Genomic DNA, 115,343 nt, shown 5'->3' with positions numbered 1-115,343 from the left:
CGATCCATTTCGGCGTGATGGCGGTCCACTTCTTGCCATCCCACTGCTGCACTTTCACGGCGCCCGAGCCTTCATGGTCGTCGCAGCTGGTTTTCACGGTGGGGAACATGCCCAGCGCGCCCACGGCCTTTTGGCGCGCGTCGTCGACGTTCAGGTTTTCCAGGCCCCAGCGCATCTGCTCGCCCGTGATCGGTTTTCCCTTGCCGAATTTTTCCTGCGCCGTGCGAATCGCTTCGACCCACAGGATGCCGGCCGTCACGCCGCGCATGTGGTACACGGAGCCGATGCGCGACTGGTCGGACAGGTTGCCCTTGCCGGAGGCGTAGAGTTTTTTGCGGATGTCGTCGAGAACGGGGTAGTTGCCCGGCGTATTAAAACTCATCGCCGTGTAGCCCTTGGCCGCGTCGCCCGATGGAATCGTGTCTTCTTCGGAACCGGCCCACCACACGCCCAGCATCTTGTCGCGAGGGAAGCCGTTGCGCTGTGCCGTCTTGATGGCAACGGAGTTCATCACGCCCCAGCCCCACAGGATCACGTGGTCCGGCTTGGCCTGGCGGATTTGCAGCCATTGCGATTGCTGTTCGCTGCCAGGCGGCGCGACGGGAATCTTGATCAGCTCAAAGCCGTACTGTTTCGACAGCGCTTCGAGCACCGGCAGCGGCTCCTTGCCAAAGGCCGAATCGTGGTACAGGTGCACGATCTTTTTGCCTTTCAGCTTGTCCATGCCGCCATCCTTGTCACCCAGGTATTTGATCATGGCGGCGGCCTGGCTCCAGTAGCTGGAGATCAGCGGATACACGTACGGGAAGACCTTGCCGTTGGCGGCGTCCGAGCGGCCGTAGCCGATCATCGTCATGGGGATCTTGTCCTGCGCCACGCGGTCCAGGATGCCGTAGGCGACACCCGTGGACAGGGTTTCGACCAACGTGGCGCCGCCCTGCTTGGTTTTCAGGCGTTCATAGCATTCGACGCCGCGCGAGGGGTTGTATTCGGTTTCGCACTCTTCCCAGCTGATCTTGACGCCATTGACGCCGCCGGCCTGGTTGACCAGGTTGAAGTAGTCGATGATGCCGCCGTAGAAACCGGAGCCGCCGGCCGCGTACGGACCCACGCGGTAGGACGGCAGGGCGATGTACTGTTCCTTGTCCTGCGCCTGGGCGCTGCCGGCCATGGTGAGTGCGGCACTGGCGATGGCGGCGGCCAGCATGAGCGATTTGATGTGTTTCATTGTGTGTCTCCTCTTGTTTTATTTGGTATTCAAGTGAACCGACATCGACTGCAAAAACTTAATGGGGGAAGGGCCAGAGTCTCAACTTTTCCTTGGCGATTTGCCACAGCCTGGCCAGGCCGTGCGGTTCGACGATCAGGAAGAAGATGATCAGCGCGCCGAACACCATCAGTTCCAGGTTCGAGGCCACGCTGGTGGGCAGCGACAGGCCGTGCGCGATGGTATTGAGGAAGATGGGCAGCAGCACGATGAAGGCCGCGCCGAGGAAGGAACCTAAAATCGAACCGACGCCGCCGATGATGATCATGAACAGGATGCGGAAGGACAGGTCCAGGTTGTAGGCTTCCGGTTCCACCGTGCCCAGGTAGGCATACGCGTACAGCGCGCCGGCCACGCCGCAGTAAAACGAGCTGACGGCAAAGGCCAGCAGCTTGGTGCGCATCAGTCTGAAACCGATCACTTCGGCCGCCATGTCCATGTCGCGCACGGCCATCCACGAACGGCCCACGTTCGAGCGGATCATGTTCTTGGCCAGCAGCGCCATGCCCGCGACGATCGCCAGCACCAGCAGGTATTTGCTTTGCGGCGTGTCGAACTGGTAGCCGAGGATGGTCATCTTTTGCACCGTGATCACGCCCGAGGAGCTGTAGTTGGTCAGGTAGGGGATCTTGGTCAGGCACCAGACGACGAAGAACTGCGTCGCCAGCGTGGAGGCGGCCAGGTAAAAGCCGCGGATGCGCAGCGAGGGCAGGCCGAAGGCGATACCCACCATGGCCGCGCACAGGCCACCGAGGATGAAGGACACCAGCAGCGGCAGCCCGGGCAGCCGCGCCATGAAGTTATACGAGGCAAATGCGCCGACTGCCATGAAGGCGGCCGTGCCCAGCGACAGCTGGCCCGCATAGCCCGTCAGGATGTTCAGACCCAGCGCGGCCAGGGCGAAGATCAGGAAGGGAATCATGATCGCCGACAGGAGATAGGGCGAGGCGAAATACGGCAGGAGGAAGACGGCGGCAAGGAGCGTGGCCGTCAGCGCCAGGCGGTCTTGCCGGATCGGGAAGATCTGGTTGTCGGCCTGGTAGCTGGTCTTGAATTGTCCTGCTTCACGGTAAATCATGGGATGGTCCTTTGCTGGCTGTTTTGGCTGTTGTCGGGTTACGCGCCATGCGCTAACCCGACCTACGATGCTGTTACGGTGGCGTTATATTCGCCGGATGATCTTTTCGCCGAACAGGCCTTCCGGACGCACCAGCAGGAACAGCAAGGCCAGCACATACGGGAACCAGCCTTCGATGCCGCCGCCGACCATGGGGCCGATGTAGACTTCGGCCAGCTTTTCCGAGGCACCGATGATCAGGCCGCCGACGATGGCGCCCGGCACCGAGGTAAAGCCGCCGAGGATCAGCACCGGCAAGGCTTTGAGGGCGACGAAGGTGAGGGCGAACTGCACGCCGTTGCGGGCGCCCCACAGCAAGCCTGCCACCAGGGCCACCAGGCCCGCCACGCCCCAGACCACGGCCCAGATGCGCTGCAAAGGGATACCCACGGCAAGCGCCGCCTGGTGGTCGTCGGCGACCGCGCGCAGGGCGCGGCCCACCTTGGTTTTCGAGAACAGCAATGCCAGGCAAATCACCAGCAGCGCGCAGACGCCGGCGGCCACCATGTCGAATTGCGAAATGTTGATGTCGAAGTGGTCCATCAGGAACTGCATCGGCACGTCTTCGATCGGCAGGTCCAGCTTGTGCACCTGCGAGCCCCACATCAGCTGCGCCAGGCCCTCGATGAAAAAGGTCAGGCCGATGGTGGCCATGAAGAGGGTGATTTCGGGCTGGTTGACGAGCGGGCGCAAGACCACCCGTTCAATCGCCATGCCCAGGGCTATCATGGTCACCATCGTCAGCGGGATGGCCAGCCACAGCGACAGGCCGAACTTGTCCATGATGCCGACGCAGGTGAGGGCGGCGAAGAACACCATCGCGCCCTGCGCGAAGTTGAACACGCCCGAAGCCTTGTAGATCAGGACGAAGCCGATCGCCACCAGCGCATACATGACGCCCGACAGCAGGCCGCCGATCAGCACTTCAAAGAAAAAATTGATATTCATTGCCATTCCTTGTCTAGTGCGCCACGCCGAGATAGGCATTGATCACGTCCTGATTGCTGCGCACCTCGTCGGGCGTGCCGTCGCCGATCTTCTTGCCGTAGTCGAGCACCACCACGCGGTCGCAGATATCCATCACCACGCCCATGTCGTGCTCGATCAGCACGATGGTCGTGCCCAGCTGGTCGTTGACGTCGAGGATGAAGCGGCACATGTCCTGCTTTTCTTCCACGTTCATGCCGGCCATCGGTTCGTCCAGCAGCAAGATCTCCGGTTCGGCCACCAGCGCGCGGCCCAGTTCCACGCGTTTTTGCAAGCCGTAGGGCAGGCGCCCCACGGGCGTCTTGCGGATGGCCTGGATTTCCAGGAAGTCGATGATTTCCTCGGCCTTCTTGCGGTGCTCGATTTCCTCGCGCCGCGCCGGGCCCCAGTACAGGGCTTGCAGCAGGAAATTCGACTTCATTTTGAGGTTGCGTCCCGTCATGATGTTATCTAACACCGTCATGCCCTTGAACAGGGCGATGTTCTGGAAGGTGCGCGCAATGCCGGACTTGGCGGCCTGGTAGCAGTCCATGCCGCGCCGGTGCTCGCCCCGGTAGATGATCTCGCCCTGCTGCGGGCGGTACACGCCATTGATCACGTTGAGCATCGAGCTCTTGCCCGCGCCGTTCGGACCGATGATGGCGCGGATTTCATGCTGTTTCACATCGAAGGAGATGTCGGTCAGCGCTTTCACGCCGCCGAACGACAGCGAGATATTCTTCAGGTCGAGGATGACGGGACCCGTCTTGCGGGCCGTGCCGAAATGGGCGTCGGGTTCGTTCATTTGCATCGTGCTGTGCTCCATCATGCGGCCAGGCCCTGCGGCCGGTACGTTTTGCTGTCCCAGATCTGCAGGTCGGCGCTGGTCGAGCCAAGGCGGCCATCCTCGAATTTCACCTGGGTCTCGATGTATTGCGTTGTCTTGCCCTCATACAGGGCGGAAATGAGCACCGCATATTTTTCGGCGATGAATTTGCGGCGTATCTTGCGCGTGCGCGTCAGTTCGTCGTCGTCCGGGTCGAGTTCCTTGTGCAGCACCAGGAAGCGGTGTACCTGGGTGCGGTCCATCAGCGGGTCTGCCGCCAGTTCCGCGTTGACCTGCTCGATGCAGTCGCGGATCAAGCCATAGGTTTCGGCGCGCGCCGCCAGGTCGGTGTAGCCGGAATAGGCGATGCCGCGCCGCTCCGACCAGTTGCCCACCGCTTCGAGGTCGATATTGATGAAGGCGCAGACCTGGTCGCGCGCATTGCCGAAGGCCACCACTTCCTTGATGAAGGGGAAGAACTTGAGCTTGTTTTCGATGTAGTTGGGGGCGAACATGGCGCCGCAATTCAGCTTGCCGACGTCGGCCGCGCGGTCGATGATTTTCAGATGGCCTTCGCTATCGAACACGCCCGCGTCGCCCGTATGGAAGTAGCCGTGATCGTCGATCACTTCGGCGGTGGCGTCAGGGCGCTTGAAGTAGCCGCTCATGGTGGCGGGCGACTTGACCAGCACTTCGCCATTGGCCGCGAGCCTGACTTCCACGCCCGGCGCCGGCAAGCCGACGCTGTCGAATTTGATATTGCCGTCCGGTTGCAGGCATACGTAGGCGCAGGTTTCGGTGGAACCGTACAGCTGCTTGAGGTTGACGCCGATCGAGCGGTAGAAGCGGAACAGGTCGGGGCCGATGGCGGCGCCGGCCGTATAGGCGACGCGCACGCGCGACAGCCCCAGCACGTTTTTCAAGGGACCGTAGACGAGGATTTCGCCCAGTCTGTAATTGAGGCGGTCCGCCAGCGAGACGGGCTTGCCATCCAAAATCTGCGCGCCGCAGCGCTTGGCCACGTCCATGAAATGGCTGAACATGCGGCGCTTGATGCTGCTGGCGTCTTCCATGCGTATCATCACGCTGGTGAGCATGTTCTCGAACACGCGCGGCGGGGCAAAGTAGCAGGTGGGGCCGATTTCGCGCATGTCGATCATCACCGTGTCGCCCGACTCCGGGCAGTTGACGGTAAAGCCGGCCACCATGGCCTGCGCCAGCGAAAACAGGCAGTCGCCCACCCACGCCATGGGCAGGTAGGACAGGATGTCTTCTTCGTCGGTCAGCTGGTCGAAGGCGACGCCGCCTTCGCCGGCTGCCAGCAGAGCCGTATGGCTCTGGCACACGCCCTTCGGCTTGCCCGTGGTACCCGAGGTGTAGAGGATCACGGCCGAGTCGCTCCCTTGGCCCGCTGCCACCGCGGCCTCATAAAAGCCGGGATGCTCGCGGTCGTAGGTCCGGCCCAGCGTCTGCAGGGCGGCAAAGGACGTCAGCTCCGGCTGGCGGTAATGGCGCATGCCCCGTTCATCGTCATAGGCGATGTGGGCGACGTGCGGATACAGGGCCTTGAGTTCGAGCAGCTTGTCGACCTGCTCCTGGTCTTCGACGACGGCGTAGCGGATTTCCGCATCCTGCAGCACATAGGCCATGTCGGCGGCCGGCGCATCCTGGTACAGTGGCACGGGTACGCCGCCCAGGCTTTGCGCGGCCAGCATGGCCCAGTACAGGCGGGGACGGTTGTCGCCGATGATGGCCAGGTTCATGCCGCGCCGGAAACCGATGGCGGCCAGGCCGCAGGCCAGCGCGCGCACCTCGTCATTGACCTGGGACCAGGTCCAGGTTTGCCAGATGCCCAGGTGTTTTTCGCGAAAGGCGGGCTTGTCGGATCGTACTGTCCCGTGTTGCAATAAGCGCCGCGGAAAAGTCGGCATCGTTGCTGTGGTAGTCGTTTGCACCAGTGTCTCCCTGTTGCTTGTCTCAGGCTCCACCTCGTTGGATGGCGCTCTGTGTTTTTATGTATAAGGCGTTTGTGCAATGATAGTAGCTTGCGTTAGTTTGCCGAGTTGTCTTTTCGGGGACATTTACCCACTTTTCGATGGTGCATCGCACAATGACCTACCCTGATATCACGCTGAAGGATGCCGTGCGCGCGGCCAACTGGGCGCAGCTGCTCGACCCCGTTCAACTGGCCAGGGTCGAGGCGGACGTGTTTGAAACCTTCGTGCCGAAAGGCGGCTTCGTCTGCCGCAAGGGCGAACCGGTGGACAACTGGATCGGCGTCATCAGCGGCATGGTCAAGATGAATAATTTTTCCGCCTCCGGCAAGGCCATGACCTTCATCGGCGTGCCGCCCGGCAGCTGGTTCGGCGAAGGTTCATTGCTGAAGAATGAAATCCGCAAATACGACACCATGGCCCTGCGCGACACGCGCGTGGCGCGCCTGCCCGGCGCCACCTTCCACTGGCTGCTGGAAACGAGTCTGCCATTCACGCGCTTTTTGCTGATGCAGCTGAACGAACGCCTGGGCCAGTTCATCGGCATGGTGGAAAACGAGCGCTTGCTGGACCTGAACACGCGCGTGGCGCGCTGCCTGGCGTCGATGTTCAACTCGCACTTGTACCCGGGCGTGGAGACGCTGGTGCAGCTGTCGCAGGAAGAGATCGGCCTGCTGTCGGGCTCCTCGCGCCAGCGCGCCAACCAGGCCTTGCAGGTGCTGGAAAAAAAGGGTTTATTGCGCCTCGATTACGGCGGCATCCGCGTGCTGGACCTGGAAGGCTTGCGCCGCTACGAGGCCGATGATGCCATCTGAATCCACTCGCGCCGCGGCGCTGCGCGCCCGCCTCGATGGCGGCTTTGTCGAGCATGCGCGTTTCACGGGGCCGCCGGTCGATTTCAGCGACTGGACACCCGAAGAGCTGGGCGCCATCTGGGGTGCGCTGCACCGCGCGGCGCGCTTCGGCCATGACGATTCCGCGCGGCGCGAACTGGCGATGGCGCTATTGGCGCAAGCGAGCAGCGTGAAGCTGGCACCGGCGCTGGCAGGCGACATGTTCCTCGACGCGCTGGATGCGGCCCGCGTGCACGACTGGGACTACGCAATCGGCTGCCTGGATTGTCTGCGCGGCGCGCCACCCGAAGGCAGCGCGCAGCTGGCGCTGCGCATCCTGGATGAACCGAAGCACTGGGGCGAACAGCCTTTTGCCGCCTGGCTGCTGGCGCAGCTGGCCGGCGGCGACGCCCTAACCCAGTTCGGGCAGATGATGGAGGAGCGCCATGCGCGCTACCCGATGCCCTTGACCTTGCAGGAACTCACCGTACTGCCGCAGCTGGCGCAAGCGTCCCTGCTGGCGCTGGCCGGCTCGCGCTACAGTGGCCATTGGAGCCGCGACAGCATCGGCGAGGCGGATCCTGCCGAAGTGCTGGCCGACGATGCGGCGTATGTCGCGTTTGCGCGCACGATACTGGAACAGGCGGCGGGCCATATCGCCGCCATCCATGACGGCAGCGTGCCGTATGCGGCCGATGCCGCCTTTGCCACGGCAGACTCTCCCGTGCTGGCGCGTGCCGCGCGGGTGGCGTCCTATCGCGACGATGCCTGGTTCAGGCCCGTGATTACCGTCTTGCTGCCTTTGGCATGCGTGGCGCCCGGCGCGGCCAAGAGCGCGCCGTCGCAGTCGCTGGCGATGGCGCTGGGCCATGCAGTGGAAACCATCCCCACGCCCGAAAGCCTGCAAGCCCTGCGCGCGGCGCTGGCCCAGGTACGCCATGCGGGCATCCGCAAGAAACTGGAACGCAATCTGAAACCGGCCGAGCGGGCGCTGGCCGAACGGCCCGATATCGCCTGGAGGATCGGCATGCCGGGCCCCATGGGCAAACGGCGCCAGGCCATGCTGGCGCGACGCCTGGAAGCGGGCTACGCCAGCGAGGTGTGGTTTGGCCTGGACCAATGGCGCGCCCTGCGCGACGATGCCGATATCGACGCGGTGGCGCGCGCGCTGGTCTGGCGCACGGGCGATGGGCTGGCCTTCATGCTCGACGGGAAAGGCGCCATCGACGCGCAGGGGCAGCCAGTGGATTTGCCTGCGCAAGGCGAGATCGGCCTGTGGCACCCTTTGCATGGCAGCGGGGAAGAGCGCGCCGCCTGGCAAGCGCTGGTCGCGCAGCGGCGCCTGCGCCAGCCGCTGCGCCAGGTTTATCGCGAAATATATGCACCGCCCGGCGACGGCAGTGCCGCATTTGCAGGCTACCAGCTGTCGCTGCGCACCTTGCTGGGACTGGCGCGCCGCGAAGGCTGGCGCCTGGACTACGATGAAGGCTTGTCGCGCCAGTTCGGCGCCTGGCGCGTATTGCTGCGCCTCGACGGGCACGTGTATCCGGGGGCGGGCGGCGCCTGCACGTCAAACGGGCTGGCGCCCGCGCAGATGATGCCGATGGCGCCGGTGGCCTATTCGGAAGCGTGCCGCGCGGTGGATCTGCTGGTCAGCGCCAGCGCGCTGGCGCTGGTGGAGGACGAGCAAAGCGTGGAGCGCGAACAGCGCCTGTTTTACCTGTCCAACCTGGCACCGGGGCCGATGGCCGGCATGCGGCGCGCCGTGCTGGAACAGGTATTCGCGGACCAGATCGAGGATGGCCGCATGGCGCTCGATGCGCGCCACCTGATGGTGGGCCGGCATGCGATCCACCTGAGTACCGGCAGGGTCACGAAAGATGGCGCCGGGGTGGTGATCGAGGTGGTAGCGCAGGGGAACAAGCTGGGCGCCGTGCCGTGGCTGCCCTACGATGAGGCGCTGCTGGAACAAATCGCCGCCGCCGCCGGGGTGCTGCTGGCGCTGCACCGAGTGCAGCCCGGCGGCTAATCGCGGTATCATAGATGCTTCCCGGCACCGCTCCATTTTCGCTCCCATGCAGACACCAGACCAATCCACTCCCGCCTCCCGTTTGTCGCAGCTGCGCGGCGCCATGCGCGCACAGCACATCGATGCCTGTATCGTGCCCTCGGCCGACCCGCATTTGTCCGAGTACCTGCCGGCCCGCTGGCAGGGCCGCGAGTGGCTGTCGGGCTTCACGGGGTCGGTCGGCACCCTGGTCGTGACGCAGGATTTTGCCGGCGTGTGGACCGATGGCCGCTACTGGGAACAGGCGGAAGACGAACTGGCCGGCAGCGGCATCGTCCTGAAGAAAATCCCGTCCGGTGCCAGCGTGCTGTATATCGACTGGCTGGGCGAGACCATGCAGCCGGGGCAGACGGTGGCCGTCGATGGCGCCGTGCTGGGCCTGGCCAATGCGCGCCTGCTGCAGCAGGCGCTGGGCGAGCAAGTGACCCTGCGCACGGATACCGATGTGCTGCAAGCCGTCTGGCCGGATCGCCCGGCCATGCCCGCCGCGCCCGTGTACGAGCATGCGGCCGCGTATCCAACGCTGTCGCGCATGCAGAAACTGGCGGCCCTGCGCGCCGGCATGGCGGCGCACGGCGCCAGCCACCACGTCATTTCCACCCTCGACGATATCGCGTATTTGTTCAACCTGCGCGGCGCCGACGTCAATTACAACCCCGTCTTCCTCGCGCATGCGCTGGTGGGCCCCGAGCGCGCCACCCTGTTCGTCGCCGACGGCAAGCTGCCCGCCGCCCTGCGCGCCACGCTGGAGAGCGAAGGCGTGGACGTGGCCGCGTATGACCGTGCCGGCACCGCGCTGGCCGCCTTGCCGGCCGGCGCCAGCCTGCTGCTGGACCCGCGCCGCGTCACGTTCGGCACGCGCCAGGCCGTGCCCGGCGGCGTGCGCGTGGTCGAATCGATCAACCCGACCACCCTGGCCAAGTCGCGCAAGACGGACAGCGAAGCGGCGCACGTGCGCGCCGCCATGGAGCAGGATGGCGCCGCCCTGTGCGAATTTTTCAGCTGGCTTGACAGCACCCTGGCCGACCCGCAGCGCGCGCCGCTGACGGAAATCGGCGTCGACGAGCACCTGACGGCCGCGCGTGCCCGCCGCGCCGGTTTTGTCAGCCCCAGTTTCGGCACCATCGCCGGCTTCAATGCGCATGGCGCCATCATGCATTACCACGCCCATGCGGATTCGGCCGCCACCATCGACGGCGACGGCCTGCTGCTGATCGATTCGGGCGGCCAGTACCTCGGTGGCACCACGGACATCACGCGCGTGGTCCCCGTTGGCACGATCACGGCAGAACACCGGCGCGATTTCACCCTGGTCTTGCGCAGCATGATCGCCCTGTCGCGCGCGCAGTTCCCGCGCGGCGTGAAGTCGCCCATGCTGGACTCGATTGCGCGCGCGCCGCTGTGGGCCGAAGGCATCGATTTCGGCCACGGCACGGGCCATGGCGTGGGCTTTTTCCTGAACGTCCATGAAGGGCCGCAATCGATTTCGCAGTCCGCCATGCCGGAGCCGCAGACGGCCATGGAGATCGGCATGATCACCTCCATCGAACCGGGCATCTACCGGCCCGGCGAGTGGGGCATCCGCATCGAGAACCTGGTGCTGAATGTGCCGGCGGGGACGACGCAGTTCGGCGAATTCCTGCGCTTCGAAACCTTGACCCTGTGCCCGATCGACACGCGCTGCGTGGAACGCTCGCTGTTGCGCGACGACGAAGCGGCCTGGCTCAACGACTATCACGCCACCGTGCGCGCGCGCCTGGCGCCGCACCTGGCCGCGCCGGCCGATGCGCCTGCGCTGGCGTGGCTGGAACAGCGCACGGGAGCCATCTGATGCGCTCGACCCGCGCCACCTCCGCCATCGAGCGGCTCAAGGAACGCACCGGCAACCGTCTGTACACGATGGCGCGCACGGGCGATGAACTGTTCTTCCTCACGGAAGGCCCGGGCTTGCCGCCCTTGTGCCCGCCGCTGGAACTGGACGCCTTTGTCGCCTTCGTGAATGGCCTGGGGCCGCAAAAGGCGCGCCGCGTCAGCAAGCTCGACGTGGCGTTTGAAAAGCAGCTGACGAAAAAGCCCCAGGATTAAATGCCGACCATCGACTTCCTGCGCGCCTACTGGTCGCCGGCCGAGCTGGCGACGAATGGCGTGATCCTGCTGAACCTGCTGGGCGCATTGCTGCTGGGCTTGCTGGTGGGTTATGAACGCTCGTATCACGGGCGCGCGGCCGGCATGCGCACCTACAGCCTGGTCTGCATGGCCTCGGCCGCGCTGACGGTGCTGGGCGGCTATCCCGAATTCTGGTACGGCGGCCATGGCGCCATCGTCGGCAGCGATCCCACGCGCGTCATCCAGGGCATCGTCACGGGCGTGGGCTTTCTGGGCGCTGGCGTCATCATGCGCGAGGGCTTCAATATCAGCGGCCTGACGACGGCCGCCTCGATCTGGGCCTCGTCCGTGATCGGCATCATGGTGGGCATCGGCTTTTATCTGTCGGCCATGGGCCTGGCCTTCCTGTGTGCGATGGCGATGATTTTCCTGTCAAAATTGGAGAACTGGCTGCCGTCGCGCCACGCGGTGGCCATCACCATGCGCTTCAAGCAAGGGTTCATTCCGCGCGAAGATGCACTGCGGCGCATGGCGGCCAAGCGCGGCTACGACATCGCCGGCGGCTCGCTGACCATCGGCAGCAGCGACGGCATGCAGGAATGGCGCTTTGTCGCCATCGCACATGGCAAGAACACGGGCGCCAGTCTGTCGGCCATGTCGGCCGAACTGGCCGCCTTCGATGGCATCGCCGGCTTCCAGCTGTCGCATGCACGCAACTGAAAAGGATGGACATGGACGCCCAGGCTCAAAAAGTACTCGATTTCTGGTTCCTGCCGCCGGATCACCCCGGCCACGGCCAGGCGCGCATGGAATGGTTCCGCAAGGATGACGGTTTCGATGCGCTGATACGCGCGCGTTTCGGTGCGCTGATCGATGCCGCCATAGCCGGCGCCTTGGGTGAATGGGATGCGACGCCGCACGGCGCGCTGGCGCGCCTCATCGTGCTCGATCAGTTCACGCGCAATGTGTACCGCGGCACGCCGCGCGCCTTTGCCGGCGACGCCTGGGCGCTGGCGCTGGCCGTCGCCATGACGCAGCAGGGACTCGACCAGCAGCTGCCGCCGATGCTGCGCGCCTTCGTGTATTTACCGTTCGAACATGCGGAAGACCTGGCCATGCAGGCGCGCGCCGTCGAGCTGTTCCAGCGCCTGTCGCAGGCGCAGCCCGGTTTTGAGAGCATGCTCGACTATGCCGGGCGCCACCAGGAAGTGATCGCCCGCTTCGGCCGCTTCCCTCACCGCAACGCCATCCTCGGCCGCGCTTCCACGCCGGAAGAAGTGGAATTCCTGCGCCAGCCGGGATCGAGTTTTTAGAACATCATCATGAACGTGACATTGAATATCATCGGCGCCGGCCACGTGGGCAAGGTGCTGGGCCGCTTGTTCGCCGGCGTGGACGGCATCGCGGTGCAGGACGTGCTGACGCGCTCGATGGCGTCGGCGCAGGCGGCCGTGGACTTTATCGGCGCCGGCACCCCCGTCGCCAGCTATGCGGCCTTGCGGCACGCCGACGTCACGCTGCTGGCCGTGTCGGATGACCAGATCGGCCCGGCCTGCGCGGCGCTGGTGGCCGAGGGACGCCAGGCGGGCGCCATCGTGTTCCACTGCAGCGGCGCGCTGGCGTCCAGCGTGCTGCTGGCGGCCACGCAGGCCGGTGCCTTTGTCGCCAGCGCCCACCCGATCCGCAGCTTCGCCGACCCGCAGCAGGTGGCGGCCACCTTCGACGGCACGTTTTGCGGCGTCGAAGGCGACCCGCTGGCGCTGGCCTTCCTCACGCCGGCCTTGAATGCCATCGGCGCGCGTCCCGTGCCCATCGATCCGGCCGCCAAGACCCTGTATCACGCCGCCGCCGTCTTTGCCAGCAATTACCTGGTGACGGTGCTCGATGCCGCCCTGCGCGCCTACCAGGCGGCCGGCATCCCCGAACCGGTGGCGCGCGAACTGGCGCAGCCGCTGGTGACGGAAGCGGTGGCGAACGTGTTTCGCCTGGGCGCCGCGCCCGCGCTGTCCGGCCCCATCGCACGGGGCGACTCGGCCACCGTGCAACGCCAGCAGCAGGCCGTGCAAGCCTGGGATGCGGCCACGGGCGAGCTGTACCGGGCGCTGGTCGCGCCCACGCAGGACCTGGCCAGGCGCAAGTCCGCGCTTTAGGCCGCGTGCAGGCGGTTGCGGCCCCGCTCCTTGGCCTGGTACAGGGCGCTGTCGGCGCGCGAGAAGAAGGCCGATTCGCTTTCCTCTGGCCGGTACTCGGCCACGCCCAGGCTGATCGTCACGGGCAGTTGCGGCGCGGGCAGGCCGAAATCGTGGCGTTCGACGGCGGCGCGCAGGCTTTCCGCCACCTCGACGGCCTGCGCCAGGCTGCAGTTATTCAGCAGCACCAGGTATTCCTCGCCGCCCCAGCGCGTGATGACGTCGCTTTCGCGCACGGTGGCGCGCGCCACGTCGGCCACGCCGCGGATGACCTTGTCGCCCCACAGATGGCCGTGGGTATCGTTGACGCGCTTGAAGAAATCGATGTCGAAGAGGATGGCCGACATGGGTTGCGCATGGCGCTTGGACAATAACATCGCGCGCTGGAACAGCAACTCCAGCGATTGGCGGTTCAGCAAGCCCGTCAGCGCATCCGTCGAAGCGATGCGCTCGATGCGGCGCTGGTAGCGGTTCACCGTCAGCAGGGTCAGCACGAGCACCAGCAGGGTGACGCCGAAGCTGATGGCCAGGTTGAGGATGAAGACGCGCTGCAGCGACTGCACCTCGTCGCTGACATTCTGCTCGACCACCAGATACCAGCCCAGTTCCGGAATGAAACGCGAGTTGACGAGGATTTGCGCGCGTCCCAGCTGGTAGGACAGGTGCGTCGGTGTGCTCTGGTGGTTGATGATCTGGCCGGCAATGGCGTTTATGCCGGGCAGGCTGCGGATATTGCCGTGCCCGTTGCGCATGCTCTTGCCCGCCAATACCAGGGTGCCGGCACCGTCGACAAAGTAAATGTTGCGGTGGAAGCGCGCCTGGTAGCGGTCGATGATGTGGCTCATGGTGGCCAGGGTCAGGCCGATGCCGGTAGCGCCGATGAACTGGCCGTCGTAGTCGTAGACGCGGTGGTTGATGAAGATGGTCATGCTGTCGCGGTTGGCCATGTCGACGTCGACATTGGTTTCATAGTCGGTGGTGTCCATGGCGCGCACGCGGTAATACCAGATGTCGCGCGTTGCCTCCGGGCTGACGGATTTCAGGGTGCCTTCCGCGTAATAATATTTGCTGCTCTTGTCCGAGACGAGAAAGCTGGTGATGGCGCCGTATTTCTTCTTGACCTCGGCCAGGTAGCGCACGATCTGTTCCGGCTTGTTTTCGCCGGCGAGTATCCAGTCGCGCACGAAGGTGTCATGCGCCATCAGCGACGAGATGAAGACGGGGCGCAGCATGTCTTTCTGGATTTCCGAGTAAATGTTGTCGCCCGTCAGCGGCAAGGTCTGGTCGGCGATGCCGTGTTCAATGGCTTGGCGCGAGGCCAGGTAGCTGGCCAGGCTGGTGGCCATGAAGCCCGCCCCCAGGATCAGGGTCAGGAGGATGAGCAGGCGGTACTTGATCGACAGAAGACGCATGGAGACGAGGCAGTGGCAGGCGGGATAGCCATCGTGAGGCAAGCCAAAAGTATGCAACAGGGTGGATATTGGCGCAATGATAACTGGTTTTCTTGATAATTTACGCTGTCGAACGCGACAAGATAACCACGACTTACCAAATAAAAGTGCCGATTTGTCGACAAAGATGCAAATTAGCAATAAGATTTGACGAGGGGAATCATTGCGCACCGCCCCTGTCTTGCCGCCCGTTTCAGGCGCGGGACATTCCGCGCAGGGAGTGTTGCATGTTATTTTTAAAGAGTACGTCCGTCAGCAAGGCCCCCGGCATCTACGAGGTCGACATCGCCGCCAAACCACCGGGCAAGACCTTCGGCATTTTTCTCGCCACCGATCCCGACCATCCGCCGCTGGCCTTGCTGGGGCAATTGAAGGCGCTCGGCTTCGAGAACACCTATAGTTCGCCCTACCTGCACAAGGATATGGGCAAAGTGCTGGACCTGCATTTCCAGAAGGATGGCACGGATATCTTCAAGGGCTGGAAAACCGAGGAGTGCACGCACAATCTGGCGGCCATCACGGCGCTGTTCGAGGAGCATGGCATTGCTATCGCCCCACGCGTCATGTCGATGGCGGAAGCCTACGCCTAAACGCCTGTCAAAACCTGCTGCGCTTCTCGGCCACAAATCATTGCCGCTCGCTACGGTTTTGTTTGGCGTTTTATTTAGATAGTTCAACCCGCCTCCACGCCGATGTGATACAGCGCCCACGGGCAGCTGGCGAACCGTTCGGCCAGGGGCAGTGCCGCCACGGCCGCGATGCGGTCGGCATCGTGGATGGCCCAGAGCGGCCCCAGGCCGCCCAGCGCCATCGGCTGACCGTCCAGGTGGGTGGCGACGATAAAACGCTGTGCGCGCGCCTGCGCCATGGTCAGCGCCGCCGCATAGCCGTCCACGGCGCGCAGCAGCAGCCGCACGGCATCTTCCTCGGGCGCACCCGCCGCCTTCAAGACATCGACCAGCAGCGGCCCGCGCAGGGCATGTGCCTTGCCGTCGTATTCCAGCGTGGGATGGATGGTGCGCGCCGGCAAATTCGTCAGCGCCGCAAAATCGAAGGCCCGCGCCCGCTCAAAGCTGATTTTTTGCTTGTGCATCATCTGGTCGCGCACGGCGTCGAACGGACCCCGGTTCGGTTTATCGATGCTGCCCGTGACGGTCAGCAGGGCCGGACCGCGCAGGCCGGCGGGCGCCACCCGGGCGATGGCCGGCAGGGTAGTGGCGGCCATGGCGGCGGCGAGAAACTGGCGTTTGTGCATGCACCTCTCCTCTTGACTGGAAATCGCTAATGTCCTTAAGTCTATCTTAAGTTCGCTCAACGGTGCGCATTTTACGGTTATTGTCAGTTTGCAATTTCCGCTTACATCTTGTCACAGTTCTTACGGAATGGAGAAAGACGTAGCTTTTTTCGCCTGTTATTGTGTCCTCATCGCACTTCGCTGAACTGCGAATCCAGGCACCATTCACTAATTGAGAGAGAGAACATGATGAAGAAGAAAATCCTGTTTGCAATGATCGCTACTGCTACCGCATTCACCGGCATGAGCGCCGCGCACGCCGAAGGCGCCTATGTGGGTGCCGGCGTCACGGGCAACCGCTACAACTTCGATATTCCTGGCGCCACCAGCGCCGATAATCACAGCGGCTACAAGGCGGGCGCCAAGATCTTCGCCGGTTACGATTTCGACAAGACCTGGGCGGTCGAGGGCGGCTACGCCGATTTCGGCAGCAAGGATTACAGCTATGTCACCGGCGCCGGCAACGGTTCCGTGAAAAGCGATTCGCACGGCTACTACCTGGCCGGCAAGGCCACCATGCCGGTGAGCGACAAGGTCGGCGTGTTCGGCAAGCTCGGCGTGGCCAAGGTCAAGAACAGCTTGAGCGGCACGGGCCTGTCGACTGGCATCAGCGGCAACGACAAGACGGGCGTGTACGCTTCCGTCGGTGCCCAGTACGCGATCAACGAGAAAGTCTCGCTGACGGCGGAAGTGGAACACTTCGGCAAGAGCGCCGACCAGGGCCGCAAGGCAACCGGTTTGGCACTGGGCGCACGCTACAACTTCTAATTTACTGGAAGTGTGCTGAAAAAAAAGGCAGTTACCGCGAGGTAACTGCCTTTTTGCATTGCCGGACCGAAATTACGTGGTCAAAGGCTTGTAGCGGATACGCTTCGGCTTCGCGCCTTCTTCACCCAGGCGTTTCTTCTTGTCGGCTTCGTACTCTTGATAGTTGCCGTCAAAGAAGGTGACCTGCGAATTGCCTTCGAAGGCCAGGATGTGCGTGGCGATACGGTCGAGGAACCAGCGATCATGCGAGATGACCATGACGCTGCCGGCAAATTCCAGCAGGGCGTCTTCCAGCGCGCGCAAGGTTTCCACGTCCAGATCGTTCGACGGTTCATCGAGCAGCAGGACGTTGCCGCCCATCAACAGCGTTTTTGCCAGGTGCAGACGTCCCCGTTCACCGCCGGACAGGTTGCCCACTTGCTTTTGCTGGTCCGAGCCCTTGAAGTTGAAGCGGCCCAGGTAGGCGCGCGACGGCATTTCGAAGCGGCCGACCGTCAGCATGTCGGCGCCGCCGGACACATCCTCGAACACGGATTTGTTGTCAGCGAGACTATCGCGGTTCTGGTCGACGATGGACACGCGCGCCGTCTGGCCGATGGCCACTTCGCCGCTGTCCGGCGTTTCCTTGCCGGTGATCATCTTGAACAGGGTCGATTTACCGGCGCCGTTGGGGCCGATGATGCCGACGATGGCGCCTGGCGGCACCGTAAAGCTCAGGTTATCGATCAGCAGGCGGTCGCCGAACGCCTTCGACACGTTCTTGAACTCGATGACTTCATTGCCCAGGCGCTCGGCCACGGGAATGAAGATTTCCTGCGTTTCGTTGCGCTTCTGGTATTCGTGCTCGGATAGCTCGTTGAAGCGGGCCAGGCGGGCTTTCGACTTGGCCTGGCGCGCTTTCGGATTCTGGCGCGACCATTCCAATTCCTTCTGCAGCGCCTTCTGGCGCGCCGATTCCGTCGCTTCTTCCTGTTTCAGGCGGGCTTGCTTCTGGTCCAGCCAGGTCGAGTAGTTACCCTTCCATGGAATGCCGTGGCCGCGGTCCAGCTCCAGGATCCACTCTGCCGCGTTGTCGAGGAAGTAGCGGTCATGGGTGATGGCTACCACGGTGCCGGGGAAGCGCAGCAGGAATTGTTCCAGCCAGTCGACCGATTCCGCATCCAGATGGTTGGTCGGTTCGTCGAGCAGCAGCATGTCGGGCTTGGACAGCAGCAGCTTGCACAGCGCCACGCGGCGCTTTTCACCGCCGGACAGCACGCCGATGGTGGCGTCCCAAGGCGGCAGGCGCAGCGCGTCGGCGGCCATTTCCAGCTGCAAATTCAGATTGCCGCCGTCGGAGGTCGAGATGATTGCTTCCAGGCGCGCCTGTTCCGTGGCCAGGGCGTCGAAATCGGCGTCTTCCTCGGCATACGCGGCGTACACGGCTTCCAGCTTGGCTTGCGCTTCAAACACTTCGCCCAGGCCCGACTCGACTTCCTGGCGCACGGTTTTTGCCGGGTCCAGCTGTGGTTCCTGCGGCAGGTAGCCGATGTTCAGGCCCGGCATCGGCACGGCTTCGCCCTGGATGTCGGTGTCGATGCCGGCCATGATCTTCAGCAGGGTCGATTTGCCGGAGCCGTTCAGACCCAGCACGCCGATCTTCGCGCCTGGGAAGAAGGAGAGGGAAATATCTTTCAGAATCTGGCGCTTGGGCGGGACGATTTTGCCCACGCGATTCATGGTGTAGACGTAATTTGCCATTAGAAATCTCGGGTGATATACAAAGACGGACAGGATACGGTAAACGCCCGCTTCCGGCCAGCGCTGTGCGCTGCGGAAACGGCCCCCTGGGTGTCTAGGCGGCGCTGCGCGCGCGGCGGGCCGTCCACAGCCCTTCGGCCGCGTACAGGGCCAGCGCCGTCCAGATGACGAGGAAGCCCAGCATGCGCTCGGGCGTGAACGATTCGTGGAAGACCCATACGCCAATCAGCAACTGGCCCGTGGGGGCGATGTATTGCAACAGCCCCAGCACGGCCAGCGGCAGGCGGCGCGCGCCGGCGGCGAACAGCAGCAGGGGGATGGCCGTGATGGGGCCGGACGCCAGCAGCAGCGCGCGCGTGGCGGTGGAATCCGTATTGACGAAGCCGCTCTGGCCATGCCAGCCCAGCCACAGCATATAGGCCAGCGCCAGGGGAAACAGAATCAGGGTTTCGAACGACAAGCCTTCCAGCGCGCCCAGCGCGGCCGTCTTGCGCAGCAAGCCATAGCCGCCGAAGGTGGCCGCCAGCAGCAGGGCGATCCACGGTACCTGCCCCGCCTGCCAGGTGAGCCAGGCCACGCCGCAGGCGGCCAGGCCGATGGCCAGCCACTGCAGGCGGCGCAGGCGCTCGTGCAGCAGCAAGAAGCCCAGCATGACATTGATCAGGGGCGTAATGAAGTAGCCGAGGCTGGCGTCGACCACGTGGCCGTTGTTGACGGCCCAGATATAGATGAACCAGTTGGCGGACAGCAAGAACGCACTGGCGACGAAGCTGGCCACCACTTTCGGCTGGCCGCGCAAGGCGCCCAGCCAGCTCCACTGGCGGCGCACGGTCAGCACGATGCCCAGGAACAACAGCGACCAGACCATGCGGTGCGCCAGGATTTCCTGCGGCGCTATCTCGCCGATGGCATGGAAATACAGGGGAAACAGGCCCCAGCACAGGAAGGCGAGGGAGGCGTAGAGCATGCCTGGATTCATGATGGGCTTCGCTGGAGAGTAGACAGTCTGTCATTATGTCTGAAAACACCGGGGGCTGCCCGGCGCCGCTGGCGAGGCGTAGAATGGCAACAAATCAATGGCCGCAAGCCCGCGCAGCAAGGCGGAGCGGCACAAAACCACGACTTTGGGGCAGCCCGTAACCATGCAAAAATACTCTTGCTATTTGCTAATACCTATCATATTGTGCGATGCAACAAAACAAAAACGGGTGCAATCTTGACGTCGGAACATAAAAAAAGCGGCCTGGCCGGCTTGACGCTGGCGGCCGTCGGCATCGTTTACGGCGATATCGGCACCAGCCCGCTGTACACCCTGAAGACGGTCTTCGACCCGGCCCACGGCCTGGCGCTCTCGCCCGAGAACCTGCTGGGCATCGTCTCGCTGATTTTCTGGGGCCTGACCCTGATCGTCTCGCTCAAGTACGTGACCCTGGTGCTGCGCGCCGACAACCGCGGCGAGGGCGGCATCATGGCCCTGATGGCGCTGGTGCTGTCGTCCGTCAGCCGCCTGTCGCGCTGGCATTTTCCGCTGATGGTGATCGGCGTCTTCGGCGCCACCCTGTTCTATGGCGACAGCGTGATCACGCCGGCCATTTCCGTGCTGTCGGCGATCGAAGGCCTGGAAGTGGCCACGCCCGCCTTCAGTCCCTACGTGGTGCCGCTGACCATCGCCGTGCTGGTGGGCCTGTATTCCGTGCAGTCGCATGGCACGGCCGGCATCGGCCGCTATTTTGCCCCCGTCATGGTGCTGTGGTTTGCCGCGCTGGCCGGCATGGGCGTGGTCAACATCATCAAGTCGCCCGCCGTCCTGGCCGCACTCAATCCCCTGCACGCGGCGACCTTCCTGATGAATAACGGCTTCGTCGCCTTCGTCGCCCTGGGCGCCGTGGTGCTGGCGCTGACGGGTGCCGAGGCGCTGTACGCCGACATGGGCCATTTCGGCAAGAAACCGATCCGCCTGGCCTGGTTCCTGATCGCCTTCCCCGCGCTGGCGCTGAACTATCTGGGCCAGGGCGGCTTGCTGCTGGCTCATCCCGAAGCCGTCTCGAATCCGTTTTACCAGCAGCTGGGCGCGTGGAGCGTGTATCCGCTGGTGATTTTGTCGACCATGGCTACCGTGATTGCCTCGCAGGCCACCATTTCCGGCACCTTCTCGATGACCAAGCAAGCGATCGCGCTGGGTTTCCTGCCGCGCATGCGCGTGCGCCACACGTCGGAAAGCGAAATCGGGCAGATTTACATCCCTGCCGTGAACTGGCTGCAGCTGGCCGTGGTGCTGCTGGCCGTCGTCGGCTTCGGCTCCTCGGAAAACCTGGCCGCCGCCTATGGCATTGCGGTCACGGCCACCATGCTGTCGACCACCATCCTGACTTTCTTCGTCATCCGCTACCGCTGGAAGATGAACCTGGCCCTGTGCTGGGCCGCCACGGGCTTTTTCCTGATCATCGACATCAACCTGGTGTCGGCGACCGCCTTGAAACTGTTCCACGGCGGCTGGTTCCCGCTGCTGCTGGGTTCGATCTTGTTCATCGTCATGCTGACCTGGAAACGGGGCCGCCAGCTGGTGTTCCAGAACCTGGAAAAGCATGCGATTCCGCTCAACGATTTCCTTTCGTCGCTGTTCATCGCGCCGCCGCTGCGCGTCCCCGGCACGGCCATCTTCCTGCGTGGCGAAACGGATGGCGTGCCGCATGCGCTGCTGCATAACTTGCTGCATAACAAGGTTCTGCACGAGCGCGTGATCTTCCTTACCGTCTTCATGCATGAAGAGCCGTGGGTGGCGCCATCGGAGCGCGTGCGCGTGGTGGAGCTGGGTCACCAGTGCTACCAGGTCAACGTGCATTACGGCTTCAAGGATGAACCGGACATTCCGGCTGCGCTGGCGCAGTGCGCCGAGCAGGGACTCGATTTCGAGATGATGGAAACGTCGTTCTTCATTGCGCGCCAGACCATCATTTCGACGCCGGGCGCCGGCATGATGCCGTGGCGCGAACACCTGTTCGTCACCATGTCGCGCAATGCGCGCACGGCGGCCGACTACTACCAGATTCCGAGCAACCGGGTGATCGAACTGGGCACGCAGGTGGAAATCTAGGCAATGTGGTTGTTGTGCCAATGTTGTATTGGCACACAACCGCCACCGTGCTTACGTCTGCTTACAAATGGGGCACATGACTCCTGTTAAACTCCAGCCCGTACCGGTCCGCACCGTACGGGCCTTAGTCACACACCAATATTTAAAGGGAAACCATGAAATCGGTATTTCAATTGATCGCCACCCTCGCTTGCGCCGTCGCCCTGACCGCTTGCGGTGCCGCCGCCAACACGGAGAAGCCGGTCGTGCTAGACCCGAACACGCAAGTGAAAGAGTTCCTCTTTCCTGACCTGGTGAAAGGCACCGGCACGGTCGCCGCGGCGGGCGATACCTTGACGGTGCTCTACACGGGCTGGCTGTACGACGCGAGCAAGCCGGACGGCAAAGGCGCGCAATTCGACGCGTCCCCTTCTCTCAACGGTTATACGTTTGTCCAGGGTATCGGCAAAAATATCCTGGGCTGGGACCGTGGTCTGGTCGGCATGCAGGTGGGTGGCACGCGCCGCCTGCTCATTCCGTATGACCTGGGCTATGGCGTGAGCGGCACCCGTGACGCGACGGGTGCGGTGGTGATCCCGCCTTACGCCGGCCTGGTGTTCGACATCACGCTGCGAAAAGTGGATAAAAAGTAAGCACGCGCAGGGCACATGAAAAGGGCGATTCCACGGAATCGCCCTTTTTGCTTTGCTGGCCGGTTTAAGCGGGCGCCAGCTCCTGGAAGTAATACGTGGCGCCGCCCAGGTTGGCCGGCGCGTCATATTGCAGCACTTGCGTGCGGCGCAACGCCACCGGGGCGCTGAAGGCGGGGCCGTCGTAGACGAAGGTGTGGAATTCGCCGTTTTCGCCGCAGGCATCGACGCCGGGCGGCAAGTCGGCGAGGAAGGCGGCGTCGAACTCGCGCCCGCAAAATTCGCGTGGCAGGTGCTGGCCATTGATGCAGACGACGATGGCCTTGAAGCCGGCGGCGAGAAATTCATCGACCAGCGCGCGCCGCGCTTCGCCCCACAGGGGTAAATGGGCCGTCAGGCCGGCCGCGGCGCAGACTTTTTCTTCCCAATCGCGGTGCGGTTGCAAGTCGATGTCGCCGAAGATGGCGTGTTCTATGCCTGCGTCTTTCGCCGCGCGCAGCATGGCGATGAATTGCTCTTCGTAGCTGGCCCAGCTGGCGTGATAGCGCTGCAGGCGCGCGCCCAGGCTGGCTGCCTGGGCTTCGAGCAATTCCGGCGGCACGCCGTGCGAGCGCGATTTGCGGCCATCTTCATCCATGGCCGTGATCAACAGCGGCACGTCCAGGCCGGCGTTGCGCGCGCGCCACAGGGCCAGGCAGGAATCCTTGCCGCCGCTCCAGGAAATCAGCGCCGTCGTCATGCCGGTTTCTCTGCGCGCAGCATGTCGACGTGCTGTATGCCGTCTTCGTCGTAGGGCGCGCTGACGGTGACAAAGCCGAACGACTGGTAGAAGCGCTCCAGGTACTGCTGCGCGCCGATGCGGATGGCGTGGCCAGGGTGCCGGCGTTCCGCGCGCGCGATGCCCTCAAGCAATAACTGCTTGCCGGCGCCGCTGCTGCGCGCTTCGGGCGCCGTCAACACGCGGCCCAGCGACATTTCCACATACTTGGCGCCGGGCGCCAGCACGCGCAGGTAGGCGGCCAGCCGGCGCTGGCCATCGGCCGTCTGCCAGCCCAGCAAGTGCATCGCCTGCTGGTCATGGCCATCGAGGTCCGGGTACAGGCACTGTTGTTCCAGAACAAAGACGCGCTGGCGCAAGGCCAGCACCTGGTACAGATCGTGGGGGCCGAGTTCGTCGAACGTGTTCCATTGCCAGCTGATCATGGGGCATCCTTGATTGAGAGTGGCCGTGATTTTACCGGCTTCACGGCGCCGGCGTGGGATAGCGCTGCGCATACCACTGCTTCAGGTGCTCGATGCAGCGCGTCACGCGGGGCGCCACCAGCTGGCGCGACGGGTAGATGGCAAACAGCGCCAGGCTGGGGCGCTCGATTTCCGGGAACAGCTCGACCAGGGCGCCGCTGGCCAGCTCTTCGCGGCAGACGAAGGTGGGCAGGATGCCGATGCCCAGGCCGCGCAGGATCAGGCTGCGCATGAACAGCGTGTTGTTCGTGCGCACCCAGTTCGGCACCTCGATGTCGCTGTGCGGCCCCGCATGGCGCAGCGGCCAGCGGTTGCCGAACAGGGCGTGGCTGTAGATGAAGCAGCGCTGGCGCGTCAGGTCCGTCGGTTCGGCCAAGGGGCCATGGCGCTCCAGGTAGGCGGGCGCGCAGCAGATGTGCAGGCGGTAGTCGTGGATGTGGCGCGCCACGTAGCTTGAATCGGTGAGCGCGGTGGTGACGCGAAAGCCCAGGTCGTAGTTGGCCGCCGCCAGGTCGACGTATTCATCCTTCAGGTCGACGTCCAGCCGCAGCGCGGGCCAGTCGGCCATGAAATCGGCCAGGCCCTCGGCCAGCTCGCCCACGCCCAGCGTCAGCGGCGCGTTGATGCGCAAGCGGCCCGTCACGTGTGCCGTGGAGTGGGCCACCATGTCCTCCGCCTGCGCCAGCTCGTCGAGCAGCTTGCGGCAGTGCTCGAGGTAGGCGGCGCCCGTTTCCGTCAGAGCCAGCTGGCGCGTGGTGCGCGTCATCAGGCGCCCGCCCAGTTCCTGCTCCAGCTGGCCGATGCGCCGGCTCACGTACGAGGCCGACAGGTCCAGTTCGTCGGCCGCCCGGCGAAAGCTGCCCAGCTCGGCCACGCGGCGAAACAGCTGCATCGCCTGTAATTTGTCCATATCATTCCTATTCAGCGTTTCTATTCAGTCCTATTCCGCATCAGTGCTGTGCATTATTGATCATTTTTCCGCATTTTGATTCGGAATATGCTGGTGACCTCTCCACAGAAAGGTCACACCATGAAAAAATTACTCATCAGCAGCCTGTTGCTGGCTGCCTTTTCCGGCGCCCAGGCGGCCGAGGTTCTCGTCGTGCTGTCGGACGCGAATCACCTCGATTTGCGCGACGGCAAGGTGTTCCAGACGGGCTTTTATCTGAATGAATTGATGCAGCCCGTGAAAAAGCTGCTCGACGCGGGCCACACGGTGACGTTCGCCACGCCACAGGGCCAGGCGCCGACCCTGGACGCCAGCTCGGATACGGACGCCTATTTTGGCGGCGACGCGGCGGCCCACGCGGCGCACAAGGCCTTGCTCGACCAGCTGGCGCTGACGGTGCCGGGCCGCTCGCCCGTGATCAGCCTGAAGCGGGTGGAACAGATCGGTTATGGCCATTACGCGGCCGTGCTGGTGCCGGGCGGCCACGCGCCCATGCAGGATCTGCTGAAGGATGCCAGCCTGGGCGCGCTGCTGCGCCAGTTTCACGCAGACAACAAGCCGACGGCGCTGCTGTGCCATGGCCCCATCGCCCTGCTGTCGGCCCTGCCGCAGGCGCAGGCATTTGCGGCCGCGCTGGAAGCGGGCCGGACACCGGCCAAGCCGACGGACTGGGTCTACAGCGGCTACCGCATGACGGTGATCAGCAATGAGGAAGAGGCGGCGGCGCAGGGCGCCTTGAAGGGCGGATTGATGAAGTTTTATCCGCAGTCGGGCTTGCAGGCGGCCGGTGCGCAGTATGTGCAGAACCAGGCGCCGTGGACCAGCAACGTGGTGGTCGACCGCGAATTGATCACGGGACAGAATCCCGCCTCGGCGCCCGCGCTGGCAGACAAGCTGCTGCAGGCGTTGCGCTGAAGCAAAAATCCCCGGCTGCGCCTGGGGGGCGCGGCCGGGGAGGCGCAACGTGTTGCTGCTATTACACGATCGTCAGGGTGACGTCGATGTTGCCGCGCGTGGCGTTCGAGTACGGGCAGACGATGTGGGCGGCGGCGACCAGCGCTTCGGCGGCGGCGCGTTCCATGCCCGGCAGCGAAATCTTCAATTCCACTTCGATGCCGAAGCCCGTGTCAATGGCGCCGATGCCGACATTGCCTTCGATCGACAGGTCCGCCGGCACGGCGATCTTGTCGCGGCCGCCGACGAATTTCATGGCGCCGATGAAGCAGGCCGAGTAGCCGGCGGCGAACAGTTGTTCCGGGTTGGTGCCCACGGCGCCATTGCCGCCCAGTTCTTTCGGCGTGGTCAGCTTGACGTCCAGCACATTGTCGGACGAGACGGCACGGCCTTCGCGGCCTCCGGTGGCGGTGGCTTGCGCGCGGTACAGCACTTGTTTGATCGACATGATGGTTTTCCTTGTGTTGATTAAATAGTTAACGACTAAATAGTGTGCTACTTGTTTCGTGGGCCGCAGCCCCAGGATGTCCGTCTGAAGAAGCAATTCCGGCGTCCATGTGCTCAATATATATCGTGCGCTATTTAATTGCAAGCGATTTTATTTCGTGGCGGCGCCTATTTAAGCTTTATTTTCTTGCCTTTGTCGCCAGTATTGGCCTTCCATCGCATAATGGCCATCGCCGCCGGGGCCGATGGTTATGCTTGGCTCCACTTCACACCCCAGGGAAAAAATCATGACCAGCCTCTTTTTTATTCTCCGTCTCACCTTGGCGACGATGGTCACCTACATCATCGCCACCGCCCTCCTGGTCGAAAACTTCCTGCGCTATATCTTCGGGCACACGGAAGGCTTTTTTGTCATCGTCGGCGCCCTGCTGGCCAGCGCCGTCATCACGAATGCCTTTTCGCATGTGCGCCGGGTGCGCCTGATCGCCGGCGACGTCAATGCGGCTACCCTGTCGAGTCGCCAGCGGCGCCAGATCGAGATCCCGTTCGAGGCGGGCGAGGCATTCGACATGATCGACGCGGCCATCCGCGAATTGCCCGGCAGCGAAGTGGTCGAGAGCGCGCGCGACAGCCTGCAGGTGCAAGCCCGCGTGCGCCGCGCGGCGCCGTACACGGACACGGGCTTGCCCCGCATGCGCGTGCTGGGTTTCCTCGAGCCGCGGCCGAACCAGATCCTCGCCACCGTCACGCCGAATGGCGAAGCGGGCAGCGTAACCCTGATCTGCGAGCCGGCGCGCAATGCCTGGACCGACTGGTTCCTCGTCGACCATGGCAGCAACCTGGAAAACGCGGAAGCGGTGACGCGGGCGATCACCCGCCGGGTGGCGCAGCGCCGCCGCGGCGAGCAGGCCGAAGCGCGCCAGACGGTGACGGAAAAGGAACTCACGGTGGCCAAGCTGAGCCTGCTGCACGCGCAGGTGGAGCCGCACTTCCTGTACAACACCCTGGCCAGCGCCCAGCTGCTCACGCGCAGCGACCCCGTGCGCGCCGACGAGATGCTGGGCAACCTGATCCTGTATTTGCGCCACTCGCTGCCGCGCACGGAGCAAGCCATGTCGACCCTGGGCACGGAGCTGGAACGGGCGCGCGCCTACCTCGACATCCTGAAAATCCGCATGGGCGGGCGCCTGAACCTGCAGATTGAGGTACCGCAATACCTGCGCCAGGTGGAACTGCCGCCGATGATGCTGCAAACGCTGGTGGAAAACGCCATCAAGCATGGCCTGGAGCCGAAAAGCGGCGGCGGCACCATCTGGATCATGGCGCGCAGCGGCAATGGCACGGTGATCGTCACGGTGGCCGATGACGGCAAGGGTTTCAGCGACGACGGCGCCGGCACGGGCATCGGCCTGCGCAATGTGCGCGAACGCCTGCGCCTGATCTATGGCAATGCCGCCGCGTTTGCCATCGTCGCCAATTTCCCCGATGGCGTGACGGCCACCCTCACGGTGCCGGACAGCACGGCGCAAGGAGTGTCGTATGCATGCGCCTGAAATGACGTGCGTCATCGCCGAAGACGAAACCCTGCTGCGCGACGCGCTGGTGGCGATGCTCGGTGAACTGTGGCCGGACCTGCGCATCGTCGCCGCCTGCGACGACGGCGGCACGGCGCTCGAGGCCATCGCCACGCGCAAGCCCGATATCGCCTTCCTCGACATCCGCATGCCGGGCTTGACGGGGCTGGAAGTGGCGGCCGGCGCGCTGGAAGCGAGTCCCGCCACGCAGGTGGTGTTCGTCACGGCCTACGACCAGTACGCGATCGATGCCTTCGATAACGGCGCCGTCGACTATGTATTGAAACCGATTGCCCGCGAGCGCCTGCAGGCGACCCTGCAGCGCCTGCAGGCGCGGGCCGGCAAGGCCCGCGCGGGCGACGGCGCGCTGGCCGGCTTGCTGCAGCAATTGAGCCATGTCTTGCCGGCGGCGGCCAAGTCGCCGCCGCTGGTGTGGCTGACGGCCAGCAGCGGCAAGGATACGCGTTTGATCATGGTGGAAGACATCGCCTATTTTCAATCCGACACCAAGTACACGGCCGTCATGACGGCCGAGGGCGAGGCGCTGCTGCGCAAGCCGATCCGCGAACTGCTCGACGTGCTCGACCCGGCCATTTTCAAGCAGATCCACCGCTCCACCATCGTCAACATGAAGATGGTGGCGTCTGTCACGCGCGACGAGGTGGGCCGTGGCGCCTTGCGCCTGAAAACGCGGCCGGAAACCCTGGCCGTGAGCCAGCCGTTCATGGCCTTGTTCAGGAATATGTAGGCCGGTTTAGTCCGCCGTCTCGAAACCTTCGAGCACATTGACGACATTGATGCCGATTTCCTTTACCGCATAGCCCCCTTCGAGGATGAAGGCTGTGGGCAGGTTCAGATGCGCCAGGCGTTCGCCCACGCGCAGGTAGTCGCCGCTTTGCAGCGAGAAATGCGACAGCGGGTCGCCCACGAAGGTGTCGACACCGAGCGACACCACCAGCGCGTCGGGCGCGTACATCTTGATGCGCAGGCAAGCCGTCTCCAGCGCGGCGAACCAGCTGGCCGTGGTGCTGCCGGCCGGCAGCGGCAGATTGACGTTGTAGCCGAGCCCCGCGCCGCTTCCCGTCTCGTCGGCGTGGCCCAGATAAAACGGGTATTCGCTGCGCGGATCGGCGTGGATGGAGGCGAACAGCACGTCGTCGCGTCCGTAAAAGATGCTTTGCGTGCCGTTGCCGTGGTGGTAATCGATGTCGAGGATGGCGACCTTGCGCGCGCCGTCGTCGAGCAAATGCTGCGCGGCCAGGGCCGCGTTGTTGAGAAAACAGTAGCCGCCGAAGAAATCGCTGCCCGCATGGTGGCCCGGCGGGCGCGTCAGGGCAAACGTGGCCCGCTCGCCCAGGCGCAGCGCATGGGCCGCATTGACGGCGCAGTCGGCGCCCGTCTTGGCCGCCGTCCACGTGCCGGCCGTCAGCGGCGTGCCGTTGTCCATCGAGTACAGGCCCAGCTTGGCCGTGAAGTCGTCCGGTTCGATGTCGCTGCGCAAGGTGCGCACGGGCCACACGGATGGCAAGGCATCCTTGTTGGCGTTATCCGGGTCGAGCGCCAGCCAGTCGTGCCAGGCGTGGCGCAGGAAATGCAGGTAGCGGGGCGTGTGGATGCGTTCCAGCGACGTCAGCGGCACGCCGTGCGGCGTGACGATGCGGCCCAGGTTGCGCCGTCCCAGTTCGGCCACCACCATGTCGGCCCGCTCCGGCGTCTCGAAGCAGGGCACCATGGTGCCGCGAAACATCTCGAAGCGGCCCCGGTGCTGGCCGTGCAATTCATTATAGAAGGTCAGCATCGGGGCGTTTTGCGCAAGGTCAGGTATGCGAGCACAGGGTGCTGGCGCGGTAGGCGGCGACGAAGTCGTCGAAGCTGCCGGCGGGCGCCGCTTCCATGGCGCGCTGCTCGGCCAGAGAGCTTTCCGCCAGCTGGTCGAAATACGCGCTTTGCCCGGGTGTGGGCGGATGCGCGCGGAACCAGGCGGCGTGGCGTTCGCTCTGGCGCAGGCCGAAGGCGGCAAACGAGCCGCCGTTGGCGCGCAGTTCGGCCAAGACCTTCGCCGATGGCGTCGCGTCCGGGTCGGCCAGTTTACGGGCTTGCGCCGCCAGGCTGTCCGCATGCTGCGTGCCGCCCTGGCGCGCGTCGAGCAAGGCCGCCACGGGCGCGATACGCGCCAGCAATTCCTCGCCCCACGCCTGCAAGCCGATCTCTTCGCCGTCGCGGCGCAGGCTCAAGCCCGGCTTGCGGCCTTCCTTGACGGTGCGGGCGAAATTGTGCGTGTAGCAGGCGCTTTGCTCGGCGGAAATAGGCGCGCTGTCGTCGAGCGCGCAGAACAGCAGGAAGGCGTCGAGGAAGCGGCCCGTTTCCAGGCTGATGCCGACCGGTTCGAACGGGTCGACATCCATGCAGCGCACTTCGATGTATTGCACACCGCGCAGGCACAGGGCCTGGATGGGGCGCTCGCCCGTGCGGATCACGCGTTTCGGGCGGATGGTCGAATAGTACTCATTTTCGATCTGCAGCACATTGGTGGACAATTGTATCCACTCGCCATCCTTCTTTGTGCCCAGCGCCGCGTACGGCGGATACGGGTCGTTGACGGCGTGCGTCAGGGCGTTGACGTAATCATCGAGGCTGTTTTCGTGCGGACGCAGGCCGGACTGGGCATCGTTCTGGTAGCCGAGGTCGCTCATGCGCAGGCTGGTGGCGTACGGGAGGAACAGGGTGTCGTCGGACAAGGTGTCGAGCTTGTGCGCGCGGCCGCGCAGGAAACCACTGGAAAGCGCCGGCGAAGCGCCGAACAGGTACATCAAGAGCCAGCTGTAGCGGCGGAAATTGCGGATCGTCGCCAGATAGCTTTCCGACTGCACGTCTTTCGGCGTGGCGGTTGCGTGCGCCGGGCTGGCGCTGGTGTCCGGATGGCTGGCCAGCACTTGCCACAGCTGCTCGTCGAGCGAATAGTTGTAATGGATGCCGGCGATGCATTGCATGGCTTTGCCGTAGCGCAAGGCCAGGCCGCGCCGGTAGACGTGCTTGAGCATGCCCATGTTCGACGTGCCGTAGTTGGCGATCTCGATATCTTCCTCGGGCGGCAGCTGGCAGGGCATCGACTGGCTCCACAGCAACTCGTCGCCGAGGCGGCTGTAGGCATGGCGGTGCACGGTATCCAGCTTGCTTAATGTCGTGGCGATGTCGGTTTCGGCCGGGGTGATGAATTCGAGCAGCGCTTCGGCGTAGTCGGTGGTGATTTCAGGGTGCGTCAGCGCCGAGCCCAGGGCGGCGGGGTGCGGCGTGGAAGCCAGATGGCCGGCATGGTCGACGCGCAGGGTTTCACGCTCGATGCCGCGCAAGCCGCCCAGCAGCGCGCGGTTGGCATCTTCGGTCAGCAATGCCAGGCGGCGAGTCAACAGGTTGGGCAATTTGAGCTTCCTTTCTTGTGCAGCATATAAATAATTTGTGCTGAGATTAACCGAATTTTGGCAAATGCGTCGGCGCCGGCCCAAAAAACGCCGCGTCGCCAGCGTCCGCCCCGGGCAAGGGGGGCGGCGCTTCGGTCAGGAATTCGCTTGATATTTTAACAAACTGCGGGGGGATCTGGCGCGCCGCCGGGTCAAGCTTTGCGCAGATGGCGCGGTCAGCCCAGGCGGGCGCCGCTGACTCTTTCGATGCCGGCCAGGTCGCGCCAGCTTTGCACTTTGTTGTAGTTGGCAGCGGCCAGCAGCTCGCGCACCTGGGCCGCCTGGTCATAGCCGTGTTCCATCAGCAGCCAGGCGCCCGTCGCCAGGTGGCGCGCCGCGCCGGCCACGATGGTGCGCAGGGCCGACAGGCCATCCGCATGGTCGGTCAGCGCGCCGGCCGGTTCGAAGCGCAGGTCGCCCTCGGCCAGGTGGCGGTCGCCGCTGGCGATGTAGGGGGGATTCGAGACGATCAGGTCGAATTTTTCCGTGCCCAGCGCCTCGAACCAGTCGCTGGCCATGAAGGTGATGTTGACGCCGTTGGCGCTGGCATTGCGGCGCGCCACGGCCAGCGCCGCGCTGCTCACGTCCAGGGCCGTGACGACGGCGTCCGGCCGCGTGTAGGCCAGGGCGACGGCGATGGCGCCGCTGCCCGTGCCCATGTCGAGCACCCGGCCGCCGGGCGGCAGGCGTTCGAGCGCCAGTTCCACCAGCACTTCCGTGTCGGGGCGGGGGATCAGCACGGCCTCGTTGACTTCAAAGGGCAAGCCGAAGAATTCGCGCTGGCCGACGATGTAGGCGATCGGCTCGCCTTGCAGGCGGCGCGCCAGCAAGACTGACAGACGCTGGATTTCTTCGTTAGTGAGCACTCGCTCCGATTGCGTGATCAGCGAGACGCGCGACAGGCCCAGCGCGTGGCCCAGCAGGATGCGGTTGTCGAGCGGATCGAGCAGCGGACGGATTTGCAGGGCGCCGACAGTGCTGCCGGCGGGTATCAGTGTTTCTGGCATGAATAGTCTATTATTTCTTGCGGCGCAGCAGTGTCCACAGCAGGCCTACGGTAAAAATGGCAAACCAGATGAACGCCCATTGCGGGATGGACAGGCCGAAAAACGGCTCGCCGGCATTTTCGCAGGCGCCATACGATTCAAACATGAAGGGCATGAGTTCGGCCGTGAAAATCTTGTTCAGCGCCGTTTCCACCGGGTCGATGCCGCAGGAGAAGCCGGGGTTGGCCAGCACGTACAGATGCTTGGCGCCCACGCCCAGGCCGCCCAGGGCCGCCAGCACGCCGATGCCGGCGCCGATTTTCGGGCGGTGGGCGGCGGCGCCCGCCAGGCAGGCGACGCCGATGGCGAGGAACAGGTAGCGCTGGATCACGCACAGCGGGCACGGCGCCATGTTCATGGCATGCTGTAAATACATGGCCACGCCCAGCATCAGGAAACACAGGGCGGCGATCGACAGGAGGACGGTGCGTGAATTTTTCATGGGCGACACGGTGAGGTGGATGGAATCGAGCTGGTCATTTTCGCACAAGGCCGGATTTTTATTGCTTAGCCGCTACTTAAACCCTTGATCTGGCTGGGCGCTTTAAAAAGTGTTCAGGGCAAGGCGCAGCGCCGCAGGCAGTACGAATGTACGGCCAGGCGATGCAACGCCGCCATGGACGCTTTTTAATCGCCCAGCGCGGCAAGCAGCTCCGCCTGGTGCTCCGCCGCCAAGGCATTCGTCAGTTCCGTCAAATCCCCATCCATGATGAAATCCAGTTTATATAACGTCAGGTTGATGCGGTGGTCCGTCAGGCGGCCTTGCGGGAAGTTATACGTGCGGATGCGCTCGCTGCGGTCGCCCGAGCCGATCAGGCTCTTGCGCGTGGCCGCTTCCTTCGACTGCTGTTCGCGCAATTGCACGTCCTTGATGCGCGCGGCCAGCACTTTCATCGCCTGCGCCTTGTTCTTGTGCTGGCTGCGGTCATCCTGGCATTCGACGACGATGCCGGTCGGCAAGTGGGTGATGCGCACGGCCGAATCCGTCTTGTTGATGTGCTGTCCGCCCGCGCCCGAGGCGCGGTAGGTGTCGATGCGCAGGTCGGCCGGGTTGATGTTGACGTCTTCCACTTCGTCCGCTTCCGGCATCACGGCCACCGTGCAGGCGGAGGTGTGGATGCGGCCCTGCGTTTCCGTGGCCGGCACGCGCTGCACGCGGTGGCCGCCCGACTCGAATTTCAGCTTCGAATACGCGCCATTGCCGACGATACGCACGATCACCTCGCGGTAGCCGCCCAGGTCGGAGTCCGACGACGACACGAGTTCCACCTGCCAGCGGTTGCGCTCGGCAAAGCGCGTGTACATGCGCAACAAATCGCCGGCGAACAGGGCCGATTCGTCGCCGCCCGTGCCCGCACGAATTTCCAGGAAGATATTGCGCTCGTCGTTGACATCCTTCGGCAGCAGCATGGTCTGCAGTTCCCGTTCCAGCTGCGCCATGGTGGCCTTGGCTGCCTCGATCTCTTCCTGGGCGAATTCCTTCATGTCCGGATCGGACAGCATCTCTTGCGCTGTCGCAATATCGTTGCCCGCTTCCTGGTAGGAACGGTACAGGGCCACCAGCGGGCCCAGTTCGGCGTGCTCGCGCGTCATCTTGCGGTAGCTGTCCATGTTCGACGTGGCGTCCGGGTGCATCAGCAGTTCGTCGAGTTCGACCAGGCGGTTCGCCAGTTGATCGAGTTTGGCCAGCATGGATGGTTTCATAGCGATTCGCGGTAAAAAGAGTGTAGGGATGATGCAAGCCCGGCAGGCGGGCAGGGGGCGGCCGCGCGGGCGGCCAGCGGGGCTGCGCTAACGGCGGGGGCGGAACAGTTTCGGCAGCAGGGTGACCAGCTGCTTGCGCTCGTCGCCTTGCGCATGGTGCAGCGCCTGCTGCGGGCCGTGCAGGAACTTGGCCGTCAAGCCTTTCGACAGCGCTTCGAGCACGGCGTCGATGTCGGCACCCTTGGCCAGCATCTTGCGCGCCCGTTCCACTTCCATCAGGCGCAAGGATTCGCTGTTTTCATGCAAATGCTGGATGACGGGCACCATGGCGCGGTCGTCGACCCAGCTCATGAACGATTGCACGCGCGTCTCGATGATGGCTTCGGCTTGCGCCACGGCCGCTTGCCGGCTTTCCAGGCCCGTCTGCACGACCTTGCCCAGGTCGTCGACCGTGTACAGGAAGACGTCGTTCAAACGGCCCACTTCCGCCTCGATGTCGCGCGGCACGGCCAGGTCGACCATGAACATGGGCTTGTGGCGGCGCGCCTTGATGGCGCGCTCGACCAGGCCCAGGCCCAGCAGCGGCAAGGACGATGCCGTGCACGAGATGACGATGTCGAACTGGTGCAGCTTTTCCGGCAGGTCCGCCAGGCGGATGGCCGTGCCGTTGAAGCGGTGCGCGAGTTCCTCGCCGCGCTCCATGGTGCGGTTGGCAATCGTGATGCTTTTCGGATTTTGTGCGGCAAAGTGGGTGGCGCACAGTTCGATCATTTCGCCGGCGCCGATGAACAGCACATTCTGTTCGGCGATCTTGTCGAAGATGCGTTGCGACAGGCGCACGGCGGCGGCCGCCATGGACACGCTGTGGGCGCCGATTTCCGTGCTGCTGCGCACTTCCTTGGCCACCGAAAAGCTGCGCTGGAACAACTGGTGCAGATACGTGCCCAGGCCGCCCGCCTCGTCGGCCGTGCGGATGGCGTCCTTGATCTGCCCCAGGATCTGCGTTTCGCCCAGCACCATCGAATCGAGCCCGGAGGCGACGCGGAAGGTGTGGCGCACGGCATCGTGCTGCGGCAGCATATATAAGTGGGGGCGCAGCTCGCTGTAGTTGAGCTTGTGGTAGTCGGCCAGGAAATGCGCGCCCGCGTCGAGCGGGTTCGGCACATGGCTGGCCGCATACAGTTCCGTGCGGTTGCAGGTCGAGAGGATGGCCGCTTCGTCGTTGTCGCGCAGATCGATGCGCTGGAACCAGGTACGCGCCGCCATCACCGCCGAACCCAGATGCTCAGGCGCAAACGCCAGCTGTTCGCGGAGCGACACTGGGGCGGTGGTATGGTTGAGACCGACGGCGAGCAGTTGCATTTCAGGGCTGTTGGGATGACTTATGCCGACATTATAACGCTTTGTGCCCGCGCTTTGAGCAGGTCAGCCGTTTGCCGCCGTTCAGCCGCCCAGTTTTTCCAGACGGTAACCATAACTGTAGACGGGCACGAGGCGGTAGCCGTGTTCCGGTTTCAGCTGCAGCTTGTTGCGCACGCGCGAAACGTGGGTATCCATGGTGCGCGAGGGCAGGGCCGTGTCGCGTTGCCACACGGCTTCGTGGATGTAGGCGCGCGACAGGGGGCGGCCCAGGTTGCGGAAAAACAGCAGCGCCAGGGCGAATTCCTTGTGCGTCACGTCCAGCACTTCGCCATCCTTCAGCAGCCGGCCGGGGCGGGTTTCAAATGTGTAATGACCGAACTGCAAGTTTTCGGCGCCATTCTGGGCCGGGTAGGCCACGCGCAGCAGCGCCTGGGTGCGCAAGGTCAGTTCGCTGCGCCGCAGGGGCTTGATCATGTAGTCGTCGGCGCCTGCCGTCATGCCCGCCACCACGTCGTCCTCGCCGGAACTGTTGGTCATAAACAACACGGGCGCCTTGGGCGCCAGTTTTTCCCGGGCACGGCGCAAGACTTCGGCGCCGTCCAGATCGCTCACATGCCAGTCGAGGATAAGCATGTCGCAACTGTCCTTGCGCAATTGCCCCAGCATTTCCTTGCCACTCTGAAACTCGTGGCAAGCGTGGCCGGCGGCGGTGAGCACCTGGCAGATCAGTTCTGCCTGGCTATGGTCGCTATCGAGTACGGCAATTCGCATAATGGGCTGGAGTGTGTAGCAACAAACAGACGGTCCGCTCTGCTTATCGTAATGTTAAGGAATGCTCAAGTGAAATATAACAGAGATTGCAACTGTGTCCAGTGAAATCGGCAGCGCAGGCCTTTACGTTACACTTGTTCATCTACCCCCTACCAGCGGAGAAGCGGCCATGCCAGACAAGAGCACTACCGATTGGACCCTGATACCGGCCAGTCATGCGGAAATCGAGCAAGTGCGCGAACGTTGCCGGCGCCTGGTGCAGCGGCGCGCCATGATGTCGGCCGGCGCCTCGGCCATTCCTATTCCCGGCATCGACCTGATGTCGGATGTCGGCCTGTTTTCCATGCTGATCAACGATATCAACCACGAATTCGGCCTCACGCCCGAGCAGATCGAGCGCCTGAACCCGCAGTTCAAGATGATGGCCTACCGCGCGGCGGTGGGCATGGGCGGCATGCTGGTGGGAAAACTGGTGTCGCGCGAACTGATCCTCCACCTGCTCAAGCGCAGTGGCGTCAAGATTGCCACCAAGCAGGTGGCGCGCTTCGTGCCGTTTGCCGGCCAGGCGGTGGCGGCAGCCATCGGCTACGCCGTATTCCGCCAGATCGGCAACCAGCACGTGAACGCCTGCGCCGCGGTGGCGCAGGAATTGCTCACGGTCAGGCCGGATTAAAAATCAGGCGTCCGGCAGCACCACGTTGACGTCGAGGACTTCCAGGTTGCCCTGGCGGTCCAGCGAGATTTTGATGTCGTCGGCATTCACCTTGGTGTACTTGGAAATGACGGCGATCAATTCCTTGTGCAGGGCGGGCAGGAAGTCCGGACCATCGCGTCCGCTGCGTTCGCGGGCGATGATGATTTGCAGGCGTTCCTTGGCCGCGGTGGCCGTCTTCGGCTTGGGGGGGAACAGGAAAGAAAGCAAGGCCATATCACTTCGCCCCAAAAATGCGCTGGAGTAATCCAGGCTTTTCATAGTTGGTAAAGCGCAACTCGACCTCTTCGCCGAGGAAACGCGAGACCACGTCTTCATAGGCTTGCGCCACGTCCGTGCCCGTGAAATGGATGGCCGGGTTGCCCTGGTTCGAGGCGGCCAGCACTTGTTCCGATTCCGGAATGATGCCCACCAGCGGGATGCGCAGGATTTCCTGCACGTCCTGGTAGGACAGCATTTCATCCGATTCCACGCGTTTCGGCGAGTAGCGGGTGATCAGCAAATGTTCCTTGACGGGCTCGCCGCCCGTCTGCGCGCGGCGCGACTTGGCTTGCAGGATGCCCAGGATGCGGTCCGAATCGCGCACCGACGACACTTCCGGGTTGGTGACGATGATGGCTTCGTCGGCAAAGGTCAGCGCCATCAGCGCGCCATGCTCGATGCCGGCCGGCGAATCGCAGATGATGAACTCGAAACCCATGTTGATCAGGTCGTTCAACACGCGTTCCACGCCTTCTTCCGACAAGGCATCCTTGTCGCGCGTTTGCGACGCGGGCAGGATGAACAGGTTGTCGCAGTGTTTGTCCTTGATCAAGGCCTGGTTCAGGGTCGCTTCTTTATTGATCACATTGATCAGGTCGTAGACGACGCGGCGCTCGCAACCCATGATCAGGTCGAGGTTGCGCAGGCCCACGTCGAAGTCGAGCACGGCTGTCTTGTGGCCGCGCATGGCCAGGCCAGTGGAAAAACTGGCGCTAGAGGTCGTCTTGCCGACACCGCCCTTGCCGGACGTCACAACAATAATTCTTGCCACAAATAATCCTTTTCAGATATCTCTTGAATTGTGCAGCTTAAGAGCGGTTCACGGGAGTGACCGGATTGACAGAGTGTATATCGATTCTGTCTCCAGCCAAACGAATTTGCGCGGGTCCGCGCGCCATTTCCGGGGGGAAACCATCCTCGAACGTGCGGTACACGCCGGCGATCGAGACCAGTTCCGGTTCCATGGCCAGCGCGAAGATGCGCGCCTGGGGATTGCCCGAGGCGCCGGCCAGCGCGCGGCCGTACAGCGAGGAATACACGTGGATGCTGCCGTCGGCGATGATTTCGGCGCCATTGTTGACGACGGCGGTGATGATCAGGTCGCAGCCGCGCGCGTAAATGCGCTGGCCGGCACGCACGGGCGTGTCGATCACCATCACTTGCGCTTCGGCGCCCGACTGGGCGGCGGCCGTGGCGGAATCCTTGGGGCCATCCTTGGGCGGCGCATCGTCGCGCGTCTTGCCGCTGTCGAGGCTCAGGCCTTGCGCCAGGATGGCGTCATGCATGTCGGCCGGCGCATTGCGCACGGCCACGGCATTCAAACGGTATTTTTTCAGCAGGGCCACGAGGCCGGCCCAGTCGATGGGCGTGCTGCCAGGCGGCAAATCGGCCACGTCCAGCACGGCCAGGTCGTCCTCGAAAAAATCGGCCACGCCCCCCGTCATGTCGCGCAAGGCGGCATCGAGTGCCTGCGTATCGGCGCTATGCATGATGGCGGAAACGGCAACGACGGTGGAAATCTTGATTTCGATAGGCTTCTGCGACGGGCTTTTGGACATAAACATTTATCAAAGTGAAACTGCGGCAGGCCAGATGTTCCGTACGGCAACAATGGGAGCAGTAAATTTCTTGCATTCTACTGCAAAAAAATCAGCATCAGGGGCCTGGAGTGTGCTATTCCGCAGGGCAACACCTACTTCAGGTCAAAAAAAACGGGCGGCGCCCCGAAAGCAGCCCAACATGCGCCCTGACGGCGCTGTTCCTGGGTCAAGCCGCGCGCATCTGGCGCGCCGCCGCCACCATATTTTTCAGGGCCGCCTCCGTTTCCGTCCAGCCCCGCGTCTTCAAGCCGCAGTCCGGGTTCACCCATAAATTGGCTGACGGAATGACCGCGCTGGCTTTTTGCAGCAATTTCACCATGTCGACGGTCGTGGGGATGCGCGGCGAGTGGATGTCGTACACGCCGGGGCCGATTTCGTTCGGATACTGGAACTGGCCAAAGCCCGTCAGCAGCTGCATGTCCGAGCGGCTCGTTTCTATCGTGATGACGTCCGCATCCATGGCGGCGATCTGCGGCAGGATGTCGTTGAACTCGGCGTAGCACATGTGGGTGTGGATCTGCGTCGTGTCCTTGACCACGGAAGCGGCGATGCGGAAGGCGCGCGTGGCCCAGTCCAGGCAGGCATCCCACTGGCCGCGGCGCAGCGGCAAGCCTTCGCGGATGGCCGGCTCGTCGATCTGGATGATGCCGATGCCGGCCGCTTCCAGGTCTTGCACCTCATCGCGGATGGCCAGGGCGATCTGCAGCGCCGTCGTGGCGCGCGGCTGGTCGTCGCGCGCGAACGACCATTGCAAGAGCGTGACGGGCCCCGTCAGCATGCCTTTCATGGGTTTATCCGTCAGGCTTTGCGCGTGCACCGTCCATGCGACGGTCATGGCGGCCGGGCGCTGCACGTCGCCGTAGATGACGGGCGGTTTCACGCAGCGCGAGCCGTACGATTGCACCCAGCCGTGGCGCGTGAAGGCGAACCCGTCGAGCTGCTCGCCGAAATATTCGACCATGTCCTTGCGTTCCGCTTCGCCATGCACGAGCACGTCCAGGCCCAGCGCTTCCTGGCGTGCCACGGCGTGGGCGATTTCGGCGCGCATCTGCCGTTCATACTCGTCCACGGCCAGTTCGCCCCGTTGATGGCTGGCGCGGGCGGCGCGGATGGCCGCCGTCTGCGGGAAGGAGCCGATGGTTGTCGTGGGAAAGTCGGGCAGGCGCAGGCGCGCGCGTTGCATGGCCTGGCGCTGCGGGAAGCCGGAATCGCGGCGGTCGACGGTGGGAGACAGCGTCTGCAGGCGCTGCGCGACCGCCGCACGGTGCACGCGGGGGCTGGCGCGGCGGCTGGCGATGGCCCGGCGGGACCTCGCCAGCGCGGTATCGTCGGGATGGCCTTCCAGCGCACCTTTCAGCAGCGCAATTTCCGTCAATTTCTCGGTGGCAAACGCCAGCCAGCTCTTGATGTCGCCATCGAGCGCCGTTTCCGCTTCCAGGCTGAACGGCACGTGCAGCAAGGAGCATGACGGCGCCAGCCACAGCTGGCCGTTGCGCTTGGCCGCCAGCGGCTGCAGCACGGCCAGGGCCGCATCGAGGTCGGTGCGCCAGATGTTGCGCCCGTCGACGATGCCGATCGACAGGACTTTATGCGCGGGCAGCCAGTCCGTCACGCTGATCAATTCATGCGGCGCGCGGATGCCGTCCACGTGCAGGCCGGCCACGGGCAGGCGGCACGTCAGGCTGAGGTTTTCTTCCAGCGGCGAGAAATACGTGGCCAGCAGGATATTCACGCCCACCTGGTTCAGCTGCCAGTAGGCGCTTTCGAAGGCGCTGCGCCAGGCATTGGGCAAGTCCAGGCCCAGGATCGGTTCGTCGAGCTGCACCCAGGCCACGCCTTGTTGTTTCAGGCGGTCGAGCAGGGCGCCGTAGACGGGCAGCAACTGTTCCAGCAGGGCCAGGCGCTCGAAGCCCGGCGTCTTTTCCTTGCCCAGCCACAGGAAGGTGAGGGGGCCGATCAGGGCCGCCTTGACCTCGTGGCCCAGCGCCTGTGCCTCGGCCACTTCCGCCAGCAGCCGCTCGCACGCCAGAGAAAATTGCGTCTGCGGCGATAATTCGGGCACCAGGTAATGGTAATTGGTGTCAAACCACTTGGTCATTTCCAGCGCGGCAGTGCCTGCGGCGTGTGCATGGTGCGCGTGGCCGCAGTCCGCGTGTTCCGCGTGCGCGTCTGCGCCGCGTGCCATCGTGAAATAGCGCGCCAGCGGCGATTGCTCCGGCGTAAAGTGGAAACGCGCCGGTTCGCAGCCCAGCAGCTGTATATGGCTGGCCACCTGGTCGTAGAAGGCGAAGTCGCCCACGGTGACGCAGGCCAGGCCCGCGTCCCTTTGCAGGGCCCAGTGGCGCGCGCGCAGTTGCCGGCCCGTCGCTTCCAGGGCCGCCTCGGAGACTTCGCCGCGCCAGTGGCTTTCCAGCGCCCGTTTCAGTTCGCGCGCGGCGCCGATACGGGGAAAGCCAAGGATGTGGGTACGAATGGGCATGATGTCATCGAGATTTAATGTGAATGCGCTAGAGTGTGCGGCAACTTGGTCTATAATCAAAACGAAACATTTTGTCGAATAACATGAAAATAATTCACGCAAAGACGTCATTTCCCCGATGCTAGAAATCCGCCACCTGCGCACCCTGAGTGCCCTGCGTTCCTCCGGCAGCCTGGTGCGCGCCGCGCAACTGCTCAATTTGACCCAGTCGGCGCTGTCGCACCAGATCCGTTTGCTGGAAGAGCGCTACAAGGCGCCCTTGTTCGAGCGCAAGTCGATGCCGATCGCGTTTACGGCCACGGGCAGCCGGCTGCTGGAGCTGGCCGACAAGCTGCTGCCCGAGATCGAGCTGGCCGAGCGCGACGTGGCGCGTTTGTCGCAGGGCGACAAGGGACAGCTGCGCGTGGCGCTCGAATGCCATACCTGTTTCGACTGGCTCATGCCCGTGATGGATGCGTTCCGCCAGCGCTGGCCGGAAGTGGAGATCGATCTTGTCTCCGGCTTTCACAGCGAACCGGCGGACTTGCTGCGCTCGGGCGAGGCCGATCTCGTGATCGGCTCGCCGTATGGCCCCGATTTCACCGTGTTTCCCCTGTTCCGTTTTGAAATGCTGGTGGTGATGGCGCAGAAGCACCGGCTGCAGGCGCAGCGCCGCCTCGCGGCAAGCGATTTTACGGGCGAGACTTTGATCACCTATCCCGTGCCGGAAGAGCGTATCGACCTGATCCGCGAAGTGCTGCGGCCGGCCGGCATCCAGTTTGAACGCCGCACGGCGGAACTGACGGTGGCCGTGCTGCAGCTGGTGGCGAGCCGGCGCGGCATCGCCGCCTTGCCGAACTGGGCCATCAAGAATTACGTCGATTACGATTATGTGGTGGCGCGCCCGGTGGGCGAGCACGGCTTGTGGAGCGACCTGTATGTGTCCGTGCCGGAGCCGTTGCAGGACAAGGCGTACGTGCGCGATTTCGTCAGCGTGATACGCGAACAGTGCGCGGCGTCGCTCGATGGTATCAAGTTGTTGTCCTGATCAACGTTGAGTTGGAAACAAACCAACAGGAAAGCTTGATAAATATCAAGGTTCAGCAATGAACCACCGCTTACAGTTGAGTACTGTGCGGCGCAACATGGCGTCGCCTACTCTTTGGGGAGGAACGACATGTTTTCATTTTCCGAACAATGGGCACTGGCCGGCAAGGCCGTGGTGGAAGCACAATTGATCGCTGCGCAAGCGTATGCCCAGGCCGCCGTCGACAGCGGTGCCAGCGTGCTGGACTTGCAGATCGATGCGGCCCGCACGGCGCTGGCTGCCGCTACGGTAGCGGGCAATCAGCTGCTGTCCGTGAAGGATCCGCAAGCGCTGCTGCAACTGTCGCGCACGCAGTCGCAACTGGCCATCGAACGCATCGGTGCATATGGCCGCCAGGCAAAGGATGTTGCTCAAGAAACCCAAGAGAAATTCGACACTGTGACAAAGGGTGAGTTTGCTGCATCGCGTCAAAAATTTGGCGAGCTGTTGCAGGTGGTAAAGCAAACGCCCGTGCCCCTGATTATTCCCTTCAATAATTTTCTAAAAACCACTTTCGGCGGCGCCGATGAAGGGTATGATAAAAATAAAAACACGCGTCCTGCGCGCCAGGCGTAAGCGTTTTGCGGCCCGGCAGCGGCTATCCGCCGCGCCAGGTTGCCCGCCGCCACCGCAAGCAGGCTGTCATCGCCGCCGCCAGCGGTGCGGCGCTGGAACTGCGGCGCATGCCGCGCTAGAATGAAACGCAGCTTGCTGTGTCTTCCCGGATTCACTGGATTCCAATTGGATTCTATTAGCACCTTGACCTTGGCCCTCGTGGCCAGCATATCGGAGAAATAAATGGATGATGTCGTAATCGTGGCCGCCGGCCGTACCGCAGTCGGCAAATTCGGTGGCAGTCTGGCCAAGATTCCTGCGTCCGAACTGGGCGCGCATGTAATCAAGGGCTTGCTGGCACAAACCGGCATCGACCCGAACCTGATCGGCGAAGCGATCCTGGGCCAGGTGCTGACGGCTGCCGTCGGCCAGAACGCCGCGCGCCAGGCCGTCATCAAGGCTGGCTTGCCCAGCGCCATCCCGGCTTTCACCATCAACAAGGTCTGCGGCAGCGGCCTGAAGGCCACGCACCTGGCGGCACAAGCGATCAAGTGCGGCGACGCCAACATCATCATCGCCGGCGGCCAGGAAAACATGAGCGCCTCGCCGCACGCGATGAACGGCTCGCGCGACGGCTTCCGCATGGGCGACTTCAAGATGATCGACACCATGATCGTCGATGGCCTGTGGGACGTGTACAACCAGTACCACATGGGCATCACGGCGGAAAACGTCGCCAAGAAATACGAAGTGACGCGCGCCGAGCAGGATGAATTCGCGCTGCAGTCGCAACTGAAGGCGGAAGCGGCGCAAAAGGCGGGCAAGTTCAAGGATGAAATCCTGCCGCTGGAAATCGCCAACAAAAAAGGCACCGTCGTCTTCGACAGCGACGAATACATCAAGCCCGGTTCGACCCTGGAATCGCTGGCCGGCCTGCGCCCCGCGTTCGCCAAGGATGGCACCGTCACGGCCGGCAATGCTTCCGGCCTGAACGATGGCGCCGCCGCCGTCATCATGATGTCCGCTTCGCAAGCGAAGGAACTGGGCTTGAAGCCGCTGGCACGCATCAAGGCCTACGCCTCGTCGGGCCTGGATCCGGCCGTCATGGGCATGGGCCCCGTCTCCGCTTCGCGCCTGTGCCTGAAAAAAGCGGGCTGGACGCATGAAGAGCTGGACTTGATGGAAATCAACGAAGCGTTTGCCGCGCAAGCGATTGCCGTCAACAAGGAAATGGGCTGGGATACCAGCAAGATCAACGTGAACGGCGGCGCGATTGCCATCGGCCACCCGATCGGCGCCTCGGGCGCGCGCATCCTGGTCACCCTGATCCACGAAATGATACGCCGCGACGCCAAGAAAGGCCTGGCAGCGCTGTGCATCGGCGGCGGCATGGGCGTCGCTCTCGCAATTGAGCGTGATTAATCGCTGACACCGGACTTGGGCCGTTACGCGCAATGCGTGGCGGCCTGGTACGGTGCGGTACGCCGCCGTCATGCGGCAGTTTTGGATCGCTGTATTTAAATAATTAACTTTTTAGCAACAGAACGACACTGAGGGGATGAAAAATGGCAAGAGTTGCATTGGTAACTGGTGGCATGGGCGGTCTGGGCGAAGCGGTGTGTTTCAAGCTGGCGGCGCTCGGCTATCGCGTGGTGACCACATATTCCCCAGGCAATCCGAAGGTCGCTGACTGGCTGGCGACGACGAAGGACATGGGCTATGACTTCAAGGCGTATCCGTGCGACGTGGCCGACTACGATTCGGCAGCGGCCTGCGTGGCGGCCGTGGAAGCGGAAATCGGTCCTGTCGACGTGCTGGTGAATAACGCCGGCATCACGCGCGACATGACGTTCAAGAAGATGGACAAGCCGAACTGGGATGCCGTGATGGGCACCAACCTTGATTCCGTGTTCAACATGACCAAGCCCGTCTGCGACGGCATGGTGGAACGCGGCTGGGGTCGTATCATCAATATCTCGTCCGTGAATGGCCAGAAGGGTGCCTTCGGCCAGACCAACTATTCGGCCGCGAAAGCCGGCATGCACGGTTTCACCAAGTCGCTGGCGCTGGAAGTGGCGCGCAAGAACGTCACCGTCAACACCATCTCGCCGGGCTACATCGGCACCAAGATGGTCATGGCGATTCCGCAGGAAGTGCTCGACAGCAAAATCATCCCGCAAATTCCGATGGCGCGCCTGGGCAAGCCGGAAGAAGTGGCCGGCCTGGTGGCCTACCTGGCTTCCGATGAAGCGGCGTTCGTCACGGGCGCGAATATCTCGATCAACGGCGGCCAGCACATGTCGTAACCGGTATTGAGGTACAACAGAAAAGACAGCTGCGGCTGTCTTTTTTTATGCTTGCCAGCAAAACGGGACAAGCGCGCGCTTTGCCTTAGAATCAGCATTTCTCGACCGCATCACCCTCCATGACTCTTGTTCCCGCCTTGCGCCGCGCCAGCGTGGCCGCCATTCTCTTCCTGGGCGTCAGCGCGGCCCAGGCCAGCGTCGCGTTCCACGTTACGGTGACGACCGAGCGCGTCAACCAGCCCGGCGTGAAAACCAGCTTGCCGGCGCGCGATACGCAGGAAAGCGATGTCGTGCTGGGTCCCCATTACGTGAGCGTGCGCGATGGCAAGAGTTTGTCCGTGTTTGACTTTGCCACGCGCCGCCGCCACGCGGTCGATATGGCGGCGTCCACCTACGAAACGTATTCGCTGTTCGACGTGGCAGGCTTCCGCCATATCGAGATCGGCCACCGCAAGGGCATGGCCGGCGCGCTTGAGGCTGGCGGCTTGCAAGCTCACGTCACGCCGCCCGTGTACGAGGAGCAATCGCTGTCCGTGCTCGCTGGCAAGCGGCATGGCGCGCTCGTGCCTCAAGTACTCGACGGCGCCGTGCTGTGGTCGCTTGACGGGCAGCCCCTGCTGCGCCTGGGCATCGCCGGCAGTCCCGTCAGCGGCGACGACGCGACGGCGTTTGCCCAGTTCCTGCGTTACACCTGGGGCGGCCACCCGCTGGTGCTGAAGATGCTGGCCGACGGCAAGCGCATTCCCGCCACCTTCACCTTGCACTACCAGGAGGTGGGCGGCACGGTGACGCGGCAGTTCCGCATCAGCGCCATGACGGCGGGCGCACCGGCCACCTACACCTTGTCCGCCTACCGGCCCCGTCCGCTGGCGGCCGATGCGTCCCCGCTCGAGCGCGTGCTGGCGCAGGCGGCGCTGCTGCCGCGGCCGGGACCCCAGGCCCACCCTGCGCTGCGGGCCGAAGCGGAAAAACTCTTTGCCGCAGACCAGCCTTTTGACGCTTTCTTGGCCATGCTGGAAGATCATTTTTCCACGGGCGAACTGGTCGACAAGCTGTCGCCCCAGCAGATACTGGCCATGCAGGAATGCCAGCCCATCCATGATTTGACGCGGGGATTGCTGGCCAAGGATCAGGACGGTATCGCGGCCGCGCTGGCCAGTGTGCAGGAATTGAGAAAGCAAACGGGGCTGGAGCAGCCCGTCTTGGCCTTGTTCGAGGGGAATTTGCGCGCCAAGCTGGGGCAATGGCCGCAAGCGACGGCCTTGTATCTGCAAGTGCTGCAGGCAAAACCGCAGATGGCGGCCGTGTACCAGGACCTGGGCGACGCCTTGCTGGCGCAATTCGATGCGGCCAATGCCTGGCGCAGCTGGGATGCGGGGCGGGCCATGGCGCCGGCCCTGCGGCAATTTCGCAAGGTCAACGACCTGGAACGCAGCCTGTTGCGCGATTACCCCGCCTTCTTTGCCGGCGGCGCGCCGCCGCTGACAGTTCAGCCCAGCACCAGCCGTCCCGCCAGCAGCACGAAGACGGTGGGCAGCACGAACTTGCCGTAAGGCGAAGGTTTGCCGCGCAGGCGGCGCGCCAGGCGTGCGGCCAGCACGGCGTACAGGGCGTCGAACAGCAAGCCCACCAGCACCAGGACAGCGCCCAGGCGCAGGTATTGCATGCCGACCTGTTCGCTGCCGGTGACGAATTGCGGCAGGAACATGCTGCAAAACAGCAGTGCCTTCGGATTGAGCAGATTCGTCAGGAAGCCGCGCACCAGGCTGGCGCGGGCGCCGTGCGCCGTGGCGGGGGCGGCCGCTTCCTGCGCCGTTTTGGTGGACAGGGCCGACTGCAGCAGGCGCAGCGCCAGGTACAGCAGGTAGGCGGCGCCCGCCCATTTGACCCACTGCAAGGCTTGCGGATGCGTCACCATCAGCGCCGCCAGGCCCGCGCCCGACAGCGCCACGTGCACGGCGCGCGCGCCGGCGATGCCCAGCGCCGTCACCAGCGCCGTGGCCACGCCGCGCGCGGCGCCCGTCGCCAGCACCAGCGCCATGTCGGGGCCCGGTAATAAAAAGGCGCCGGCCAGTGCCAGCAGGTACATCAGGAAGGTAGAATCGGACATGGCGCAGTTCGGTCACAGGCAAGAGTAAGGGCGGGAGCAACGGCAGCTTGCCGCATGCTCGCCGGGCCCCATTATGTTCTTGTCGTGATGAAATGTGCTTGCTTTTCCTGCCCTGCATGCCCTAGTATTCGGGTAGATTCCACTCCTATAAAAACAAAAATTAGATGAAAATTTCAGAAGTTAGCCTCGACGCCACCGATTTGCAGATACTCAGGCTGTTGCAGGATGAAGGACGGCTGTCCAACGCGCGCCTGGCCGAGCGCTTGAAGCTGAGCGAAACCCCCGTCTGGCGGCGCCTGCGCCGCCTGGAAGACGAGGGTTTTATTACCGGCTACCAGGCTTTGCTCAACCGCAAGAAGCTGGGCATCGGCCTGGTGGCCTTCGTGCGCGTGGTGTTTGCCAACCATGGCGGCGAGCAGCCGTCGCAGTTCGAGCAAGCCATCGCGACCATTCCCGAGATCTTGTCCTGCCACAATGTAGCGGGCGAAGCCGATTATTTCCTGCAAGTGGTGGCGCGCGACCTGGAAGCGTATGGCGAATTCGTCTCGACCGTGCTGCGCCGCCTGCCCGGCGTGGCGGAAATCCAGTCCAGCCTGTCGATGCGCGAAATCAAGTCGTCGAACCGCCTGCCCCTGCTGCTGGCCTGAGCCGGCGGGGGCGCACTATAATTGGAACAGTTGCCAGGAATCGTGCCTGGCGCCCTGACCGCCATTCCAAGGACCGCCATGCCCGATTCTTTGTCCCCCCTGTTTCCCGCCCTGACGCCGAACCGGCACGGCATGCTGGCCGTCGATGACGTGCACACCATTTATTGGGAAGAGTGCGGCAACCCCGACGGCATTCCCGTGCTGTTCCTGCATGGCGGCCCGGGCGCGGGCCTGTCGCCGCAGCACCGCCGCTTCTTCGATCCGCAGCGCTACCGCGTGATCCTGTTCGACCAGCGCGGCGCCGGCAAGTCCACGCCGCTGGGCGAGTGGCGCAACAACACGACGCAGCTGCTGATCGAGGACATCGAAACGCTGCGCATCCGGTTCGGCATCGCCCAATGGCTGGTGTTTGGCGGTTCCTGGGGCTCGACCCTGGCGCTGGCGTATGGCCAGGCGCATCCGGCAGCCTGCCTCGGCTTCGTGCTGCGCGGCATCTTTTTGTGCACGCAGGCGGAAATCGACTGGTTCATCGAAGGCGTGCGCTGGTTTTATCCGGACCTGTACGAGGAATTCGCCGCCCCCATTCCGGCAGAGGAACGGGGCGACCTGCTGGCGGCCTACGTGAAACGCATTCTCAGCAGCGACCCCGCCGTGTACTGGCCCGCGGCGCGCGCCTGGAGCCGCTTCGAGGGCCGCCGCGTGTACCTGATGCCGCAACCGGAAGATGCGCCGAACGATGCGCTGGACCTGGGCGTGGGCCGGCTCGAATCGCATTACATGGCCAACCTGGGCTTCATGGAGGAAGACCAGCTGATCCGCAACATGGGGCGCATCGCACATTTGCCGGCCGTTATCGTGCAGGGACGCTACGACGCCATCTGCCCGCCGCTGTCGGCCTACCGTTTGCAGCAAGCCTGGCCTGGTTCCCAGCTGGAAATGATTCCCGACGCGGGCCATGGCGCGCTCGAGCACGGCATCGCTTCGGCGCTGGTGCGCGCCACCGAGCGCTTCGTGCCGGGGCGCGGCTTCGCATGACCTTGCAACGCGCCGGTTGGCAAAGCGGCCAGCCGGCGTGCGCCACCTGCTACACTATGGCCTGTGCTGGCGCCACGGTCGGGCGCCGGTGTGAACCCACGACTTTTTATCCATGAACATACAGATCGGCGACATCGGCCATATCATCCAGCTGGCGATTGCGCCGGTTTTCCTGTTGACCGGTATCGGTACCATGCTGGTGGTGCTGACCAACCGCCTGGGCCGCATCATCGACCGCACGCGCGTGCTGGAAGACCGGCTCGACATCGGCTACAACGATTTCTATATGGATGAGCTAGATACCCTGTATCAGCGTACCCATCTGATCAATTACTCGATTTCGCTCAGCACGGCGTGCGGTTTCTTCGTCTGCGTCATCATCGCCATGCTGTTTTTGGGCGATATTCTGAACCTGACCCTGGATAAATACATCGCGGCCTTCTTTGTGCTGGCCGTGATTTGCCTGATCGGCTGTTTTATTTATTTACTGCGCGAAATTTACCTGGCTGCCAGGGCCCAGCGCATCCGGCGCCATATCCGCCCGCCCCGCTAGGCGGCGCGCCGGTTTACCCTACTATTGAAGAACGAGTCCCGTATGCACGATTACAAACGTCCCCCCACCCTGCACCGCTACGGCCAGCGCAGCGAACTCGAGCTGGCCTTGAGCCTGGGCCAGTTCCGCCTGATGCCCGCGGGCAATTGTTTGACCCTGAGCTTTTCGCAAGTGTGGGACAAGCAACTGTTCGACCTGTTCGCCCCGGCCGACGCTTGTTTGATCATCCACAATACGGAAGAATTCGGCGAACGCCTGCACCGCGCCGTGCAGCGCACCTTGCCCAGCTGGGCAGGCATCGATGGCCTGGTCGAATACGGCCAGCGCGCCGCGCTGGGCGCCGCCTTCACCAAGACGCGCGCCGAAGCGTTTGAGCAGGAATGGCTGTTCGCCTGGCGCTCGATGCAGCCGCAAGCGAGCCTGAACCCCGTCACGGTAAAACTGGGCAGCCTGGAAAACTTCGCGGAAATCCGCGACCGCGATACATATCTGGCGTAATTCCGCCAGAACTATCCGGATTTATCGGCGTACTGGCTGTCGATGCGGGTGAGTACGGCCGCCATCATGCGCTCGATATCGCCGCGTATCATGGTCGTGCCCAGCATGCCGGGCACATAGAAGCCCGGCATCAGCCGGCTGGAAAAGACGATGCGCGTGCCGCCCGTCTCGGGCACGGGATACAGATTCCAGCGTGATTCGTAATGCCGCATGTCGCCCGAGATCAGGGCGATGTCGATGGCCGTCAACGGCGTTTCCGTGGCCCGCACCACCAGGTGAATGGGGTGGTTCATGAACAGGAAGCGCGCCATGCCCTGCTGCTCGATGATGACTTCATTGCCGTTGCGCGACAGCACGCGGCAGGAACTGAGGTCGGGCACGAATTCGCTCATGCGCTCGTAGGTGGTCAGGGTCTTCCAGACGGACGCCGGCGGCGCCTGCACGCTGCCGCTGGCATCGACTTCATACATGCGCTGCCCGTCGACCTCGATGCGCTTGACGTCGACCTTCAGCTTGTCCAGGCGTGGCGCCTGCGCCAGCGCGGTCGCGGGGACGGCGCACAGCATCAGCAGGCAGAGGAAGAGTCGCGTCATGCCACCTAGCCTACGGGAAACTCGCGCCCGGCACAAGCTGTACCCATCGCCAGCCGGTGCGACCGGCAATTTAGAACTCCCGGTCTAGAGAAAGTCGCTGCGGCGAGCGGCAATGCTTGTTACCGTACGGCCTGCAACCAACTTACCGGACCGATCACCATGACTGCCTATCCCCATCTGCTGGCCCCGCTCGACCTGGGTTTTACCTCTTTGCGCAACCGCGTCATCATGGGGTCCATGCACACGGGCCTGGAAGATCGTTTTTATCATTATGGCAAGCTTGCCGCGTTTTACCGCGAACGGGCGCGCGGCGGCGTGGGGCTGATCGTCACGGGCGGCATCTCGCCGAACCGGCAAGGCTGGCTGCTGCCGTTCGGCGGCACCTTGAATTTCCTCGGCGACGTGCCCAACCACCGCAAGGTGACGCGCGCCGTGCACGAGGAGGGCGGCAAGATCGTCATGCAGATCCTGCATGCGGGCCGCTATGGCTATCAGCCGTTCGTCGTCTCGGCGTCGGCCAAGAAATCGCCGATTTCGCCGTTTCGCCCCCGTCCCCTGACGGAACGGGGCATAGAGCGCACCATCTGCGACTACGTGCGCTGCGCGCGCCTGGCGCAAAAGGCCGGCTATGACGGCATCGAAGTGATGGGCAGTGAAGGCTATCTGCTGAACCAGTTCCTGTGCGCGCGCACGAACCTGCGCCAGGACCGCTGGGGCGGCACGATCGGGAACCGCATGCGCCTGCCCGTGGACATCGTGCGCCGCATCCGCGCCGCCGTCGGCCCCAATTTCATTATCATGTACCGCCATTCCCTGCTCGACCTGGTCGAGGGCGGCAATACCTGGGACGACGTGGTGACGGTGGCCAAGGCCCTGGAGCAGGCGGGCGTGACGATTCTCAATACGGGCTTTGGCTGGCATGAGGCGAGGGTGCCCACCATCGTCACCTCGGTGCCGCGCGCCGCCTTCGCTTCCGTGGCGGGCCGGCTGCGCCGTGAAGTCACCATTCCCGTGGTGGCGTCGAACCGCATCAACATGCCGCACGAAGCCAACGCCATCCTGGAGCGGGGCGACTGCGACCTGGTGTCGATGGCACGCCCTTTCCTGGCCGACCCTGATTTTGTTGCCAAGGCGGCAGCGGGCCGCGCGGACGAGATCAACACCTGCATCGGCTGCAACCAGGCATGCCTGGACCACACCTTTGCCAACAAGCGCGCCAGCTGCCTGGTCAACCCGCGCGCCTGCCATGAAACGGAACTCGTGTATGCGAAAAAGGCCGTGCCGCGCCGCGTGGCCGTCGTCGGCGCCGGGCCTGCCGGCCTGTCCGCCGCCACCGTGGCCGCCGAATGCGGGCACGAGGTGACCCTGTTCGACAGTAGCGACAGCGTGGGCGGCCAGTTCAAGGTGGCCATGCAAATTCCCGGCAAGGAAGAATTTACGGAAACCATCCGTTATTTTGCCCGCCGCATCGCCTTGTCGAATATCAAGCTGCGCCTGGGCCAGCGCGTCACGCGCGAGCAGTTGCTGGCCGGCGGCTACGACGACGTCATCGTCGCCACCGGCATCAAGGTGCGCCTGCCGGCCATTCCCGGCATCGACCATCCGACGGTGCTGTCCTACCTGGACGTGCTGCAAGCCAGGAAGCCCGTGGGCGCGCGCGTGGCCATCATCGGCGCGGGCGGCATCGGCTTCGACGTGGGCGAGTATTTGCTGCACGACCCGGCGCACCCGCTGCCCCAGCCCGTGGCGACGTGGGCGGGCGAGTGGGGCGTGGACTTGAACGCGGCGACGGGCGGCGGCCTGGTGCCACCCGCCGCACCGCATCCCGTGCGGCAGATTTTCTTGTTGCAGCGCAAGACGTCGAAAGTGGGCGCGGGCCTGGGTAAGACCTCGGGCTGGGTGCACCGCGCGGCGCTGGCGAGAAATGGCGTGGCCATGCTGGCCGGCGTCACCTACGACAGGATCGACGGGCAGGGCTTGCACATCACCGTGGGCGGCGAGCAGCGTCTGCTGGCGGTGGACAACATCGTCATTTGCGCGGGCCAGGACAGCTTGACGGAACTCATGCCGCCCGTCGGCAAGGATGGCAAGCCGCTTGCGTCGGGCGGCCCCCGCTTCCATAAAATCGGTGGCGCCGCGCTGGCGGCGGAGCTCGACGCCAAGCGGGCGATACGGGAAGGGGCGGAGCTGGCCGCGAGTTTATAAAAAGAAAGCCTGCCGGCTGGGTAGCGGGCAGGCTTGCTGGATGGAAAGGGTACCGGCTTAATGCCCGCCATGCCCCTTCTTCGCCGCATCAAAACTCTGCAGCACGTGCTCGGCCATGCCGTTCGCCAGTTCGTGTTCGCCGATGAACACCTTGCCCGCGTTTTCCGCGCGCAACAATTCCGCCTCTTCCTCACTGTGCGTGCGCACCACCGTCATGATGTTCGGGTTCAGCGCGCGCGCCGTTTCGATCATGGCGCGCACGTGGAAGGTGTCCGGCGTGGCGATGACGAGCATGGTGGCGTGCGTGATGTGCGCCTGGATCAGCACGGCCGGTTCGCCCGCATTGCCGGCCACGGCAGGGATGCCCTGCTTGCGCAGCTGGTCGACGATCTCGCGGTTTTCCTCGGCCACGACAAAGTGGATGCCCCGCTCCATCAGGGCGGCGGCGATGCGCCGGCCCACGCGGCCATAGCCGACGAGCACGATCTGGCCCGACAGCTTTTCCTGCGGCACCGTCATCGGCAGCTCGGCCAGCGGGTCCGTCGTGCGTTCGAACTTGCGGGCGAAGTCGCTGTTGCCGATCACGCGCAGCAGCGGCTTGGCCATGCTGAACACCAGCGGGTTGAGGGCAATCGACAGGATGGCGCCGGCCAGGATCAGGCTTTGGCCTTCCTGCGGCATCAGGCCCAGGGACAGGCCCAGGGCGGCCAGGATGAACGAGAATTCGCCGATCTGCGCCAGGCTGGCCGAGACGATGATGGCCGTTTTCGGCGGATAGCGCAGCACCATCACGAGCAAGAAGGCGGCAATCGACTTGCCGAAGATGATGATGGCGCACACGGCCAGCACCTGCAGCGGCTTGTCGATGAGGATGGTCGGCTCGAACAGCATGCCGACGGAGACGAAGAACAGCACGGCGAACGCGTCGCGCAAGGGCAAGGACTCTTCCGCGGCGCGGTGACTGAGTTCGGATTCGCGCAGCACCATGCCGGCGAAGAAGGCGCCCAGCGCGAACGACACGCCGAACAGCTTGGTCGAAGCGTAGGCGATGCCGACGGCGGCGGCGATCACGCACAGGGTGAACAGTTCGCGCGAACCGGTGCGCGCCACTTGCCACAGTATCCACGGGAACAGCTTGCGGCCGACGACCAGCATGAAGACGATGAAACCGGCCACTTGCCCTAGAGTAATGGCCAGGGTTTGCCACAGGCTGGCCGCCTCGGCGCCCGGCGCGACCTTGCCGCCCAGCACACCGGCGAACGCCGGCAGCAGCACCAGCACCAATACGGTGACGAGGTCTTCCACCACCAGCCAGCCGACGGCGATGCGGCCATTGAGCGAGTCGAGGATGCCCCGTTCTTCCAGCGCGCGCAGCAGCACCACGGTACTGGCCACGGACAGGGCCAGGCCAAACACCAGTCCGCCGCCGAGGCTCCAGCCCCACCAGTGGGCCAGGCCCATGCCCATCGCCGTGGCGACGCCGATCTGCAGGATGGCGCCGGGCAGCGCGATCTTGCGCACGTCCCACAAATCTTCGATGGAAAAGTGCAGGCCGACACCGAACATCATCAGCATCACCCCGATTTCCGCCAATTGCCCGGCTATTTCCGCATCCGCCACAAAACCGGGCGTGGCCGGTCCGATGATGATGCCGGCGGCCAGATAGCCGACCAGGGCCGGCAGTTTCAGGCGCGCGGCGATGAAGCCGAAGATGAGGCCGAACCCGAGGGCGGCGGCGATGGTGGTGATCAGGCTGATGTCATGGGGCATGCGTGTGGGGTTCCTTATGGGGACGTGCGGATGGAAAAGATGTTGCTCAGCGACCAAGTATAAACGCATCAAAGGCCCTGCCGGAAAATTTCCTGCGGCTTTATTGCAAAAAACCTGTGCTATATCTTCGTCCAGCTGGAAGCGAACGCCCGCCTATCCGTCACGAACATCGCCTAATTCAGGAATCAGGCGATGTTACACCCATGCGCTCAGAGCTTGCGCACGACCACGCAGCCGATGGAATAGCCGGCGCCGAACGAGCAGATGACCCCGGTGCTGCCGGCGGCCATGTCATCTTGATATTTATGGAAGGCAATGATGGAGCCGGCCGACGAGGTGTTGGCGTAGGTGTCGAGGATCACGGGCGCTTCGTTGGCTTGCGCGTCGCGGCCCAGGATCAGGCGCGCGATCAGCAGGTTCATGTTCAGGTTGGCCTGGTGCAGCCAGTAGCGGCTCACTTGCGCCACTTCCACGCCGGCCTTGGCCAGGGTCGCCTTGATCATTTCGGCCGCCATCGGGCACACTTCCTTGAAGACCTTGCGCCCTTGCTGGCGGAACAATTTGTCGGCCTTGCCCACGCCGGACTCGTCAAAACGGTTGAGGAAGCCGAAATTGTTGCGGATGGCGTTAGAAAAGCGCGTTTTCAGTTCCGTGCCGATGATCTCGAACTGGTGGCTGGAAACGGCCGTATCTTTCGCTTCGACGATGATGGCCGTACAGGCGTCGCCGAAAATGAAGTGGCTGTCGCGGTCGCGCCAGTTCAGGTGGCCGCTGGTGATTTCGGGATTCAAGACCAGCACGGCGCGCGCCTGGCCGCTTTGCACGGCGGCCACCGCTTGCTGGATGCCGAAGGTGGCGGACGAGCACGCCACGTTCATGTCAAAACCATAACCATCGATGCCGAGCGCATCCTGCACTTCCACGGCCATGGCCGGGTAGGCGCGCTGCATGTTGCTGCAGGCCACCAGCACCATGTCGATGTCGGCCGGCGTGCGGCCCGCGCGCGCCAGGGCGTCTTTGGCGGCGGCGACGGCCATTTCCGCCTGCAGCGACAATTCGTCATCGCCCCGTTCCGCAATGCGCGACACCATGCGCGCCGGGTCGAGGATGCCTTCCTTTTCCATCACGAAGCGCGACTTGATGCCGGACGCCTTTTCGATGAAGGCCACGCTCGACAGCTCCAGCGCCGTCACTTCGCCCGCGGCGATCGCGCCAGCGTTGTCGGCATTGAACTTTTCCGCGTAGGCATTGAAGCAGGCGACCAGCTCTTCGTTGGAGATCGAAAATGGCGGCGTGTACAGTCCGGTACCGCTGATGACGACTTGTTTCATGGTTAAACTTTCAAATTTGGCAATCGACGTGGCGCCGATAAGTGAAGCAAATTTTACACAAACGGGCTCGACTGTAGAGAGTTTCGTGTTGCGGGGCAGGGGGATGTGTGGCGGAAGATTGATTTTTGTCGCGTGGACGGCTTACCGGGGGGCATGGCGCCCCCCGCGCTACTGCTTACTTCTGCTGTTCTTTCTTGACGTCGGCCTGCACCACCACCGGTTCGGCCTTGGCCAGCTGGACTGGTAAACCCTTCAGGTGGTTCAGTGCCTGGTGCAATTGGAAATCGTCCTGGCTGCCGAATTCCAGCGGTTTGCGGGTCTTTTCCAGGGCGATGATGCGCAATTGCTCTTCCATTTCGTCGTTGACGGGCGCGGCCTTGGCGCTTTCCTTGTCGCGGTCGTTGCTCAGATGCTTGGTCAGGTCCGCTTCGCGGATGCGCAAGCCGTTCAAGCCGTCGCCGTCCGCATTCTCATCGACCAGCAAGTCGGGCACGATGCCCTTGGCCTGGATCGAGCGGCCGTTCGGCGTGTAGTAGCGGGCCGTCGTCAGCTTGACGGCCGTGTCGGCAGTCAGCTGGCGGATGGTTTGCACGGAACCCTTGCCGAAGGTTTGCGTTCCGATGATGGTGGCGCGCTTGTAATCCTGCAGGGCGCCGGCGACGATTTCGGACGCCGAGGCCGAACCTGTGTTGACGAGCACCACCAGCGGCACTTTCTTGATGGCGGCCGGCAATTTTGCCAGTGCGTCGCCTTCCGAGCGGAACGTATAGTATTCGGCGCGGCCATAAAACACCTGTTTCGAGTCCGGCAACTGGCCATTCGTCGAGACGATGGCCGCATCTTTCGGCAGAAAGGCGGCCGAGACGCCGATGGCACCCTGCAGCACGCCGCCCGGATCGTTGCGCAGATCCAGCACCATGCCCTTGATGTTCGGGTCTTGCTTGTAGAGCGCCGTGATCTGCGCGGCCATGTCGTCGACGGTCGGTTCCTGGAATTGCGACACGCGCAGCCAGGCGTAGCCGGGCTCGACCATTTTCGCCTTCACGCTCTTTTGATGGATTTCCTCGCGCGTGATGGTGAAGGCCAGCGGCTGCGGTTCATCCTTGCGGGCAATGGTCAGCGACACCTTGGTGCCCGGTTCGCCGCGCATGCGCTTGACGTTGTCGTCCAGGCTGACGCCCTTCACGGGCTGGCCGTCCAGACGGGTAATCAGGTCGCCGGCCTTGATGCCGGCGCGGTAGGCGGGCGAATCCTCGATGGGCGAGACGATCCTGATGTAGCCGTCTTCGCTCAGGCCGATTTCGATGCCCAGGCCGACGAACTTGCCTTCCGAGCCTTCGCGCAGCTCGGCGTAGGCTTTCTTGTCGAGGTAGGCGGAATGGGGGTCGAGCGAGGCGACCATGCCGGCAATGGCGTCTTCCAGCAGTTTTTTGTCTTCCACCGGCTCGACGTAATCGGACTTGATCAGGCCAAACACGTCGGCCAGCTGGCGCAGTTCTTCCAGCGGCAGGGGCGGCTCGACGGTCTTTTGCGCCATCGCCGAAAATTGCAGCGACACGGCGACGCCGGCCACCACGCCCAGGCCGATCAAGCCGGTATTTTTGAGTTTGCCCATCATTGCACCTTTGCAGCTAGCGTGTCTTGCACAAGCGCCAGTCCCCGTGGAGCGGCGCTTTGTTGAAAGTATAGACCTGAATCTCTGCCGGCGTGGGCCGGCCGTGGAAAAAGCGTGCCTGGGCTCAGTCTACGCGCGAAAACGGGGCTGCCAGCTTGCCATATGTTGCGGTTTTGTATGCGATGTATGGTTAGTCTTGAGGGGAGTAAGCATTTGTAAGAGTCGAAAAAAAGCGTGTGCCGCGGCCCTATAGTGGACTCGCATTCTCGACCCGAAGTGGTTTTGCCTGCGTCCGCGGACGCAGGCTTTTTTTTATCCGCGGGTTCAAGCTCATTTAGACTGGCACTTCTTCCTTTCCAGCAGATAAAAAAATGTTAACTGATTTGCAGGCACGTGCCGCGCTCACAGCGCTGATTGAAAAGTATCTGCAGGGGCGGGATCCTGATGCCGGCCTGCTGATCGACATCGTTCAGGATCCGTCACGGCAAGTGCCGATTCGGGGTGTGCTCGACGATATCGGACAGTTCAATCACACGCAGTTCACGCAACAGGAGCTGGCGCTGATCGACGACCTGCTGTATCTGTATGGATAAACGCGTGAACACAGCTTGAGCCTTGCCGAACTGAGCGGCGATTCCCGGGGCAGTCCGGGGCAATATTGGCCAAAGGGCATGGTCGCGTGCTACATTCCTGCAGCGCCTGGCGCGGCGGGCTATCCGCCCGCAGCTATCTGCCCGGTCTCTTTGACATGCCCCATAAGGACAATCCGTGAATCGCTATCTCTTGAGCAGTCTGACCCTGACCCTGTTGGCTGCGTTTGCCCATGCCGCCGAACCCGCATCCGCCGTGGCCGCACCGACGGTGGCGCCCAGTGTCGCACCTTCCGCGTCTGCCGCCACCGGTGTCGTTTCCGGCATCGACGTGCAGTACATCGATCCCGCCGTGCGCGTGCAGGACGACTTCTTTACCCATTTGAACGGCAAGTGGCTGGCCACGGCCGAGATTCCGGCTGATAAGTCGAGCTGGGGTTCGTTCGCCAAGCTGCGCGATGACACCACGCCGCAATTGCGCGGCATCATCGAAGCCACGCAACAGGACAAGCACAAGAAGGCCGGTTCCGAAGCGCAAAAGATTGCCGACCTGTACGCCAGCTACATGGATGAAGCCAAGCTCGATGCGCTGGGCACGAAGCCGCTGGCCGGAGAACTGAACCGCATCCGCTCGCTGCGCGACAAGAAGGGCGTGCCCGCCCTGATCGCCCACCTGAGCCAGACGGGCGTATCGACCCCGTACGCCGTTTACGTGGGCCAGGATGCGCGCGCCTCGACGAAATACGCGGCATATGTGAGCCAAAGCGGCCTGGGCATGCCTGACCGCGACTACTACCTGGAAGCCAAGCAGGCTGGTGTGAAAGAAAAGTACCAGGCGCACGTGGAAAAGATGCTGGCAATGGCCGGCGACAAGAACGCCGCCGCGCGCGCCAAGGCTGTCGTGGCACTGGAAACGGCCCTGGCTGAAGTGCAATGGACCAAGGTCGAGAACCGCGACCCCGTGAAACGCTACAACAAGACCGACATCACCAAGCTGAACGAGCTGACCCCCGGTTACGACCTGAAATCCGGCCTGGCCGCCCTGGGCATCGCCAACAAGGTTGATTACGTCATCGTCAACCAGCCGAGCTACCTGGCCGGCTACGACAAGGTGCTGGCGTCCGCCGACCTGGACACCCTGAAAGCGTATTTTGAATGGCAGTTGCTGCGCAGCTATGCCAGCTACCTGTCGAAAAACTTCGTCGACGAAAGCTTTGCCTTCTACGGCACGGTACTCAGCGGCGTGAAGGAAAACCAGCCGCGCTGGAAGCGTGGCGTGGGCGCCGTCGAAGGCGTGCTGGGCGAAGCCGTCGGCAAACTGTACGTGGCGCAATATTTCCCGGCTGAGCGCAAGGCGCACATGCAGGAACTGGTGAAAAACGTGCTGGCCGCCTACAAGGACAGCATCGACACGCTGGACTGGATGAGCCCGGAAACCAAGAAGGAAGCGCAAGCCAAGCTGGCCAAGTTCACGCCGAAGATCGCGTATCCGAACAAATGGCGCGATTACACGAAGTTGCAAATCGTCCAGGGCGACCTGGTGGGCAACATAATGCGCGCGGCCAATTTCGCTTCCGCGCGCCAGGTGGCCAAGCTCGGTAAACCGATCGACCGCGAAGAGTGGGGTATGACGCCGCAAACGGTGAACGCCTATTACAGCTCGACGATGAATGAAATCGTCTTCCCCGCGTCCATCCTGCAGCCGCCGTTTTTTGATGCCAACGCGGACGACGCCGTCAACTATGGCGCCATCGGCGCCGTCATCGGCCATGAAATCAGCCACGGTTTCGACGACAAGGGCAGCCAGTCCGATGGCGACGGCAACCTGCGCGACTGGTGGACCCCGGCCGACCGCAAGAACTTCGCGGCCAAGGCCGACGCGCTGACCAAGCAATACGACGGCTACAGCCCATTGCCTGGCTACCACGTCAACGGAGCCCTGACCCTGGGCGAGAACATCGCCGACAACTCGGGCGTGGCGATCGCTTATAAAGCCTATAAAATCTCGCTGGGCGGCAAGCCGGCGCCCGTGCTGGACGGCCTCACGGGCGACCAGCGCTTCTACATGGGCTTTGGCCAGGTGTGGCGCAGCAAGATGCGCGAAGCGCAGCAGATCGTGCAGATCAAGACCGACCCCCATTCGCCGGGCCAGTACCGCGCCAATGGCACTATGGTCAACCAGCCTGGCTTCTATGAAGCGTTTGGCGTGAAACCGGGCGACAAGATGTATGTTGCCCCGGAAAACCGCGTGATCATCTGGTAATCACGTGCATGTCGTCGTAGAAAACGTACTACTGTAACAACAGAAAAGACCACCTCGCGTGGTCTTTTTTGCATTCTGGCCAAAGTTCTTTCTGTCGTTTCGGCCGGTATGCTACAGTCAAAAACCGGGCCAGAAGCCTTGGGCCTTCTGACCCTTATATTTCACACAATACAATATAGAGGACAACCGTGAATCGTTATTTGTTAAGTGCATTGACCCTGAGTTTGCTGGCCGGCGTGTCCGGCATGGCTGGCGCCGCTGATAGCGCCAAGAAGGCCGCTCCCGCCACGGCCGTCGCGGCCGCTGCACTGACCTCCGGCATCGCCGTCGAATACGTCGACCCTGCCGTGCGCGCGCAGGACGACCTGTTCCAGCACCTGAATGGCAAATGGCTGGCGGAAACCGTGATTCCTGCCGACAAGTCGAGCTGGGGCAGCTTTGCCAAGCTGGCCGATGATACGCAAACGCAGCTGCGCGGCATCGTCGAAGGCGCTGCCGCCGACAAGGCCCGTGCGGCCGGTTCGAATGCCCAGAAAATCGGTGATTTTTATAACAGCTTCATGGATGAAGCCAAGCTGGAAAGCCTGGGCCTGACGCCCTTGAACGCGGAGCTGGCGAAGATCGCCGCGCTGCAGGACAAGGCGGAGTTGCCTGCCGTGATCGCCCACTTCAGCAAGCTGGGCGTGACCTCGCCGTACGACTTCGGCATCCACCAGGACGCCAAGGATTCCACCAAATACGTGGCCGACATCGTGCAAAGCGGCCTGGGCCTGCCTGACCGCGACTATTACCTGGAAGCAGGCAAGGCCGACACGCGCGCCAAATACCTGGCCCACGTGGAAAAAATGCTCAGCCTGGCCGGCGACGCGAACGCAGCCGCGAATGCGAAAGCCATTGTGGCCCTGGAAACGGAACTGGCCAAGGCGCAATGGAGCAATGTGCAGAACCGCGATCCCGTCAAAACCTACAACAAGGTGGAACTGGCGAAACTGGCGGAAGTGGCGCCAGGCTACGACTGGGCCCGCTATCTGAAGGACACGGGCATCGCCGGCAAGGTCAATTATGTGATCGTCAGCCAGCCCAGCTACCTGAAAGGCTTTGCCGAGATCGCCAACAAGACGCCGCTGGAAACGTGGAAAGCGTACTTCCAGTGGCACTTGCTGCACGCCAACGCCGGCTACCTGCCGAAAGCGTATGTCGATGAAAACTTTGCGTTCTATGGCACCACCCTGACGGGCGTGACGGAAATGCGTCCGCGCTGGAAGCGTGGCGTGGGTGCCGTCGAAGGCGCGCTGGGCGAAGCCGTCGGTCAATTGTACGTGGAGCAATACTTCCCGGCCGAGCGCAAGGTGCGCATGGAAGCGCTGGTGAAAAACCTGATGACGGCCTACCAGCAAAGCATCGACAAGCTCGACTGGATGAGCCCTGTCACCAAGAAACAGGCGCAAATCAAGCTGGCCAAGTTCACCACCAAGATCGGCTATCCGAACAAATGGCGCGATTACTCGGGCCTGACGGTGGCGCCCGACGATTTGATCGGCAACATCCAGCGTTCGCACTTGCTGAACTACAACCGTGAATTGAACAAGCTGGGCCAGCCTATCGACCGCGACGAGTGGGGCATGACGCCGCAGACCGTGAACGCCTATTACAATCCGGAACTGAACGAAATCGTCTTCCCGGCCGCCATTTTGCAGGCACCGTTCTTTGACGCCAATGCGGATGACGCCGTCAACTACGGCGCCATCGGCGGCGTGATCGGCCATGAAATCAGCCACGGCTTCGACGACCAGGGCGCCCAGTACGACGGCGACGGCAATCTGCGCGACTGGTGGACCAAGGCCGACCATAAGAACTTCGCCAAGAAGACCAAGCAACTGGTGGCGCAGTACAACAGCTTCAGCCCCGTCAAGGGCCACTTCGTCAACGGCGAACTGACCCTGGGCGAAAACATCGCCGACAATTCCGGCGTGGCGATCGCGTACAAAGCGTACAAGTTGTCGCTCAATGGCAAGAAAGCGCCCGTCATCGACGGTTTCACGGGCGAACAGCGTTTCTATGCGGGCTTTGCCCAGGTATGGCGCATGAAGATGCGCGAAGCCCAGCAACTGGTCTTGCTGAAAACGGACCCGCACTCGCCAGGCCAGTTCCGCGCCAACGGCACCATGCGCAACCAGCCAGGCTTCTATCAAGCCTTCGATGTGAAGCCGGGCGACAAGATGTATCTGCCACCGAAAGACCGCGTCATCATGTGGTAAGACGGCTGTTCCAGGCATCAGTTGCCAGCCGCACCGCGCAAGCAGTGCGGTTTTTTTACGTCGTGTGATCTGGCGCAAACTGCGGGCGAAAAAAAACCGCCCCAACGGGCGGTTCCTCGATACTGGTGCTGCGCTGCTTACTTGGCAGGCTCGGCTGCTGGTGCGGCGGCGCCGTCAGCGGCTGCGGCCGGTGCCGGCACTTCCGGTTCCTTGAACTTGCCGCCCGACGCGTTGGCGATATAGACGACGGCGCGCGCCACTTCCACATCGTCGAGGTCGGGATTGCCGCCCTTGGCTGGCATCGCGCGCAAGCCTTCGATCGCGTGTTTCAGAACCGTATCGTAGCCCTGGGCCAGGCGGGCCGACCAGCTGCCCGCATCGCCAAATTTCGGTGCACCGGCCACGCCGGCGCCATGGCACGCCACGCAGGTCGCCGTGTACACGGCTTCGCCGCTTTGCAGCACTTTCGGACCGCTGGCATCCTTGAAGGTAAAGCCGGCATTGGCCACGGGGCTCAGGCGCTCGGCAATGGCTTCCGGCGACTGGCTGTCCGTCCCGGCGCCCGTCAGTTTTTGCGCCGTGACGAACTGCACCAGCAGGATGATGCCGATGACGGTGACGAGGAAGAAGCCAGCTACGGCGGCAAGCAATTGTTTAGGCGTTTTGATCGCTGATTGTTGTTCGTTATGTGCGTCGCTCATGATGTCCTTAGTCCAGATTTGAAACTGATGGCCGTGTAAGGTAGCATTTTTACATGCTTGTATGTAAACCTTTATGAAACCCACAATTATAGGCACAAAAATTGAGCAGTGACATGCAATTGCCGACGATACGACAGTTTCCGTAGACGTAGGTAAAGAAAAACGGTATCCTTCGCATCACTTCAGAAATTCCCCCTACGCGGCTGTAGCTCAGTGGATAGAGTATTGGCCTCCGAAGCCAAGGGTCGTGGGTTCGATCCCCGCCAGCCGCACCAGTTTCCTCTATACAAATCAGGTATTTCTTCGTTTCATTCGTTTGCGATGTAATGCCAATTAGTCACTTCATTGTTAGCAGTTCGAGACCTCTGGCAGCTAGCTAAACTGGATTGCTATATCCTTCGCAAACAGTACTGATCTGATACACTGACCAGCCGCGTCGTAACATATTGGCGCGCCCTGTGCATTGTCAATCTTGGCCAAGGTCTGCAGCTAAACTGGCAAGGAGATGCTCGAACGTTTTTTAAGTGAATTGATGTCTAATCTAGCCGAAGCAATATCCTCCCTGCCGTCGTTAGCCACCGAATATATCGGCAATAAGCGTGCTTTACTCGATTTTGTGGCGGGGACTATCGTGGACGAGAGCGGTAGTGGCAAGAAGGAGATTTTGGACCTCTTTTCGGGTACGGGCGTGGTTTCGGCCGCATTCAAGACCTTAGGTTACGCCGTCACCGCTAATGATCACCTTTCCACATGCTTTAATCTTACATCCGCGGTTCTATTGAACCATGCCGAGCCGAGCTTCGCGGGTCTCTCTGCGTCGCTTGTCGGCAGGATTTCGGCCGTGAGCCCCTATGAAGCAATTCTTGATCATCTCAATAATTTACCCTTGACACCAGGGGGGTTCGCCCATAAGAATTTTTCCCCTGCATCTGCAATCGAAATCGAGACTGAGCGTCGTTATTTTACAGAGATTAATGCCCAAAAAATTGACGTAGTTCGTGATCAAATCGCGTCCTGGAGACCAGTGCTCACAGATGCAGAACATGCTTTACTGATTAGTGACCTTGTCCGTGCGGTCAGCGCAGTTAGCAACGTCGCTGGTACTTTTGGATGCTACCTAAAGCAGTGGAAGGTGAGGGCTTTAAATCCCTTGGTTCTGAGGCCGAGCGGGTTTGTTGATGGTCGTCGTAACGGCCATGCGGTATTATCGATGGAGGCCCATGACGCCGTTCCGCAAGCAAAGGCACGAATCATTTATGCGGATCCTCCTTACACGAAACGACAATACGCAGCCTATTATCACGTTTTAGAAACCATTGTTCGCAATGATAAGCCGGTTTTAATAGGTTCTACCGGCCTCCGTAACTGGGAAACCCATGCCTCTGATTTCTGCTATAAGCGCCGTGCTATCGGTGCATTAGACGCTATCTTGAGCGTTATGAAGTGTGAGCATTTCTTCTTAAGCTACAATGAAGACGGCCAAATGGAGCACGATCAGATTCTCGACGTATTAGGAGGGTATGGTCGCGTGAGCTTCCGTGAAATGTCACTTCGTCGATACAAGAGCAGTGCACTCCCTCATAAAGGGCCGAATGTGGCCGAGCGTATCTACCATCTTGCCGTGAGCTAGGAAAAGTCAATGCTAAAGCTTGTGAGCGCCATACTATGGCGAAAGTGTAACAAGGCTACCTTCGATTCACTAAATGATTTATCTGCTGGGCAGTACGATATTCGACTCACTAGACGTGATTATGAAAATTTCTTTCTTGGTGTGGAAAAGGTGGAGGTTACCGAGCTCGGTGGTTATTCTTTGAAAGTAGAACTTGAACCGTTTACAGGCCCATCGCCAGTTGAGCTAACCTCACTCAAGGTAAGGTTTATGGGCGAATTATCCGGACGAAAAGATTGGAATATTCCCTCGCAACGCAAGGGCACAGCGTACCCTTTGTGGCGCCCGGGGCGAGGGGTTAGCACAGTGTTCAAAGCTGATGCAAATGAGTTCATGTTGGTAATTCGCGACGCGAATGGGAAATTCCACGCGCGATGGATTCATCATGCCGATTTTAATGCGCTCCCACAGGATATTCAAAATATCCTCAATAAGAGCGAAGTGGGATGGGAGAAATTAAATTGAGCGTAACCGTTGCTGATATTATCGATGCACTTCGTCGCCACAAGAACGTCCTCCTATACGGTCCCCCTGGAACCGGGAAATCGCATTTAATGAACGAAGTTGCTCGTCGATTTAATGTTGAGAGCGATGGGGATACAGTCAATCAGGGCATTTTTGTCGATACTGACGCGGAGCAGGCTCCCTTGGTAGTAGGTCCTGCTACTAGGATCCCCAGTCGATGGGTCACGTTCCATCAGGGCTATTCTTACGAGGATTTTGTCCTGGGTCTCAGACCTCACGCCGCTCCAGGCGGTGGTTTTTCTCTATTGCCGCGTCCGGGTGTTTTATTGGAGCTTGCTGCTGAGGCCCAACAGGGGGCTGGTCTTTTACTTATCGATGAGATAAATCGAGGGAATACTTCGCGTATTTTTGGGGAATTTATCACGTTGATGGAGCCGAGTAAACGATTGGATGCTGCAGGCCAAGAGACGCTGGAAACTATTACCCTAACGTTGCCGTATTTGGCCCCGGGTGAGAGTGTCAAAATTCAAATCATGAGCGGCGAGGAGCGTGAACTTCATCGAAATTTCGCTATGCCTGAAGGGGTTTATACCTTGGCAAGCATGAACTCCGTGGATAAATCCATTGCACCGATTGATACCGCATTGCGCCGGAGATTCCACACAATTAATCTATTTCCATCGATTCATGATCTTCGTTCAGCGGTTGGCTTAGCGACTGACGACAATGCCCCGCTTGAACCAATCGGAAGCATCAAAACGAACGAAGGCGTCGCCCGTCTGGCGGTTCGCGTGATGGAAAAGCTCAACCGTGGCATCGGGCTTCATCTGGGCCAGGATTTCATGTTGGGGCAATGGTACCTGCAATCGGTACAAGCAAACCTGGACAACGCGAATCCCGACGCGCTGGTCGAGACTTGGCTATTTCGAATTCTTCCGCAGCTTATCGAACTATTTCATGGGCGTACAGAGGTTTTTATTGCACTCCTAGACCTTGATTCCAGTATTACAGGCTCTGGTGTTCAAGTCCATGAACCTAACGCTGATGAATCTGAGGCCGGGGCGATAGCATACTTGGCGTCCGCTGAGTCTGCGCCGAAAGTGGCGGAGGTCCTGAAATTTCTACAACGGTTCGCTGGCGCTCCTGAAACAGAAAGCACTACCCCATGAGTTCCTTGAGTTGGAGGCTATTATCGTGAAACAGGTAGACCGCCTTCTTCTCGAAAACGGCGACTGGCAACCGTTGCACTGCGGCTTTTCCGCAAATCACGGGGATCCGGAGAAATTGCAAGCTTTATTAGAAGCTTTAGGGAAGAAATTCCGCAAACAGTTGGGATTGCGTGCTGACCCGTTCGTATTTCGAAATGGAATAGGCGGCACGATTGAAATTCGCTCTTCAGGCATTGCAGGGACTGTGAGCGCAGGCGGCTTGGTGTTTGATATCGCCCCCAAATTCACGCCACTCGGGAACGGTTTACAAGACTGGACCGCAAGTATGTTACTGCTCATGCAGTACGCCAGAAAACGTGATTTGGCCCTTAACCGGGCTCAACATTTAGCTGTTGAACGCCATAGTTTCGTCGATTTGCTTGCCATGGCTTTTTCGGACGCGACTGAAGCCGGACTGGCTGATCAAGCAATTCAGACCTATCGGGCAAGTCCCCAGTGTTTGCCTGTTTTACGTGGGCGCCTTAACCTGTCCCGACAGATGAAATCCGTCTTTTCGAGACCCCATTTGCTCGAATGTGACGTTGACGAACTCGATTCTGACAATGGATATAACGGACTGCTCAAATGGGCCGCGTTAGCGTTCGCTGCGGCTGTCAGAGCGCCTGCCCTTCGACGCAGGGTGGCTGACCTGGCGGTGAGAATTCCGGGGAAGCCTAGCCGAAGAATAGCATTGCAAGGGGGTCGTATACAGCCGCCGCCTCAGTTTCGGGTCTGGACGGAAGCGCTCGAAATTTCAGCGCTCTTGTCATCCGGCTTGTCGCACTCCACTGGCCGTGGAATTGCCCAGGGTTATTCGTTCGTGTTCAATATGGAACGTCTGTTCGAGCACTTTGTCGAACTTATACTTGCACGCGCAGTGTTAAAGTTGGCTCAGCGAGGTTATAGCGCCCAAACTCAAGTCTCCAAGGCCTACGCCGAGCCCGAGCCGGGAACAAGAATACGGTTTTTTTCCCGTCCGGATAATCTAATGTTGAGGGATGGGGCGCCTGTGGTGGTCGTTGATGCAAAGTACAAGCGTCTGTCAGACGCGGAGGGGATGCGAAATCGGAAACCGGTTAACGCGGATGTTTACGAGTTGGTAGCGGCAATGACTGCTCACAATTGTCGTTGTGGATTACTTGTATACCCCCGAGTACTTGGTGATTCTATCCTCAACGATCATGAGCTTCATACGTGGACCATCAGCTCGTTCGGTACGACGCTACGAATTGGGGCGCTAGCGTTGGACTTGAGCGAGTTGCGCGTTCACGCAGATTTAGAAAAGATTGATAGGACTCTGGCTAGGGCGCTTGAGTCGCTATTAGCCCTCTAGTTTTAAGAATGAATAGTGAAATGATTTCTCTACAAGAAGCAGTCGGTAATTTAGTAGTCTACTACGCAAAGCAGGTGATGGAACTGGACGTCGTAGAGCCTCCAGACCTACATGAACTGGCAATTGCACGAGCAATGGACACTGCGTTGTCCAGAGTTTTTCACAAACTTGGTTTGCCGGCCAACCGTTCAGCGACACAACAGTCTTCGCAAGTGTCGACGCAGTTTGACGAAGCGCTCGGACGTTTGATCGGTGGTGCTGACCAAATCGCGGCGCATCTCGGCACTGCGTTTGAAACAATTCGAGGAACCCGCCTGGTGATCGATAGCGATAGAAATATTGCTATAGAGACATCTCCGGAACGTAGAGGGAAGGGTATTTATTTCACCCCGGTCGCGCTGGCTGAAGCGGTTGTCAAGCAAACATTGTTGAAGGTTTTGAAAAACGTTCGCACAGTAGAAGACCTTGCGGATATTTCAGTCATTGATCCTGCTGTGGGATGTGGTGCGTTTTTGTTAGCCGCTGTGCGAATTGGATCTGAAATTTTGTGTGTTCGTAAGGATTTCAACAAAATGTCGCGTCCAGAAATTCGTGCGGCGATTGCGTCACATTGTATTTTTGGAGTGGATATAGACCCACTAGCAATTGCTACAACGCGAGCGTTGCTGCGTGCAGAAGTTGGGCTTCCTGAATGGGATGGGCACGAGCTTGATCGCCACCTTCGCGTTGCCGATTCCATTAGCGTACCTTTGTCGGACTTCCATACCTGGTTCCCTCAGGTCTTCCCTGCTGGATTCACTGCCGTGATTACCAACCCGCCTTGGAGCAAACTCCGGCCACTGCGTCATGAGTTCTTTGAGCATATGGATGCTCGAGTTCGACTTTATCAAGGTACTGAACTCGGCCGCTATTTGGATTCTCATCTTACCGAACTTGTGAGCGGGGAATGGGCTGAGCACGCTGAGAGAACACTCAAATTGTCGCGTACACTCCGTGATTCTACAGAGTACTCGCTGAATCGTGATGGTGCCGGCGACGCAGACCTTTACAAATATTTTACAGAACGTTCTTTAGCGTTATTGTCGGACCAAGGAATCGCGGCGCTCTTACTACCATCGGGTGTCCTACGTGCCCAAGGCTCAGCAGCCTTACGAGGTCTATTTCGCACCCAGGGTACTGTCACGCAACTTATCGAATATATAAATCGAAAAAAACTGTTTGATATCCATTCGATGTACCGTTTTTGTACCGTCCTGTTCGAAAAGGGAAAAGCAGGCGGAATTGACGCAGCGAGTTTTGGTAGAGAGGTTGTTGAAGGTAACGGAGCGGCCCCAGTAGAACTAAGTCTGGATTTTCTCGAATTAGTCGGTGGCACTGATTTGTTAGTTCCAGAGGTTCGCTCGGTTCGAGAGCGTGACATGATAAAACGAATCTATCAAAGATATCCCGTGGTTGCTCAACCGACTAGCGGATGGGATTTCGGCTTCAGGAGAGAAGTTGATATGACTAACGACTCCGACGCCTTCATTCCTGTGGAGGCGGCGCGGAAGAACGGTTATTCACTTCAAGAGGACGGCCGCTGGTTGTCAAGTCGATCCATCGTTGCGCTGTTACCGGTATATGAAGGACGCATGGTTCATCAGTTCGACAGTGTGGCGAAAATTCACGTTTCGGGACAGGGGCGATCAGCGACCTGGAGGGTGCCAACAATATCCGAGCGTCATGTTCGGCCACACTACCTCATACCTGAAGATTACCTGGTTAACCGCGGATGGACGCCAACAGTTCGAGTCGGGTACTGTGAGATTAGCGGGCACGCGAATGAACGTACTCTCTTGGCTGCGTTATTGCCGAAAAATTGTGTTTGTGGAAATAAAGTTCCAGTACTTAAGCTTAACTCTGGTGGTCCTGACGGCGAGTTATTGTGGCTTGCACTGGCCAATTCTCTGGTAGTCGATTGGCTAATGCGTCGTTTCGTCTCGACGACGGTGAACCATTTCTATTGGCAAAATATGCCGTTGCCAACTCGAGGTGCGAATCCTACTGAGGAAGCTCTGCTTGTCGAGGCCGCGCGGATGCTGTCATTCCCTTCAGACGGGGCAAAAGACACGGCAGTCTGGTTAGGGCGGCGGGCGCTTATTCGCGCGGCAATTGATGTTATTGTAATGAAGCTTTACGGTGTAAATGAGTTAGATTTGGTAGTTATTCTCGACGATTTTGAAAAATTAAAGGTAGCGCATACTAGGGGTGGCTCCGACGGGATATCTCTAGCTGATTTATTGTCAAAAGCAAACAGCGTCTTGGCAGAGGGTAAGCTGGAGTTGACTAATCTAGAAGCGTCATTTGGCTCCGCAGCGAGATTTGCCGCTGCCTACACGCCTCGTGACCAAGCAAAGCATTTGTAGAAAATTGGCAACCCTTATTTCGCAGCATACCGATATTCCTTAATACTGAACTGGATTTCTGGGAAGAATGTGGAAAAAAGCGATGAATTTTTTCCATTGTCACCGCTAGTTGTCTGACGTTGCTCATTGGCATATTCTGTAAAATCAAGGAGTTGCCGCTTGAACGAGGCCAACTGACAATTTTTAGGTTGGCCTCCTAAGCCAAGGGTCGAGGGTTCGATCCCCGCCAGCCGCACCAGACAAATCAAGACTCCCGTTTTATCCAGCCAGCATTGCCATGCGGCTGCATGATGTATCCCCATTAGTACTTCAGCAAGCCTGACAAGGTCTGTATCGCTGCTTGCCGGCCTGTCAGGGATGCCACTTCTTTGTGCGCCATCCTCCCGAAAACGCCCCTGACGCCCCTGCCGTTGTCGCATTACAACCTCCAAAGTCACCCAGCCGCCGATATCGAAATTGATATCGAAACAGTGGAAAAATTGATTGGAGAGATTATCGTCCAGCCCCTAAGATAAACGCCGAGCATGCGCACGACATGCAAGCGACATAAAAAATATCAATACAATATCTGGAGATTCATGATGCGCCACGCCACCGGCCCGCTCGCGGCTACTTTCCCTCGTCCATTCACCTTGAAGGCAGCCGTTGCGGCATTGGCCGGTATCGGCTTGCTGAGCTCGGCTTCGGTGTGGGCGCAGGAGGCGGTGGCGGCCGATGCCAGTGCCGAGCCTGCCGCGGAAGTGTCGGTCGTGACCGTCAGCGGCGTGCGCCGTTCGGCGCAGAACTCGCAGCAGATCAAGATGCGCTCGGACCAGGTCATCGATTCCATCGTCGCCGACGACATCGGCAAATTCCCCGACAACAACGTGGCCGAGACCCTGGCGCGCATTGCCGGTATCCAGATCCGCCGCGATTCGGGCGAGGCGAGCGCCGTCATGATCCGCGGCTTGCGCGATGTCACGACCCTGCTCAACGGCCGTGAACTGTTCACCACCACGGGCCGTTACGTCAACCTGGCCGACATTCCCGCCACCATGCTGCAGCGCGTCGACGTGTACAAGTCGCAGGGCGCGGACCAGGTCGAAGGCGGCGTGGCCGGCATCATCGACGTGCGCACGAACCGTCCGTTCGACTTCAAGGAGTTCACGGCCAGCGTCAACACGCGCGCCGTCTACAGCGACAAATCGAAAGCCACGGACCCGAACATCAGCGGCATGGTGGCGAATCGCTGGAAGACGGGCATCGGCGAAGTGGGTGCGCTGCTGGGCTTGTCGCAGCAGCAACAGCGTTACCATGAGGAACGTGCTTTCAGCACGGCGCCCGTGGATAAAAGTTTCCTGTCGCCCGGTTTGACGGGGCCGGACCAGGTGGGCTTGCTGCCGATCAAGGGCGACCGCCGCCGCACCACCGCCAATGCCGTGCTGCAATGGCGTCCGAACGCCGACGTCGAACTGTACGCGGAAGGCATGGCCACGCGCTTCCTGCTCGATGCCGAGTCCGATTACTTCGTTGGCTTGCCATGGTGGGGCACGCCCGTGTCGGCAACCAAGATTCCCGGCAGCAACCAGCTGCAAACGCTCACTTCCACCAACGTCAACACCATCATGTCGACGCAGGCGAACAAGAACCAGACGAAGACGCACCAGTTCGCCGTGGGCGGCTTGTGGGAAATCAACCCGGAATGGCGTTTCACGTCGGAAGTGGCCAGCACCAAAAGCACCTATGCCTGGCGCAATCCGATTCTCGACGCCATCACCGTCGTGCCGAACGCCACCATCAATACCAACCAGAACGGCACCCTGCACGTCGATTACACGGGCATCGATCTGAAAGACCCGTCGAACTATTATCTGAAGGGCTTCTTCGACCGCTACGGCGAAGACAAGGGCAGTTCGAACGACCTGCGCGCCGACCTGGCGTACACGCCGAGCGCAGGCGGCTTCTTCAAGGAAATCAGCGTCGGCTTGCGCGGCGTCAAGCGCGAAGCCGAATCGATCAAGAGTTTTGAAGGCAATGCGGAGGCCCCGGACGTGTCCGGCGCCGCGTTTCCGTTCAGCCGCCAGAGCGTGACGTCGATTCCGGGCCTTAATTGCCTGTCGGAACCGATGTCCGGCGGCGGCCCCGATTATGGCTTGAAGCAATGGTACACGCCGTGCGCCAGCTTCCTGCTCAATAACACGGGCACGATCCGCCAGGCCGTCACGGGCAGCAGCGCGGCGCGCGCCATGGATCCGGGCTCGTTCTTCAAGGATACGGAAAAGACGTATTCGATCTATACCAAGGCGAAGATCGCCTTCAAGCTGGGCGCCTACCCCGTCGATGGCACCGTGGGCGTGCGCGTGGTGCGCACGGAGCAAAGCCTGCAAGGCAATACCTCCGAGGATGGCGTGTACACCTCCGTCGTCAGCGACACGGCCAGCACCGACGTGCTGCCGAGCGTGGCCCTGAAAATCAAGCTGCGCTCGGACCTGGTCGGCCGCTTCGCCGCGGGCCGCACCATCAGCCGCCCCGGTTTTTCCCAGCTGAACCCGGGCGTGGCCCTCGTCAACTCGACGGAAACGGTGAAGGCGACGGGCGCGGGCGGTAATCCGAATTTGAAACCGGTGACGGGCGACAATGTCGATGCCGCGCTGGAATGGTATTTCGCGCCGGCCGGTTCCGTGACGGCCACCGTGTTCCACCACAAGTTCGACGGTTATATCCAGCAGCGCATTGCCAGCGAAACCATCGGCGGCAAGACGTACGATGTGGACCGCCCGTACAACACGGCTGCCGGCAAGCTGCAGGGCCTGGAAATCGGCTACCAGCAGTTTTATGACGGCTTGCCCGGCATCCTGAGCGGGCTGGGCTTGCAAGCGAATGGCACCTACATGAGCGGCACCACCGACGACGAGACGGGCAGCCATGCCATCACGGGCGTGTCGCGCTACGCCTACAACCTGGTGCTGCTGTACGAAAAAGACGCGTGGTCGGGCCGCCTGGCCTACAACTGGCGCTCGAAATTCATCGACAGCTACAACCAGGGCGGCCCCGGCCTGGACTTGAAAGTGGCGCCGACGGCCCAGCTCGACGGTTCGCTGTCGTACAAGATCAACGAGCAGTTCACCGTGACCCTCGATGGGAATAACTTGCTCGACACCAAGTTCAAGGATTACTGGAACAACCCGGGCATCTATGCGCGCGATACGCGCCGCTATGACCGCACGGTCGGCCTGTCTTTACGCTGGAAAATGTAAGTTGGTCACACAGTAAAAAATCAAGGGCGTTGCCATGGTTTCGGCCGGCAGCGCCCCTGTCAGTTGGGCAGTCACGCACGATTCATCATCAAAAGAATGGACGGAGAGCATGGAGACGCAAAAATTATCCACCGTTGAAAAGGTCGGCTTCGGCGCCGGCGACATGGCGCTGAATGTCGTCATTTCGTCGATGATGCTGATCATCACCTTTTTCTATACCGATATCTATGGCTTGAAAACCACGGATCTTGCCCTGTTGTTCGTGGCCGTAAAAGTCATCGGCGCCATCGCCGACCTGGTCATGGGCCAGATCACCGACCGCTACAGCTTTGCCTCGGGCCGCTACCGCCCGTATCTGCTGTGGCTGGCCGTGCCGTATGGCGTCAGCGTCTTCTTCGTCTTCAGCACGCCAGAGTGGCAGTATGACGCCAAGCTGATCTGGGCATATTCGACGTATATCTTGATGACCATCATGACGGCGGGTGTCGGCATCCCGTATATTTCTCTGATCAGCGGCCTCACCAGCGACCCGCAGGACCGCCTGTCGGCCAACGGCTACCGCCTGTTCTTCGCCAAGATCGGCGCCTTCATGGTGACCATCGTCGTGCCGGTGCTGTCGCAGCGCTGGGGCGGCGGCAACCCGGCCGTCGGCTACCAGGCGGCCATGGCCGTGATGGCCGTGATGGGCGTGGCCCTGTTCCTGTTCTGCTATTTCTCCACCAGCGAGCGCGTCGTGCACGTGGTGGAAAAGCAATCGTTGCTGGCGCAGTTGAAAGTGCTGCTGCGGAACGACCAGTGGCTGGTGCTGTGCGGCGTGTGCGTCACGGGCACCATCGGCTACGTGGTGCGCGGCTCCGTTGCCATCTATTACGCGAAATACTATCTGGGCGGCAGCACGGAAACCGTGGCCGCCTTTTTGACCACGGGCGTGGTGGCCGCCATCCTGGCCATGATCGCCTCGACCTGGATCACCAAGTTTTATTGCAAGGTCAAACTGTTCCGCTACACGCAGATCGGCGTCGCGCTGATCAGCCTGGCCATCTATTTCTTCGTGAAGCCGAGCGACACCGTGCTGGCCTTTGCCCTGTATTTCCTGCTGTCCTTCGTGGTGGACTTGCACGCGCCCGTGTTCTGGTCGGCCATCGCCGAAACCATTGATTATGGTCAAGTCAAGACGGGCAAGCGCGTCTCCGGCTTCGCCTTTGGCGGCATTTCCGTGTGCCAGAAGGCGGGCATGGCGGTGGCAGGCGGCCTGGTGGGCGTGCTGCTCACGTATTTCGACTACCAGCCCAACCATGAGCAAACGCAATTCGCCCTGAACGGCATCGCCCTGATGCTGTCGGTCATCCCCGGTTTCTTCCACCTGCTGATGGGCTTGCTGATGTTCAAGTACCGCATCAGCGATGACTATTACCGCGGCGTCAAAGTGGAAATGCACAAGCGTGGCTTTGTGGCTGCATGAGGACACCTGAGCTAACCTACTGCGCGTCGGTATAGGCGGCCTGCGATGCTCACCGTACTAGAGTACGGTTGCGCTTCTTAGCCACCTCTTCCTTCTGCTCGCTACGGTTTTCTCAGGTGTTGTAAGGCAAACTAATTTAATCTAATGAAATGATTTGGAGTGCTTATGACTGAAGTCTTGAAACCGCTGATCGAACAGCGCGCCGACCCGCATATCACCCGCCACAGCGACGGCTATTATTACTTTACGGCCTCCGTGCCCCAGTATGACCGCATCGAACTGCGCCGCGCCGACAGCATCGCCGGCTTGGCCGACGCGGAGCAAATCGCCGTCTGGCACAAGCCGGACACGGGTCCGTACAGCGAGCTGGTGTGGGCGCCCGAGCTGCACTTCAACCAGGGCGCCTGGTATGTGTATTTCGCCGCCGCGCCGAGCCGCGAAATCAAGCATAAGCTGTTCCAGCACCGCATGTATGCGATCCGCAATACGAATGCCAACCCGCTCGAAGGCGAGTGGGAATTCATGGGCCAGATCGACACGGGCATCGACACCTTTTGCCTGGATGCCACCACTTTTACGCACGACGGCGTGCTGTACTACCTGTGGGCGCAGAAAGATGTCGCCATCGAAGGCAATTCGAACCTGTACATCGCACCGATGGCCACGCCGTGGCAGCTGGCCGGCCCGCCCGTGATGCTGAGCAAGCCGGAATTCGACTGGGAAATCCGCGGCTTCTGGGTCAACGAGGGACCGTCCGTGCTGAAACGCAATGGCAAGATATTCATCAGCTATTCGGCCAGTGCCACCGATGAAAACTACGCGATGGGGCTGCTGTGGGCGGACGCGTCCGCCGACTTGCTCGATCCGGCGGCGTGGACGAAGTCGCCCGAGCCCGTGTTTGCCACCTGCTATGAGCACGGCATCTACGGCCCCGGCCACAACAGCTTTACCACGGCCGAGGACGGCGACGGCGTATTGCTGGTGTACCATGCCCGCACCTACACGGAAATCGTCGGCGACCCGCTGTGGAACCCGGATCGCCACACGTTTGTGAAGCCGCTGCGCTGGGATGCGCAAGGCATGCCCGTGTTTGGCCGCTCATCGACCCTGTAAAACCTGGACCCGACGCCATGACCCCAGTTGATTCTGTTTCAGTGACGCAAGCGCCGTTCGGCGTCCTGCCCGGCGGCGACCACGTCACCGTGTTTACCCTGACGAACCGCCAGGGCATGCAAGTCAAAGTGCTCGACTTTGGCGCCATCATCAGCGAAATCCACGTGCCGGACCGCACAGGTGCCTTTGCCGACGTGGTGCTCGGATTCGAGCGCATCGAGCCGTATCTGCACAACAGCGCTTTCCTGGGCGCCGTCATCGGGCGCTACGGCAACCGCATCGCAGGGGGATGTTTCAGCCTCGACGGCAAGGATTACCAGCTGGCCGTCAACAACGCACCGAATCACTTGCATGGTGGAAACCAAGGCTACCACCAGGTCATGTGGCAGGCAGAACCGTTCACGAAGGACGACGCCGTGGGCGTCACGTTCACGCGCAGCAGCCCGGACGGCGAAGACGGCTACCCGGGCAAGCTCGACGTCACGCTGACCTATGAACTGGACAACGATAATGCGCTGAGCCTGCGCTATCACGCCGTCACGGACCAGGCCACGCCCGTCAACCTGACCAACCACAGCTATTTCAACCTGGCAGGGCAGGGCCATATCCTCGGCCACGAAGTGTCCATCAATGCGGACCGCTACCTGCCCGTCGATGCCGGTTCGATTCCCACGGGCGAGCTGGCGGACGTCACCGGCACGCCATTCGACTTGCGCCAGAGCACCGTCATCGGCGACAGCATTGACTTGCCGCACGAGCAGATCCGCACCGGGCGCGGCTACGACCATAACTTTGTGCTGAATCAACAACCCGGTCAGCTGCTGAACCTGGCGGCCACCGTGCGCGATCCGCAATCGGGCCGGGTGATGCAGGTGTACACGCAGGAACCGGGCATCCAGTTTTATTCCGGCAATTTCCTCGACAGCAGCCAGTATGGCAAGCTGCGCGCCATCAGCTACCGCAGCGCGCTGTGCCTGGAAACCCAGCATTTCCCCGATGCGCCGAACCAGGCGCATTTCCCGAACACCATCTTGCGCCCGGGCGAGGAATACCGGACGGAAACCGTCTACCGGTTTTCCGTAGAGTAAGCGCCCCAGCCAAAATCGCCCACGCCCTGCCGCCATGCGCCCGCAGGGCGTTTTCATTGGCACATGCCGATATCGTTTTCGATATCGGAACGCATTAAAAATTGATTGGAAAGGCATGGCAGGATTCTTTAGTATTCCAACATCGCTGCCCGGGCCGACGACCTTAGATCCGGCATGGCACAACCAGGAGAATGGCATGTCTGAGACAAAAAAGAAGGTAGCCCTGCGCTCGGCCGAGTGGTTCGGCTCGCAGGACAAGAACGGCTTCATGTACCGCAGCTGGATGAAAAACCAGGGCATACCTGACCACGAATTTCATGGCAAGCCCATCATCGGCATTTGCAATACCTGGTCCGAACTGACTCCTTGCAACGCGCATTTCCGCCAGTTGGCCGAGCACGTCAAGCGCGGCATCCTGGAAGCGGGCGGTTTCCCCGTGGAATTCCCCGTCTTCTCGAACGGCGAATCGAATCTGCGTCCGACCGCCATGCTGACGCGCAACCTGGCCTCGATGGACGTGGAAGAATCGATCCGCGGCAACCCGATGGACGCCGTCGTGCTGCTGGTCGGCTGCGACAAGACGACGCCGGCCCTGCTGATGGGCGCTGCCAGCGTCGACATTCCCACCATCGTCGTCAGCGGCGGCCCCATGCTGAACGGCAAGCTGAACGGCAAGGACATCGGTTCCGGCACGGCCGTGTGGCAGCTGCACGAGCAGATGAAGGCGGGATCGATCACCTTGCACCAGTTCATGTCGGCCGAATCGGGCATGTCGCGCTCGGCCGGTACCTGCAACACCATGGGCACGGCCTCGACGATGGCCAGCATGGCCGAAGCGCTGGGCACGTCCTTGCCGCACAACGCGGCCATCCCCGCCGTCGATTCGCGCCGCTACGTGCTGGCGCACATGTCGGGCATCCGCATCGTCGAAATGGTGCACGAAGACCTGCGCCTGTCGAAAGTGCTGACGCGCGAAGCGTTCCAGAATGCCATCAAGGTCAACGCGGCCATCGGCGGCTCGACCAATGCCGTGATCCACCTGAAAGCCATTGCCGGCCGGATCGGCGTGCCTTTGGAGCTGGAAGACTGGACCAAGACGGGCCGTGGCACGCCGACCATCGTCGACTTGCTGCCGTCGGGCCGTTTCCTGATGGAAGAGTTTTACTACGCGGGCGGCTTGCCGGCCGTGATACGCCGCCTGGGCGAAGGCGACTTGCTGCCGCACAAGAATGCACTGACCGTCAACGGCAAGTCGCTCTGGGACAACTGCGTCGAAGCACCGATCTACAACGACGAGGTGGTGCGCACCCTGGACAACCCGCTGCTGGCCGATGGCGGCATTTGCGTGCTGCGCGGCAACCTGGCGCCGCGCGGCGCCGTGCTGAAACCGTCGGCCGCTTCGCCGCATTTGATGCAGCACCGGGGCAAGGCCGTCGTATTCGAAGACTTTGAACATTACAAGGCGCGCATCGTTGATCCGGATCTCGACGTCGATGCCAATTCCGTGCTGGTGATGAAAAATTGCGGCCCGAAAGGCTATCCGGGCATGGCGGAAGTGGGCAACATGGGCTTGCCGCCGAAATTGCTGGCGCAAGGCATCACCGACATGGTGCGCATCTCGGACGCGCGCATGAGCGGCACCGCCTACGGCACCGTCGTCCTGCACGTGGCGCCGGAAGCCATGGCGGGCGGCCCGCTGGGTATTGTGCGCGATGGCGATATGATCGCCCTCGATTGCCACGCCGGCAGCCTGAACATCGACATCAGCGACGCGGAAATCGCCGAGCGCCTGGCGGCCCGCGAACTGGGCAGCGCGCCCGGACCGAAGAGCGGCTACCAGCAGCTGTACATCGAACACGTGTTGCAGGCCGACGAAGGCTGCGATTTCGACTTCCTGGTCGGCAATCGCGGTTCCGCCGTGCCGCGCCACTCACATTAAGCGGAGACCATTATGCTGTTGCTGCAATTTACGAATGAACATGGCGGGCGCCTCGTCGGCCTGCTGCAAGACGACGTCATCCGCGTCATCGAAGGCTACAACACGACGTATGCGCTGGCGCAAGACGCCATCCGCAAGAAGGTGAGCCTGGCGGACCTGGTGAATGCCAGCGTCGGCAACGCCACGCATGCGTATGCGGATGTGGCCGCCAGCGGCCGTTTGCTGGCGCCGCTCGACCACGCGGACGAAGCGCACTGCTACGTGACGGGCACGGGCCTGACCCACCTGGGCAGCGCCGGCGCGCGCGACGCCATGCACAAGAAGATCGGCGGCGATGCCGAATCCCTGAGCGATTCCATGAAAATGTTCCGTCTGGGCGTGGAAGGCGGCAAGCCCGCCGACGGCACGGCCGGCGCCCAGCCCGAGTGGTTCTACAAGGGCGACGGCTCCATCGTGCGCGCTGGCGGCCAGCCGCTGCGCATGCCGGACTTTGCCCTCGACGGTGGCGAAGAGCCGGAAATCGCCGGCCTGTACGTGATCGGCGACGACGGCCAGCCGTATAGAGTCGGCTACGCCATCGGCAATGAATTCTCGGACCACGTGACGGAACGCCAGAATTATCTGTACCTGGCCCACTCGAAGCTGCGCGCCTGCAGCGTGGGCCCGGCCCTGCTGGTGGGCGAATTGCCCGCGCACATCGCCGGCAGCTCGCGTGTGCTTGATGCGGCCGGTAATGTGCGCTGGGAAAAGGCGTTTGTCAGCGGCGAAGAGAATATGTCGCACACGATTGCCAACCTGGAACACCATCACTTCAAGTATCCGCTGTTCAAGCGCCCTGGCGACGTGCACGTGCACTTCTTCGGCACGGCCACCCTGAGCTTTGCCGATGGCGTGAGTGTGGCGCCGGGCGAAACCTTTGAAATCGAAGCGCCGGCCTTTGGCCCCGCCCTGCGTAACCGCCTCGACGTCTTCCCAACCGAATTTGCGAAAGTGAGCACATTATGAGTTTCAATATCACCGGTGATGCATTGATCGGCGGCGTCGCCGTCAAGGGCAATGGCGGCTCCTTCGAAGCGTGGGACCCGGCCGCGCGCGCGCACATCGCGCCCGCCTTCCACATGGTTGACGTGGCGCAAATCGACGAAGCCTGCCGTCTGGCGCAAGCCGCCTTCGACCCGTTCCGCGCCACCAGCGACGCGGAGCGCGCCGACTTTTTAGATACCATCGCCGCGCAAATCCTCGAACTGGGCGATGACTTGATCGTGCGCGCCATGACGGAAAGCGGCTTGCCGCGCGCGCGCCTGGAAGGCGAACGCGGCCGCACGGTGGGTCAATTAAAACTGTTCGCGGGCTTGCTGCGCGAGGGTTCGTGGACCGATGCGCGCATCGACAGCCCGCTGCCGGAGCGCGTGCCGCCCCGTCCTGACTTGCGCTTGCGCATGATCGGCCTGGGCCCCGTCGCCGTGTTTGCCGCCAGTAACTTCCCGCTGGCCTTCTCCGTGGCGGGCGGCGATACGGCCTCGGCCCTGGCGGCCGGTTGCCCCGTCGTCCTGAAAGCCCATTCGGCCCATCCGGGCACGTCCGAGCTGGTGGCGCGCGCCATCGTGAAAGCGATTGCCATCTGCAAGCTGCCGGCCGGCGTGTTTGCCTTGCTGACGGGCACGGGCAATGGCATCGGCCAGGCGCTGGTCGCCCATCCGGCCATCCAGGCCGTCGGCTTTACGGGTTCGCGTTCGGGTGGCATCGCCCTGATGAAGGTGGCGGCGGAACGCCCGCAGCCGATCCCCGTGTATGCGGAAATGAGCAGCATCAACCCCGTGTTTGCGCTGCCGCAAGCCCTAGCTGCCCGTGGCGCGGCCATCGCCAGCGGTTTTGCCGCGTCGCTGACGATGGGCGTGGGCCAGTTCTGCACCAATCCCGGCCTCGTGCTGGGCCTGGAAGGTGCCGACTTCACGGCCTTTGCCACCGCCGCCGCCGAAGCGCTGGCGCCGGCACCGGCCGCCACCATGTTGACGGCTGGTATCGCCAGCAGCTATGCCAAGGGCGTCGCCGCGCTGGCGCAGCACGCCGATGTGACGCCGCTGGTGCAAAACACGGGCGAGGAAGGCAAGGGCGCCGCCGCCCTGTTCGTCACCTCGGGCGAGGCCTTCCTGGCCAGGCACGACTTGCGCGATGAAGTCTTCGGCCCCGCTTCCCTGCTGGTGGCGTGCCGCGACATGGAGCAAATGCTGGCGATCACGGAAAGCCTGGAAGGCCAGCTGACGGCCACCCTGCAGATGGATGCGGGCGACCTGGAAGACGCGCGCCGTTTGCTGCCCGTGCTGGAGCGCCGCGTGGGCCGCATCCTGGCCAACGGTTTCCCGACCGGCGTGGAAGTGTCGACGGCGATGGTGCACGGCGGCCCGTTCCCGGCCACGTCGGACGGCCGCAGCACCTCGGTAGGCACGGCGGCCATCAACCGCTTCCTGCGCCCCGTGTCGTACCAGAACCTGCCGCAGGACTTGCTGCCGGAGTCGCTGCGCGACGATAATCCGCTCAGTATCTGGCGCCGTCACGATGGCGTGCTCGGTAAACTTTAATCATAAAAAATAAAAATACACAGGTGGAGACAAGATGAAGCAATTGGCGAAATATGGCAGCTTGCAGGGCAAGCGCGTGTTCATCACGGGCGGCGGCAGCGGCATCGGCGAATCTTTGGTGGCGGAGTTTGCGGCCCAGGGAGCGCTGGTGGCGTTTGTCGACATCGCCGTGGAAGCGAGCGAGGCCCTGTGCCGCCGCCTGGCCGAAGCGGGCATGACGGCGCCCCTGTTTCGCTATTGCGACATCACGGATATTGCCTCGCTGCAGGCCGTCATGGCGGAACTGGCACAGAAGCTGGGCGACTTCGATATCCTCGTCAACAACGCGGCCAACGACCAGCGCCACCAGGCGCAGGATGTCACCCTGGAATACTGGAACGAGCGTATTGCGATTAATCAACGTCCGATGTTCTTCACCTGCCAGGCCGTCTTCGAAGGCATGAAGCGCAGGGGCGGCGGTTCCATCATCAACGTCAGCTCGATTTCCTGGCACATGAAGTCGGGCGGCTATCCCGTCTACGCCACCACCAAGGCGGCCGTCGTCGGCCTCACGCGGGGCCTGGCGCGCGATTTCGGCGCCCATAACATCCGCGTCAATACCGTCACGCCCGGCTGGGTCATGACGCAGCGCCAGATCGACCTGTGGGTCGACGAGGCGGCGGAAGCGGAAATCAAGAAAAGCCAGTGCTTGCCGAATAAACTGATGCCACAGGACATCGCCGCCATGGTGCTGTTCCTTGCCTCCGATGACGGCGCGATGTGCTCCAGTCAGGAATTCATTGTGGATGCTGGCTGGGTATAAGCCTTAGCGCATCGTTTAATTCGCGCCGGCACTGACCGGCAACTCCGATCTTGAAACTCCCCTCATGCCGCCCCAACCCCGCGGCAGGAGAGGCATCGCCACATCCAGATTGCGCCGGGGTTGATCCCCGGCCCTTGCTTTTCACTAAAAAACAGGAGACAGCATGAAATTCATCCATACCAGCATCGTGGCCCTCAGCCTGGCCATGGCCGTCGGCAGCGCCTTTGCCGCGCCCGTCAACGTCACCATCGACGTGGCCAAGCCCGGTCCCGTGATCAACAAGAACGTGTACGGCCAGTTCGCCGAACACCTGGGGACCGGTATCTACGAGGGCATGTGGGTGGGGCCGGACTCTGCCATCCCGAACACCAAGGGCTGGCGCAATGACGTGCTGGGCGCGCTGAAACAGCTGCACGTGCCCCTGGTGCGCTGGCCGGGCGGCTGTTTTGCCGATGAGTATCACTGGAAGGATGGCATCGGCGCGCGCGACAAGCGCCCGACCAAGGTCAACACCAACTGGGGCGGCGTGGAAGAGTCGAACGCCGTCGGCACGCATGAATTCTTCGACCTGGCCGAGCTGCTGGGCGCGCAGACCTACATCAACGGCAACCTCGGTTCCGGCACGCCGCAGGAAATGTCCGAATGGCTCGAATACATGACGTCGGACAGCAAGTCCACCCTGGCCGAGCTGCGCCGCAAGAATGGCCGCGCCCAGCCATACAAGGTTGATTATTTCGGCATCGGCAATGAAGCCTGGGGCTGCGGCGGCAATATGCGCCCGCAGTACTACGCCGACCTGTACAAGCACTATCACACCTTCATGAAGACGCCGGAAAGCGCGCGCCCGAAATTCATCGCCAGCGGCGGCAATGACGACGACATCAGCTGGTCCGGCACCCTGAGCCGCGAAATCAAGCCGAACATGATGGACGCCATCAGTTTCCACTACTACACGGTGCCGACCGGCGTGTGGGAAAAGAAGGGCGCAGCCACGGGTTTTGGCGAAAATGAATGGATTTCCACCCTGAGCCGCACCCTGCGCATCGATAGCTTGATCAAGAACAATATTGCCGCCATCGACAAGAACGACCCGTCGAAAAAGACGGGCTTGTACGTCGATGAATGGGGCACCTGGTACGACGTCGAGCCGGGCACTAACACGGGTTTCCTGTTCCAGCAAAACAGCTTGCGCGACGCGCTCGTCGCCGCCCTGAACTTCAATATTTTCCACGCCCACGCGGACCGCGTGCGCATGACGAATATCGCGCAAATGGTCAACGTGCTGCAGGCCATGATCATCACGGACAAGGACAAATATTTCCTCACGCCGACGTATCACGCGTTTGAAATGTACGTGCCGTTTCAGGATGCCACGTCCTTGCCGGTTGCCATTAGCGGCAATGGCAAGTACAGCCTGGGCAAGGTCAGCATTCCCGAAGTGAGCGCCTCGGCCGCGCGCGCCAGGGATGGCAAGGTGTACTTGTCCCTGGTCAACACCAATCCGCACAAGGCCGTCGACGTCAACGTGGCACTGGCCGGCAAGCAAGTGGCCAGCGTGAACGGCCGCGTGCTGACCGCAGGCAAGATGGATGCCGTCAACAGCTTTGCGCAGCCGCAAGCCGTGCAGCCGGTGGCATTTAATGCCAAGGCGCAAGGCGGCAAGCTGACCGTCTCGCTCCCCGCCAAGGCCGTTGTGGTCGTCGCCGTCGAATAAGCCGCCAGCTTCCTGCTGTCTACTCTGTGCCGGCGGGGGAGCTTTCCTGCGCCGGCCAGCCGCATCGTGCTGCACGTTGTAGAGAAAGTATTCCATGAACAGAAGAGAAGCTGTACTGGCGCTCGGTAGCGCCATGGCCCTGGCCGCCTGTGGCGGCGGTGGTTCGTCCGGGAGCGCGCCTGTCGTGTCCGTCACGCCACCCGTCGTGCCTCCCGTGGTGGTGCCTCCTGTCGTCACGCCGCCCGTACAGGGCGCCATCACCTTTATGAATGCCTCCGTGCATGACCCGTCCGTCATCAAGGTGGCCGGCACCTATTATGTGTTCGGTTCGCACCTGGCGGCCGCCAGGTCCACCGACCTGATGAACTGGACGAAGATTGCCGACGGCGTCAATGCCGGCAATCCCCTGTTCAGCAATGTCGTCAGTGCCTTGGCCGACACCTTTGCCTGGTCGCAAGTGACGGGCCTGTGGGCGCCCGACGTCATCCAGCTCGACAATGGCAAGTTCGCCATGTATTACAACAGTTGCAAGGGCGATTCACCGCGTTCCGCCATGGGCCTGGCCCTGGCCGACAAGGTCGAGGGGCCATACGTGAACCAGACGATTTTCCTCAAGTCCGGCATGTGGGGCCAGCTCAGCGAAGATGGCGTGACGCTCTACGATGCGCTGACGCAACCGAACGTGGTCGATCCGAACACTTTCCGCGACGCCACGGGCAAGCTGTGGATGATCTACGGCTCGTATTCGGGCGGCATTTTCATCCTGGCCATGGACGCGGCCACGGGCTTGCCCGTTGCAGGGCAGGGCTATGGCAAGCACGTGATCGGCGGCAACCATAGCCGCATCGAGGGCGCCTACGTGCTGTACAGCCCGCAATCGCAGTATTACTATCTGTTCACCTCGTTTGGCGGCCTGGACGCGAACGGCGCCTACAATATGCGCGTGGCCCGTTCGCGCGCGCCGGACGGCCCCTACGTGGATGCCCGGGGCAACGATATGCGCCAGGTCAAGTCCAACCCCGCCTTGCCCCTGTTTGACGATGCCTCCATCGCACCGTTCGGCCAGAAGCTGATGGGCAACCATCAATTCGCGCTGGCGGCTGGCGAGACGGGCACGCCGCCGGGATATGTGTCGCCAGGACACAATTCAGCGGTGTACGATGCTGCCACGCAGCAGTATTTCCTCATCTTCCACACGCGCTTCCCCAACACGGGAGAATTGCACGAGCTCCGTGTGCACGAGCTGTTCATGAATGCCGATGGCTGGCTGGTGGCGGCGCCGTTCCGTTACGTGCCCTTGAGCAAAAGCGTCACGCCGCTGGCGGCGCAGGTGGCGGTAGCGGAGGTGGCGGGCAGCTATCAATTGATCAACCACGGCAAGGATATTTCCACGGCGCTCAAGCTGTCGCAAAGCGTCACATTGCTGGCCGACGGCACAATTGCGGGGGCGCAAACGGGCACGTGGCAGCACCAGGGCAACAATGTGCTCGCCGTCACCCTGGCGTCGGGCGGCCTGTTTAATGGCGTGCTGTCGCGCCAGTGGCATGCGAATGCGCAAGCCTTCGTCGTCACGTTTACGGCGCAGTCCATCGATGGCGTGTCGCTGTGGGGCGCCCGCACGGGCAATTAAAAGTAAAGGAAAACCATGATGCAAACGCTCAAGCGCGGCCTGGCCGCCGTTACCGCCACCCTGCTGGCGCTGTCCTGCCACGCCGCGCAAGTGAGCGTGCACGACCCCGTGATGGCCAGGGATGGCGACACGTATTACCTGTACAGCACGGGCCCCGGCATCACTTTCTACAGCTCGAAGAATATGGTCGACTGGCAACCGGAAGGGCGCGTCTTCGCGGGCCAGCCTGTCTGGGCCAAGACGGCCGCGCCGTCGTTTGACGACCATATCTGGGCGCCCGATGTGCAATTCCATGACGGCAAGTATTACCTGTACTACTCGGTGTCCGGCTTCGGCAAGAACACCTCCGGCATCGGCGTGACCGTCAACACCACCCTGAACCCCCGCTCGCCCGATTACCGCTGGGTCGACCAGGGCATGCTGCTGCAATCGGTGCCCGAGCGCGACGAGTGGAATGCCATCGACTCGAACATTGTCACCGATGCCAAGGGCACGCCGTGGATGGCCTTCGGCTCGTTCTGGAACGGCATCAAGCTGGTGAAACTCAACGCCGACTGGAAAACCATTGCGGAACCGCAAGAGTGGCATTCCCTGGCGCGCCGCGTGCCCCTGCCGCCAAGGGCCGGCGAATTCAAGCCCGCGCCCGAGGAAATCGAAGCGCCGTTCATCTTCCAGCGCGGCAACGATTATTTCCTCTTCGTCTCCTGGGGACTGTGCTGCCAGAAGGAAAAAAGCACCTATCACCTGGCCGTCGGCCGTTCCAAGAGCGTGACGGGGCCGTATCTGGACAAGGATGGCCGCGACATGGCGCAGGGCGGCGGCACGGTGGTCTTGAAAGGCGACAAGGATTGGCGGGGCCTGGGCCACAACAGTGCCTATACCTTTGACGGCAAGGATTACCTGGTGCTGCACGCCTACGAGACGGCGGACAATTATTTGCAGAAGCTCAAAATTTTGCCCATGACGTGGGACAAGGATGGTTGGCCTCAGGTGGATCCGCGCGACTTGAACCGCTACCAGAGCAAGCAGTTGCCCGCGGCCAAACCGTAAAGGTCTGCCATGAAAACAACCTTGCTGACGCTGGCGCTGGCCGCCGGCGGCCTTGCCACGCCGCTACTCCAGGCGGCGGAGCTGTTTCCCCTCGCGTCCGTGCGCCTCGGTGCGGGACCGTTTCTCGATGCGCAGACGACGGATTTGCACTATCTGCTGGCCTTCGACCCGGATAAGCTGCTGGCGCCGTTCCGCCGCGAGGCGGGCTTGCCGCAGATCCAGCCCAGCTATGGCAACTGGGAAGCGACGGGCCTCGACGGTCACATGGGCGGCCATTATCTGTCCGCGCTGGCCCTGATGGTGGCGTCCACGGGCGACGCGCAGGCGCGCGAACGCCTCGACTACATGCTGGCGCAGCTGAAGCAATGCCAGGACGCGAATGGCAATGGCTACCTCGGAGGGATTCCCGACGGCAATGCCGCCTGGCAAGCCGTGGCCCGGGGCGAACTGCAGGCCGACACCTTCTCCGTCAATGGTAAATGGGTGCCGTGGTACAACCTGCACAAGGTATTCGCCGGCTTGCGCGACGCCTACCAGTACACCGGCAATGCCGAGGCGAAGGCCATGCTGATCGGGCTGTCGGACTGGGCCGTGAAACTCTCGGCCTCCTTGTCCGATGCGCAGATGCAAGCCATGCTGCGCGCCGAACACGGCGGCATGAACGAGGTGCTGGCCGACGTTTACGCGATGACGGGCGGGCAAAAGTATCTGGACCTGGCCGTGCGCTTTTCGCACCAGGCGGTCTTGCAGCCTTTGGCGGCCCGGCAAGACAAGCTGACGGGCCTGCATGCGAATACGCAAATCCCGAAAGTCATCGGTTTCGAGCGCATCGGCGCCTTGACGGGCCGGCGCGACTGGCAGCAGGCGGCGCAATTCTTTTGGCAAACCGTGCACGACAAGCGCACGGTGGCCATCGGCGGCAACAGCGTCAAGGAACATTTCCACGACGAACACGATTTTTCCTCGATGGTGGAGGAAGTCGAGGGGCCGGAAACCTGCAATACCTACAATATGCTCAAGCTCACGCAGCAGCTGTTCCGCCGCGACGAGCAGGTGAAGTATGCGGATTACTACGAGCGCGCCCTGTACAACCATATTTTGTCGTCGCAGCGCCCCGGCACGGGCGGCTTTGTCTACTTTACGCCCATGCGCCCGAACCACTACCGCGTGTATTCGCAAGTGGACAAGGGCATGTGGTGCTGCGTGGGTTCCGGTATCGAAAGCCAGGCCAAGTATGGCGAGTTCATCTACGCGCATGACGGCGACGCGCTGTACGTAAACCTCTTCATGGCCTCCACCCTGGACTGGGCAGAGCAGGGCGTCAAGATCGTGCAATCGACCCGGTTTCCCGACCAGGACACGACGCGCATCAAGGTGCTGGGAAATAAAACCTTCAGCATGAAGATACGCTACCCGCAGTGGGTAGCCAAGGGCAAGCTGCGCCTCAAGCTCAACGGCAAGGCCCTGCGTGTGGCCGGCGCGCCGGGCGAGTACGTGAGCATCACGCGCGCCTGGAAGAGCGGCGACAAGGTCGACGTGGTGCTGCCGATGAGCACGCGCCTGGAACAGATGCCGGACCAGTCGAACTACTATGCCGTGCTGCACGGCCCCATCGTGCTGGCCGCCAGGACGCAGCCGTTTGTGTATGAACAACTGAACTATTTTGCCGACGATACGCGCATGGGCCATATCGCCCAGGGGCAAGTGTGCCCGCTGGAATCGTCACCGCTGTTCGTCAGCGACGAGCAGGATTTCATGCGGAGAATCCGCCCCGTGAAGGGCCAGCCGCTGACGTTCACGGCGCCCGGTTTGATCCAGGGCAAGGATGCGGCGACGCTAAAACTGATCCCGTTCTTCCGCCTGCATGATTCTCGCTACATGCTGTACTGGCCCGTGTCCACGCCCGCGAAGCTGGCGCAGCTGCAGGATGCCACACGCCAGGCGGAAGCCGAGCGCCTGGCGCTCGATGCGCAGACCATCGACCAGGTGGCGCCGGGGCAGCAGCAGCCCGAATCCGACCACAGCTTCCAGGCCGAAGGGGGAGAAAACGGCGTCAACAAGGGCCGGCACTGGCGCCATGCGACGGGCTGGTTCAGCTATGACCTCAGCGACCCGAAGAGCGAAGCGAGGATTTTGCGCCTGACCCTGTCCACCCTCGATGCGGGCAGGACCTTCGACGTGCTGCTCAATGGCATCAAGCTGCAGACGGTGGCCGTGGCGGCCGATGCGCCGCAGGAACTGCATACGGTCGATATCGCCGTGCCTGCGGACTTGGTCGCGGCCGCCAAGGGCAAGCTGGTCGTGAAATTTGTTGCCGGCAAGGACTCCGTGGCCGGTGGCCTGTACGGGCTGCGCCTGCTGCGCTGAGGGGGAGGGCGCTGCCGCGGCCATCCAGTGATACGCAAATCGGTATCGCAAGCGAAAAAGAATTGATTGGATGGCTATGTGGCTTTCTCCTACCATGGGTTCATAAAAAACCGCCCATCCGGCATCCGGCTGTGATGGTATTCCAATAAAAAAACTGGAGACAAGAATGACCTTGAGCCGCCGCACCCTCCTCGCCAGCGCCATGCTGCTGGCCGCTTCCGCCACCACCTTCGCCACGCCTTCCGCGTTTGCCGCCAAGCCCCTCGTCATGGGCTTTTCGCAGGTGGGCGCCGAGAGCGAATGGCGCACCGCCAATACCGTCTCCATCAAGGATGCCGCCAAGAAAGATGGCGTCACCCTGAAATTCGCCGATGCCCAGCAAAAGCAGGAAAACCAGGTCAAGGCGCTGCGCTCGTTCATCGCGCAAAAGGTCGATGTCATCGCCTTCTCGCCGGTCGTTGAATCGGGCTGGGATACCGTCTTGCGCGAAGCCAAGGCTGCCAAGATTCCCGTCATCCTGACGGACCGCGCCGTCAACGTGGCCGACAAATCGCTGTACGTGACCTTCATCGGTTCCGACTTCGTGGAAGAGGGCCGCCGCGCCGGCCAGTGGCTGCTTGAGCACGCCAAGAAAACCCCGGATGCCACCCTGAACATCGTCGAACTGCAAGGCACGGTCGGCTCCGCGCCCGCCATCGACCGCAAAGCCGGCTTCCTGGAAGTGGTGGGCAAGAATCCGAAGCTGAAGATCATCCGTTCGCAAACGGGCGACTTTACGCGCGCCAAGGGCAAGGAAGTGATGGAAGCGTTCCTGAAGGCCGAAGGCAAGAAGATCAACGTCTTGTATGCGCACAATGACGACATGGCCATCGGCGCCATCCAGGCCATCGAAGAAGCGGGCATGAAGCCGGGCAAGGACATCATCATCATCTCGATCGATGGCGTCAAAGGCGCGTTCGAAGCCATGATCGCCGGCAAGCTGAACGTCACCGTCGAATGCAGCCCGCTGCTGGGCCCGCAATTGATGTCCATCGCCCGCGATGTGGTGGCCGGCAAGCCCGTGCCGGCGCGCATCACGACGGTGGAAGGCGTGTTCCCTGCCGAGGTGGCCGCCAAGGAATTTCCGAACCGTAAGTACTAAGCTTGCCGCATGATGAAGACGCAAGCGCATCACACGGCCGCGCCAGCTCCCCTGCTGGAGTTGCGCGGCATCAGTAAAGCCTTTCCCGGCGTCAAAGCCCTCAGCGATGTTGCCCTGCGCCTGTATCCGGGCGAAGTGCACACCCTGATGGGGCAAAACGGCGCGGGAAAGTCGACCCTGATCAAGGTGCTGACGGGCGTGTATACGCCCGACAGCGGCCAGATCCTGTTTGACGGCAAGCCCATCGCCCCCGCGTCCACGTCGGACGCGCAGGCGCTCGGCATCAGCACCGTGTACCAGGAAGTCAATCTGTGCCCGAACCTGTCGGTGGCGGAAAACATTTTTATTGGCCGTTATCCGCGCCGCTTCGGCTTCATCGATTGGCGTTCCATGCAGCAGCAGGCGCGTGCCTTGCTGCAGCAATTGCAGATCGATATCGATGTCACGGCGCAACTGTCCAGCTTTCCGCTGGCCATCCAGCAAATGGTGGCCATTTCGCGCGCGCTGAACATTTCGGCCCGCGTGCTGATCCTCGACGAACCCACGTCCAGCCTGGACGAGGCGGAAGTCCATCTGCTGTTTTCCGTGCTGCGCCGCCTGCGCGAGCAAGGCATGGCGATCCTGTTCGTCACCCACTTCCTTGACCAGACCTATGCCATTTCCGACCGCATCACGGTCATGCGCAATGGCGAGCGCGAGGGAGAGTATGCGTGCAGCGAACTGTCGCGCCTGGCGCTGGTGAACAAGATGATCGGCGTGGCGGCGGATACCCAAGCGCAAGAGCTTGACCTGGCGCAAGAAGCGGGCGCGGCCAGCTTTGGCCCGAATGTGCTGGAAGCGCAGGGCCTCGGCCGCAAGGGCGCCTTGCTGCCCATGGATTTCCACATCCGCCAGGGCGAATTGCTGGGCCTGGCCGGTTTGCTCGGTTCGGGCCGCACGGAACTGGCGCGATTGCTGTTCGGCGCCGACAAGGCTGACTCGGGCACGATCACCATGCAGGGCCAGCCGCGCCAGTTTGCCGTGCCGCGCGACGCGATTGCCCGCGACATCGGTTTCTGCTCGGAAGACCGCAAGCACGAGGGCGCGATTTTGTCGCTCTCCGTGCGCGAAAACATTATTTTAGCCTTGCAAGCCCGCACGGGCTTGCTGCGCGCCATCCCCTTTAAACGCCAGCAGGCGCTGGCCGATGAATACGTGAAGGCGCTCGGCATCAAGACGGCCAGCATCGAAACCCCCATCGGCAGCCTGTCGGGCGGGAATCAACAGAAGGCCTTGCTGGCGCGCTGGCTGGTGACGTCGCCCGCCATGCTGATTCTCGATGAACCGACGCGGGGCATCGACGTGCGTGCCAAGCAGGAAATCATGAGCTATGTCAGCAAGCTGTGCCGCAAGGGCATGGCGATTCTGTTCATTTCGTCCGAACTGCCGGAAGTGCTGCGCTGCAGCGACCGTATTCTGGTCATGCGCGACCGCAAGGCCTGCGGCGACTATGCGCGGGGCGAGCTCGATGATAGTTCCGTGCTGCAAGTGATTGCCGGAGAGACCGCATGAGCGTATCCACTTCGTCGCCCGCCGCCCCTGCGGCGCGGGCGGCTGCCACCACGGATTCTTCCATTGTGCATACCGTTTTACACCATCCCCTGAGCCGGCCCCTGGCCGCGCTGTTGCTGCTGTTGCTGGTGGCCTTCTTCGCCATCCCCGGCTTTTTCCACCTGGAAATCCGCGATGGCCATTTGTACGGCAGCGTGATCGACATCGTCAACCGCGCCGCGCCGCTGATGCTGGCCGCGCTGGGCATGACCCTGGTGATTGCCACGCGCGGTATCGACATTTCCGTGGGCGCCGTCGTGGCCTTGTCCGGCACCGTGGCCGCCATGCTGATCGGCGGCACCATGGTGATGGACAATGGCGTGCCGACCTACGTGAGCAATATCCCCATGGGCTGGGCCCTGGCGGCCGCCCTGGGCGCGGCCCTGCTGTGCGGCGCCTGGAATGGCGTGCTGGTGGCGGGCCTGGGCTTGCAGCCCATCGTCGCCACCCTGATCCTGATGGTGGCGGGGCGCGGCCTGGCGCAATTGCTGACGGATGGACAGATCGTTACGGTCTATTATCAACCGTTCTTCTTCATCGGCAGCGGCTACCTGTTCGGCTTGCCGTTCTCGCTGTTCCTCGTCGCTGCCGTGTTCATCATCACCGCCTTGCTGATGCGCAAGACCGCTTTGGGCCTGTTCATCCAGGCCGTCGGCATCAACCCCGTCGCCGCGCGCCTGGCCGGCATCAAGACGGCGACGCTGATCTTTTTCGTCTACGTGTTTTGCGCCGCCTGCGCCGGCTTGTCCGGGCTGATGATCAGCTCGAACATCAAGAGCGCCGACGCGAACAATGCGGGCCTGATGCTGGAACTCGACGCCATCCTGGCCGTCACCCTGGGCGGGACGTCCTTGGCGGGCGGCAAGTTCAGCTTGGTCGGCAGCATGATCGGCGCGCTCATCATCCAGACCCTGACCTACACGATTTATTCGCTCGGCGTGCCGCCCGAGGTGAACATGGTCGTCAAGTCCGTCGTCGTGTTCCTCGTCTGCCTGTCGCAATCGTCGGAATTCAAGCAATTGCTGCATCGGAGAAAAGCATGAAGGGCTTGCTGCACACCCCGTATTTCACCTCGCTCGTCACGGTCTTGCTGCTGGTGGTGATGCTGGGCCTCGGCGGCGCCGCCTACCCGGGCCTGCTGTCCACGCAAGTGATCTTTAACTTGTTGATCGATAACGCCTTTTTGCTGGTGATCGCCGTCGGCATGACCTTCGTCATCGTTTCCGGCGGCATCGACCTGTCCGTCGGCTCCGTGCTGGCCTTGTCGACCATGATCGCCGCCTGGCTGCTGAACGTGGCGCACTGGCCGCCGCTGCTGGTGATCGCCACCGTGCTGGCGCTGGGCGCCGTGTTTGGCGCCGGCATGGGCGCGCTGATCCATTATTTCAAATTGCAGCCCTTCATCGTCACCTTGGCCGGCATGTTTCTGGCGCGGGGCCTGTGCTATTTGATCAGCATCAATTCCATCACCATCGATGATCCGCTGTTCGTGGCCATGTCGCAGACGCAGCTGCAATTTCTTGGCGGCTTCGTTTCGCCCGGCGTGGTGATTGCCGTGGTCACTTTGCTGCTGGCCATCTGGCTGGCGCACGCCACGCCGTTTGGCCGCGCCGTGTATGCGATCGGCGGCAATGAGCAGTCGGCCCTGATGATGGGCTTGCCCGTGGGCCGCACCAAGGTTTTCATTTACGCCTTCAGCGGATTCTGTGCGTCGCTGGGCGGCGTGCTGTTTTCGTTCTACATGCTGTCCGGCTATGGCTTGCATGCGCAAGGCACGGAACTGGACGCGATCGCCGCCGTCGTCATCGGCGGCACCCTGCTCAGCGGCGGCTACGGTTACGTGGCGGGCGCGCTGTCCGGCGTGCTCGTGCTGGGCACCATCCAGACCCTGATCGCCTTCGACGGCACGCTCAGCTCGTGGTGGACCAAGATCGTCATCGGCGGCCTGCTGTTCGTCTTTTGCGTCGTGCAAAGACTGATGGCCATGGGCCAGAAAACCACCAAAGGGAGTTAATCGATGTTGAAGCAACACACACGTGCCGCAACCATCGGCATGGCGCTGGCGCTCGCCTGCGCCACGTTCGGTGCACAGGCGGCCAACCCCATCGTAAAAAATATCTACACGGGTGATCCGGCCGCGCTGGTCGACGATGGCCGCGTGTATTTGTACGTCGGTCACGATGAAGCGAGTGCCACGGACACGGATTACCGGATGAACGAGTGGCGCGTATATTCCTCGTGCGACATGGCCAACTGGATCGATCACGGCTCGCCCGTGCGCTTTTCCACGTTTTCCTGGGCCGGCAAGGATGCGTGGGCGGGCGACATCGTCAAGCGCGGCAGCAAATACTATTTTTACTCGACCGTCGACCACAAGACCATCCCCGGCAAGGCCATCGGCGTGGCCGTGTCCGACAGCCCCACGGGCCCCTTCGTCGACGCGCGCGGCAGCGCCCTGATCACGAACGACATGACGAAACAGACGGCGATCCCGTGGGACGACATCGACCCGGCCGTCTTCATCGACACGGATGGCCAAGCCTATCTTTACTGGGGCAATACGGTCTTGAAGTACGCCAAACTCAAAGCGAATATGACGGAGCTGGACGGCCCGATCTTGACCTTCGGCATGGATGCGTTCACGGAAGCGGCGTACATGCACAAGCATGCGGGCACGTATTACTTGTCGTACTCGCGCAACTTCCCGGAAGAAACGGCGTATTCGACGGGGCCGACGCCGACAGGCCCATGGCATTTCCGCGGCGCCATCATGGAAAAGAATGCCGTCGTGAAAACCATTCACCAGGCCATCATCGAATTCAACGGCAAGTCCTACATCTTCTATCACAACGACAAGTTGCCCGGCGGCGGAGAATACCGGCGTTCCGTGGCCGTGGAAGAGCTGAAATACAAGCCTGACGGCACGATCGAATTCATCCAGCAGACGGCTGGCCCGGCAGCCAACCCGAGCGCTGCCTGCAAGGCATCGTGATCGCTGCTTGACGACGCTCAAAAAGGAGACAAACCGATATCTGGAATATCGATATTGAGTTAAAACTGATATCGATCATGATATGATTTATTCATGGATACCCTTAACCCCAACTGGTTCTTGCGAGCCCGCCTGAAGACGCGGCAACTGCTGCTGCTGATCGCCCTGGACGAGCAGCGCAACATCCACCGCGCGGCGGAAGAATTGCACATGACGCAGCCGGCCGCGTCCAAGCAAATCAAGGATCTGGAAGAGATGCTGGACGTGCGCCTGTTCGACAGGTTGCCGCGCGGCATGGAGCCGACCATCTACGGCGAAACGATGATACGCCACGCGCGCATGGCCCTGACGAGCCTGTCGCTGGCGCATGACGACATCGTCGCGCTCAAATCAGGCCTGACGGGCCAGGTGGAAGTGGGCGTCATCATGACGCCGGCCATGGCCTTGCTGCCGCGCGCGATTGCCCGCATCAAGCAGCAGGCGCCGCTGATGCGCATCGGCGTGCACCTGGAGCACAGCAATACGCTGATGGACATGCTGCAGCATGGCACGCTCGATTTCATGATCGGCCGCATCCTGGAAAAGGAAAGCAGCGCCGGCCTCATCTACGAGGAATTGACGGAAGAGCCGGCCAGCGCCGTGGCGCGCAATGGCCACCCGCTGCTGTCGCGCAAGAATCTGCAATTGAAGGACCTGGCGGGCCAGCCGTGGATCTTGCCGCCGCAGGGCAGCATCCTGCGCCACCGCTTCGACATGATGTTCCGCCGCGCCAGCCTGGAGCCGCCCGTCGACGTGGTCGACACCACCGCCTTGCTGCTGATCACGTCCCTGCTGCAGCAGACGGATTCGCTGCACGTGATGCCGACGGAAGTGGCCCATTACTATGAATCGTTGAACGTGCTGAGCATTTTGCCCATCGAACTGCCGTGCAAGATGGATGCCTTCGGCATCATCCGCCAGCAGGATCATTTGCTGTCGCCGGGGGCGGATATGCTGCTCAAAGCTGTGCGGGCGACCGCCGCGGACATGTATTAAACCCAACGGCAAATGCTGGGGTCGTACCCTCAGGGTACGACCCCAGATCCTGCTTTTGGGGTTCAATCGGGCACTTCAAAAAAGAACAGCTGCACCAATCGGCCATTTTCCGGCGTGTCGCCAAACACATTGCTGATCGAGTGAAAGTAATGGCCCTTGTAGACGATCAGGCGGTTGTGGCGCATGGGCACTTCCAGCAGCGCTTGCCAACTGTCGCGCTGTTCCTGTAAGTCGTTGAATTTCTGTACTTTACTGTTCGGCAGCCAGCGTTTCTGGAAATCCTTGAAACTGGCGTAGCCGCCCGCTTTCACGTCCGCCTCGGGCAGTCTCCGGTACCAGCCGCTGGGCTGGTGGCGCCAGAACGTGGTGCCGCCCTGGCACTGCTCGGGCGGATTCAGGTACAGCACGCCCGCATAGAAATTGAAATTGTTGCCCGTCTCGTTGTCCACGTGGATATCCGTGCGCGCCATCGCGTCCGCATAGCTGAGGCGATACGAGCCATTGTCGGGCGAAATAAAACGGATGGGGCGGCCCAGCGCCGTGGCGATGCGTTCCATGATGGCCTGGCTGGGCTGGCCCGCCGTCTGGCTGCCTGGATAGTTCTGTCCCGCATAGCGCTGCTGCTCGAACGGCAACGCCAGCGCCTGGGCGCGCCAGGCGACGGGATCGGGCAGGAAATCGTCAATGATGTGCAGGTCGGTTTCACGGATAAAATCGTGGATGTCTTCCGGCACATTGAGCGCCGTCAACGTTTCTGCGTATTCCGCTTGCGGACTGGCAAAGCCGATGCGGCACGTTTGCGCCAGTGCCGGATGCAGCGCCAGGGCTTGGGCATAGCGCGCCAAGGCCGGTTCCTGCTGTCCCGTGCGGTAATACAGCTCGGCCAGGCCCTGCAGGGTTTGCCAGCGCTGCGGGCGCAGGGCGTGGGCCCGTTCCAGTTCGGCAATGGTCTCCATCAGCCGCTGCTTCCCTAACAGCAATTCGGCATGACTGATGGCGAAATCGTGCTCGTGCGGCGCCAGCCGCGCCGCCGTGGCGTAGCTGGCCAGCGCCGCCTCGCTGTCCGTGCCGCGCAGCACATTGCCCAGGTTGTAGTGGAACAGGGCGTTGTCGGGCTGTTGCTTGAGCGACAGTTTTAACAGGCCCAGGCCGATGGTGCCCTGGCCCAGCTCCAGCATCGCCAGGCCCTGGAAATGCTGGGCTTCGGCCAGGGCCGGATCTTGCTTGTAAGCAGCCTGGTAGGCGTTGATCGCCTCGATCAGCTTGCCTTGCTGCTGCAGTTGCCGGCCCTTGGCCAGCTGTTGTTCCGCCAGTGTCTGTTCGCCCATGTTTCGATCCCGATGCAATGTGGCGAACAGTGTAACCGAGCTCGTTCTACAGTGCCTGGCTGACGGGAATTTCCTGCCCGTTCAGCTTGATCGCCACCTTGACGATCTGCGCCTTGACCTGGTTGCTGGCCATGTCCGCTTCCTGGGCATACGCGTACACGACGATGGCGAAATCCTTGTAGCCGCTGCGCGCCGCCTCAATCTTGCGCGCCGCCTCCTGGTCCACCTTCAGCAGCGAGTAGCCGTCGCCATTCGTGAATGCCAGCTTGTAGTCGCCGTTGTCGTACATGTAGTAATACGTGCCCGCTTCGGCGAACTTGGCGGGGAAGGCGGCCTTGTCCATCGCGTACGGCGCCAGGGCGCCCTGGCCGTTGATCTGGTAGCGCAGGTAGCGCTTCGTCTTCGCTTCATTGACCTTGGCGTCGATCTGCGGTTTCAGGGCGTCGAGCACTTCCTGCTTGCGGAAGGCGTCGTTGCTGCCCGCATATTCGCGCGAGATGCGCTGCGCCACGGCCGCATAGTCGGGCGGCACGCCGGACAGGGCGATGTAGCTGTACATCAACTGGTTGCCGCTGGTGATGTCGACATAGCTGGCGCTTGGCGTGGCCGGATCCGCTTGCGGCAGGCTGGCGGCCGCCGCTTTTACCTGGGCTTTGGCGGCCATGTCGGCCACGCTGGTGGCGGGCGCCGAAGCCGCCGGCGTTGCATTCTCGGAGGGCTTGCCGCAGGCGGACAGCAGGATGGTGATGGCGAGCAGAGCGGGGAGGGTACGTTGCATGATATTTCCTTCAAAGTAAGTGGAAAGTAAGTGGAGAGTGGGTGACTTAGCCGATGGTTTTACGCTTGTATTCGCCGACGCCATAGGCCGCGAGGACGATGGAAGCGGCCAGCACCAGGTAAAAGCCGATGCCGAACGACAGCCCCTGCCACACTTGTCCCAGCATTTCACTTGCCATCTGCTCGGCCATGCGGGCTGCGCGGCTGCCCATGATGCCGCCCATGGCGTTGCCCGCGTCGCTGACGGCGCCCTTGATCTTGATCAACAGCAAGCTGCTGTGGATGACGATGAACAGCAGCGGCGCGCACTTGCCCAGCGCCGCTTTCGGGTGGTTGCTGGCCATGGTGGCGCAGCAGGCGGCAATGGCCAGCAGGAAGAAGAATTGCGCCGAGGTAAAACCGCTGCCGCCATCGCGGGCAAAGCTTTCCAGGCTGTCGGCGGACAGGCCCAGCAGCTGCCAATAGGTGCGCGAGACGGAGGCGAACAAACGGATGCCGATGGTGTTGAAGATGAAGGCGCCGGCGATCAGCACGCCCAGGCTGGCCAGCACCTGGATGCCGAGCGCCGAGACGGCCCGGCCCCACAGTTGCTGGCCCTTGTCGCGCGCCAGCTTGGCGGCGCCGGCCATGTCTTCCTGTGCCAGTTGCTGCGCGGGAATGGCCGTGACGGTGGCGAGGCCGCCGGCGTCGTCGAAACGCACATCGACGACGGCGTTGATGGCGGGTGCCACGTCCGAGCGCCAGTGGGTACTGATGTCGAAGGCATGCTGGATGCCGGCCACGCTGACGGAACCTTGTCCGCTTGCTTGGTAGGCGAGGATGCGGCCCCGTTGGCCGGTGGTGATTGTTGCTGGGCTGGATGCTTGCATGGGATTTCCCTGGTCACTGTCATGCTGTATTGCATGTACCCACGGATAACGGGGGCAGTTCAGGGAAATCCAAAATTATTTGAAATTATTTTTTCGGCGGCTGTAATACGTCCTTGGCGGCGCCCTGGTAATCCTTCATCAAGCCCATGAAAGCGTCCTGCAAATGCCGGGCCGCGTCCTGCGGCGGCGCGCCCGTGCGCCGCGCCAGATCGAATTTGTAGGCGTGGGCGGGGCTGTAGCCGGCCTGCGAGGCGGCATCGAGCAGCACACCCGCCCGTTTCAGCGAGGCGGGGTCGCCCTTGACCATCAGCAATTCGGCCAGGTAGGTCTGGGCAATCGGGAAATCCTTGGCGGCCGCCTTTTCCAGCCACTGCATGCCCGCCTTTGGCTGTTTCACACCAGCATCACCGCCGCCGATGCCGTAACCGAGGGCCGTCAGCGCCACCAGGTCGCCGCCGCGCGCGCGCTTTTCCAGTTGTTGGCGGGGAAACGGCCGCGCCGCGATCTGCATGCGGATTTCATAGTTGATGTCTTGCAGCACATTGCCAGGCCACACCTTGGCGCCGGGGGCGGCCGGCTTTTCCACCGCTGGCGCAGGCGCCGGGACCGGTGCGCGCATGCCGCCCTGGCCTTGCGCGCCGGCCAGCACGCCCGGCGTTGCCTGGCTAACACCCTTGCCGCTGCCCATGTTCAGCACCAGGCGCGCCGACGTTTCGCCAAACGACACGCGCGGTTTTTGCACGTCGTGCGTCATGGCGGCGACCCGCGCCGCCACTTGCGAGAACACGTCGCTCATGGGCAAGCCCGGCGCGTCGAGCGCGTCGAGCAAGGCGCTGGTATATGGGCTGTTGCGCGAATCGGGCGACCAGAAATCGCGCGCCAGGGCGCCCGGTCCGGCCGAATAGGCGATCACCACGCCCCGCGGTGCTTGCGTGTCGGCAAAACCGTGGCTGACCGCATTGCCGCCGGGCACCATCACGGCGCCGCCGCGCGTGTATTCCTGCCGGCAAGCGTCGAGGATCAGCACGGCGCCGCGCGCGCCCGAGCGCTGCAGATCGCCCGCCAGGCTGGACACGGACACGCCCTGCGCGGCAATCGCCGCCGCATTCAGCGCATGCATGTTCGCGCCCAGCGGCAACACATAATTGGCTTCGCCCGCCTGGGCGCCGTGGCCCGCGTAAAACACGAGGGCGATATCGGCACCGCGCGCCTGCGTGGAAAACTCGGCCGACGCCTTTTGCAGCTGTTGCGCATTGATGTCCGTGCGCAACAGCACCTCAAAACCCAGGCGGCGCAGGCGCTCGGCCATGGCGCGCGCATCGTTCACGGGATTCAATAGCGGCTGCGGATAGGCCGCGTTGCCGATCACCAGGGCGATGCGCTTGCCGGGAGCCGCCGGCAAGGCGGCGTGCGCCATGTTGCTGAACAGTAAAACGAACAGGCTGAAAAACAGGGGAATCAGGCGTTGCATCGGGATCTCGGGGATTGTCGTGAAAGTAACAAAAGTTAGCGATTTTTACTGTGATATGAGAAAATTGCCTAAATGCATTTTACCTTACTGACAAGTTTCTCTTGTCTGGCCAGCGCATTGCTTGTTTGCCTGTGCGCATCGCCGCCGGCCAGTGGCGCGTGCCGCCCAACACACGATCGGACCGGCTTTGCAATCGGAACAATTTGAACGCATTCATGACTTTTGGACGCGCCGCCAGCGGCTGACACAAGGCGAACTGGGCGAGTTTTACCAGCGCGTCATCGCCGCGCTGACGCCATGCCGCCCGCGCGAGGCGGCCTCGCTTGGCGATTCGCTGGCCGACTTGCGCCACCAGTTCTTCATTGAAAAAGTCCTCCACGGCGACAGCGACGCCGCGCCCCACCACGTCGGCGCCTTGTTCCTGTACTTCAAGCGCTTCATCATCGACCAGCTGCGCAAGCAGCGCGATGACGAGGACGCCGATGCGCAGGAGGGCTGCGAGTTGCAGGCGCCCGACGCCTATGCGGCGCCGCTGCGCGACTACCAGCTCACACCCCAGCAAGTGCGCGAAGCGGCCGACGTATTTATTACCACCTTGTCCCGCGATTTGATCTTGCTGCTGCGCCATTGCGGCTGCGGCGGCATGCCCGTCAAGGAACTGGCAGAACAGATCGCTTCCGCGCATTACCACGGCGGAAAATTAGGTCTCGTGCACCGGCAGAAGGGCGATCCCGCCAGCGCGGGACGGCAGATCGTCGAGCCGGCCCACCGCGCCACCTTGCTGGGCAGCTGGGTATTGACCCTGCTCAAGCTGCGCGTGGGCGACAGCCTGGCCGCGCGCGACACGCAGGCGGCGCAAATAGTTTTGGATATTCTGTGTGTGGCCGCGTTATCCCTGCACATGGACCCCGTGTCCACCCACCCGAACCCTGATGAAAGGCCATCGGCATGACTGCATTGACGCCCTCGCTGGCCATCGTTGCCGCGCGCCTGCCATCGCCCCCGTCTTCCGCCGCACTGCTGGACGCGGACGTGGTGGGCACTACCCCCGACTGGCGCGGCATTGCCGTGCCGGAACATGTGATGCAAGGCTTTGCGCGCCGCAGCGACGCCGCGCCCCTGGCCGCGCGGCCCATCGCGGGCGGACAGATCCACCTGCTGGCGCGCCGCCCGGGCTTTGGCGCCGTGCTGCTCGATGCCTGGGACGGCGCACAGCAGCGCTGGCGCGGCTGGCTCGTCACGCCGGACGCGTCGTATGCGGACGCCTGCGGCCTCGTGGTCGAGGAGCGCGACGCGCCCGCCGACCCGCGCGCGGGCCTGGTGCTGTGCGACATGCCCGTGACCGTGGCCGTGACGGACCTGGGCGCCTGCCTGGGCGTGTTCAGCCAGGAGCGCCTGCAGGCGGCGCGCTGGCTGGAAACGCATGGCCGCGCCAACGGGGCCGCCGCGGCGCCCGGCGTGATCGCCCGCGTGGCCTTGCCCGGCGGCGATTACGCCTTGACGGGCACGCCCCTGTCTAGCGAACTGGGCAAGGATGGCCGCGTGGCCTACCGGCAATTGCTGCGCCAGGGGCTGCAGCAGTTGCAGATCGCCCCGGCCGATGCCGCCGCGCCGCAGTTGATGCCAATCAAGGCGGCCAATGCCAGCCGCTGGCTGAAGATCGTCACGGCCGTGGCCGCCAGCGTGATGGTGGTGCAATCGGCGTGGCTGTTCCTGCCGAAAGACCAGGCAGTCGTCGGCAATGCGGAATTCCGCAACGGTGCCCCACAGCGCAGCGGCGTCGAGACGGGCGTGCGCACGCGCGTGCTGTTCCGTGCCGAGGCGACGGAAGCGGAGATCCGCGCGTGGCTGCAGCGCGAGCAGCTGGAAATCGTTGCCGGCCCGGACACCCTGGGCGCCTTCACCTTGCTGTCGCGCGACCGCCAGAAGGTCTTGCCGCCGCCAGGCCCGGGCAATCCGCTGGCCGTCATCAATCCCTGAATCCTGAAATAAGAGAAAGTTATCAAGCATGACAACGTATAAGAATTTTGCATCCGCGCACTGGCGCACACTGGCCATGGGCCTGGCCGCCGGCATGCTGTTGACGGGCTGCGCCATGACGCCGAACGGCCGTGGCGGCGTGATGATGGGCCTCGATACTGCCGAGCTGTTCGGCACGCCGCTGTCCACCTTCCGCCTGCGCGACGGCACGGAAGGCACCTTGCGCAAGGATCCGCAAGGCAAGTATTCGATCAAGCTGTCGCAGGCGTTTCGCGTCGTGCCGCTGGCCAACGCCATCACGGCCCGCGTGGCGCGCGTGGAAAACGTGGGCGAGCGCACGGTGGTGATCGTCGAAACGCAGGAGCGCGGCTGCGCCTACCGCTATGAAGTGCTGGCCTTCCAGGGCACGGACGTGCTGCAGTGGACGGTGGGCAATTGCAAGGACCGTCCCCGCGTGGAACTGGCGGCGGACGCCAAATCGCTGAACATCGATTTTCCCAACTACAACCGCCTGTCGCGCATGATCTACACGGACAACCGCCTGCTCAACGCCAGCGTGGCCGTGCCGCCCGGCGTCGATACGCGCGCCCAGCCGTTTGCCGACGACGGCTTGCGCGCTACCGGCCCTGCCATCGCCACCGTGCCTGGCAGCGGCAGCGACAGCGGCCGCGTGATCCCGGCGCCACCGGCGGCCGCTCCGGCCCCTGCCGCCGCGCCGAAAGCGGGCAGCCGCGCCAGCGCCAAGCCGCGCCGCCAGGAAACCCAGGCCAAGGCGGCGCCCGCCATCAGCCTGCCTGCCCCGCGCAGCGCGGCGACTGCCCCTGCGGCGCCGATGATCTTCCAGGCCGAAGAGATCAAGCCCGTCGTCATCGATTTGAGGAAATAAGATGGCCGCGAGTCTGCGCAGTCTGCAAATCCGGCAGACCTTGATCCTGATCGTCCTGACGATCATTTATTTGTGCTGCGAGCTGGGCTTCAATGCCCGTTTGCTCGACGTGGTGGGCGGCGACGTCAAGCCGCACGACGTGGAAGGCGTGGAATTCTATGGCCGCAGCCTGTCGGGCATCGCCGCCGCGCTGGTGGTGCTGCAACTGATGTGGCGCCGCCGCCTGAAGAACAATGGCAGCGGCCCCAGCTGGAAAAAGATCCTCTTTTGCTGCTTCGCCACGGCGGCGGTCGTGTTCGGCATTCTGAAGACCACGGTCACGGTGCTGGTGGAAACGCGCGATGCGCAATTTCGCCGCCTGGCCTTCAATACCACCCTGATGCAGCGCTCGCTGGTGGGCGGCAGCCTGCAATTGCAGGGCCTGGTCGACGATGCCACCCTGTTTGCCAAGCCGGAAGGCAAGGCGTTCCTGGCCCTGTTTCCGTTCCTGGCCGTCTCGGTGGGCCACCTCGACGAGCGCATGGAGCCGGCCAAGGAACAGTTGATCAATTTTAATGTCCGCAAGATCGCCGGCGGCGCGGCCGGCTACTATGACAAGTACCAGCAGGCGATCGGCGAGGTGCATGACAAGTGGAAATTGTATTCGGGTATCATTCCCGACGACGATGCGGGCTTGCGCCAGCAGCAGGAATCGGCGTGGAACGATTACCGGCAAAGCTTGTCGCGCCACGGCTGGCAGCCGCATTCCGTGCCGGCGCGGCGCAAGGCGGCCGTCGTCAACAATGTGCGCAAGAAAGTGCCCGTGCCGGCCAACTGGCATCCTGCCGACCAGATTTCGTTCCGCCTGGCCGTCAAGCGCCGCTATGCGTCGGAAGCGGCCAGCAAGGGCTTGACCGTCAAGGGCGAGCGCATTCCGCCCGGCTTGTCCTTCCCCGCCTTCGTGGCGCGCCCCGGCATCCAGGCCGTCTTGCGCGACGGGCCGGACGGTGGCGACGGCAGCGAAGCGAGCAAGGGCTTGCGGTTGCCCAAGGGTGCCGTGGTGCAGGACGCGTATGCGAGTCCGGCCGAGTTCAGCCGCCTGTTCGACCAGTTCGCCGCGCGCCAGACGGCGGAAAAGCTGGTCGAATACCGCGCCAGCCGCAGCGACTTCGAAGTGCATGGCAAGTATTATGCGGAGGGCAAGGAAGCGGCGCGCGCCGCCATCGTGCCGCCCGTGGCCCTGTTTTTCTCGCTCCTGGGCGCCATCGGCCACTTTTCGAAACTGCTGTACCTGATCGCCACCGTGGGTTTGCTGGTGCTGGCGGCGCGCCGGGGCGAGCAGGCGGGCGCCGATGGCCAGCTGAGCCGCCGCTCCGCCTGGATCGCCACGGGCGTGCTGGCCGGCGCCTTCCTGGGAACCTGGGGTATTTTTAGCCTGTCGGACAACAATGTCACGAAGAGCGAGCTGTTCCGTCAGATGCTGGACTGGAACCGCCAGGCGGCCGACGACAGCACGCGCTGGCAAATCGCCGGCAAGGGCTTGCTGGCCAATATCACGCACGTCGTGGCGGTGGGGCAGGGTTACAGCTACCCCGTCAACGAAGCGATCCGCATCAATGTTTTGCAGGGACTCGAATATGGTTATCACCCGGAAAAGAAATAAGGCGGCCGCCCTGGCCTTGCTGCTGTGCATGGCCAGCACGGCCGTCCAGGCCGACTGCCTGGGCATGAAGGTACACGCCCACCGCGGCGCCGGCAATGCGCCGGAAAACTCGCTGAGCGCCCTGCGCAACACGTATTTCGGCACCTGGGACGGGGTCGAGACGGATTTGCAGCTGTTGGGTGACGGCAACTGGGTGGTGCATCACGACCTGCTCACGGGCAGGGTGGTCGACACGGGCGCGCCCCGCACCGTGAAACAATTGACGGCCGACGACTGGCGCGCGGCCAGCATGAAGAACCGCGGCGTGCTCACGCCGGAAACGCCGCCCTTTGTGACCGACGTCGCCGACCTGGCCACCGCGTTCCCGGCCAAGACCCTGAATGCGGAAATCAAGGACGTCGTGCCTTCGTGCGCGCCCATCGCCACCCTGGTGGGGCAGTTGCGCGGCATCAAGCATGGCAACTGGTTCCTGACGTCGGGCGTGCCGAACAACCTTGCTTGCGCGCGCCGCGCCGATCCGCAGGGTTACCTGGGCCTGCTCGTGTTTGACGCGCGCAATGCGCAGGCGGCCGGCGCCAACCGGGTCAGCCGCTATATCGCGAAAAATGCCCGTCCGCCCAAGCTGGACAAGCCGTGGCTGCAGCGCGTGCAGCAGCAGATCGGCATGCCCGTCGGCGTGCACGTCGATGCGCGCAGCCTGGACGCCAATCCCAGGCTGCTGGACGACGCGGCCGGCCTGAACATGCCCGTCTTCGTCTACGCCGTCGATGGCGACTCGGCCCTGGCCGCGTCCCTGTTGCGCGCCCAGCAGCGCAGCCACCGCCTGCCCAGCGGCGTCATTCTTGACGGCAATCCCGAAACGTTTTGTGCGATGATGAAATAAGTTTTCGCTGCTCTGCGAGGCGCCGGTTTTGCCGTGCAGCAGAACGCCTTGCCACCCCAGAAATTGCAGCGTCCAACGGCCCGTACAGGGCCGCTTTTTGCACATCTTTTGCGCATTGCAGCATCGATAATGTTTGCATCGCGCGCGTGACTGGCCTATAAATGTAATCGATTACATTTATGTGAAAACCCCATGCCGCCAGCCGTCCCGTCTTCCTTGCCCACAGAAACCGTCTCCATCAGCGCCGTCGCCGCGCATGCGGGCGTGTCGGTGGCCACCGTCTCGCGCGTGATGAACGAGCAGGCAGGCGTGCGGGCGCCCACGCGCGACAAGGTGCTCGCGTCCGTGGCCGCGCTCGGCTACCGCATGAACCACCTGGCGCGCAGCCTGCGCACGGCCGAGAGCCGCATGCTGCTCACCATGGTGCCCGACGTGGGCAACCCCTTTTATGCGCAGATCGTGCGCGGCATCGACACGGTGGCGCGCGAACACGGCTATTTTGTATTGCTGTGCGACACGGGCGCCGATGCGGGCCGCGAGCGCTCCTACTTCGACTTGCTGCGCATGCACCGCGCCGACGGCGCCATCTGCCTGGACCCGGACACGGTGCAGCATGCGCTGTCGCATGAATCCGCCAGCCTGCCGTGGGTGGCATGCTGCGAATTCGACCCCGCCGTGGCCGTGCCCTACGTCGGCATCGACAACCACCGGGCCGCGTCCGACGCCGTCGCGCACCTGTTGTCGCGCGGCCATACGCGCATCGGCCTGATCAACTCCGACGAGCGCTATCTGTACGCGCGGCAACGCCAGCAAGGCTATCTGGACACCCTTGCCGCGGCCGTCCTGCCCGTGCGGCCCCAGTGGGTGCACACGGTGCAAAGCCTCGACTATGAAGCGGGCACGGCCGCTACGTTGCGCATGATGGCGCAGCCCGATGCGCCGACGGCCATCTTTGCCGTCTCCGACACCCTGGCCATCGGCGTCTTGAGCGCGCTGCGCCAGCTGAACAAGCGCGTGCCCGAGGACGTGGCCGTGATCGGCTTCGACGATATCGCCATCGCCGCGCAGATCGCCCCAGGCTTGACCACCATCGCGCAGCCGATGCGCGAGCTGGGCGAGACGGCGGCCCGCTTGCTGCTGCAGCGCTTGGCGGACCCTGCAGCCAGCGTGCCGGGCGTGTTGCTTGAACATAACTTGGTCTTGCGAGGGAGTGCATAGTGAGCGTTGCCGTCGGTTTCGAGGGAGTGTGCAAGGATTTCGGTCCCGTGCGCGTCTTGCATGGCGTCAGTTTTACCCTGGCGCCCGGGCGCGTGTATGGTTTGCTGGGCGAAAACGGCGCCGGCAAGTCGACCCTGATGAAAATCCTCGCCGGCTACGAGGCGGTGAGCGAAGGGCAATTGCTGATCGATGGCGAGCCCCGGCGCTTCGCCAGTTCGCGCGCGGCGGAAAGCGCCGGCATCGTGCTGATCCACCAGGAATTCAACCTGGCCGAGCACCTGACGGTGGCGCAAAACATGTTTTTAGGCCACGAAAAGACGCGCGGCTGGCTGCTCGACGAGGCCGCCATGCGCGAAGAAGCGTCGCGCTACCTGAAACAGGTGGGGCTGGACGTGTCGCCTGACACGAAAATACGCGACCTCATCGTTGCAGAAAAGCAACTGGTGGAAATCGCCAAGGCCTTGTCGCGCCGCGCCCGCTTTTTGATCATGGACGAGCCGACGGCCACCCTGACGTCGTCGGAAACCCAGCGTTTGTTCGCCGTGATGGCCCAACTGAAGGCGGACGGCGTCACCATCCTCTATATTTCCCACAAGCTCGACGAAGTGGAGCGCAACACGGACGAAGTCATCGTCATGCGCGACGGGCGTTTCGTCACGCGCGAGCCGACGGCCAGCCTGACGCGCCAGCAGATGGCGAATCTGATGGTGGGGCGCGAATTGTCCGACATGTTCCCCGCGAAAGCGCCGCTGGCGGAAGAGTCTCCTGTGTTGCTGAAAGTCGAGGGCCTGACGGTGCCGGGCTGGTCCAGGGATTTGTCTTTCGAAGTGCGCGCCGGCGAAGTGCTGGGCTTTGCGGGGCTGGTGGGCGCGGGGCGCACGGAATCGTTCGAGGCACTGCTGGGCTTGCGCCCGCGCAGCGCGGGCTTGATCGAGATCAATGGCCAAGAGGTCGATATCCGCACGCCCAGGCAAGCCATGCAGCACGGCATGACGTATCTGAGCGAAGACCGCAAGGGCAAGGGCTTGCACGTGAACTTGGGCTTGCGCGAAAACCTCACCCTGATGACGATGGAGCGCTATGCGCGGCCCTGGCTCGATGTTGCCGGAGAGAAGCAGGCGCTGGCCAAGGCGGTTGAAGACTTCAATATCCGCACGGGCGACCTGGACAGCCGCGCGCGCATGTTGTCCGGCGGCAATCAGCAAAAGCTGGCGCTGGCGAAATACCTGCATTCGGACCCCCGTGTCGTCGTGCTCGATGAGCCGAGCCGGGGCGTGGACGTGGGCGCCAAGCGCGACATTTATTTTCTGATCCACCGCCTGGCCGCCGAAGGGCGCGCCGTGATCGTGATTTCATCGGAATTGATCGAATTGATCGGCCTGTGCCACCGGGTCGCCGTGATGCGCGCCGGCACCCTGCAAGCCACCCTGTCTGCTGACCACCTGACCGAAGAGGAGTTGATTGCCCATGCAACCGGCACGCACTGACACCACCGTATCCCCAATCTCCCGATTCGGCGCGCGCATCAAGGGCTTTGGCCCCGTGCTGGGCTTGTTAGCTCTGTGCATCGCGGGCACCTTGCTCAATGGCGACTTCGCCACCCTGGATAACCTGATGAACGTGCTCACGCGCACGGCCTTCATCGGCATCATCGCCGTGGGCATGACCTTCGTCATCATTTCCGGCGGCATCGATTTATCGGTCGGCTCGATGGCGGCCCTGATCGCCGGCTGCATGATCTATTTCATGAATGCGCTGGCGCAAGGCGCGGGGGGCAACCTGGCGCCGATCACCATGCTGGTGCTGGGCATCGCCATGGCCCTGGTCTTGGGCGCCGGTTTCGGCCTGATGCACGGCTTGTTGATCAGCAAGGGCAATATCGAACCGTTCATCGTCACCCTGGGCACCCTGGGCATCTTCCGCGCGGTGCTGACGTACCTGGCCGACGGCGGCGCGCTGACCCTGGACGCCACCCTGTCCGAGCTGTACAGCCCCGTCTACTACACGAGCGTGCTGGGCGCACCGATCCCGATCTGGATTTTCCTGATCGTTGCCGCGGCCGGCGCCGTCATATTGAACCGCACCACGTTCGGCCGCCACGTGCAGGCGATTGGTTCCAACGAGCAAGTGGCGCGCTATGCGGCCATCAATGTCGACAAGGTCAAGATTGCCACCTACATGCTGCTGGGCGTGTGCGTCGGCATCGCCACCGTGCTGTACGTGCCGCGCCTGGGTTCGGCCACGCCGACGACGGGCTTGCTGTGGGAACTCGAAGCCATCGCCGCCGTCGTCGTCGGCGGCACCGCGCTGAAGGGCGGCGAGGGGCGCATCGTCGGCACCGTCATCGGCGCGATTTTATTATCCGTGATCAGCAACATCCTGAATTTGACCAGCATCATCAGTGTCTACCTGAATGCCGCAGTGCAAGGCGTGGTGATCATCGCCGTCGCCTTCCTGCAGCGTGGCCGCAAATAAAACAAGAGCGGCGTTCTGAAAGGGCGGCCACCGGGCGCCCACAACCTTGGAGGAGAGCAGCATGAAGAGCTTTAGACGGGTAGCAGGGATGGCAGTGCTGGTGATGCAGGCGTGGGCCTTGCCGAGTGCGCAAGCGGCTGACAAGTTGGTTGTCGGCGTGGCCATCCCCACGGCCACGCACAGTTTTACCTCGGGCATCGTGTGGTGGGCGAACCAGGCCAAGGCGGAGCTGGAAAAAGCCCATTCGGGGCTGAAAATCATCGTCAAGACGGCCGCCACGGCGCCCGAACAGGCGAACCAGCTGCAGGATATGTTGACGGTGAACAAGATCAACACCCTGGTGATCTTCCCCATCGAATCGGCCTCGCTGACGCAGCCCGTGGCGCAAGTGAAAAACAAGGGTGTGTACGTGACGGTGGTGGATCGCGGCTTGACGAACACGCAGTCGCAGGATGCGTACATCGCCGGCGACAACACGGCCTTTGGCAAGCTGCCGGCCGAATATCTGGCGAAAAGTTTGAATGGCAAGGGCAATATCGTCGTGCTGCGCGGCATGCCGACCACGCTCGACAACGAGCGCTTTGACGCGTTTTCCGCCGTGATGAAGGGCCATCCCGACATCAAGGTGCTCGACGCCAAGTATGGCAACTGGAACCGCGACGATGCCTTCAAGGTCATGCAGGATTACCTGACCCGCTTCAAGCACATCGACGCCGTCTGGGCCGCCGATGACGACATGGCCATCGGCGTGCAGAAGGCCATCGCGCAAGCCAAGCGCACGGACATCAAGCAAGTGTTCGGCGGCGCGGGCGCGAAGGGCGCGGTGAAAAAGATCATGGACGGTTCCGACCCGCTGATCGTGGCCGACGTGTCGTACTCGCCGAAGTTCATGTACGACGCGATTAAACTGACGACGGAAGCGCGCCTGAAAGGTGATAAATTGCCGGCCAACACGATCATCCCCTCGGTGCTGATCACGCGCGAGAACGCCAAGCAGTTTTACTTTCCGAACTCGCCTTTTTAATTACACCCCAAGACAAGGGCTGGGGTCGTACCTGAAGGGGGAATGCGTCCCAATGGGACGCATTCCGATCCCGTAGGGACCGACCTTCCAATTTGATTTTAAGGAATTTCCATGAAAACCATCCAGGGCCCGGCCATCTTCCTGGCCCAGTTTCTCGGCGACGAGCCGCCGTTCGACTCGCTAGAGCACCTGGCGCAATGGGCGGCCGGCCTGGGCTACAAGGGCTTGCAGCTGCCGACGGCGCCGCGCTTGTTTGATCTGGAACAAGCAGCCAGCAGCCAGCAGTATTGCGACGACGTGGTCGCCTTGCTGGCGCGCCATGGCTTGCAGGTGACGGAATTGTCGACGCATTTGCAGGGCCAGCTGATCGCCGTGCATCCGGCCTATGACGCCCTGTTCGACGGCTTTGCGCCAGAACAGGTACGCGGCGATCCGGCCGCGCGCACGGCCTGGGCCACGCAGCAGCTGCTGTGGGCGGCCACCGCTTCGCAGCGTCTGGGCCTCACGGCGCACGTGACGTTTTCCGGCGCGCTGGCCTGGCCGTATCTGTACCCGTGGCCGCAGCGCCCGGCCGGGCTGGTGGAAACGGCGTTCGCCGAACTGGCGAAACGCTGGCTGCCCATCCTCGACGCGTTCGATGCGGCCGGCGTGGACCTCTGCTATGAACTGCATCCGGGCGAGGACTTGCACGATGGCGTGACGTTCGAGCGCTTCCTGGCCGCCGTCCATGACCACCCGCGCGCGTCCATCTTGTACGACCCCAGCCACTTCGTGCTGCAGCAGCTCGATTACCTGGCGTTCATCGATATCTATCATGCGCGCATCAAGGCTTTCCATGTAAAAGATGCGGAATTTCGGCCCAACGGGCGCCAGGGCGTGTATGGCGGCTATGGCGACTGGCAAGACCGTGCCGGGCGCTTCCGCTCGCTCGGTGACGGGCAGATCGACTTCAAGGCGATTTTCTCGAAGATGGCGCAGTACGACTTCCCGGGCTGGGCCGTGCTGGAATGGGAATGCTGTTTGAAACACCCGGAGGACGGCGCGGCCGAAGGGGCGCGTTTCATCCGCGAACACATCATCCACGTGGCGCAGCACGCGTTCGACGATTTCGCGGGCAGCGCGGTTGACCAGGATCAAATCCATCACTTGCTTGGCTTGAAATAGGGAGACGACATGCAGCGACGGATACGCTTGGGCATGGTTGGGGGCGGGCAGGGCGCATTCATCGGCGCTGTGCACCGTATCGCGGCGCGTATCGACGACCAGTATGAACTGGTGGCGGGCGCCCTGTCGTCCGACCCGCAGCGCGCGCGCGACAGCGGCGCGGCGCTGCACCTGGCGCCCGATCGCTGCTACAGCGATTACCGCGCCATGGCGCAGGCGGAGGCCGCCAGGGCGGATGGCATCGAGGCCGTGGCCATCGTCACGCCGAACCATTTACATGCGCCCGTCGCCACGGCGTTCCTGGAAGCGGGCATCCACGTGATCTGCGACAAGCCGCTGGGCATTTCTCTGGCGGAAGGCCAGGCGCTGGCCGCGCTGGCAGAGCAGAAAAACCTGCTGTTTGCGCTCACGCATACCTATAGCGGTTATCCGCTGCTGCGCCACGCGAAAGCGATGGTCGAGGCGGGCGAAATCGGCGAGCTGCGCCTCGTGCAGGTCGAGTATTCGCAGGACTGGCTGGCGGACGCGATACACGCGGGCGGCATGAGCGAGGGCAACTGGCATAACGACCCGCTGAAAGCTGGCCCGGGCGGCACCCTGCTCGACGTGGGCTTGCACGCGTATCACCTGGCGCAGTTCGTCAGCGGCTTGACGCCGCAGCAGGTGCTGGCGGAATTGTCGACTTTTGTTCCGCACCGCACCCTGGACGACCATGTGCAGGTGATGCTGCGCTATGCCAACGGAGCCAAGGGCACCCTGTGGGCCAGCCAGGTGGCGACGGGGTGTGAAAACACGGTGCGCTTGCGCCTGTTCGGTAGCAAGGCGCAGCTGGACTTTGACCAGGAACAACCGAATGAGCTGTGGTGCACGCCGCAGGGCGGCAACCGCCAGCTGCTGCGCCCGGGCCGGGTCGACAGCGCCGCCGCGCGCCACGCCACGCGCGTGCCGGCCGGCCATCCGGAAGGGTATCTGGAAGCGTTTGCCCAGCTGTACCTGGATGCGGCCTTGCACATTCGGGCCTTGCAGGCGGGCTTGCCCGTGCCCAGCGAAGCCAGCTGGCTGCCGACGGTGGCCGATGGCGTGGCGGGCCTGGCCTTTGCGGAAGCCGTGCTGCGCAGCCATGCGCAAGGCGGTAGTTGGACCACCCTGGCGGACTGTTAAACTGGGCGCATGAGCGCGCCCCTGACCACCTTTATCGTTACCATCGTCCCGCAAGGCTGGCAATTCCCGGCCGAAGCGGGCACCACCGTGTTGGCCGCCGCCGAGCTGGCCGGCATCCGCCTGCTCAGTTCCTGCCGCAACGGCACGTGCCGCACGTGCCTCTGTCACATGCCCGAAGGAAAGGTGCGCTACACGGTGGACTGGCCCGGCATCAGTCCCGATGAACGGCTCGACGGCTATATCCTGCCCTGCGTGGCCGTGGCGGACAGCGATGTCACCATCCAGGCGCGCGCCGTGCGCACGGGCAATTAGTTCACGACGGCTTGCCGCCCTTCAGGCGCTGCAGCAGCGCGTCCACGCCGTCGCTGACGGGCAAGCCGTGGCGGCGCAGCAGCTGCACGTGCAAGACGAGGTTTTCCAGCACCAGCTTGGCCGCCACGGCCAGCAGGGCCAGGTTGCGGTCTTCCGGGCTGAAACTTTCCATGGCGTCGGCCATCTCGCACAGGTGATTGGCGATCAGGCCGCGCAATTCCTGCTCGTCGAAGGGCAGGTCGGCAAAGTCGATCGGGTCGGCCACTTCCACTTCCTGCATCAGCACCGCTAGTTCTTCCGGGGTAATCGTCATGCCTGGCCTCCTTGTGTGCTTGCCGCTATTTTAATTGTATTGGCCGCAAAGGGGACTAGAATGAGTCCAGGCCGACGACGTCAAAGGCACTATGGCGCACTTGCATTTTACGCAACAACTGGCGCGTTTCCTCGACGTCCCCACGGTGGACGTGGCGGCGCCATGCCTGCGCGCCGCCCTCGATAGCGTCTTTGCCCGGCAGCCGCGCCTGCGCGGCTATGTGCTCGACGAGCAGGGCGCCTTGCGTCCGAACGTGGTGATCTTCATCGATGGCGCCCGTTGCCGCGAGCGGCGCGTGTTGGACGACCTATTGCGGCCCGACAGCCAGGTGTATATCTTGCAGGCACTTTCCGGAGGTTAATCATGGGACCAGGCAGGGCGCAACGCGCGTATCTCGGCACCCGCAAGGGGCTGTTCCAGTTCGATGTCGATGCGGCCGGCGCCTGGCAGCTGGCGCTGGTGCAGTTTGCCGGCGACCCCGTCTCCATGCTGCTGCACGACGGCCGCGACGGCGCCCTGTACGCGGCCCTGAACCTGGGGCACTTCGGCGCCAAGCTGCACCGCCGCGATGCGGGCTCCAGCGCGTGGCAAGAAGTCGCCGTGCCCGCCTATCCCGCCAAGCCCGAGGGCAGCAGCGATAGCGTGGACTGGACGGTGCGGCAGATCTGGTCGCTGGCGGCCGGCGGCGCGGACCAGCCCGGCGTGCTGTGGGCGGGCACCCTGCCTGGCGGCCTGTTCCGCTCAAGCGACCGCGGCGACAGCTGGCAGCTGGTGGACTCGTTGTGGAACGTGCCGCAGCGGGCGCAATGGTTTGGCGGCGGCTACGACGTGCCCGGCATCCACAGCATCTGCGTCGACCCGCGCGACAGCAATACCGTGCTGGTGGGCGTGTCCTGCGGCGGCGTGTGGCAAACGCGCGATGGCGGCGCCAGCTGGGCCTTGAGCGCGACGGGCATGCGGGCCGACTACATGCCGCCCGAACTCGATGAAAACGAAGCCGTGCAAGACCCGCACCGCATCGTGCGCAGCGCCGGCACGCCGGATGCGCTGTGGTGCCAGCACCATAACGGCATCTGGCGCTCGCACGATGCCGGCTGGCACTGGCAGGAAGTCACCACGGCGCCGCTGTCGCATTTCGGCTTTGCCGTGGCCGTGCATCCGCGCGACGGCGAGACGGCCTGGTTCGTGCCCGCGCAGGCGGACGTGCTGCGCATACCCGTCGATGGCGCGCTGGCCGTGACGCGCACGCGCGACGGCGGTAAAACGTTCCAGGTGTTGCGCGAGGGATTGCCGCAGCGGCACTGCTACGACCTCGTGTACCGCCACGGGCTGGCGCTGGCCGACGACGGGCGCAGTTTAGTGATGGCGTCGACGACGGGCGGCGCCTGGTATTCGGGCGACGAGGGCGAGCATTGGCAGACCATCTCCGCCCACTTGCCGCCCGTCTATGCCGTCTGTTTTGCCACGCCGTAATAGCACAGGAAGATATCGACGGCCAGTTCCGTCACTTCGCGCCGGCGTGCCGGGCCCAGCAGAGGCTCACCGAGGGTGATCTGCGGCCAGAAGGCAAAGGTCTTCAGTGGAGCCATCAGCAGGTGCCCCACTTCCAGCGTCTCGCCCGCCTTGATGCGCCCGTCTTGCTGCGCCGCGCGGATCCAGATATTCAAGCCCGTTTCCTTTTCATTCAGGCGCGCCACCATCGCTTGCGCGCGCTCGGGCGAGTGGATGGTTTCGCCGAAGATCACGCGCGCCAGGTCGATGAAGGCCGCGTCGCACAGCAAGGCCATTTTCTGCTCGACCAGGGCCAGCACCTGCGGGCGCAGCGGCTGGTCGGCCACATAGGGCACGGCAGGCTGGGCCATGCTGCTTTCCCACATGCGCTGCAGGATTTCCGCGAACAGCTCGTCCTTGCTGGGGAAATGGTTGTACACGGTGCGCTTGGACACGGCGGCCGTGGCGGCGATCCTGTCCATGCTGGTCGCATCAAAACCGTGCTCGCGGAACTCGGCGATGGCGGCATCGAC

The 115,343-nt window shown here is 62.5% G+C and carries 102 protein-coding genes and 1 tRNA gene (2 of these 103 running past the window's edge); 66 read left to right on the top strand and 37 right to left on the bottom strand.

Annotated elements, in window-relative coordinates:
* The 5 genes from AC07X6_RS10805 to AC07X6_RS10785 all read right to left on the bottom strand — a co-directional run.
* A protein-coding gene (locus AC07X6_RS10805) for an ABC transporter substrate-binding protein (RefSeq protein ID WP_474293889.1) crosses the window boundary here: on the bottom strand, positions 1-1,228 show its 5' portion. 92 nt of this gene lie to the left of the window's left edge; 1,228 of the gene's 1,320 nt are visible here — the first part of the coding sequence; its start codon is at positions 1,226-1,228; the stop codon falls past the left edge of the window.
* Positions 1,229-1,286: 58 nt separating this feature from the next.
* Positions 1,287-2,345, bottom strand: coding sequence for a branched-chain amino acid ABC transporter permease (locus AC07X6_RS10800; RefSeq protein ID WP_230540154.1), 1,059 nt, complete (start codon positions 2,343-2,345; stop codon positions 1,287-1,289).
* A gap of 84 nt (positions 2,346-2,429) precedes the next feature.
* Entirely contained in the window at positions 2,430-3,326 is an 897-nt protein-coding gene (locus AC07X6_RS10795; protein ID WP_230540315.1) for a branched-chain amino acid ABC transporter permease, read from the bottom strand.
* Positions 3,327-3,345: 19 nt separating this feature from the next.
* Complete coding sequence (locus tag AC07X6_RS10790; protein ID WP_494790946.1) at positions 3,346-4,161, bottom strand: ABC transporter ATP-binding protein; 816 nt, start codon at positions 4,159-4,161, stop codon at positions 3,346-3,348.
* A 14-nt stretch (positions 4,162-4,175) separates the two neighbouring features.
* Complete coding sequence (locus AC07X6_RS10785) at positions 4,176-6,107, bottom strand: AMP-binding protein (RefSeq protein ID WP_494790975.1); 1,932 nt, start codon at positions 6,105-6,107, stop codon at positions 4,176-4,178.
* A gap of 179 nt (positions 6,108-6,286) precedes the next feature.
* Between AC07X6_RS10785 and AC07X6_RS10780 the strand changes: the two genes are divergently transcribed.
* From AC07X6_RS10780 to AC07X6_RS10750, 7 genes are read left to right on the top strand one after another with little or no spacing between them, the layout of a single operon-like run.
* Complete coding sequence (locus AC07X6_RS10780) at positions 6,287-6,985, top strand: Crp/Fnr family transcriptional regulator (RefSeq protein ID WP_494790945.1); 699 nt, start codon at positions 6,287-6,289, stop codon at positions 6,983-6,985.
* Complete coding sequence (locus AC07X6_RS10775; protein WP_494790944.1) at positions 6,972-9,032, top strand: DUF4132 domain-containing protein; 2,061 nt, start codon at positions 6,972-6,974, stop codon at positions 9,030-9,032. The genes AC07X6_RS10780 and AC07X6_RS10775 overlap by 14 nt, the downstream gene beginning before the upstream one ends.
* Before the next feature lie 46 nt (positions 9,033-9,078).
* On the top strand, positions 9,079-10,902 hold the full coding sequence (locus AC07X6_RS10770) for an aminopeptidase P family protein (RefSeq protein ID WP_494790943.1): 1,824 nt from the start codon (positions 9,079-9,081) through the stop codon (positions 10,900-10,902).
* Positions 10,902-11,156, top strand: coding sequence for a hypothetical protein (locus tag AC07X6_RS10765; RefSeq protein WP_046681889.1), 255 nt, complete (start codon positions 10,902-10,904; stop codon positions 11,154-11,156). Before AC07X6_RS10770 ends, AC07X6_RS10765 begins: the two co-directional genes overlap by 1 nt.
* On the top strand, positions 11,157-11,897 hold the full coding sequence (locus AC07X6_RS10760) for an MgtC/SapB family protein (protein ID WP_230540158.1): 741 nt from the start codon (positions 11,157-11,159) through the stop codon (positions 11,895-11,897).
* Between the two features lie 5 nt (positions 11,898-11,902).
* Positions 11,903-12,490: a DUF924 family protein gene (locus tag AC07X6_RS10755; RefSeq protein WP_230540159.1), complete on the top strand. Its 588-nt coding sequence runs from the start codon at positions 11,903-11,905 to the stop codon at positions 12,488-12,490.
* A 9-nt stretch (positions 12,491-12,499) separates the two neighbouring features.
* Entirely contained in the window at positions 12,500-13,327 is an 828-nt protein-coding gene (locus AC07X6_RS10750; protein ID WP_494790942.1) for a Rossmann-like and DUF2520 domain-containing protein, read from the top strand.
* On the opposite strand, the gene AC07X6_RS10745 is transcribed toward AC07X6_RS10750, so the two are convergent.
* Positions 13,324-14,820 carry a sensor domain-containing diguanylate cyclase gene (locus tag AC07X6_RS10745; RefSeq protein WP_494790941.1) on the bottom strand — a complete coding sequence of 499 codons (1,497 nt, stop codon included), beginning with the start codon at positions 14,818-14,820 and terminating at the stop codon, positions 13,324-13,326. The two genes, AC07X6_RS10750 and AC07X6_RS10745, sit on opposite strands and share 4 nt — an antisense overlap.
* A 224-nt stretch (positions 14,821-15,044) precedes the next feature.
* Here AC07X6_RS10745 and AC07X6_RS10740 point away from each other — a divergent pair, with 224 nt between their 5' ends.
* Complete coding sequence (locus AC07X6_RS10740) at positions 15,045-15,407, top strand: hypothetical protein (RefSeq protein ID WP_230540162.1); 363 nt, start codon at positions 15,045-15,047, stop codon at positions 15,405-15,407.
* Positions 15,408-15,490: 83 nt separating this feature from the next.
* On the opposite strand, the gene AC07X6_RS10735 is transcribed toward AC07X6_RS10740, so the two are convergent.
* Positions 15,491-16,072, bottom strand: coding sequence for a putative pterin-binding protein (locus AC07X6_RS10735; RefSeq protein ID WP_494790940.1), 582 nt, complete (start codon positions 16,070-16,072; stop codon positions 15,491-15,493).
* 225 nt (positions 16,073-16,297) lie between these two features.
* Here AC07X6_RS10735 and AC07X6_RS10730 point away from each other — a divergent pair, with 225 nt between their 5' ends.
* Positions 16,298-16,879 (top strand): porin family protein, encoded by a 582-nt coding sequence (locus AC07X6_RS10730; protein ID WP_230540164.1) that lies wholly within the window; start codon positions 16,298-16,300, stop codon positions 16,877-16,879.
* Between the two features lie 72 nt (positions 16,880-16,951).
* On the opposite strand, the gene ettA is transcribed toward AC07X6_RS10730, so the two are convergent.
* Positions 16,952-18,619 carry an energy-dependent translational throttle protein EttA gene (gene ettA, locus AC07X6_RS10725; RefSeq protein WP_034752850.1) on the bottom strand — a complete coding sequence of 556 codons (1,668 nt, stop codon included), beginning with the start codon at positions 18,617-18,619 and terminating at the stop codon, positions 16,952-16,954.
* 94 nt (positions 18,620-18,713) lie between these two features.
* Positions 18,714-19,598, bottom strand: coding sequence for an EamA family transporter RarD (rarD, locus tag AC07X6_RS10720; protein WP_474293912.1), 885 nt, complete (start codon positions 19,596-19,598; stop codon positions 18,714-18,716).
* 237 nt (positions 19,599-19,835) lie between these two features.
* On the opposite strand from rarD, the gene AC07X6_RS10715 reads away from it, so the two are divergent.
* Positions 19,836-21,713, top strand: a complete 1,878-nt coding sequence (locus AC07X6_RS10715; RefSeq protein ID WP_230540166.1) for a potassium transporter Kup — start codon at positions 19,836-19,838, stop codon at positions 21,711-21,713.
* A 155-nt stretch (positions 21,714-21,868) separates the two neighbouring features.
* The gene (locus AC07X6_RS10710; RefSeq protein ID WP_494790939.1) at positions 21,869-22,345 is read left to right on the top strand and encodes an FKBP-type peptidyl-prolyl cis-trans isomerase; all 477 of its coding nucleotides are present in this window, start codon (positions 21,869-21,871) and stop codon (positions 22,343-22,345) included.
* Between the two features lie 64 nt (positions 22,346-22,409).
* On the opposite strand, the gene AC07X6_RS10705 is transcribed toward AC07X6_RS10710, so the two are convergent.
* Genes AC07X6_RS10705 through AC07X6_RS10695 form a run of 3 tightly spaced genes read right to left on the bottom strand, consistent with a single transcriptional unit; the run spans position 22,410 to position 24,494 of the window.
* On the bottom strand, positions 22,410-23,081 hold the full coding sequence (locus AC07X6_RS10705) for a Dph6-related ATP pyrophosphatase (protein WP_494790938.1): 672 nt from the start codon (positions 23,079-23,081) through the stop codon (positions 22,410-22,412).
* A complete protein-coding gene (locus AC07X6_RS10700) occupies positions 23,078-23,545 on the bottom strand; it encodes a GNAT family N-acetyltransferase (RefSeq protein ID WP_494790937.1) in 468 nt (155 codons plus the stop codon). Before AC07X6_RS10700 ends, AC07X6_RS10705 begins: the two co-directional genes overlap by 4 nt.
* 40 nt (positions 23,546-23,585) lie before the next feature.
* Positions 23,586-24,494, bottom strand: coding sequence for a LysR family transcriptional regulator (locus AC07X6_RS10695; protein WP_474293918.1), 909 nt, complete (start codon positions 24,492-24,494; stop codon positions 23,586-23,588).
* 120 nt (positions 24,495-24,614) lie between these two features.
* Between AC07X6_RS10695 and AC07X6_RS10690 the strand changes: the two genes are divergently transcribed.
* Complete coding sequence (locus AC07X6_RS10690; RefSeq protein ID WP_494790936.1) at positions 24,615-25,448, top strand: type 1 glutamine amidotransferase domain-containing protein; 834 nt, start codon at positions 24,615-24,617, stop codon at positions 25,446-25,448.
* A gap of 61 nt (positions 25,449-25,509) precedes the next feature.
* Here the strand turns inward: AC07X6_RS10690 and AC07X6_RS10685 are convergent, their stop codons facing one another.
* A complete protein-coding gene (locus AC07X6_RS10685) occupies positions 25,510-25,935 on the bottom strand; it encodes an organic hydroperoxide resistance protein (RefSeq protein ID WP_099377761.1) in 426 nt (141 codons plus the stop codon).
* A 286-nt stretch (positions 25,936-26,221) separates the two neighbouring features.
* On the opposite strand from AC07X6_RS10685, the gene AC07X6_RS10680 reads away from it, so the two are divergent.
* The gene (locus tag AC07X6_RS10680; protein WP_494790935.1) at positions 26,222-27,487 is read left to right on the top strand and encodes a histidine kinase; all 1,266 of its coding nucleotides are present in this window, start codon (positions 26,222-26,224) and stop codon (positions 27,485-27,487) included.
* A complete protein-coding gene (locus tag AC07X6_RS10675) occupies positions 27,474-28,256 on the top strand; it encodes a LytR/AlgR family response regulator transcription factor (protein WP_494790934.1) in 783 nt (260 codons plus the stop codon). Before AC07X6_RS10680 ends, AC07X6_RS10675 begins: the two co-directional genes overlap by 14 nt.
* A 6-nt stretch (positions 28,257-28,262) precedes the next feature.
* Here AC07X6_RS10675 and AC07X6_RS10670 read toward each other — a convergent pair whose 3' ends face one another.
* From AC07X6_RS10670 to AC07X6_RS10640, 7 genes are all read right to left on the bottom strand, one after another.
* Positions 28,263-29,306 (bottom strand): histone deacetylase family protein, encoded by a 1,044-nt coding sequence (locus AC07X6_RS10670; RefSeq protein WP_494790933.1) that lies wholly within the window; start codon positions 29,304-29,306, stop codon positions 28,263-28,265.
* A gap of 19 nt (positions 29,307-29,325) precedes the next feature.
* Complete coding sequence (gene gshA, locus AC07X6_RS10665) at positions 29,326-30,927, bottom strand: glutamate--cysteine ligase (RefSeq protein WP_494790932.1); 1,602 nt, start codon at positions 30,925-30,927, stop codon at positions 29,326-29,328.
* A gap of 215 nt (positions 30,928-31,142) precedes the next feature.
* A complete protein-coding gene (gene prmC / locus AC07X6_RS10660) occupies positions 31,143-31,973 on the bottom strand; it encodes a peptide chain release factor N(5)-glutamine methyltransferase (RefSeq protein ID WP_494790931.1) in 831 nt (276 codons plus the stop codon).
* A 10-nt stretch (positions 31,974-31,983) separates the two neighbouring features.
* Positions 31,984-32,454, bottom strand: a complete 471-nt coding sequence (locus tag AC07X6_RS10655; protein WP_494790974.1) for a disulfide bond formation protein B — start codon at positions 32,452-32,454, stop codon at positions 31,984-31,986.
* A 185-nt stretch (positions 32,455-32,639) separates the two neighbouring features.
* Positions 32,640-33,716 (bottom strand): peptide chain release factor 1, encoded by a 1,077-nt coding sequence (prfA, locus tag AC07X6_RS10650; RefSeq protein WP_152257601.1) that lies wholly within the window; start codon positions 33,714-33,716, stop codon positions 32,640-32,642.
* A gap of 87 nt (positions 33,717-33,803) precedes the next feature.
* Positions 33,804-35,078, bottom strand: a complete 1,275-nt coding sequence (gene hemA, locus AC07X6_RS10645; RefSeq protein ID WP_230540177.1) for a glutamyl-tRNA reductase — start codon at positions 35,076-35,078, stop codon at positions 33,804-33,806.
* 81 nt (positions 35,079-35,159) lie between these two features.
* A complete protein-coding gene (locus AC07X6_RS10640; RefSeq protein ID WP_230540178.1) occupies positions 35,160-35,849 on the bottom strand; it encodes a response regulator transcription factor in 690 nt (229 codons plus the stop codon).
* Positions 35,850-36,018: 169 nt separating this feature from the next.
* Between AC07X6_RS10640 and AC07X6_RS10635 the strand changes: the two genes are divergently transcribed.
* A complete protein-coding gene (locus tag AC07X6_RS10635) occupies positions 36,019-36,522 on the top strand; it encodes a hypothetical protein (protein WP_494790930.1) in 504 nt (167 codons plus the stop codon).
* Between the two features lie 3 nt (positions 36,523-36,525).
* On the opposite strand, the gene minE is transcribed toward AC07X6_RS10635, so the two are convergent.
* The 4 genes from minE to metE all read right to left on the bottom strand — a co-directional run bounded on the left by minE (position 36,526) and on the right by metE (position 40,902).
* Positions 36,526-36,777, bottom strand: a complete 252-nt coding sequence (minE, locus tag AC07X6_RS10630; RefSeq protein WP_034752886.1) for a cell division topological specificity factor MinE — start codon at positions 36,775-36,777, stop codon at positions 36,526-36,528.
* Position 36,778: 1 nt separating this feature from the next.
* Positions 36,779-37,594, bottom strand: coding sequence for a septum site-determining protein MinD (minD, locus tag AC07X6_RS10625; protein WP_034752889.1), 816 nt, complete (start codon positions 37,592-37,594; stop codon positions 36,779-36,781).
* 37 nt (positions 37,595-37,631) lie between these two features.
* Entirely contained in the window at positions 37,632-38,381 is a 750-nt protein-coding gene (gene minC / locus AC07X6_RS10620; protein ID WP_230540180.1) for a septum site-determining protein MinC, read from the bottom strand.
* A gap of 208 nt (positions 38,382-38,589) precedes the next feature.
* Positions 38,590-40,902, bottom strand: a complete 2,313-nt coding sequence (gene metE, locus AC07X6_RS10615; protein ID WP_494790929.1) for a 5-methyltetrahydropteroyltriglutamate--homocysteine S-methyltransferase — start codon at positions 40,900-40,902, stop codon at positions 38,590-38,592.
* A gap of 118 nt (positions 40,903-41,020) precedes the next feature.
* Between metE and AC07X6_RS10610 the strand changes: the two genes are divergently transcribed.
* The 5 genes from AC07X6_RS10610 to AC07X6_RS10590 all read left to right on the top strand — a co-directional run bounded on the left by AC07X6_RS10610 (position 41,021) and on the right by AC07X6_RS10590 (position 46,382).
* A complete protein-coding gene (locus tag AC07X6_RS10610) occupies positions 41,021-41,929 on the top strand; it encodes a LysR family transcriptional regulator (protein ID WP_230540182.1) in 909 nt (302 codons plus the stop codon).
* Positions 41,930-42,058: 129 nt separating this feature from the next.
* The gene (locus tag AC07X6_RS10605; RefSeq protein WP_230540183.1) at positions 42,059-42,544 is read left to right on the top strand and encodes a phasin family protein; all 486 of its coding nucleotides are present in this window, start codon (positions 42,059-42,061) and stop codon (positions 42,542-42,544) included.
* A 222-nt stretch (positions 42,545-42,766) separates the two neighbouring features.
* Positions 42,767-43,945, top strand: coding sequence for an acetyl-CoA C-acetyltransferase (locus AC07X6_RS10600; protein WP_152257593.1), 1,179 nt, complete (start codon positions 42,767-42,769; stop codon positions 43,943-43,945).
* 143 nt (positions 43,946-44,088) lie between these two features.
* Positions 44,089-44,829: an acetoacetyl-CoA reductase gene (phbB, locus tag AC07X6_RS10595; RefSeq protein WP_474293938.1), complete on the top strand. Its 741-nt coding sequence runs from the start codon at positions 44,089-44,091 to the stop codon at positions 44,827-44,829.
* A 119-nt stretch (positions 44,830-44,948) separates the two neighbouring features.
* Entirely contained in the window at positions 44,949-46,382 is a 1,434-nt protein-coding gene (locus tag AC07X6_RS10590; protein ID WP_494790928.1) for a hypothetical protein, read from the top strand.
* Here the strand turns inward: AC07X6_RS10590 and AC07X6_RS10585 are convergent.
* Complete coding sequence (locus AC07X6_RS10585; protein WP_474293941.1) at positions 46,319-46,939, bottom strand: LysE family translocator; 621 nt, start codon at positions 46,937-46,939, stop codon at positions 46,319-46,321. The genes AC07X6_RS10590 and AC07X6_RS10585 overlap by 64 nt on opposite strands.
* 164 nt (positions 46,940-47,103) lie before the next feature.
* Between AC07X6_RS10585 and AC07X6_RS10580 the strand changes: the two genes are divergently transcribed.
* The 4 genes from AC07X6_RS10580 (at position 47,104) to AC07X6_RS10565 (ending at position 49,672) form a co-directional block, all read left to right on the top strand.
* The gene (locus AC07X6_RS10580; protein ID WP_076564899.1) at positions 47,104-47,586 is read left to right on the top strand and encodes an Lrp/AsnC family transcriptional regulator; all 483 of its coding nucleotides are present in this window, start codon (positions 47,104-47,106) and stop codon (positions 47,584-47,586) included.
* 78 nt (positions 47,587-47,664) lie between these two features.
* The gene (gene pip, locus AC07X6_RS10575) at positions 47,665-48,621 is read left to right on the top strand and encodes a prolyl aminopeptidase (RefSeq protein ID WP_494790927.1); all 957 of its coding nucleotides are present in this window, start codon (positions 47,665-47,667) and stop codon (positions 48,619-48,621) included.
* 112 nt (positions 48,622-48,733) lie between these two features.
* Positions 48,734-49,174, top strand: a complete 441-nt coding sequence (locus AC07X6_RS10570; protein ID WP_101483434.1) for a DUF2721 domain-containing protein — start codon at positions 48,734-48,736, stop codon at positions 49,172-49,174.
* 42 nt (positions 49,175-49,216) lie between these two features.
* Complete coding sequence (locus AC07X6_RS10565; protein WP_077398517.1) at positions 49,217-49,672, top strand: hypothetical protein; 456 nt, start codon at positions 49,217-49,219, stop codon at positions 49,670-49,672.
* 11 nt (positions 49,673-49,683) lie between these two features.
* On the opposite strand, the gene AC07X6_RS10560 is transcribed toward AC07X6_RS10565, so the two are convergent.
* Positions 49,684-50,265 (bottom strand): SRPBCC family protein, encoded by a 582-nt coding sequence (locus AC07X6_RS10560; protein WP_230540189.1) that lies wholly within the window; start codon positions 50,263-50,265, stop codon positions 49,684-49,686.
* Positions 50,266-50,424: 159 nt separating this feature from the next.
* Here AC07X6_RS10560 and AC07X6_RS10555 point away from each other — a divergent pair, with 159 nt between their 5' ends.
* Positions 50,425-52,470 carry an oxidoreductase gene (locus tag AC07X6_RS10555; protein ID WP_494790926.1) on the top strand — a complete coding sequence of 682 codons (2,046 nt, stop codon included), beginning with the start codon at positions 50,425-50,427 and terminating at the stop codon, positions 52,468-52,470.
* Positions 52,471-52,527: 57 nt separating this feature from the next.
* On the opposite strand, the gene AC07X6_RS10550 is transcribed toward AC07X6_RS10555, so the two are convergent.
* The 3 genes from AC07X6_RS10550 to AC07X6_RS10540 form a co-directional block, all read right to left on the bottom strand.
* Positions 52,528-54,240, bottom strand: a complete 1,713-nt coding sequence (locus tag AC07X6_RS10550) for a cation:proton antiporter domain-containing protein (RefSeq protein WP_230540191.1) — start codon at positions 54,238-54,240, stop codon at positions 52,528-52,530.
* Positions 54,241-54,449: 209 nt separating this feature from the next.
* Entirely contained in the window at positions 54,450-55,571 is a 1,122-nt protein-coding gene (locus tag AC07X6_RS10545; RefSeq protein ID WP_494790925.1) for a beta-ketoacyl-ACP synthase III, read from the bottom strand.
* A 175-nt stretch (positions 55,572-55,746) separates the two neighbouring features.
* Positions 55,747-57,189, bottom strand: coding sequence for a S41 family peptidase (locus AC07X6_RS10540; RefSeq protein ID WP_230540193.1), 1,443 nt, complete (start codon positions 57,187-57,189; stop codon positions 55,747-55,749).
* 368 nt (positions 57,190-57,557) lie between these two features.
* On the opposite strand from AC07X6_RS10540, the gene AC07X6_RS10535 reads away from it, so the two are divergent.
* From AC07X6_RS10535 to AC07X6_RS10525, 3 genes are all read left to right on the top strand, one after another.
* A complete protein-coding gene (locus tag AC07X6_RS10535) occupies positions 57,558-57,779 on the top strand; it encodes a hypothetical protein (RefSeq protein WP_077398527.1) in 222 nt (73 codons plus the stop codon).
* Positions 57,780-57,954: 175 nt separating this feature from the next.
* Complete coding sequence (locus AC07X6_RS10530; RefSeq protein WP_494790924.1) at positions 57,955-60,039, top strand: M13 family metallopeptidase; 2,085 nt, start codon at positions 57,955-57,957, stop codon at positions 60,037-60,039.
* Positions 60,040-60,227: 188 nt separating this feature from the next.
* The gene (locus AC07X6_RS10525; RefSeq protein WP_494790923.1) at positions 60,228-62,297 is read left to right on the top strand and encodes a M13 family metallopeptidase; all 2,070 of its coding nucleotides are present in this window, start codon (positions 60,228-60,230) and stop codon (positions 62,295-62,297) included.
* Positions 62,298-62,434: 137 nt separating this feature from the next.
* On the opposite strand, the gene AC07X6_RS10520 is transcribed toward AC07X6_RS10525, so the two are convergent.
* Complete coding sequence (locus AC07X6_RS10520; RefSeq protein WP_152251614.1) at positions 62,435-62,998, bottom strand: c-type cytochrome; 564 nt, start codon at positions 62,996-62,998, stop codon at positions 62,435-62,437.
* A 199-nt stretch (positions 62,999-63,197) separates the two neighbouring features.
* Between AC07X6_RS10520 and AC07X6_RS10515 the strand changes: the two genes are divergently transcribed.
* The 6 genes from AC07X6_RS10515 to AC07X6_RS10490 all read left to right on the top strand — a co-directional run bounded on the left by AC07X6_RS10515 (position 63,198) and on the right by AC07X6_RS10490 (position 70,078).
* Positions 63,198-63,273: transfer RNA gene (locus tag AC07X6_RS10515), tRNA-Arg, on the top strand.
* A 230-nt stretch (positions 63,274-63,503) separates the two neighbouring features.
* Entirely contained in the window at positions 63,504-64,628 is a 1,125-nt protein-coding gene (locus tag AC07X6_RS10510) for a DNA adenine methylase (RefSeq protein WP_494790922.1), read from the top strand.
* 9 nt (positions 64,629-64,637) lie between these two features.
* Complete coding sequence (locus AC07X6_RS10505) at positions 64,638-65,132, top strand: hypothetical protein (protein WP_494790921.1); 495 nt, start codon at positions 64,638-64,640, stop codon at positions 65,130-65,132.
* A complete protein-coding gene (locus AC07X6_RS10500) occupies positions 65,114-66,301 on the top strand; it encodes an McrB family protein (protein WP_494790920.1) in 1,188 nt (395 codons plus the stop codon). Before AC07X6_RS10505 ends, AC07X6_RS10500 begins: the two co-directional genes overlap by 19 nt.
* Before the next feature lie 10 nt (positions 66,302-66,311).
* A complete protein-coding gene (locus AC07X6_RS10495; protein ID WP_494790919.1) occupies positions 66,312-67,673 on the top strand; it encodes an McrC family protein in 1,362 nt (453 codons plus the stop codon).
* 20 nt (positions 67,674-67,693) lie between these two features.
* Complete coding sequence (locus AC07X6_RS10490) at positions 67,694-70,078, top strand: Eco57I restriction-modification methylase domain-containing protein (protein ID WP_494790918.1); 2,385 nt, start codon at positions 67,694-67,696, stop codon at positions 70,076-70,078.
* Positions 70,079-70,092: 14 nt separating this feature from the next.
* Here the strand turns inward: AC07X6_RS10490 and AC07X6_RS10485 are convergent, their stop codons facing one another.
* Entirely contained in the window at positions 70,093-70,497 is a 405-nt protein-coding gene (locus AC07X6_RS10485; protein WP_494790917.1) for a hypothetical protein, read from the bottom strand.
* Positions 70,498-70,656: 159 nt separating this feature from the next.
* Between AC07X6_RS10485 and AC07X6_RS10480 the strand changes: the two genes are divergently transcribed.
* The 18 genes from AC07X6_RS10480 to AC07X6_RS10395 all read left to right on the top strand — a co-directional run bounded on the left by AC07X6_RS10480 (position 70,657) and on the right by AC07X6_RS10395 (position 95,816).
* On the top strand, positions 70,657-73,314 hold the full coding sequence (locus tag AC07X6_RS10480; RefSeq protein WP_494790916.1) for a TonB-dependent receptor: 2,658 nt from the start codon (positions 70,657-70,659) through the stop codon (positions 73,312-73,314).
* A gap of 109 nt (positions 73,315-73,423) precedes the next feature.
* Positions 73,424-74,776, top strand: coding sequence for an MFS transporter (locus AC07X6_RS10475; RefSeq protein ID WP_494790915.1), 1,353 nt, complete (start codon positions 73,424-73,426; stop codon positions 74,774-74,776).
* Between the two features lie 165 nt (positions 74,777-74,941).
* On the top strand, positions 74,942-75,889 hold the full coding sequence (locus tag AC07X6_RS10470) for a glycoside hydrolase family 43 protein (RefSeq protein WP_494790914.1): 948 nt from the start codon (positions 74,942-74,944) through the stop codon (positions 75,887-75,889).
* A 17-nt stretch (positions 75,890-75,906) separates the two neighbouring features.
* Positions 75,907-76,977, top strand: coding sequence for an aldose epimerase family protein (locus tag AC07X6_RS10465; protein WP_494790913.1), 1,071 nt, complete (start codon positions 75,907-75,909; stop codon positions 76,975-76,977).
* Positions 76,978-77,173: 196 nt separating this feature from the next.
* Positions 77,174-78,916, top strand: a complete 1,743-nt coding sequence (locus AC07X6_RS10460) for an IlvD/Edd family dehydratase (RefSeq protein WP_230540200.1) — start codon at positions 77,174-77,176, stop codon at positions 78,914-78,916.
* A gap of 12 nt (positions 78,917-78,928) precedes the next feature.
* Positions 78,929-79,921, top strand: a complete 993-nt coding sequence (gene araD1 / locus AC07X6_RS10455) for an AraD1 family protein (protein WP_494790912.1) — start codon at positions 78,929-78,931, stop codon at positions 79,919-79,921.
* Positions 79,918-81,495: an aldehyde dehydrogenase (NADP(+)) gene (locus AC07X6_RS10450; protein WP_494790911.1), complete on the top strand. Its 1,578-nt coding sequence runs from the start codon at positions 79,918-79,920 to the stop codon at positions 81,493-81,495. Before araD1 ends, AC07X6_RS10450 begins: the two co-directional genes overlap by 4 nt.
* 34 nt (positions 81,496-81,529) lie before the next feature.
* On the top strand, positions 81,530-82,297 hold the full coding sequence (locus AC07X6_RS10445; RefSeq protein ID WP_494790910.1) for an SDR family NAD(P)-dependent oxidoreductase: 768 nt from the start codon (positions 81,530-81,532) through the stop codon (positions 82,295-82,297).
* Between the two features lie 163 nt (positions 82,298-82,460).
* Positions 82,461-84,011, top strand: a complete 1,551-nt coding sequence (locus AC07X6_RS10440) for an alpha-N-arabinofuranosidase (RefSeq protein ID WP_494790909.1) — start codon at positions 82,461-82,463, stop codon at positions 84,009-84,011.
* A gap of 94 nt (positions 84,012-84,105) precedes the next feature.
* Positions 84,106-85,641, top strand: a complete 1,536-nt coding sequence (locus AC07X6_RS10435) for a glycoside hydrolase family 43 protein (protein WP_494790908.1) — start codon at positions 84,106-84,108, stop codon at positions 85,639-85,641.
* A 15-nt stretch (positions 85,642-85,656) separates the two neighbouring features.
* Entirely contained in the window at positions 85,657-86,691 is a 1,035-nt protein-coding gene (locus AC07X6_RS10430; RefSeq protein WP_474293980.1) for an arabinan endo-1,5-alpha-L-arabinosidase, read from the top strand.
* 9 nt (positions 86,692-86,700) lie between these two features.
* Entirely contained in the window at positions 86,701-89,058 is a 2,358-nt protein-coding gene (locus AC07X6_RS10425; RefSeq protein ID WP_494790907.1) for a beta-L-arabinofuranosidase domain-containing protein, read from the top strand.
* Between the two features lie 166 nt (positions 89,059-89,224).
* The gene (locus AC07X6_RS10420; RefSeq protein ID WP_494790906.1) at positions 89,225-90,199 is read left to right on the top strand and encodes an ABC transporter substrate-binding protein; all 975 of its coding nucleotides are present in this window, start codon (positions 89,225-89,227) and stop codon (positions 90,197-90,199) included.
* A 9-nt stretch (positions 90,200-90,208) separates the two neighbouring features.
* Positions 90,209-91,750 (top strand): sugar ABC transporter ATP-binding protein, encoded by a 1,542-nt coding sequence (locus AC07X6_RS10415; RefSeq protein WP_494790905.1) that lies wholly within the window; start codon positions 90,209-90,211, stop codon positions 91,748-91,750.
* The gene (locus tag AC07X6_RS10410; RefSeq protein ID WP_494790904.1) at positions 91,747-92,832 is read left to right on the top strand and encodes an ABC transporter permease; all 1,086 of its coding nucleotides are present in this window, start codon (positions 91,747-91,749) and stop codon (positions 92,830-92,832) included. The genes AC07X6_RS10415 and AC07X6_RS10410 overlap by 4 nt, the downstream gene beginning before the upstream one ends.
* Positions 92,829-93,803: a galactofuranose ABC transporter, permease protein YjfF gene (gene yjfF, locus AC07X6_RS10405; protein ID WP_494790903.1), complete on the top strand. Its 975-nt coding sequence runs from the start codon at positions 92,829-92,831 to the stop codon at positions 93,801-93,803. The genes AC07X6_RS10410 and yjfF overlap by 4 nt, the downstream gene beginning before the upstream one ends.
* 3 nt (positions 93,804-93,806) lie before the next feature.
* On the top strand, positions 93,807-94,781 hold the full coding sequence (locus tag AC07X6_RS10400; RefSeq protein ID WP_494790902.1) for a glycoside hydrolase family 43 protein: 975 nt from the start codon (positions 93,807-93,809) through the stop codon (positions 94,779-94,781).
* A 93-nt stretch (positions 94,782-94,874) separates the two neighbouring features.
* Positions 94,875-95,816 (top strand): LysR family transcriptional regulator, encoded by a 942-nt coding sequence (locus AC07X6_RS10395; RefSeq protein WP_035823672.1) that lies wholly within the window; start codon positions 94,875-94,877, stop codon positions 95,814-95,816.
* A gap of 62 nt (positions 95,817-95,878) precedes the next feature.
* Here the strand turns inward: AC07X6_RS10395 and AC07X6_RS10390 are convergent, their stop codons facing one another.
* From AC07X6_RS10390 to AC07X6_RS10375, 4 genes are all read right to left on the bottom strand, one after another.
* A complete protein-coding gene (locus AC07X6_RS10390; RefSeq protein WP_494790901.1) occupies positions 95,879-97,144 on the bottom strand; it encodes a DUF6445 family protein in 1,266 nt (421 codons plus the stop codon).
* A 46-nt stretch (positions 97,145-97,190) separates the two neighbouring features.
* On the bottom strand, positions 97,191-97,922 hold the full coding sequence (locus tag AC07X6_RS10385) for a hypothetical protein (protein ID WP_494790900.1): 732 nt from the start codon (positions 97,920-97,922) through the stop codon (positions 97,191-97,193).
* A gap of 46 nt (positions 97,923-97,968) precedes the next feature.
* Positions 97,969-98,790, bottom strand: a complete 822-nt coding sequence (locus tag AC07X6_RS10380) for a hypothetical protein (protein WP_494790899.1) — start codon at positions 98,788-98,790, stop codon at positions 97,969-97,971.
* 85 nt (positions 98,791-98,875) lie between these two features.
* The gene (locus AC07X6_RS10375; RefSeq protein WP_494790898.1) at positions 98,876-100,261 is read right to left on the bottom strand and encodes a caspase family protein; all 1,386 of its coding nucleotides are present in this window, start codon (positions 100,259-100,261) and stop codon (positions 98,876-98,878) included.
* A 187-nt stretch (positions 100,262-100,448) separates the two neighbouring features.
* On the opposite strand from AC07X6_RS10375, the gene AC07X6_RS10370 reads away from it, so the two are divergent.
* The 12 genes from AC07X6_RS10370 to AC07X6_RS10315 all read left to right on the top strand — a co-directional run bounded on the left by AC07X6_RS10370 (position 100,449) and on the right by AC07X6_RS10315 (position 113,006).
* Positions 100,449-101,213: a hypothetical protein gene (locus AC07X6_RS10370; RefSeq protein ID WP_494790897.1), complete on the top strand. Its 765-nt coding sequence runs from the start codon at positions 100,449-100,451 to the stop codon at positions 101,211-101,213.
* Positions 101,210-102,241, top strand: coding sequence for a hypothetical protein (locus tag AC07X6_RS10365; protein ID WP_494790896.1), 1,032 nt, complete (start codon positions 101,210-101,212; stop codon positions 102,239-102,241). The genes AC07X6_RS10370 and AC07X6_RS10365 overlap by 4 nt, the downstream gene beginning before the upstream one ends.
* A 28-nt stretch (positions 102,242-102,269) precedes the next feature.
* Positions 102,270-103,127, top strand: a complete 858-nt coding sequence (locus AC07X6_RS10360; RefSeq protein ID WP_494790895.1) for a hypothetical protein — start codon at positions 102,270-102,272, stop codon at positions 103,125-103,127.
* Between the two features lies 1 nt (position 103,128).
* Complete coding sequence (locus AC07X6_RS10355) at positions 103,129-104,769, top strand: hypothetical protein (RefSeq protein WP_494790894.1); 1,641 nt, start codon at positions 103,129-103,131, stop codon at positions 104,767-104,769.
* Positions 104,744-105,652 carry a glycerophosphodiester phosphodiesterase gene (locus AC07X6_RS10350; protein ID WP_494790893.1) on the top strand — a complete coding sequence of 303 codons (909 nt, stop codon included), beginning with the start codon at positions 104,744-104,746 and terminating at the stop codon, positions 105,650-105,652. The genes AC07X6_RS10355 and AC07X6_RS10350 overlap by 26 nt, the downstream gene beginning before the upstream one ends.
* Positions 105,653-105,844: 192 nt before the next feature.
* Positions 105,845-106,870, top strand: coding sequence for a LacI family DNA-binding transcriptional regulator (locus tag AC07X6_RS10345; RefSeq protein WP_494790892.1), 1,026 nt, complete (start codon positions 105,845-105,847; stop codon positions 106,868-106,870).
* Complete coding sequence (locus AC07X6_RS10340; protein ID WP_494790891.1) at positions 106,870-108,357, top strand: sugar ABC transporter ATP-binding protein; 1,488 nt, start codon at positions 106,870-106,872, stop codon at positions 108,355-108,357. Before AC07X6_RS10345 ends, AC07X6_RS10340 begins: the two co-directional genes overlap by 1 nt.
* Positions 108,338-109,345 carry an ABC transporter permease gene (locus AC07X6_RS10335; protein WP_230540223.1) on the top strand — a complete coding sequence of 336 codons (1,008 nt, stop codon included), beginning with the start codon at positions 108,338-108,340 and terminating at the stop codon, positions 109,343-109,345. Before AC07X6_RS10340 ends, AC07X6_RS10335 begins: the two co-directional genes overlap by 20 nt.
* An 88-nt stretch (positions 109,346-109,433) precedes the next feature.
* Positions 109,434-110,369, top strand: a complete 936-nt coding sequence (locus AC07X6_RS10330; RefSeq protein ID WP_494790973.1) for a substrate-binding domain-containing protein — start codon at positions 109,434-109,436, stop codon at positions 110,367-110,369.
* 111 nt (positions 110,370-110,480) lie between these two features.
* Complete coding sequence (locus tag AC07X6_RS10325) at positions 110,481-111,533, top strand: sugar phosphate isomerase/epimerase family protein (RefSeq protein ID WP_494790890.1); 1,053 nt, start codon at positions 110,481-110,483, stop codon at positions 111,531-111,533.
* A 9-nt stretch (positions 111,534-111,542) separates the two neighbouring features.
* The gene (locus tag AC07X6_RS10320; protein WP_494790889.1) at positions 111,543-112,694 is read left to right on the top strand and encodes a Gfo/Idh/MocA family protein; all 1,152 of its coding nucleotides are present in this window, start codon (positions 111,543-111,545) and stop codon (positions 112,692-112,694) included.
* Positions 112,695-112,703: 9 nt separating this feature from the next.
* Entirely contained in the window at positions 112,704-113,006 is a 303-nt protein-coding gene (locus AC07X6_RS10315) for a 2Fe-2S iron-sulfur cluster-binding protein (RefSeq protein ID WP_494790888.1), read from the top strand.
* A 1-nt stretch (position 113,007) separates the two neighbouring features.
* Here AC07X6_RS10315 and AC07X6_RS10310 read toward each other — a convergent pair whose 3' ends face one another.
* Positions 113,008-113,319, bottom strand: coding sequence for a hypothetical protein (locus AC07X6_RS10310; protein ID WP_131687909.1), 312 nt, complete (start codon positions 113,317-113,319; stop codon positions 113,008-113,010).
* A 91-nt stretch (positions 113,320-113,410) separates the two neighbouring features.
* Here AC07X6_RS10310 and AC07X6_RS10305 point away from each other — a divergent pair, with 91 nt between their 5' ends.
* Positions 113,411-113,680, top strand: a complete 270-nt coding sequence (locus tag AC07X6_RS10305) for a MoaD/ThiS family protein (protein ID WP_494790887.1) — start codon at positions 113,411-113,413, stop codon at positions 113,678-113,680.
* 2 nt (positions 113,681-113,682) lie between these two features.
* Entirely contained in the window at positions 113,683-114,792 is a 1,110-nt protein-coding gene (locus AC07X6_RS10300; RefSeq protein WP_494790886.1) for a WD40/YVTN/BNR-like repeat-containing protein, read from the top strand.
* On the opposite strand, the gene AC07X6_RS10295 is transcribed toward AC07X6_RS10300, so the two are convergent.
* Positions 114,765-115,343, bottom strand: partial view of a TetR/AcrR family transcriptional regulator gene (locus AC07X6_RS10295; RefSeq protein WP_494790885.1) — the 3' portion only. The gene runs 45 nt beyond the window's last position; 579 of the gene's 624 nt are visible here — the last part of the coding sequence; its start codon lies beyond the right edge, outside the window — the gene reads right to left on this strand; the stop codon is at positions 114,765-114,767. The two genes, AC07X6_RS10300 and AC07X6_RS10295, sit on opposite strands and share 28 nt — an antisense overlap.

The sequence above is a fragment of the Janthinobacterium sp. GW460-12-1-14-LB5 genome, assembly GCF_059423585.1.
This window is presented reverse-complemented; position numbering and strand designations above follow the sequence as displayed.

Excerpts from the sequence above, each read along its gene's own strand:
- AC07X6_RS10800 (WP_230540154.1), bottom strand. The coding sequence starts at position 2,345 with ATGATTTACCGTGAAGCAGGACAATTCAAGACCAGCTACCAGGCCGAC.
- AC07X6_RS10790 (WP_494790946.1), bottom strand. The coding sequence starts at position 4,161 with ATGCAAATGAACGAACCCGACGCCCATTTCGGCACGGCCCGCAAGACG.
- AC07X6_RS10785 (WP_494790975.1), bottom strand. The coding sequence starts at position 6,107 with ATGCCGACTTTTCCGCGGCGCTTATTGCAACACGGGACAGTACGATCC.
- AC07X6_RS10780 (WP_494790945.1), top strand. The coding sequence starts at position 6,287 with ATGACCTACCCTGATATCACGCTGAAGGATGCCGTGCGCGCGGCCAAC.
- AC07X6_RS10775 (WP_494790944.1), top strand. The coding sequence starts at position 6,972 with ATGATGCCATCTGAATCCACTCGCGCCGCGGCGCTGCGCGCCCGCCTC.
- AC07X6_RS10770 (WP_494790943.1), top strand. The coding sequence starts at position 9,079 with ATGCAGACACCAGACCAATCCACTCCCGCCTCCCGTTTGTCGCAGCTG.
- AC07X6_RS10765 (WP_046681889.1), top strand. The coding sequence starts at position 10,902 with ATGCGCTCGACCCGCGCCACCTCCGCCATCGAGCGGCTCAAGGAACGC.
- AC07X6_RS10760 (WP_230540158.1), top strand. The coding sequence starts at position 11,157 with ATGCCGACCATCGACTTCCTGCGCGCCTACTGGTCGCCGGCCGAGCTG.
- AC07X6_RS10755 (WP_230540159.1), top strand. The coding sequence starts at position 11,903 with ATGGACATGGACGCCCAGGCTCAAAAAGTACTCGATTTCTGGTTCCTG.
- AC07X6_RS10750 (WP_494790942.1), top strand. The coding sequence starts at position 12,500 with ATGAACGTGACATTGAATATCATCGGCGCCGGCCACGTGGGCAAGGTG.
- AC07X6_RS10740 (WP_230540162.1), top strand. The coding sequence starts at position 15,045 with ATGTTATTTTTAAAGAGTACGTCCGTCAGCAAGGCCCCCGGCATCTAC.
- AC07X6_RS10735 (WP_494790940.1), bottom strand. The coding sequence starts at position 16,072 with ATGCACAAACGCCAGTTTCTCGCCGCCGCCATGGCCGCCACTACCCTG.
- AC07X6_RS10730 (WP_230540164.1), top strand. The coding sequence starts at position 16,298 with ATGATGAAGAAGAAAATCCTGTTTGCAATGATCGCTACTGCTACCGCA.
- ettA (WP_034752850.1), bottom strand. The coding sequence starts at position 18,619 with ATGGCAAATTACGTCTACACCATGAATCGCGTGGGCAAAATCGTCCCG.
- rarD (WP_474293912.1), bottom strand. The coding sequence starts at position 19,598 with ATGAATCCAGGCATGCTCTACGCCTCCCTCGCCTTCCTGTGCTGGGGC.
- AC07X6_RS10710 (WP_494790939.1), top strand. The coding sequence starts at position 21,869 with ATGAAATCGGTATTTCAATTGATCGCCACCCTCGCTTGCGCCGTCGCC.
- AC07X6_RS10705 (WP_494790938.1), bottom strand. The coding sequence starts at position 23,081 with ATGACGACGGCGCTGATTTCCTGGAGCGGCGGCAAGGATTCCTGCCTG.
- AC07X6_RS10700 (WP_494790937.1), bottom strand. The coding sequence starts at position 23,545 with ATGATCAGCTGGCAATGGAACACGTTCGACGAACTCGGCCCCCACGAT.
- AC07X6_RS10695 (WP_474293918.1), bottom strand. The coding sequence starts at position 24,494 with ATGGACAAATTACAGGCGATGCAGCTGTTTCGCCGCGTGGCCGAGCTG.
- AC07X6_RS10690 (WP_494790936.1), top strand. The coding sequence starts at position 24,615 with ATGAAAAAATTACTCATCAGCAGCCTGTTGCTGGCTGCCTTTTCCGGC.
- AC07X6_RS10685 (WP_099377761.1), bottom strand. The coding sequence starts at position 25,935 with ATGTCGATCAAACAAGTGCTGTACCGCGCGCAAGCCACCGCCACCGGA.
- AC07X6_RS10680 (WP_494790935.1), top strand. The coding sequence starts at position 26,222 with ATGACCAGCCTCTTTTTTATTCTCCGTCTCACCTTGGCGACGATGGTC.
- AC07X6_RS10675 (WP_494790934.1), top strand. The coding sequence starts at position 27,474 with ATGCATGCGCCTGAAATGACGTGCGTCATCGCCGAAGACGAAACCCTG.
- AC07X6_RS10670 (WP_494790933.1), bottom strand. The coding sequence starts at position 29,306 with ATGCTGACCTTCTATAATGAATTGCACGGCCAGCACCGGGGCCGCTTC.
- prmC (WP_494790931.1), bottom strand. The coding sequence starts at position 31,973 with ATGCCAGAAACACTGATACCCGCCGGCAGCACTGTCGGCGCCCTGCAA.
- AC07X6_RS10655 (WP_494790974.1), bottom strand. The coding sequence starts at position 32,454 with ATGAAAAATTCACGCACCGTCCTCCTGTCGATCGCCGCCCTGTGTTTC.
- prfA (WP_152257601.1), bottom strand. The coding sequence starts at position 33,716 with ATGAAACCATCCATGCTGGCCAAACTCGATCAACTGGCGAACCGCCTG.
- hemA (WP_230540177.1), bottom strand. The coding sequence starts at position 35,078 with ATGCAACTGCTCGCCGTCGGTCTCAACCATACCACCGCCCCAGTGTCG.
- AC07X6_RS10640 (WP_230540178.1), bottom strand. The coding sequence starts at position 35,849 with ATGCGAATTGCCGTACTCGATAGCGACCATAGCCAGGCAGAACTGATC.
- AC07X6_RS10635 (WP_494790930.1), top strand. The coding sequence starts at position 36,019 with ATGCCAGACAAGAGCACTACCGATTGGACCCTGATACCGGCCAGTCAT.
- minE (WP_034752886.1), bottom strand. The coding sequence starts at position 36,777 with ATGGCCTTGCTTTCTTTCCTGTTCCCCCCCAAGCCGAAGACGGCCACC.
- minC (WP_230540180.1), bottom strand. The coding sequence starts at position 38,381 with ATGTCCAAAAGCCCGTCGCAGAAGCCTATCGAAATCAAGATTTCCACC.
- metE (WP_494790929.1), bottom strand. The coding sequence starts at position 40,902 with ATGCCCATTCGTACCCACATCCTTGGCTTTCCCCGTATCGGCGCCGCG.
- AC07X6_RS10610 (WP_230540182.1), top strand. The coding sequence starts at position 41,021 with ATGCTAGAAATCCGCCACCTGCGCACCCTGAGTGCCCTGCGTTCCTCC.
- AC07X6_RS10605 (WP_230540183.1), top strand. The coding sequence starts at position 42,059 with ATGTTTTCATTTTCCGAACAATGGGCACTGGCCGGCAAGGCCGTGGTG.
- AC07X6_RS10600 (WP_152257593.1), top strand. The coding sequence starts at position 42,767 with ATGGATGATGTCGTAATCGTGGCCGCCGGCCGTACCGCAGTCGGCAAA.
- phbB (WP_474293938.1), top strand. The coding sequence starts at position 44,089 with ATGGCAAGAGTTGCATTGGTAACTGGTGGCATGGGCGGTCTGGGCGAA.
- AC07X6_RS10590 (WP_494790928.1), top strand. The coding sequence starts at position 44,949 with ATGACTCTTGTTCCCGCCTTGCGCCGCGCCAGCGTGGCCGCCATTCTC.
- AC07X6_RS10585 (WP_474293941.1), bottom strand. The coding sequence starts at position 46,939 with ATGTCCGATTCTACCTTCCTGATGTACCTGCTGGCACTGGCCGGCGCC.
- AC07X6_RS10580 (WP_076564899.1), top strand. The coding sequence starts at position 47,104 with ATGAAAATTTCAGAAGTTAGCCTCGACGCCACCGATTTGCAGATACTC.
- pip (WP_494790927.1), top strand. The coding sequence starts at position 47,665 with ATGCCCGATTCTTTGTCCCCCCTGTTTCCCGCCCTGACGCCGAACCGG.
- AC07X6_RS10570 (WP_101483434.1), top strand. The coding sequence starts at position 48,734 with ATGAACATACAGATCGGCGACATCGGCCATATCATCCAGCTGGCGATT.
- AC07X6_RS10565 (WP_077398517.1), top strand. The coding sequence starts at position 49,217 with ATGCACGATTACAAACGTCCCCCCACCCTGCACCGCTACGGCCAGCGC.
- AC07X6_RS10560 (WP_230540189.1), bottom strand. The coding sequence starts at position 50,265 with ATGACGCGACTCTTCCTCTGCCTGCTGATGCTGTGCGCCGTCCCCGCG.
- AC07X6_RS10555 (WP_494790926.1), top strand. The coding sequence starts at position 50,425 with ATGACTGCCTATCCCCATCTGCTGGCCCCGCTCGACCTGGGTTTTACC.
- AC07X6_RS10550 (WP_230540191.1), bottom strand. The coding sequence starts at position 54,240 with ATGCCCCATGACATCAGCCTGATCACCACCATCGCCGCCGCCCTCGGG.
- AC07X6_RS10545 (WP_494790925.1), bottom strand. The coding sequence starts at position 55,571 with ATGAAACAAGTCGTCATCAGCGGTACCGGACTGTACACGCCGCCATTT.
- AC07X6_RS10540 (WP_230540193.1), bottom strand. The coding sequence starts at position 57,189 with ATGATGGGCAAACTCAAAAATACCGGCTTGATCGGCCTGGGCGTGGTG.
- AC07X6_RS10535 (WP_077398527.1), top strand. The coding sequence starts at position 57,558 with ATGTTAACTGATTTGCAGGCACGTGCCGCGCTCACAGCGCTGATTGAA.
- AC07X6_RS10520 (WP_152251614.1), bottom strand. The coding sequence starts at position 62,998 with ATGAGCGACGCACATAACGAACAACAATCAGCGATCAAAACGCCTAAA.
- AC07X6_RS10510 (WP_494790922.1), top strand. The coding sequence starts at position 63,504 with ATGCTCGAACGTTTTTTAAGTGAATTGATGTCTAATCTAGCCGAAGCA.
- AC07X6_RS10505 (WP_494790921.1), top strand. The coding sequence starts at position 64,638 with ATGCTAAAGCTTGTGAGCGCCATACTATGGCGAAAGTGTAACAAGGCT.
- AC07X6_RS10500 (WP_494790920.1), top strand. The coding sequence starts at position 65,114 with ATGGGAGAAATTAAATTGAGCGTAACCGTTGCTGATATTATCGATGCA.
- AC07X6_RS10490 (WP_494790918.1), top strand. The coding sequence starts at position 67,694 with ATGATTTCTCTACAAGAAGCAGTCGGTAATTTAGTAGTCTACTACGCA.
- AC07X6_RS10485 (WP_494790917.1), bottom strand. The coding sequence starts at position 70,497 with ATGCGACAACGGCAGGGGCGTCAGGGGCGTTTTCGGGAGGATGGCGCA.
- AC07X6_RS10480 (WP_494790916.1), top strand. The coding sequence starts at position 70,657 with ATGATGCGCCACGCCACCGGCCCGCTCGCGGCTACTTTCCCTCGTCCA.
- AC07X6_RS10475 (WP_494790915.1), top strand. The coding sequence starts at position 73,424 with ATGGAGACGCAAAAATTATCCACCGTTGAAAAGGTCGGCTTCGGCGCC.
- AC07X6_RS10470 (WP_494790914.1), top strand. The coding sequence starts at position 74,942 with ATGACTGAAGTCTTGAAACCGCTGATCGAACAGCGCGCCGACCCGCAT.
- AC07X6_RS10465 (WP_494790913.1), top strand. The coding sequence starts at position 75,907 with ATGACCCCAGTTGATTCTGTTTCAGTGACGCAAGCGCCGTTCGGCGTC.
- AC07X6_RS10460 (WP_230540200.1), top strand. The coding sequence starts at position 77,174 with ATGTCTGAGACAAAAAAGAAGGTAGCCCTGCGCTCGGCCGAGTGGTTC.
- araD1 (WP_494790912.1), top strand. The coding sequence starts at position 78,929 with ATGCTGTTGCTGCAATTTACGAATGAACATGGCGGGCGCCTCGTCGGC.
- AC07X6_RS10450 (WP_494790911.1), top strand. The coding sequence starts at position 79,918 with ATGAGTTTCAATATCACCGGTGATGCATTGATCGGCGGCGTCGCCGTC.
- AC07X6_RS10445 (WP_494790910.1), top strand. The coding sequence starts at position 81,530 with ATGAAGCAATTGGCGAAATATGGCAGCTTGCAGGGCAAGCGCGTGTTC.
- AC07X6_RS10440 (WP_494790909.1), top strand. The coding sequence starts at position 82,461 with ATGAAATTCATCCATACCAGCATCGTGGCCCTCAGCCTGGCCATGGCC.
- AC07X6_RS10435 (WP_494790908.1), top strand. The coding sequence starts at position 84,106 with ATGAACAGAAGAGAAGCTGTACTGGCGCTCGGTAGCGCCATGGCCCTG.
- AC07X6_RS10430 (WP_474293980.1), top strand. The coding sequence starts at position 85,657 with ATGATGCAAACGCTCAAGCGCGGCCTGGCCGCCGTTACCGCCACCCTG.
- AC07X6_RS10425 (WP_494790907.1), top strand. The coding sequence starts at position 86,701 with ATGAAAACAACCTTGCTGACGCTGGCGCTGGCCGCCGGCGGCCTTGCC.
- AC07X6_RS10420 (WP_494790906.1), top strand. The coding sequence starts at position 89,225 with ATGACCTTGAGCCGCCGCACCCTCCTCGCCAGCGCCATGCTGCTGGCC.
- AC07X6_RS10415 (WP_494790905.1), top strand. The coding sequence starts at position 90,209 with ATGATGAAGACGCAAGCGCATCACACGGCCGCGCCAGCTCCCCTGCTG.
- AC07X6_RS10410 (WP_494790904.1), top strand. The coding sequence starts at position 91,747 with ATGAGCGTATCCACTTCGTCGCCCGCCGCCCCTGCGGCGCGGGCGGCT.
- yjfF (WP_494790903.1), top strand. The coding sequence starts at position 92,829 with ATGAAGGGCTTGCTGCACACCCCGTATTTCACCTCGCTCGTCACGGTC.
- AC07X6_RS10400 (WP_494790902.1), top strand. The coding sequence starts at position 93,807 with ATGTTGAAGCAACACACACGTGCCGCAACCATCGGCATGGCGCTGGCG.
- AC07X6_RS10395 (WP_035823672.1), top strand. The coding sequence starts at position 94,875 with ATGGATACCCTTAACCCCAACTGGTTCTTGCGAGCCCGCCTGAAGACG.
- AC07X6_RS10390 (WP_494790901.1), bottom strand. The coding sequence starts at position 97,144 with ATGGGCGAACAGACACTGGCGGAACAACAGCTGGCCAAGGGCCGGCAA.
- AC07X6_RS10385 (WP_494790900.1), bottom strand. The coding sequence starts at position 97,922 with ATGCAACGTACCCTCCCCGCTCTGCTCGCCATCACCATCCTGCTGTCC.
- AC07X6_RS10380 (WP_494790899.1), bottom strand. The coding sequence starts at position 98,790 with ATGCAAGCATCCAGCCCAGCAACAATCACCACCGGCCAACGGGGCCGC.
- AC07X6_RS10375 (WP_494790898.1), bottom strand. The coding sequence starts at position 100,261 with ATGCAACGCCTGATTCCCCTGTTTTTCAGCCTGTTCGTTTTACTGTTC.
- AC07X6_RS10365 (WP_494790896.1), top strand. The coding sequence starts at position 101,210 with ATGACTGCATTGACGCCCTCGCTGGCCATCGTTGCCGCGCGCCTGCCA.
- AC07X6_RS10360 (WP_494790895.1), top strand. The coding sequence starts at position 102,270 with ATGACAACGTATAAGAATTTTGCATCCGCGCACTGGCGCACACTGGCC.
- AC07X6_RS10355 (WP_494790894.1), top strand. The coding sequence starts at position 103,129 with ATGGCCGCGAGTCTGCGCAGTCTGCAAATCCGGCAGACCTTGATCCTG.
- AC07X6_RS10350 (WP_494790893.1), top strand. The coding sequence starts at position 104,744 with ATGGTTATCACCCGGAAAAGAAATAAGGCGGCCGCCCTGGCCTTGCTG.
- AC07X6_RS10345 (WP_494790892.1), top strand. The coding sequence starts at position 105,845 with ATGCCGCCAGCCGTCCCGTCTTCCTTGCCCACAGAAACCGTCTCCATC.
- AC07X6_RS10335 (WP_230540223.1), top strand. The coding sequence starts at position 108,338 with ATGCAACCGGCACGCACTGACACCACCGTATCCCCAATCTCCCGATTC.
- AC07X6_RS10330 (WP_494790973.1), top strand. The coding sequence starts at position 109,434 with ATGGCAGTGCTGGTGATGCAGGCGTGGGCCTTGCCGAGTGCGCAAGCG.
- AC07X6_RS10325 (WP_494790890.1), top strand. The coding sequence starts at position 110,481 with ATGAAAACCATCCAGGGCCCGGCCATCTTCCTGGCCCAGTTTCTCGGC.
- AC07X6_RS10320 (WP_494790889.1), top strand. The coding sequence starts at position 111,543 with ATGCAGCGACGGATACGCTTGGGCATGGTTGGGGGCGGGCAGGGCGCA.
- AC07X6_RS10315 (WP_494790888.1), top strand. The coding sequence starts at position 112,704 with ATGAGCGCGCCCCTGACCACCTTTATCGTTACCATCGTCCCGCAAGGC.
- AC07X6_RS10310 (WP_131687909.1), bottom strand. The coding sequence starts at position 113,319 with ATGACGATTACCCCGGAAGAACTAGCGGTGCTGATGCAGGAAGTGGAA.
- AC07X6_RS10305 (WP_494790887.1), top strand. The coding sequence starts at position 113,411 with ATGGCGCACTTGCATTTTACGCAACAACTGGCGCGTTTCCTCGACGTC.
- AC07X6_RS10300 (WP_494790886.1), top strand. The coding sequence starts at position 113,683 with ATGGGACCAGGCAGGGCGCAACGCGCGTATCTCGGCACCCGCAAGGGG.